The organism is Bacteroides salyersiae, assembly GCF_031172035.1.
GTDB classification, from domain to species: Bacteria; Bacteroidota; Bacteroidia; order Bacteroidales; family Bacteroidaceae; genus Bacteroides; species Bacteroides salyersiae.
In genome coordinates this window covers 3,287,273-3,402,615 of the sequence record NZ_CP133452.1, presented here as the reverse complement: position 1 = coordinate 3,402,615, position 115,343 = coordinate 3,287,273, and the positions used below count along the sequence as shown (strand labels likewise).

Here is a 115,343-nt window from a genome sequence, read left to right as displayed (position 1 = left end):
AGGGGTAATGTCTTCGGCCACTTTTCTCAATACAGGTTGGCCGTATGTGTAAATTGGTAAGATCATATTTTACTATTGCTATTTTATTATATTATTCTCTATATTAAAAACGTTTGCTTTCAAGATATGTTTGCAAAATAATGGTAGCACTGATTTCATCAACCAAGGCCTTATTTTGCCGATCTTTTTTCTTTAATCCGGCCTCCAACATGGTACGATGTGCCAGCACAGAAGTGAAACGTTCATCCACAAATTCAACAGGGATTTCCGGCAGTCTTTTCTTTAAAGAACGGACAAACGGATCAATATACTTCATACTCTCGGATGCTTCATTATTCATCTGTTTAGGCAGACCTACAAGAATACGCTCTACCGGTTCTTTTTGTACATAACCGGTTATAAAATCCAATAATTCATGCGTAGGTACAGTAGTTAAACCGTTTGCAATGATCTGCATCGCATCACTGACAGCTACTCCCGTACGCTTCCTACCATAGTCTATTGCTAATATTCTACTCATAATTGGGGACAAAAATACAATTATTATTTTGATTATAACCCATTGCCATACAAAAAAAGGATGCCTATTTACAGACATCCTTTCCCTTAAAATTCAGAGCAAAGCTCTGTTAATCCATATTTTATTCCAGAATTACTACACGATTCAAGAAATCTTTGCCGAACATATTAGCAGTACCACCATAGCCAATGAGTTCCATTTGTTTTTCACTAACTCCCTCATTCACAAGAGCATCATAAACTGCTTGAGCACGTTTTTCAGACAACTCTTTATTCCATTTTGCACTACCGGTTGCACTGTCACAATATCCTGCGATTTTGTACTTCTTATCAGGATTGGCCTTCATCAATTTAGCAGCCAACTGAATGTTGACCTTTCCGTAATCGTCGATCTTAGCACTGCCTATCTTAAAGAAAACAGCACGCGGACCGGCAACTTCAACTTCTTTCACAACCTCCTGAACAACAGGCTTAGCATTTGCCATCGCGTTTTTAGTATCAGCCAAATCGCTCTGAGCTTTGGCTAATTCATCGCGATACTTGTTCAACTCGTCGTTAATAGCATTCTGATCGACTTTAGAACTGCAAGAAACAAACTTCTTGCCGCCAAATGTATAAGTAGCACCGGCTGTCAGATGAAGGTAACCGTCGGTGTTACCACTGCTATATGCACCCAAAACAGAAGGAGTAACCTGTCCGCGAGCTTCTACGTCGATGGCCCATTTCGGATTGATATTGAACTTAGCACCTAAACCAAGACTGGCACCAACTAAACAACGAAGTTCATGACCGGTAGGTCTTGTACGATCATAATCCAACTCTTTCTTGATAACCGTATGTCCGTCTTCCACCGTCTTATGTTCCGAATAAACGACATCCCAATGGCAATAGTTTTTCACTACATTCATAGAAGGACCGGCAAAAAAGTTCAATTCAAATACGCGCCCCGGTTTATAGCCACAGAACAAGTTTGTCAGGTTCAAAGTACCATCCAAATTGATACCAATGTAGTTTTCTTTTCTTTCCACTTTCGGCGCATTCAAACTCTCAAACGGATAATTTGTTTCCATCTTCGAGCTCCATCCGTATACTTGGCCACGGAATCCCCAGATAGGATTAATCAATTTTCCAATTGACAGATTCACCAGAGGGGTAATAGACTTCCCGAATTTAGTATCCGGATTCGTTGTAGCCTGCACTCCACCTCCTACACTGATATAGATATTATCCTTCCAGCTCTCGCTGTAGTATTTATCTTTAGTCTGTGCAGAAACAGCAGTTGCAGTTCCAGCTAACAACAGAGATAATATTACTAATTTACTATTCATTTTTTCTCTTTATTAATAAATTCAACTCTTCTTATTCATATCCGCTCTTTACCATCATTTCATTTCAGACAAAATCTGAACATCAATCCGCCGGTGAGGTATTTCATTCTCTGCAGCTCCACCTGTGCATGCAAATGATTAAAAAGCAAATAAGTGGCTCCCATCGCAAAATCTTTGGAATCGTATTCGGCTATCAATCGTAGCTGCGGATGAAAAGACGGATTATAACTAATTCCGGCAGCCACACCATTCAATTTATAATCTTTTCTTCGATTATATAAATAAGAAAGGTGTATCCCTATCGTCTCTTTTCCTATATCCACATGCTTGGAAGCGGCAATATAGAAACGACTGTAATATCCGTTCCCCCGTTCTGAAGCAATTACATCTCCCGAGGATGTAAATGGATCAGAAGTTCCCAATACGACGGCAGGTGTATATTTCCAAAACTGTCCTTCTTTCAATGCTCGCAAACGAACCGAAAAATACCGGTCCTGATTCGTAAAGCCTGTATAACCGTAAGGCTTCAGCCCCAATGCTTCCGCTTTGAAAAGCGTACAAGTATAGGCAACTTCCAACCATGGCATAATGGTTACATTCAGGTAATAATTGTACGTATGGTAATACCACGTAGGAGGAGTTATCTCCTTATTTAAAAAATTAGCACCCAACATTACTGTCTTATCCTTTTGCATTTCCGCTGAAGGGGCATGCAGCAATCCTGTAGTACCATAGGTCAATTGAGCCGAAAGCATAAATGTACAGCACAAGCATACCAAAGTGGTTATGATTCGTTTTAGCATTTATTTCTACTTTATTATTTATACTTTCGGTTCAAAAATCAGTATATCTTATTATTCGCCTACAATGATACCGCCTCCGGCATTCAAATCATTGCCATGACCATGACTGTGACCGATATGTGTCATGTCTTTCTCCAAAGTAACCACCTTCAAGTATTCAACTGTAAGAACATTAAATTGGATCTGAATATTGTTTACAGTAACAGTACAAGGTTTTGTAACTTCTTTAGTTTCAACAGAAACAGAGTTCAACAGAGTAAATGCCGGAACTTTAATATCTCCTTCAAGCGTTACCGTTTCAAACTCCTTCTTAACGTCTGCATAAGCATCCTGAATAGCGGTAAGCACTACATTCTGCGCATTCTCATTAGAGAATTTCTGTTTCACTTCTGCTACTAACTGATCATAATTCTCATATTTAACACCCGCTTTCAAACCAGTACAAGTCACATGAACATCAATTTCTACATCATTATTATTCATGCGTCCTACAGGGAATGAAGTATAATCACTCTTCACAACTCCTGATTCTTCTGAGATACCTAAATCAATAGCTGCGCGGAATTTAGAGAAGTGCTCAATATTCATCGTGTAAACACCACCTGACAGTTTAACCCCCTTATCACCCTTCGGATCAAGAGACCATACTCCGTCAGTTCCTTCATATTCCAGATTAAGATCACCCAACTGACCGTTATAATCATCAGCAAAGCTAATAAGCAACGGATTTCCAGCAAATGCCAGGCCATCAGGCAAACCGATATAGCTACGAATTGACAATGGCGTAGTTCCTGTTTTATCATTATCGCCCGGAGCAGCTTCATCAGCCAAGTTTCTAACCAAAATCAGAGTTGCATCTGCCGGAGTAATCACTGTATTTTCTTTCAAAGTAACAGTAGTACCGTCGGCCATAATATTAGATACAGTCTCAAGCACCTTACCATTTGAATCAACATCCGGTATTATTGTACCTGTAGCGCCCTCACCGGCTTCGATCACCTCTTTACCATTCTCAACCTTACATGGGTAAGATAAAACCTGATAATAAGCAGTAACATCCGTTATGGTAACTTTTCCCTTTGCTGCAATCACTCCGGTAGCTGTCGAGTTAACCACTTCCGAATAAATGGTATAAGAAGAAGCGGCATCTTTTTCAACTGTAAAATCAAAATTAGAACTATTATAAACAGGCTGAATATTAGCGCCTTCCAGTCTTATTACTTGTGATTCAGCCAAAACTCCATATTTATCTACAGTTGCACCGTAAATTCTAACATATTCAATTTCCGGCTTTTCTTCTTTTACCATTTCAATATCGATCACACGATATACTTTATCACCGGCCTTGCCATATACCACTTCCAAAGCTACTTTGACTTCTGCCTTCTGATATCCGGTTGCAGTTGCAGTAACAGTATAAATACCTGCATCATAAGAAGCCTGAATTGCAGCACCATTTATTTTCACCTCGGCAGTTACCGGAAGTTTCGTATCTGCATCAACTACGTTTACATCCAATACATAAGGCAATTTTACAGTAGCCTCTTCACCTATTTCAGTAAATACCAATATGCAATCGTAATTTCCACCATCTGCATTAATCTCAGCCGATTTAATTTCAGTAGCCCCTTTTTTAGCACCAACCTGATAAGTCACATCAGCCTTTTCCACAGTAAAGCGGAATTCACTGGCAGCAGAAATAGTTTTTGCAACCTGTCCATCTGCATACAATACAATTTCGTCAGCCTCAAGCGCCTTACCGTTTTTATCTGTTACCGCACCGGAAATATTGATATAAACAGGTTCCGTAATAGTAACCGGTTCAACCAACAGTACAATAGCCTTGCTGATTACATTATTTTCACCTTTTTCTACCTGCATAGCCGGAAGGCTCACAACTGTTGCACTTGAATAATACTTATCATTAGCAGCAGTTTTCACAAGATATTCACCTGCTGCATATTTACCCTCACTATTCGCTGCAGGAGTTACTTCGGGAGTAATACCTTCAATAACTGCTCCTGTCTGTGCATCCTTCACAGCAAATGTAAGATCATATACAACGTCTACATATTCTTTTGCAGGAATATCCTTTTTCATAACAACCGACAGAGGATATACTACAGTTTGCCCATCTTCTATTTTAGCAACAGATACAGTTCTTTTAGCATCTTTATATCCTTCAGCTTTGAAAATCAAATTCACCACTTTCTCACTCTCAGTAAATTTGCTGATTTTTACAGCATACGAACCGTCACCTAAGATAGTAGCAGTACCAACATTTGTTTCAACTGCTGTTAAGTTAACACCATCACCCGTTTCAATATCTGTGACAGATCCTGAAATTGTATAAGCAGCATCCGGTAGTGTAACAGTTTCACCGGGCTTACTGGCATCCAGTCCGTCCTCTTTGTAACATCCGGTCATTAACGCCCCGGACAAAGCTAAAGTGAGTAGCGCTATCCTTGCACTCACAACACCTAAAAAACTTTTCTTTTTCATCTCAATAAAATTAAAAATTTAGTAATTCTGATTTAATAAAATATGGATTAAAACTATTTGCTTGCATAATGTTAGCTCCCGGATTCGCCCGGTATCCCTGATAATAATATCGTTCATTCCCCGCATTATACGCTATTCCCATATTCTTTGAAGGCGTAACACGCGGAATATATCCCTTTCTTTTATATCTGTAAGGCGGCAAAGCTATTTGAAAACGAAAACCACCATTTGCTTTTACGCCATCTGCTTTCATGGCATAAAACCCGATAGAGGCATAACGGAAATGTCTGATCACATCCAACCGTATGCCTTTTTCACCTAATAGATATTGTTCAGCCTTTAATGTGGTCTGAACGTTGTATTCCGGCCAATAAAAACTCCCACCGACACTCCACGTCACCCTTCGCTTGGTGCCGTATATCAATTCAAAGCCATCCCAATAATAAGCTGCAGTTACCCCCAACCTACCCTCTACACTGAAACGTTCGTTTTTAAATGGATGAAACAATTTTAAATCCGCTCCATATCGCCCAGCATTGAAAGTACCTACCTCCAACGTGCCCCATATATTATAAGGCAACCGTACCGTTTGCTGTAGTGTCAGAAACCCCGGATGGATTTTCCCCAACCGATCACCATAACCATCATTGTATACCGGAAACACCATCTGAGCCGTTAATTTCATCCCTTTCCAAAAAGAAACTTCAATAGCTGGTGACAAATTGAACAAAACTTGGTATATTTGCGTTAATACTAAGTTTTTCAATGACAATTCGGGATAGACCACAACATCTACCTTAAATAGAGAACTATTCAAGCCATTACCTTTGATTAGTTTCCTCCAGTTATCTCCAAGATTATAGCTCACTACCCAATCCTGGCGATTGACTTCGGGGATACTGTCACCGATAACGGGTTGATAATAAAGAGAAATTTGAGGTACATTATTGTCAAGTATAATTATTCGACATGGCTTTTTCTCCGGTAAACCCATCCTTTGAACAACATCAACAGCTTTACCGAGTCCTACCCCATTTAAACGATATGCAGCATTTTCCATAACATACACACGTTCTTTATCGTTCTCATGCCAACCCACGTTTTCAAATCCCATACCAACTAATACATCAACAGTCTCTTCACCTGTCTGACACACACCTTTTAAGGGAAGCAAACAGAAAAGAAAGATCGCTATATAACGCGTTATATTGTTATGTATCAAGTTTGTATTCATGTAAGAGATCCTATATCCTCATCCTTTTATTTTCACTTATCACTTGCAATGTTGCAAAACACGTTACAAAAATAGAGACATTTTTAATAATAGCAAAGAATCTTACACTAAAAATTAAAATATTGTATCATTTTTTTTTATCCATATTGCTCTAATTTGAAAAACAAGCCACTTAACATTGCAAAATATTCGATAAATGACTTTTTTAATACCAAAATACAACTGGAAACGAAAAAATATTTTATTCCATTTTCGATCTTTAGCTAAAACAGAGATTAATTGTAATATGTTGTGAAATATTATTGCATAAGGAAAGCAATTGCGGATTAAAATTAAAAATATGTACTTTTGAGATACAAAATACATATTTAGCTAAAAATTAAATACGTACTTTATATATACAAAGGTACACACTTTGGGCCGTAAAAATAACAGTTATCGCGATATATTGATTATCAGACTTGTGTCAGATCGGGTATTAAATCAATTGCTTTGCTTTTGGTTTCGTCGACAATCTTTGCATAGATTTGAGTTGTTTGAATATTTGTATGTCCCAACAGTTTAGAAACTGTATAAAGATCTGCTCCCAATGTAATCATCATTGTTGCATGTGTATGCCTTGCCACATGAAAGGTTATATGTTTATTGATACCGGCAGCTTGGGCCCAACGCGATAAGATCTCATTTGTCCTTCCCAATGATATCAAGTCATGGAAAATAATATCTGTATCTAATGCGCCATTGCGTTTGGGTAACTGTTTTAAAGCCTCTTTGCTAAGAGGTAAAGAAATAACTTCTTGGGTCTTTTGTTGCACTATATGTAGCTGGGTTTTACCCATATTATCTCTTTTAAGATTCCCCCACGTCAGAGCAACAATATCACAATGCCTTAACCCGCAAAAGCAACTGAAAAGAAAGGCCTGTTTCAGTGTTTTATTGTAGAAATCCGTTTGAGACAGGGCTTTAAGTTCTTCAATGGTCAGGAACTCCCGTTCTGTCTTTTTTCTTTTAGGTTTGTCTTCATTTCTTATCTTGTTCATAGGATTTAAGGGCAAAATATCTTCAACAACAGCATAGTTTAGACAGTAATTCAGCTCTTTAAAATAACAAACTTGTGTGTTGGCGCTAATTTTCTTTTCTTTTCTGCTATGTTCTTGATTAGCTGTACTTAAATATTTTATAAATTTTAAAATATATTCCTTATCTATGTTTTTTAATAAAATACCTTTTTTGTCATATCGTTGAAGATGATAAATCAACGTATTCATCAACGTTTTCTTTGATTTTTTTACAGAGTCTCTGTGTGCCAGATACTGGATATAATCTGTGAGTGATATGTTTAACCTCTTCTTATTCAAATTAAAGCCATATTTACCGTTTTGCAGTGCTACGATTTTTTCAGCTTTGATAGCATTAGCTAACCTTAATGTTTCTGCATTTCTTTCTTTATCGACTTTACTGCGTTCGGGGATTATATAAAGTTTTAAAAATTCATATTTTCTCTTTCCATTTATGTAGATGTCGAGGTAAAGAGAATAACATCCGTTTAGCAATTCTTTTGTCCGAAGCCTTATCGGCTCTTTTATTTTAATTTCTTTTTTCATTTTAGAATCCTTTCCATGTAATTAATGCATACAGCTCTACATAGGGAGTAACAAGTCAGTAACATCCTGTGTCGTGGATGATTAAGAAAGTGTTACCGGCTTTTATTATTTTCAAGAAAATAAAAAATGCTCTTTCGGTTAAAATACAATGAATAATTTATTCAAAGTGCCCTGTAATGTATTGTGCGTCGCCATTTGTTTTTGCTATTCCTTTTTTAAATAAATCAAGTGTAGAAAAAAATTCCTCTTTTACCATAAAAATAGAAATATCAAATTGGTAACAAATATAACGTTATTATAGGTAATAAACGCACTTTTTATTCTTTTTTATTTTTTACCTGATGAACATTTAATATTCAGTTATATAACAGTTTAGTTTCGTAAAATTTCTTCTTTTATATCGTTATTCCCATATCCGGAGAAAAAGCCATGCCGGCTAATCATATTAGACAACAACATTCCACAGATTTCCCTTTACTATCAACCAATTAGCGAAGATAGTACATCTAATGTCAACCGTCAAGACTGGGAGGTAAGTTACAACTTAGGTAAGAATTGGAAGCAAGCAATCAGAGAAAAGAGAAAAAACAGTTCGCTATTCAAAGTAGATATCACTGTATACCCGGAACTTTCACTTAAAAACCTGGTAATTACACAAATATACCAAGTATTACTTAATCTGTCACCGGCCATAGAAGTTTCTTTTTGGAAAGGAATGAAATTAACAGCACAGATGGTGTTTCCGGTATACAATGATGGCTATGGAAATCGCTTGGGAAAAATCCATCCGGGATTTCTAACGCTACAACAAACGGTACGCCTACCTTATAATATATGGGGGACATTGACAGTAGGAGCATTTAACGGAGACCGGTACGGAGGTGATTTGAAATTATTTCATCCATTTAAAAACGAACACTTCAGTATAGAAGCCAGATTGGGTGTTACCGGAACTTATTATTGGGACGGTTTTAGCTGTACCTATGGCACAAAACGAAGGATTACTTGGAGCATCGGAGGGAGTTTTTATTGGCCGGAATACAATATTCAGACTACATTAAAGGCTGAACAATATTTATTAGGCGAAAAAGGCATGCGGTTGGATGTGATCAGACATTTCCGTTATACTTCTATCGGTTTTTACGCCATGAAAGCAAAAGGGGCAAAATCGAATGGTGGCTTTCGTTTTCAAGTAGCATTGCCTCCTTATAAATATAAGAGGAGAGGATATATCCCGCGTATTACACCATCCCACAACATGGGGATAGCTTACAACGCAGGAAATGAACGATATTACTACATGGGATACCGTACGAATCCAAGCGAAAACATAATGCAAAATAATAGTTTTAATCCATATTTTATTAAATCAGAATTACTAAATTTTTAATTTTATTGAGATGAAAAAGAAAAGTTTGTTAAGTGAGCTTAGTGCAAAAATAGCATTACTCACTTTGGCTATATCCGGGGCCTTCATGACCGGATGTTATAAGGATGACGGCTTGGATGCAAATTCTCCCGGAGGAAACAGTAATCCCCTAACCCCTGTTTATGTAATATCAGGAGTTGTAACAGATGCTGAAACTGGAGAGAATATTCAAGGAAATGTAACCTATACTGATGGAACGTCTCAAACTCTGTCTTTTGATGGTTCTTATAGCATAAAGATCGCCGAGTTCAATGAAGAAACTAAAACCGTTAGCCTGTCCTTCAAAGCAAATGATGAAACATACAACGGTGGAAAAGCCATTGTACGGACTGTTGTGTTGAACAAAATAGAAAACGGAAATGCAGTTTATCCTGTGGATGTAATAATGAAGAAAAATGTTTCTATGTATCCGAGACCATACAATTTGACGTTTATTTATAAAAATGCTGTTACTGGAGAAGAAATAGCATCGGATATAAGTGACCAAATGGGAATGACTATAAAATCGGCTGATGGAACTGCCGTAACGAATTATAACGGATTAGCATCCGGCAATTACACCATCAGAACTCAAGCTATTGAAAAAGCATTTAAATCAAGTGTCACATTGCTTTCTCTACCTTATGTAGAATCAGAAACAAAAGACGACTACATAAACAAAATCGTAGAACTTCTTATTACTCCGGCAGATCCTGATAAAGAAGATACTTATACAACATTAGCTGGTGTTGTTGTTGACAAAGATGGTAATTCCCTGTTGGCTGACAAAATTGAATTACTGAAAGATGGTACAGTGGTAAACGAAAAAACGATTACAAATAGTGCTAACTTTGTATTTACTGTAAATGACAAAGAAAAGGGTGAATATAAAATTCAGGTTACTGTAGGAAATTTGACTCCTGTTATATCCGGTATTTACAGTATTCCTGCTTGTGGTAATCAAAATATTACAATCATAGCCCAAAAGCCAATAGCACCTACATACCCAAGAAATTACATGTTGACGTATGTTTATAAGAATGCACTTACAGGTGAATCTATAAACAAAGAAACTGAGGGAATCACCAGTAATCCAGCAGAAGGCAAATTTACCCCTGGTGAATATGCCATTACAACCACCACAACAACAGATAAATTCAAATCAAATGTTACCCATATTACCCTTGAGGAAGTAGCAGAATCAGCCACGGAGAATGATTTCATCAAGAAAACGATTGTAATCTCACTGACTCCGGTAGATTCAAAAGAAACATTCACAACTTTGTCAGGTACCATAATCAATGACAATGGCAACGCTGTAATGGCCGATAAGATTGAACTTTTCAAAGAAGGGACAACAACAGCCGTTAAAACGATTACCAAATCTGCAAGTTTCACATTCACTATAAATAATGAAGACGAAGGAAAATATAAAATAAAAGCCACCAAAGGTACAAAAGACATTATCACAGAAGGATACACTGTTCCTAATTGCGGAAACCAAATAATAACAATTGTATTCGAAAGTGATAAACCGGCAGAGCTTAAAGATGTTGTTTATAATTTAACATTCAAGGCTTTTGACATTGATACAAAAGTAGAGATAAGCGGTGTCACATTTAATTTTAATGGAAATCCAGGGTCTACTGCATCATCAATTGCTCACGGAACTTACACTTTGACTGCCACAGCAGACAAATACTATACAGGACAAGTGACTATTGAACTGCCAGCCATGAAAAACGAAAGTGGTATAGCAGCACAAACAATTATAGTATATTTGCAAAAAGAGCCCACTAAAGAAGATGAACCTACAAAAGTCATATTAATGGGTGAAGTAGTTGATGCACTTGGCAACATGGTTATGGCCCAATCTATCAAACTTAATGATCCAAGTACTGCCGTATACAACACAAATCATTTCTCATTTGAAATAGAAATACCGGCAAATAAAGCTAAAGCCAGCAATCTGAAACAATGGCTAATAACTGCAAAGGTATCCAAGATTAACTCAAAAGGAGAACCTTTGGCTCCTATAGAAATGCCTGTAACATTTGTATACGATCCTGCTAAAGGTACTACAGCAATCAATAAGAACATTTCTATCCCATTCACAGCAAATAAGGATGGTATCATTGTTATAAATGAAACAACCGAACCAGGCGATGGTGAACAAGGTCAAGTTACTCCGGATGTAGATCCCGAAACCGGTAAGGTTGAAGCCGAAAAAACGACTGTAATGAACGGCAATGGAACTCCAGAAGACAAAACTGTCATTGTGATTGAAAAAGGAACAACAATCCAGACATCTGAAGGAACTCCGTTAATATCACCGATTATATTGACCAGAGATGTAAAAGAAGAAAAGGCCCCTACGGGAAATCTGGATGCAGAAGGTACTCAGCCCAAAGTTTTACGTAGTTTCTACGGTAATCCGGATGGTGCTATGTTCGTAGGAAACCCGCTTAAAGTCACATTTGCTGACCCATATGAAGGAGAATTAGGTTCATTGCAGCTTGAATACAAAGACAAAGTTACAGGTCTTTGGGGAGTTAGTGGAAACAATGATAATGACGAAGTTGTTACCGACAAAAAGGAATATACAATGTTAGTATCGCACTTCTCACAATTCCGTGCAGCTGTTGTAGGGACGCTTGATGATGGTACTTCTGGTGAAAATGAATATGGAAACTCATATACTAAGGAAGTTAACCAGCAGAACAACACAGATCAAACGCAAAATTTGAAAATCACATTCAAAGACGCACCTACAGGGGCTATCTATCAATCTTTGGAAGAATCTATAGCTAAAGTATTTAAAAATGAAAATGCTCAAAGCATAGTAAAATCAACCATTGAAAATATATTTACTTCCAGAGGAGAGCCTATAAACAGTGAGTTTAAAAAAGAAGACAAAGAGTTAACATTTACCGTTGATCCTTTTACTTATGTAGAATCAATTCAAGTAAAAACTGTATATACCATTACTACTTATAAATTTATATTGAATGGTAAGACAGTTGAAGTAATCGTTAAATCAGTATCGGGCCACGAGGTTACAGCAAAAACATTACCTATCGGTCATGGCCATGGTCATGGACACGGTGATGACTTAAATGCCGGTGGTGGTATTATTGTTAGCGAATAAATATTGAATCATTGAACCGAAAGTATAGATTAAAGTAAAAGGAAACAAGATGCAAAAACGAATTATAGTTAGCTGTCTGTTTTTATGCTGTACATTTATGCTTTCGGCTCAATTGACTTATGGTACTACGGGATTGCTGCATACTCCTTCAGCAGAAATGCAGAAAGATAAGACGGTGATGCTGGGTGCTAACTTTTTGAATAAGGAGATAACTCCTCCTACATGGTATTACCATACGTACAATTATTACCTGAATGTAACCATCATGCCATGGCTGGAAGTAGCATACACCTGTACGCTTTTTAAGGCCGAAGCGTTAGGCTTAAAGCCCTATGGTTACACAGGCTTTACGAATCAAGACCGGTATTTTTCGGTTCGTTTGCGAGCATTGAAAGAGGGACAGTTTTGGAAATACATGCCGGCGGTTGTGCTGGGAACATCCGACCCATTCACATCCTCGGGAGATGTAATCGCTTCAGAACGGGGAAACGGATATTACAGTCGTTTCTATATTGCTGCTTCCAAGCATGTGGATATAAAAAAAGAGACGATAGGCATACACCTCTCCTATTTATATAATCGAAGAAAAGATTATAGATTGAATGGTGTTGCTGCCGGGATTAGTTATAATCCGTCTTTTCATCCACAATTACGATTGATAGCCGAATATGATTCGAAAGATTTTGCGTTAGGTGCCACTTATTTGCTGTTCAACCATTTGCATGCGCAGGTGGAATTACAGAAAATGAAATATTTCACCGGTGGATTAATGTTCAGGTTTTGCTTGAAATAAAAAGATGCTGGGAGAATAAAATAGCGAATATGAATAAAAAGAGTTGAATATAAAAAAGAAAAACAATGAAAAATAAATTAGTATTATTATCTTTATTATTGGCTGGAACTACAACTGTTGTTTCTGCACAAACTAAAGAGAAATCCTACAGTGAAAGTTGGAAGGATAATATCTTTATCAGTGTGGGTGCAGGAGTACAAGGAACTACCAATCCGGATAGTAAATTCGGCAAAAATTTGACACCACTGATTAATGTATCAGTGGGTAAGTTCGTTACTCCAGTCTGGGGATTCCGTGGCCAAGTATATGGATGGAACTCCAAAATGACTACCAACTATCCATTTGAGAGCGTTAATGCTCCCGAAGTAAAAAGAGAAGAAAATTACTTCGGCATTAATTTGGATGGTATGATGAATCTGACAAACTTGTTCTGTGGTTATAAACCGGGACGCGTGTTTGAACTGAATTTCTTCATCGGTCCTTCTATGAATGTAGTGAAAAATTTCAAAGGATGGGATGCATTCTACAATTCAGAAAAGGTAGTGGAAAACGGACAGACATACGTCAAGGGTGTTCTTGTTCCTGAAAAAAGTACTCCAAAAGATCATGAGGTCCGTTGCCTGGTCGGTGCAAGTCTTGGCTTGGGGGCAAAATTCAATATCAATCCGAAATGGGCCATCGATATAGAAGCTCGCGGACAGGTTACCCCTTCCATTCTGGGTGCATACAGCAGTGGTAAAACAGACGGATATATTCACTTGACAGCCGGTGCAACTTATACGTTTGGTGGCAAAAAATTTGTATCTTGTAATTCTAAAATTGACCAAAGCGCTATTAACGACGAATTAAACAAATATCGTAATGAATTAGCTCAGGCACAAACTGATTTAGCTGATACAAAGAATGCTATGGTCAATGCTCGTCCTGTAACTCAAGAGGTAGTAAAAGAGGTGCAAGTTGCTGGTCCACGTGCTATTTTCTTCAAAATAGGTAGTGCTAAGATTGACGACTATGGCATGGTTAATATTCAATTAGCAGCCAAGATACTGAAAGCTAATCCCGATAAGAAGTACAAAATCGCAGGTTATTGCGATCAGGCTACAGGCAGTGTTAAATGGAACCAGGAATTGTCTGAAAAACGTGCCCAAGCTGTTTACGACGCCTTTATTAAAGAAGGTGTAGACAAAAAACAACTTGAACTGATCGGAAATGGCGGAACTCCCAATATGTTTGATAAAGACTCACTGAACCGTGTAGTTATTATGGAATGACAGCAAAAATAAAAAATAGAGATAAGGTGTTCGTTCCAATCGGACACCTTATTTTTTTATACTTTTACTCATGACATAAGAATATCTTAAAAACAACAGAAACAGATATGTGACAAGATACAAAAAAGCGAACTGCAATCTAACCGATTACAACTCGCTTCCTTTATTATATATACCTTTTATACTTATCAGTAGATCAGCTTCACGTTATCCACCCAGAATGTATTACCGGGAGATCCGATATAAGCACCACCGTGGCTGGAAGTAAATTGGAGCACCATATGAGTCGGTTCATCTCCTTCTTCCCCCCAAGCAACTTCGTGAACGGGAACGCTTTCACCTTTACTGTTAAGCGCATAACGTTCTTCAACTTGTAAACGCATCATATGTGCCTTATACGCCGGATTACCGGTTATATCACCATAAAGGATCTCATAAGTAGCATTATTGTGCCAATCGGTTGTCGTATAATACCGTACTACCATCGTACCAACACGTTTCGCAAAAATATTACCGTCTGCATCTTCCCACCTTTTCTGAAGCAATAAAATAGCAGCCGGAAAATCTTTTCCTGCAACATCTGTAATCTTACTAAATCCGGTTGCACGGATTCGATTCTCCCGATCGGACATTTTCACTTTATAATCAAACTGAAGGGCAATCGGACGCTTTGTAAACGGTATTCCCATTTCCAGCATCTTGTTGGGATTCTTAGTCCCCTTAATCGGTTCATGAACAGACCCAAGAAACATAGAGCCGGCTGCAAGCACCGTAATATCTACCAAGCCAAACACTTTCACGCTTTCCATACGGGTATCCAAGCGAGCACAATAACCATCGCCCCTCTCTTCCGGAAACACAGAAGTATTGGTCTTAACCACACCGGCAACTTTAGCCAATACATTGGAAGTAGCCCACGGAGAACCACCTAAATTTTTATAGGCTTTCGCACCGGTAATCGTCTGAGTAGGACCTACGGCATATACATTTTTAGTATGGCCGCCAATTATACCGGATTCCTTAATTTCTCTATTAACCCACTGATCCATATCCCCAAACGGGAGCATTTCGACTTTATGCTGCGCTATGGCAGCCGTTGAGCATAGTGCAGCAAAACCTGTTGCTAACAAATGGCGACATGCATTCCTCATCATCGTTTCTCCTTTCTTTTAAAGACTATATCCCCACTGTTTCAAAGCAAAATCCCAATTGGCCTCTACCAACTGAACAGTACGGTCGTCATACTTATATTTATTCTTTTTATACCCTTTCTTACCGCCTACATATTTCTCTATGGCCTCACGTGCCTCTTCAAAACCGGGAATAGAAAGTTTTTGGTATATATTTTCCGTCATTGCCATAGCATCCGCTTCAAAATCCTCAAACTTCACTTCCATCAGGTTTCCTTCCGGAATAAATTGTTTATCGGCTTCATATTTATGATACAGCTTGGCATAGATGGACAGAATATTCTTTTCAATCTCTTCATTACTGATATCTTCGAGCTTCAACGGCTGAATCGTATTCGTAAAAAAGCTTCGTGTAGATTCAAAAACCGTATACGGATTACGCATCAGATAGATGAATTTTGCGTTTGGGAACATTTTCACGAGCTCTTTCACACGCCCGGTATGAGGCGGATTTTTACTCAAGAATTGAGTTCCCTGTGTATTCCACAATGATATTTTTATCAACTTAGTGAAAGTTTCTTCAAAGACCTTTAACTCCGCTTCGGAAATATCATCAAACAGCAAATATTTATCGGCATACTCCTGCTGATACTTAGGCAAGAACCAAAAATTATAATAAGTATACGGCATCATGTTTGCCAACGCAAATTCTTCTTCCTGCGGTAAATCTACAGCCAATTCCATATTATCAGTCGGACGTTTATCCGGCATCAGCCAACTCATATTCTTTTTAAAGAAAGGTTGCCCCCACATCATCAGATGAGGAAAAACAGTCTGATAAGTTGTATTATACCCGAAATGCTTGTCACAAGAAAAAACATTGTGCACGAATGTCGTACCGCTACGCCAGTGCCCTAAAATGAATACCGGATCGTGCTCCAATGGTTTATCTGCCAGAAGCTTATTATAGCGACTGTCTTGCAAAGGAGCCAATGTAGAGAGCAAACGGCATACAGCCTTTGTCAAACGATATTTTCCTTTATAAGCAGCATCGATATCTCTACCGCCTGTAATGGCTTTAAAAGTTTTCCAGTCAGCCCCTACCAAAGTATTTATCGGAAGTTTATTGAATTCAAGTAATCCCATCTTAATAATATAATTAATAATTTTTCAATATGCTAATGTGCCAATATGCCAATTGGCTGCGCTATTACAACGAATTCCCATACGGCAATCGCTATACCATTATGCCAAATACCAATGTGTCAAGTGTGTCAATTGCCCGCTATTATACCGAATAACCAATGCCCCATTGGCATATTGGCACATTGAATAATTATTTAATAATTTTCACTGCAATTCCCTGGCGTTCCAATTCTTTCACCGCCTTTTCTATCGACTCATAATGTTCCGGCGCAATACCGAGTTTCGGAAGATCGAGCACAGGAATATCATCTGTCGTATTCATGTCTTTCACCTCGACCCGGTCGATAATCATGCCGACAGCACTGGTATTATTAGTTATCGGATCGATAAGAATAAAGGAACCGCACGATTTATTTTTCTGATACGGATCAAAGAACAGCTCTTTGGCAGTAGTCAATACCACACGGGCGATTTCATTCAATGACAGAAACGGTACGGCGGAATGTTCCATCGTATTCACATCCACCTTGTATTTGATGCTGTCGATACGTGTACGACTCATATTGGTGGTCTGCTTGATAAAGAACGATTTGTTTACATCCATCGGTTCCTCATCCATCCATACCAACATGGCTTCAAAGTTACGGTCTACAATAGGAAGATTATCCGTATGAACCAACATTTCCCCTCTCGACACATCGATCTCGTCTTCCAATGTCAAGGTAACGGATTGTGGCGGAAATGCATAATCCAATTCACCATCATAAGTCACAATACTCTTGACACGTGAAGTTTTTCCGGAGGGAAGCGCCATCACCTGATCTCCTTTACGAACCACCCCCGAAGCCACTTTCCCGCAGAATCCACGAAAATCAAGATTAGGACGAAGTACGTACTGTACAGGAAAACGGAAATCTGTTAAGTTATGATCATTGTCGATATGCACCGTCTCAAGAAAATCGAGCAGAGAAATACCTTTATACCAAGGAGTACGCTCTGATTTTTCTACTACATTATCGCCATCCAATGCGGAAAGAGGAATACAATTCACATCGGGAATCCCAAGTGGGTCTACGAACTTCTTATATTCCGAAACAATCTCATTAAAACGTTCTTCGGAGAAATCCACTAAATCCATTTTATTCACGGCCAACACAACATGTTTGATACCCAGCAACGATACCAGGAATGTGTGACGGCGCGTCTGAGTAATTACCCCCGTACGAGCATCGACCAATATGATAGCTAAATTGGCAGTCGAACCGCCGGTAATCATATTACGCGTATATTGTTCATGTCCCGGAGTATCGGCAATGATAAACTTACGGTTGTTGGTTGAGAAATATCGGTATGCCACATCAATCGTAATGCCTTGTTCGCGCTCTGCTTTCAAACCATCCAGCAATAAAGCATAATCAATATGCTCGCCGGCATTTCCCATGCGTTTGCTGTCACGTTCCAAAGCATCCAGCTGATCTTCGTACAACTTCTTGCTATCAAACAACAGACGGCCAATCAAAGTGGATTTTCCATCATCTACCGAACCTGCCGTCAGAAGACGGAGTAAATCTTTCTGTTCGTCTTTATCCAGAAATGCTTTTATATCTAAAGTAGTTCCCATCTTTAATTTCTAATTTTCAATTTTTAATTTAGAAGTAACCTTCACGTTTCTTCTGTTCCATACTCGCATCCTGGTCGAAGTCGATCACACGTGTCGTACGCTCACTCTTCGTAGTGGTCATCATCTCTTCTACAATCTTTTCGATCGTATCGGCTTCACTTTCTACTGCACCTGTCAACGGCCAGCAGCCCAATGTGCGAAAACGTACCATACGCATCTGAATCTGATCGCGATATTTTTCCGGCAGACGATCATCATCGGCCATAATCAAATTACCGTCTATCTCTACACACGGACGTTCTTTGGCATAATAAAGCGGTACGATAGGTATATTTTCAAGACGGATGTATTGCCAGATATCCAATTCCGTCCAGTTACTCAATGGGAAAACACGGATACTCTCCCCTTTATGTACACGGGCATTGTAGATATCCCACAATTCAGGACGTTGGTTTTTAGGATCCCATTGATGGAATTTATCCCGGAAAGAAAAAATACGCTCCTTTGCACGGGATTTTTCCTCATCGCGGCGGGCACCGCCAAAAGCCGCATCAAATTTATATTTATCGAGAGCATGTAGCAGAGCTTGGGTCTTCATCAGATCGGTATGTACCTTACTTCCATGAGTAAACGGACCTACCCCCGCATGAAAAGCCTCCATGTTACTTTCTACAATCAGATTCCATCCGTACTTTTTTGCATATTCATCACGGAACTGAATCATTTCCTTAAACTTCCATTTTGAATCGATATGCATCAAAGGAAACGGAACTTTACCCGGATAAAAAGCTTTTTCCGCCAAGCGAACCATTACAGAAGAATCTTTCCCTATACTATAAAGCATTACCGGATTCTCGAATTCCGCAGCCACCTCGCGGATAATATGAATAGACTCAGCTTCGAGCTCTTTCAGATGGCTTAATTTATACTCTTCTTTCATTATATTCTTGTTTTATAAAATCTCTCTTTATCTTTTTACTTTCGGCAGAATCAGCTCCAACAAACGGTTGACCGATTCTTCAAGTGAAAGTCTGGAAGTATCCAACTCCAATGCCGGATGTTCCGGAGCTTCGAACGGAGCCGAAATACCGGTAAAATTCTTAATTTCTCCTTTACGGGCTTTGGCATACAGGCCTTTCACATCACGTTTCTCGCATTCTGCAAGCGGAGTACTGACATAGATTTCCAGAAAATCATCTTGCCCGATAATATTTGCAGCCATTTCACGAATATCGTTATTAGGACTGATAAATGCGGCAATCGTTATGATACCACTATCGATAAACAGTTTTGAGACCTCTGCTATGCGACGGATATTTTCCACCCGGTCAGCTTCGGAGAACCCTAAATTATTATTAATTCCACTACGGATATTATCACCGTCAAGAATACGGCATAACAATCCGCGTTTATGCAATTCGCGTTCCAATGCAATGGCAATCGTACTCTTTCCGGAACCGCTTAATCCGGTAAACCATATCATCACACTGTGTTGCTTCAATAAATCTTCTTTGTCTTCCCGCGCTAACATGCGGTCGAATATAGGGTAAATATTGTTTTTAGTTGAAAGTTGAGAGTTGAAAGTTGAAAGTTCTTCGTTCCCATCATTCTTTTCTATTTCATTATTATTTTGCTCCATATAGGTTATTTTTAGTCGTTTTTACAATACTGGCTGTCAGTTTAATCAATTCACTACAATTTTCATTCATCGATTCATATTCCGTTTCCGATATATAATCTGTTTCTTTTAACAACATCAGCCAATATTCTGTTTCATTGGCTTCTTTTAAAGCTATATTGACTTTATTTATGAAATCTGCAACAGATTGTGCATGTTCTGCTTCTTTCAACAAAGCACCAATGGCAGTACCACTACGTAACATCTGTTTCGATAATACATATTCATTTCTTTCACACAGCAACTTATAAAGTCTCACTACACGAATAGCAAAAACAAAAGCTTTCTCCCTAACTATACTCTTCCCCATTTCTTTGTTCTCATTTTCAACTTTCAACTCCCTATCTCCTCCAAACTTTCAACTCTCAACTTTCAACTCTAAAAGGGCCAAATTAGGGGTATCAGAAATACAGATATAAGGAAAGTTATGATATTTAGCGGCAAACCTATACGAACAAAATCCGTAAATTTATAGTTGCCGATACCTTGCACGATCAGATTTGTCTGATAGCCGATAGGAGTTGAAAAGCTGGCAGAAGCCGCCATACAGATAACCACAAAGAATGGTGTCGGATCGACTCCCAACTGTTGGGAAATAGCCAGTGCCAGCGGGAATGCCAAAGCCGCTGCCGCATTGTTTGTAATAAGCTCTGTAAACAGATTGGTTATGATAAACAGGATAGCCAACAAAACGTGAGGACCATAATCGTTGCTCAAACTGATTATATAAGCAGCTACGCCATCGGCTACACCCGAATTCACCATCGCCTTGCTAATAGCAAAGGCACAGGCAATCGTAATCAGAATATCCCATGAAATGTATTTGGTATACTTGCGCGCAGGAAATATCTTAGTCCACGCCATTATGATAGTAGTAACCGAAACAAAGAAAAACATGTCTAATTTAATATTCGGAAACATCTCCTGCGTCACCGGCAACTCACCCACCGTGGCACCCAAAATCATCAGAATAAGCAGAATCAAAGCAAACCAACGTTTTTTCTTTCCGGGAACAGGCTCGGTGTCTTTTCCATTAGCAAGCAGCACAAAGACCGAAGACTCTCCCCAGGTAGGAACAAATGTTTCATCAGCCATCACTACCAAAGTATCGCCTTCACGGAGCACCACCTCATTAAGATTATCAATAATCCGTTGTCCGTTACGGGTTTTTATCTCCTTCACCTCCGCTCCATAATGACGCTGAAAATTAAACTCAGCCAAAGTTTTATTAATACCTGGAAAACGAGCTCCCAAAACAGCCTCCACACGATGCAAATTCTCTCCTTTTTCCACCTCTTCATCAGGCACAGCGGTATCCGGACGTGCATCAGGCAAGAGCTTCTTAGAAAAAACAAAAAGATAAATAATACCCGCAATAGCAATAAAAATACCGACTTTCCCCAACTCGAACATCGTAAAACCTTCATATCCGGCTTCAAGAATCATACCATGCACAACCAAATTGGTAGAAGTACCGATCAATGTACAGATACCTCCCAAAATAGTAACATAAGAAAGAGGAATCAAAAATTTAGTAGCCGGAAGATGAACAGCCTGTGCCCACCGTTTAATAATAGGAGCAAAAATAACAACGACCGGAGTATTGTTCAGAAAAGCAGAAATAAAAGCGATAGAAGGCAACATTCTAAGTTGTGCCTTAAAAACAGTCGTTTTACCCTCCGGAAGCAGTTTTTTGATAACTTGCCCCAATGCTCCCGATTGGCGAACACCTTCACTTACCAAGAAAAGCATGGCAACAGTAATCATCCCTTTATTACTAAACCCTTCAAGCATCTCTTTCGGACTAAGAATGCCGGCACAAAGAAAAAGTACCACAACCGAAAAGAGTACCATGCCCGGACGCATCTTGTCCATAATAAGAGCAATCACCATTCCCAATAGCGATAGTAGTACAAATACAATTTCAAATGTCATAATCGGTACAAATCAATTAGTGATTTACTCTTTTCTTCTCTACAATAAACCAAGGATTCAGCAAATCCTCCTTATTATATTGTAGCGGCCACTCTTCGCCGGCCTGATAAACTTCCATACCAGCAGCCCGTGCAATGGCATGCCCGGCAGCAGTGTCCCACTCCATCGTCGGAGCAAAACGGGGATACACATCTGCCTTTCCTTCGGCAACCAGACATATTTTTATCGAACTTCCACTCGAAATCAGTTCAACATCCGCATGTTTCCGTTTCATCTCATTAATATATGTTTCTGTTTCAGGGGTAAGATGCGAGCGGGAAGCTACAATTACAAAATGATCTTTCCGGGAGTCTTTCCCGGGCAAACGAACAGAAGAAGCTATCAACTTATCCAAAGAGGCAGAATCATCCAAAGCGGTAATTCCCGAAAGCTTATAAGCGCCCAAAGACTCTTCGGCGAAATATAGTTCCTGTTTTACCGGAAGATAAATAACCCCCAACACGGGAATGCCCTCATAAACCAATGCTATGTTAACGGTAAATTCTCCGTTACGCTTTATAAATTCCTTTGTTCCATCCAACGGATCGACAATCCAAAGCGTATTCCAACCCTTACGCACTTCATAATCCAAATGCTTTCCCTCTTCACTCAACACAGGAAAAGGAGTTTCATTCAGGATCATGGCAATCGTTTCATGTGCCTTACGGTCAGCAATTGTTAAAGGGGAGTTATCGGCTTTCCTCTCTATCTCAAAATCCGACTTCGGATCATTATAAATAGAAAGTATCTTTTCACCTGCTCTCAGGGCCGCATCAACAGCAACAAATAAATATTTCTGTTCCATCTTGTTATCTTATTATAACCCTGTTTCCAACAAGGCATACTATTTCATTCTATAAAGAGCTACAAAAGTAAAAACTTTATTTTCTCCCAAAGTTTCCACACTATCATTTATAACTTATTTTAGCAGTATGGCTAATATTACCAAATATTACTAAAATAAGGAAAGAGATATTTGTGAAAAAGGCAGTAACTTCCCAGCTACTGCCCTTGTTCCGGAAGGGTGCTTTCCCACTTCCGATATTACCAAAAAGAAATTATTAAAATACCCGATAAAGCAACCAGGCACCCTGGAAGTCTTTACGGTTAGGATATTTAGCTTTAAATGCGTCACGAGCCTGTGCAGCAGAAGCACGATCAGCGAAAGTACTTACAATCACACGATACATTGCAGACTCTGCATTGAATGCAATTGTCGCGTTGTAACCTTCGGCATCCAAAAATTCCTTCAAACCTTCGGCATTTGCCTTCAATCCAAAGCTGCCGCATACCACGCTATAATCTTTCAGGTTATCTCCATTGCCCGATACGACCGTCACCTTTTCCTGACGGACACCATTAGCCGCATCAGTAGCTTTTTTCACTTCTACCGGAGCAGCAACAACCGGAGTCACTTCTACCGGAGCTTCTACCTGAGGTTCTGCCAGTTCTTGTTGTTTTGCTTTCTCGTATGCTTTCTTATATGCACTTTCGCTTGATTTACAGGAAGCAAATGCCAGTACCATGCATACACCCATTCCCAATACTACTAATTTTTTCATAATCTACATTTTTGAGTTAATAATTTCACTTTAATATTTTCTAAAGACCGATACAATCCCCTCATAATTAAGCCGAAGCGAAGAAGAAGAAAGTTCATCCACATGGAATATACGCTTATTTTCTTCCCATCCTATATACTTATCATATTCCGGCCCACCGTATTCAGGCAGCAAAATAATAGAAATTTTATCATCCTGCAAAGAATAATTCCCAAAAAAGGTTTGATAATTGCCATCTGCCAACAAACAAATGGCCGAAAAACTACCTTTCTGAAAATTATAAAATACGCTATCCACCGTTTGCGTTGTGCCGTCCGGAAATTCATAACGCCTCAACTGCCATTTATTAGTCAGCTTATCTTCATCGTCCGAACAGGCCGTTGCCACAGAAAACAGCAAAGACAGACATAAAACAACGTATAACCATTTTCTCATCATTCCATTTTCTTTTTATAGGAGATTGTCCCTGTAGCCTGATAGGTAGGCATCACCAACACTTCCGCTATCTGAATATGCTCGGGTGCCGAAGCTGCAAAATATACCGTTTCCGCAATATCCTCTCCGGTAAGCGGACGAATTCCTTTATAAAAATTGTCGGCCGCCTGTTTATCACCACGATAACGCACCACTGTAAAATTCGTTTCCACCATACCCGGCTTCACATTTGTCACCCTCAACGGAGTATCCACCAAGTCGATACGCAATCCATCCGACAAAGCTTTGACTGCCGCTTTAGTAGCACAATACACACTACCACCCGGATAAGCGGCATCCCCCGCAATAGAACCGATATTAATAATGTGTCCGCGTCCACGTTCCACCATTCCGGGAACAACCAGACGGGTTATCGCTAACAAAGCTTTTATATTCGTATCTATAACAACATCCCATTCATCCAGATTTCCTTCAAATTCTTTATCCACCCCGATTACAAGACCTGCATTATTTACCAATACATCAATGGCTTTCCAATTTTCGGGCAGCGAAGCCAATGCATCAACTGCCGCCTTACGGTCACGCACATCGAAAGGTAACAAAAACACCCGAATATCATAAGCCTTCTCCAGTTCCTTTTTCAACTCTTCCAGTTTAGCAACGTTACGGGCGTTAAGTATCACATCCGAGCCCTGTGAAGCAAACTTCCGGGCACAACCTTCACCAATTCCGCTACTTGCCCCGGTTATAAAAACAATCTTACCTCTCATATTGTTATCTATTATATAGAATTGAGCAACAAAAGTACGGCTTAACCCGCTATCTTTCGACCTTTCTCTTAGTTAAATAAGATTAAACCAATCGATATAAAAGTATTTACCACACAAGTTGGCGTATCTTTGCATAAAACAAGTGCACTTCAGCACAGTTCAAGCAAATTTGACTCTGTATTCGTTTGCATTATTTTGTCCTATAATAAATATAACAGAGCCGCGAGGCTCATTCAATTTTTTTACATGATATTTGAAAATTTAAATCTGATAGAGCCCATACTTAAAGCTCTTCAAGAAGAGGGATACACCTCTCCCACCCCCATACAAGAACAGTCGATCCCCGTTTTACTCCAAGGAAAAGATTTATTAGGATGCGCACAGACCGGTACCGGAAAAACAGCAGCTTTTTCTATCCCTATCTTGCAAAAACTATATAAAACGGATCACCGTAAAGGAATAAAGGCATTGATACTTACTCCTACACGTGAACTCGCCATCCAAATAGGCGAATGTTTCGAAGCATACGGCCGGTACACGGGACTGAAACACGCAGTGATATTCGGCGGAGTAGGTCAAAAACCTCAAACAGATGCGTTGCGCAATGGAGTACAAATCTTAGTAGCTACTCCGGGCCGTTTATTAGACTTGATCACTCAAGGATTCATTTCGCTCAAAACTCTCGACTTTTTTGTTTTGGACGAAGCCGACCGTATGCTCGACATGGGCTTTATCCATGACATCAGACGCATACTGAAACTCCTGCCGGCAAAACGACAGACGCTTTTCTTCTCCGCCACTATGCCTCCGGAAATCGAAACTTTGGCCAACTCTATGCTGACCGATCCGGAAAAAGTAGAAGTAACTCCGGCATCCTCTACTGTAGATACCATTGCACAACATGTGTATTTTGTAGAAAAGAAAGAAAAGAAAGACTTGCTTCTGCATCTGCTGAAAGATAAGTCTGTCGAATCGGTTTTGATCTTTACACGTACCAAATACGGCGCCGACAAATTGGCACGCACCTTGACAAAAGCGGGAATACGCGCCGAAGCCATACATGGCAACAAATCGCAGAATGCCCGTCAACGAGCTTTGACCGAATTTAAGAGCCACACGCTCCGTGTACTGATAGCAACAGACATTGCGGCACGTGGTATCGATGTGGACCAACTGTCACATGTCATCAACTACGAACTCCCCAATGTCCCGGAAACTTACGTACATCGCATCGGCCGTACAGGTCGTGCCGGACACGAAGGTATCGCCATTTCCTTCTGTGAATCGGAAGAAATCCCTTATTTAAAGGATATTCAGAAGCTGATCGGAAAAACAATCCCGGTCGTGAGCGAACATCCGTTCATCACCAACGAAGGCATGAAAGCGCAAGAGGTGAAAACAGAAGAGATCAAAGCTAAAGCCAAAGAAAATAAAGTTTACCGTGGAAGCCGTTCCAATGGCGATTTCTGGCGTAGAAAGAAACAGGTACCCAAAAGGGAACAGAAAAAATAATCGGAAAAGCCTCAAAAAAAATCATGCCTTACAGAACATCCTTATCAATAAAAATGTTATATTTGTAGTATTATCATTTTAAAACATTAGAATTATGAAAGGACTTAATGTATTAGCAGCTTTTTTGGGTGGTGCAGCCGTAGGTGCAGCCCTTGGTATCTTGTTTGCTCCGGAAAAAGGAGAAGATACGCGTCATAAAATCGCAGAAATTCTTCGAAAGAAAGGTATCAAACTGAATCGTAGCGAAATGGAAAACCTCGTTGACGAAATTGCAGCCGAGCTGAAAGAAGTAACCGATTAAAGAAGAACCCCAAAAAACAGAGCCATCATGTTTGCAGACGACAAAAGTATTGAAAACTTCCAGCAATTATTTTTCGAGTTCAAAAAATATCTGGAACTCCAAAAAGAATACACCAAACTGGAATTAACGGAAAAGCTGACTATACTCCTTTCCACCTTAATTATGGTTTTGGTACTTATCATCCTCGGGATGGTGGCTCTGTTTTATTTTTTATTCGCCTTGGCATATATTTTAGAACCACTGGTAGGCGGTCTCATGGTAAGCTTCGGCATTATTGCGGCCATCAACATCTTACTAATTGCCATTGTCATTATTTTCCGCAAGAAACTTATCATCTCCCCGATGGTAAACTTCCTTGCCGGTCTGTTTCTTAACGATTCAAAGGAATAAGCCATGAACAATCAGCAACAAAAACCTCAGACAATCACATTAGAATACATCGCCCGGCTCAAAGCGGAGAAACTGGAAGAGATACGGGAACAAAAAAGGGCAATGAGCCGGACTACGCGAAGAATATTTGCACCACTTGCACCTGCCGCTTCTAAAGGAGATGCGCTGATGAGATCGTTCAATACAGGAATGGCAGTCTTCGACGGAGTCATGTTAGGATGGAAAATACTAAAACAAGTCCGTCGCTTCTTCAGAAGAAATTAGGAAAAATCTATCAAGAGCTACAATTCAGCGGCCATTGGCACAATCAATTTACAGCCATAACCAGCAGATAACCAGCATTTATAAGGATGTACACTTTTACATGGCAAGAGTATATGCTTTTGTAGTGTAAGAATATATACTTCTATATGACAAGAGTATATATTCTTCCGACCCTCTCTTTCATCCCGATTTATCATATCATAAAAAATCTTTTCCCTTAAAGACAAGATCGGCAGCATTCTTTGCCCCTATCTTAATCATCAAGCGTTTGCGATAAGTTTTAATCGTATTTTCACTGAGATAGATTAATTCTGATATTTGCTTGTTATTGAATCCCTTAACGATATATGCCAGTATCTCTTTTTCCCGTGAGGAAAGGTTCGGCCCTTTATTCTCCGTACAGATATAAAACTCTTTTCCATGCCGGATCATATCGAGAAACACCTCGTTGAAATAAGTTTCTCCACTCCGCAAAGTAGAAATCGCTTTTTGTAGCTCCGACAAATCTGCATTCTTCGAAACCAAGCCATCAATATCGGCATCAATAAGTTTAGCCAGCATCCAAGGCTCTTCATGCATCGTATAGATCAGAATACGACTATCCGGTGCCTTATCGCGAAGCATTCGGAGTACACTGAAACCATCCGCTTGGGGAAATTCAAGATCTAATATATACATATTATAAGGAGAACGCACAGAAAAATAATGTTCCAGTTGTTCCACTTCCATAATACCATCGCATTTCACACCTTCCAATGCAGAAGCTATCTTCTTTATACCCTCTAAAACAATCGGATGATCATCAACAACCAGTATTTCACAGCATTCCACTTCCATACCCCCCCTCTTTTAGATTAAAACTAAGCAAGAAAACCGTTCTTCCACTTTCGTTCAATGTTTCAAAAACGGCCGATATCGCTTTGGCACGGTCTTGAATTGTACGTATACCGATACCTCCTTGCTTATTTGTCGCATCCGCAGCCATAGCAGTAGAGAAAGCATTGCCATCATTCTCTATCCTCAACCGATATTTTTCATCGGTCACAGCACTGAGTGATACACTGACTGAGTGTGCTCCGGCATGTTTGGCAATATTCGTCATCAATTCTTGGGTTATACGGTATACTTCGTAAGCAGTTTCTTGTGGAATCCGTTCCCAACATGTGTCCGAAGCTGCTTCGTAAGCCAACACGAATCCATATGTTTTCTGCATATCGGTCAGATAGTAACCGATAATCTTATCGATACTTAAATGATTGAATTCGGGTGGCATCAATTCATGAGAAATATTGCGGACATTCTGCCTAAGCTCATTTACAGACTTCACCATTTCCTCCTTTTCATCCGGATTGTCTCCCACCGAACTCAATTTCATCTGTAATCCTAAAAGATCGTTAGCTACCCCGTCATGCAGTTCTTTGGCGAAACGTTTACGTTCACTTTCCAGTCCTTCAATGTATTTTCTGGCAGCTTTCAAATCGCTTTCCTGTTCCAAAAGCTTCATATTTTTCTCAATCTGTTTTCTTTTTTGCGTTGCGATAATAATGCTGATAGCCAACACCGCTATAAGTATTGTACCGATAATTCCCATTGCCATTCTATTTGCTTCCTGTTTAAGTTGTTCTTGTTGCAGACGAGCTATTTCCAATTCTTTTTCACGAGTTTCATATTTAGCGGAAAAATCCGACAGTTGCGTTTCCACCTTTCGCCGGGCAAGCGAATCGGTCCACATACGAGCACTATCCATATAAACATATGCTTTATCCTTTTCTCCAAGGTTCTGATAACATTTTGCCATTCTTAAATAGAGCGCATCTATGGCCGTCTGTTCGTTCTGTGGAATATTTTTAAGATACCGCAACCACTTGACGGCTTCTTTATACTGCCCATATTCCAGTAATAATCGCGCTTTCATTTCAATAAAGCCCAACCCTTCCACTGTTTCCGGCGGTGTTATTTTAAGCAATTCATCGCCTCGGCGCATATAGTACATTACCGAATCTTTTTCCTGCCGGTTGGAATACATCGCCATTATATTGGGCAAACAACGCAACTCTGCCCGTGGAAGGTTGTGCTCTGAAGCAACTGCAATGGCTTTTCTGAGAGAAGGTATCCCCCGCTCCGACTCCTTCCTTAACATATATATAGAACACTCCACCTGATATGCAAAGACGATATCCGAAGCATTATCCGTTTGCTCTACATAAAAGATAGCTTTACGAATGTAGGTCAATGCTTCGTCCAGCCGCTTATTATTAGCATAAAACACAGCAAGATTATTATAAATATTGGCAAGCCATTCATCATTTCCAAGCTTCTCGGCCGAATCCAAAGCTTTTTCATAATAGACAAGAGCCGAATCCGGCATCTGACGGCGACGATAAATAATGCCGAGCGTACTGTAAGCATCAACCAATCCTTCAAGATCCGGATGCTCTTTCCGGTTCAGCAATCGAACAGCCTCCAACTTATCCGCAAGGGCACTGTCCATATCGCCTGTTGTATAATATAAAAGCCCTCTGCCATTGATTATTTTCGCATACCAATCTGTACTTTTCACTCCATTCTGACTTAGGGCCATATTGTAGAAATAGAAAGATGAATCATATTTCGCTTCATCCATGCACCTTTCTCCCTGTTTACATAAATTCTCTATAATCACATCCGAAGATCTTACCTCCGCCAAAACACCTGTAATTCCTACCAATAAACATATAGCCAATAGAAATTGCTTCCTCATAATATAAGATAAACTTTAGTTTTGTTTTTTAGCGAGACAAAAGTAGCATATTTTTCTACATACACACCTTATCAAGTTCATACTTTTAACCGCCTAATCGGGCGAACAATGCAAAATCACCCTTTTGGGTGACAATGACGCATATGTAATTGACCTACCTTTGTTGCAATCAATAATATTACTAATTTTTTCTTAAGCTTATGAAAGAACAAATTACCACATGGTTGTTTCTACTTCTATTGGGAAGCGGTTACAATATCGAATCGGTGCAGGGACAGAATGTGATTAATGAATTCCCTTATGAACTGTCCCCCGAATCTTATAGTAAATGGACTTTAGAAGAAGGGTATGACTGGATTGTCACCTCCTCCATGGGCAAACCGGTCTATGGGTTTGGGGGAGGAGAATCTTACACCTATGCCATCTCACCACTTTTTGATTTTTCATCGCTCAATCAACCGGAAATAACATTTACAGGAGGATATTTTACCTTTGAGACGCTTGATGAGCAAGGAAATATTCTTTTCAGTAGTTTCTGTGATGAAGAAGAAAAAACAGTCACTTTCAATCTAAACGAGGAATGCCGCCAATTCAGATTTACAAAAACTCCCCGTGGAGTAGTTTCGGTAAAAGATCTGATTGTCGGTGAAGCGGGAACTACTGATATAAGCCCGATCTCACAATTCCCTTATACTTTAGAGCCACAAGCTCGCGGTTGGAAACTGACAAAAGGAGAATGGGGTTCTATAGCCCCAATCATCAGTGGCAGCAGAATCGATCTACTATCCCCAAAAATTACCTTGCCAGAGAAAGGCGGTTCATTACTTATCACTGGGAAAAGCGGTCATCTCAATATTTATGGAAGTATAGACGGGGAAACGTACGATCTGCTCAACTCAACTAATACAGAGTCCACAAGTAATACTCCCCTGTCAAAAGACATTCATTATTTAAGAATAAACAATATAGTACCTTCCGTAAAAATAGGTGCACTAACAATAAACGGTTTTAGTAATGACTTGAACTGGACTGTCAGCGATGACACCTATACTCTATCGGGAGAAGAATGCGAAGCCGGCCAAACAGCCTTTTGCTGGTTGCCGGAAGTTTCTTTAGCAATAAGTAAAAATGGTAGTAAAGGAATGGCTTCCTTTAAAATAGCCAGTTCTTCCATGGAAAACATAGAACTATACTTCATAGATAAAAATAACATAAACAAAGAAATTCCCATTACTACGGTCAATGGAATAGCTACGGTCGATCTGGGAACTTTACCTACAGGTACATACAAAATGATACCCGGCTTCAAGGCAGTAGTCAACAAAAAAGGGAAAACACCTACAGTAGTAATCAGCAAATTCTTTGCCGGAACAACCAACAATGCTATGCAATTCGACTTGAATTACTGGTATGACGAAGACAGAGACGGACAAATGGAATTCTGTTTCGGACAAGAAGAGTACGGTAATTATTGGAAATCTTTTGGGAAATACAAATTAATAAACGGCAGGGCGCAGAAATATGAAGATTTTCCGGAGAACATTAGCAGCCTGATGCCTTGCAATATAAACAACGACAAAACCATTGACTATTGTGGAGGCATATTACGAGGTAACGATGAGAATCATTCTTTTGACTACAAAGTCTACACAAACAATGAACAAGGTGAAAACAAAGATTCTCAAATATTTGAATCTTGGGGAACATCCCGTATAACCGGAAAGTCCGGAGAAATTTTTGTCCCCTGCGATTACAATAATGATGGATTAACGGATTTCTTGTTACCCCATTCTAAAGTTGCCGTACAACTGATAGATGGCTCGTTCGAAATTCACCAATTAGAGATATTAACGCAAGATGAATATCTCAACCGCGACAAAACAAATGACGAATGGTCACAAAACGGAAATTATAGCGGAGTGGTTGTTCAAGACAGAAACGATGCATTCCTTAGCGGAAAAGACATGTTTATCGGCGGAAAAGGAGAATACACCGGCAGCATGGGCTATCAGACAAGCAATATCGATTTCAACAAAGACGGCTATCCGGATATCGTAAACACCGGTACCGGAGAAATCCTATTGTATGTAGCAAAAGATAAATATGTGGGATTGCCAATGGGAGGTGCCATTTACTTTAGAGACTTAAACAACGACCAACGATTAGATTATATCGTTTATGAGCCTGCCAGTAAAACCGTTACTGCACATGTATACCAATCAGATGGAACAGAGAAGACACAACAACTCATCAGTAATCTGAGTATGGATCAGCAAGTATGGTGCTATGACTTTGATAAAGACGGAGATATAGACATCTTGTTGCCGTTCAGTTATCTGGATTCTAATGGAGCAGCCTATCTTGTCATTATGGAAAACGACGGAAAAGGTAAATTCAAAATGCACGAAACGGCTTTTGACGAGGAACTGGCATTTAAAGCTTGTGCAGATATCGACCATGACGGATATTATGATATTGTGGCCCAATATGCGCCAAAGAAGTACTCCGACGTAGTCAATGATGTATTACTACTGAAAGGCAATAATAGAATGCAATTCGAACTTCAGCCTACTCCTCTTATCCACCTGACAGAGTCTAAAAACAACTATCGTATTCAAGCGGCAGACATCGACAATGATGGTTACTACGACATAATGAGCCAATATTACAACGATCAAGGAAAAGAGACATCGATGGTATACTCTGTAAAAGATCTTTTGCCTGATATTACTGCTAATCAGGCTCCGCAAAAGCCGGAAAAACCTTCCTACTTGTTTGAACCTTCCACAGGATTCTTAAAGATAAGCTGGCAACCCGGAAAAGACACAGAATCCTCTTCCGTTGATTTAACTTACGCCTTACGCATCGGTACCAAGCCGGGTAAGGGAGATATTTACTACGCCCACGCCACAGAAAACGGAATGCGGTTAAATCTATTGGATGGTAACATGGGGTATAACCTTGACCGTATCTTGGATGCCTCGGGATGGAATGCCGGAAAATATTATATCGCTATACAAACCATTGACCCGATGCATAAAGGTTCTATGTGGTCGGAGGAAACGATATTTGAAAAGTCACAATCCGGTTCCGGATTCCGCTTATCCGACGAGAGAACGGTATGCGATACAATAACCTTGGCCTTGCTTGCCCCTAAAGATCCTTCTTTAGAGTATAAGTGGGATATGGCAGATGCAACCATCATTTCCGAAAGTAATAATGGTTCTGTCTACCAGATACGGTTTACAACTCCCGGCGAGAAACGTATTTCGCTGCAAACGGTGGATACACAAGGAAACGTAACGGCTGTTACCGACCAGACAATATTTATCTTTGCCAATAGGTTAGTTATGGAAAAGCTATCAACTTCACCATCAAGAACAGATATCTACGGCACCATAGACATGGACAATGACGGAACGCCGGAGTTACTCACCTACAACGGAGTACATGAGAATGATGGGAAAGGTAACTACACCAAAGTGAAAAAAATATATAACACAAATCTATCTTTCAACGATAAATCATACATTACAGACCTTAACAGAGACGGTTTAGCCGACATTGTTATTCGTTATTATTCTAAGAATGATGGCACCAAGCCAACTAACCGCCATTATATCAATCAGGGAGATAAGACTCTGTCCGAAGAAATTTATGATGCAAGTTCCTTCACAAATGTATGGTATGACTTAAAAGCCGTGGACTTTACCCACGATGGCTATATGGACTTCTTTTCAGACGATGGTGATCTGTTTATGAATTCCGGAAACGATATAGATTTTACTACCAGCTTTGATGCTATTAATAGTTCTTACAACATCACCGCCGACTTTAATAAAGATGGATTTTATGATTTCATCGGAAAGTCATATCTGGGTAATAACGAATATGAATACGTAATACATTTTAATAATGGAGATGGCAGCTTCCGTCGATGCCCCATAATTGTTCCCGAGGAAATTATAGAAGACCGAATAATAATTTCTGCCGTTGCCGATATGAATAATGACGGCTATCCCGATCTGCTCATCCAGAAAAATGACAACACAATCCTCATTCTTCTAAATAATAAGAATGAAGATTTTAAAGAGGTGAAAGAAATCACATTACCAATGGATTTGGATGGACTGGAAATCGGGAAAATATTCGATTTTGACAATAACGGATATCTGGATTTGTCGCTTCTTTCCAGATATAACGGTTCCATTCTCTATTTTTACGATGATTTACAAACCAAGTTCATTAACTATGGAGACAACCGTTCCGACTACAACGGAATTGGGATTGATGGATCAGATAAATACATTGAAATTGATGTCGATAGAGACGGAGTGCCCGATTTTGTAGAATCGAATCAATGGGCTTCTGACCAATATTACAAAAATCTTTCTACTGTTAGCAATACCCGCCCCGAAGCCCCGTCAAATATTCGCGGAACACAAACCGAAGATTTTGCCGTCATAAAGTGGGATGCGGCCAAAGATGCAGAAACGCCATATACATTGATGCGCTATAATATCAGCGTTAAGAAACAGGGACAGACAGGAGAAGGTGCCTATATCATTTCTCCGATGAACGATCTCAATGCCGATGCGGCAGTGATTACCGATTTCATCTACACCAATGCCACCACTTATTCTATTCCGCTCTCTGCAATGCCTACCGGAACTTATGAAATACAGGTACAGGCTATTGACGGATGGAATGCTACGTCCCCCTTCTCCGAACCCTATCTATTAACAATAGAATCTAACCCGAAGATGCGACTGCCGTTATCCGTTTGCGCAGGAACATCTGCCATAGTCGCCTATACCGGCAACGCCAGCGTATCCGGCATTACTTGGGATTGGGACGGAGGAAAACAGATATTCTATACGGACTATGGTAAAGAAATACAGTATGAGGTAGTTTGGGATACGGAAGGCAAGAAACAGATATCCGTTACTTCCGACGGGGTAACGTCTACTGCCGAAATTTGGGTAGCTCCCGCCATCAACCCGGAATTCTCTATCCCTTCGCAAGCACTGCTCGTTGCCGAAACACCGATGACTTTGCCGGAAGGCGACTACGAATATTCGTGGGAAGTCAGCAAAGACGGAAGCGATTTCAAAGCATTGGGCGAATACAGAGTTCCACCGGTTCGCATCGTACGCAACGGAAACAGCAACCAAGCGAAAGCAACCTTTATGAACACCGGCAATTTCGTATTGCGCCTGTCTGTTTCTACTCCTTGCGGCATCGCTACTTGTGACAAGAGTATTACAGTCGCAGACGAACTGTCCCGACAGGAAATCAACCTGATTACAGTAGATCCTGCCACCGGAAAATATAGTATATCCTGGCAGTACCCGACTGCAATCCCTGCATTTGTCAGCAATGTAAACATCTACAAAGAAGGAAGCAAGTATAATGACTTCTATTTATTAGCCACCGTCCCTGTTTCGCAAACGAGCTTTGTAGATATGACATCCAACCCGCAAGTTCAAGCATCGCGCTATCGTCTGACATTGCAAACCAATTATGGTGCAGAAACCACTCCTGGCACACCTCACCAAGGTGTACATGCCATGATAAACAAAGGTGCAGGTAATGGATGGAATGTTACTTGGAGCCAATACGAAGGAGCGCCCATAGAGACATACCGTATCTTAAGAGGTACCACCCCAAATAACCTGACCGTAATAGCAGAGATCTCGGGCAATAACACCTCTTACTCAGATCTCAATGCTCCCGCAGGCATCCTCTACTATGCATTGGACTTTGATGCCAAATACGAAGACAATTGGAAGCCGATGCAAACCGGCCGACAAAGCAGAGCCGGCAAAGCAACCGTACGCTCAAATATTGTCAGTACTGACGGTGCAGCCAATGTAATTTTTGCAGAAGATATTATCGTTCATTCAACAGAAGAACCAACCCTTTCACCGGAACAAACCAGCATCCATCTGACTGCCGATATCTATCCGTTAAATGCTACATTCAGGGCGGTCAACTGGACAATAGTATCGGGTAATGACATTGCAACTGTCAACCAGAACGGAATACTGACTGCCAAAGGCGATAAAAACGGTTCAATAACTGTACGGGCAAGTGCGATCGATGGTTCTAATGTGTACAAGGAAATAACCGTCACTGCAGATGGGCTGACCTCGATAAACGAACTGGAAAAGGAAGACAATACTCTTATATATCCTTCACCCGTAACGGATATGTTATATATCAAAAACATGCCCGAAGGTAATGGAAATAAAAATAAAATTTACATTGTCAGTTTAAACGGTCAATTGCTTTATATGGAAGAAACAGCAAGCTCGGAAGCTAACATTTCGTGTAGCAGTTATTCCACCGGCATCTATCTATTGAAGATTGTATCCGAAGACAAAGTGACTACCCGACGGTTTATAAAAAAATAAACTCAAAAAACTTCTATTCAAAAAAAGATCCCTGCTTCGGTGTTGAAGCAGGGATCTTTTTTTACTTAAGTTTCGACCGTATCAAACGGATATAATCTTCTTTGGGGCAATTGTCTCTTTTTTAACATTGTTAATCACCTTTTCCAAGTATTAATTCCTGTTCTACAAAACATTAATTCTTTAAGTGCAAGAATACGTATTCATGGCTATAAAGAATTAATATTAACAGAGTGTTAATATTAATTTCTTTTTCCGATGAATATGCATGCTTCTTCTTAACAAAATACCACCTTATATACTTGATATACAATATTTTATCTTAAAAACATCATTTCTCTGTTCTATCTTGCTTTGCCGTTTTTTTCAAAAGGTAGTTTATCTATACTTATCAATACAACAACTATATCAGTACTACCACCTCACAGTTACTCCGGATATATACGCCTTCTTCTATACCTCCCAACATTTCCATCCTCGGTTGGCACAGATGTAAACCACATACGTACGCACCTTATAATTCGGGAAATGCCGCAGTGTGTCTTCGGCATAGCGGTGCACCTGTTCCACATGTTCGGGCAGGGGCGCATCCGATGCTAACATCTTTTCCGCCTCTTTGGCTTTGTAATATTTGAATTCCACCAGGCGGTCGTCCGTGTAATAATCCGTGCCCGGTATGCCGGTCATTTCGAAGTCGGCGCGTCCTTCCGAATTGTTCTGTTCGATGGCAAAGGTATAGCAACTGCTCAGGTAGCGGGATACCAACTCGAAGAAAGAGCAACGGATGAAATTTTCATTGATCTTGTCGAACACCTGCGCGGGGAACTGGCCGAGGTATTGCTCGAAATAATTCCGGACAAGCGATTCGAAATCACGTTCGTCAACGAAGCGTTCGTAAGTAGGGACATACCGGTTGGCGCCACCGTCTATACGGTTCAACACGTTATAGTAGTCCATATAGATGCTGCGCATGGTCAGGTTGGGGAGTGCCATCCGGAAGTTGTTTTGCAGGGTCGTCATACCGAGATAGAAAAGGCTGACGGGATAGAAATTCTTGTCAAAGAACTTCTGCTTGTTGAATTTGCTGGAGAGGTCGGCTACGTTGTAATATAATCCGTTGTCTATCACTAATGCATCCAGCATGGCTTTCGAGTTTTCCAGCGAAAGGGTGAGCCGTCGCAGCCAGCCGATGTCGGTGCGCAGGTTCTCGTCTATCATCTCTTCGGGAACTTCACCTTTATTGACTGCAAATTTCTTCAGGAAATACGTCAGTATCGTTGCATTGAACAGTTTTTCCCCTTTGGGGCTGAAACGGTAACCGTCGTAGTTGTTGACGATGAGCTGCCATATTTCGTCGTAGCGTTCCTGACTTCCGGTATACTTGTCGAGCACGTAGCGCAGATAAGCATCCGCTTCGGCATGGGTAAAACCCAACATATTGATAAAATCGGATTCTAATGTCAGTATCTCGGCAATGTTATATCCACTGGTCAGGTCGTCCATCGTCACAGGCAGCACACCGGTGCAGAAACAGGTACGGATACTGCCCTCGCCGATACCTTTTTTGATTACCTTGAAAAAGGTGCGCAGGAAGCTGTCGGCAGTGGTTACTTTCTCGTAGAGCGGGTCATTGTAAGAGGTCAGCAACTGGTTGGTGAAGTTATCGTATTCGTCTATCAGGATGTAAACCGGAGGGAACCCGTGTCCACGGGCATAAGCCAAGGCTTCCTCCAGCATTTTCGAAGCATTGCCACGAGCTGTGAATTTAAAATCGCCGAAGAGGTCGTGATTGTGTAATACCATGATTTCCACAGGGCTGCAATTCAAGTCGTTAAAGTTCTGTTCCAACCCTTCCATATTATCAGCCATCACCATTGCCGAGAAGTCATAACGAATGATCATATAACGATTGTGCTCCGGTGTAGGATGGCTTCCGATATATGTTCCACCAAAGAGATCCTCAAACCGGTGGGCCAATGTACGGTCGTAATAATGCGCTAAGGTAGATACCAGCAGGCTTTTCCCGAAACGGCGGGGACGCAGGAATACGGGCGCTTTATAGGCCTCGAGACGTGGGATGTAATCCGTCTTATCCACATAATAAAAACCACGGTCACGCATTTCGGCATAGTTGGCCACGGCATAGGGAATCGTTATACGTGCTTGAATTTTCATATTCTATCACTCTTTGTTACACTAACAGTTACAAAGTTACAAAAGTTTTTGCATTTAAAATGATAAACAAGCAGAATATCTTCTCACACCCTATATTATTGCGAACAATAAAAATCCCCTATCAAGCAATACGCCTAATAGGGGAAATCCCATCAGAGAGATCGTATCATGTAGCGATTCCGACCGTCTTATTTCTTATACATATGTCTCAAGAATCTTCACACTGCCTCCTTCTTCCGGAGTAATTGTGACATCTTCTGTTGAAGCAGGCAATAAAACTGTCTCACCGGCACGCAATGTCAGCTCATTGTTTTCATTGTCTTTCAGTTTACAAACCCCTTCGATACAGATAAAGATTACGAACGAATCCAACTCCGAATAGTCACAACTGATCTCTTCGGTCATATCATATATAGAAGTAGTAAAGTACGGACAAGCAACCAATTCTACAGGTTCATCTTTCACAGCATCGTATTTCGTACGATAATCGTCGAGTACCTCGTAGTTGATGGCTTCACGTGCCAGATCGGTATGCAATTCACGCGTCTTGCCATTGGCATCTTTACGATTGAAATCATAAATACGATAAGTGATATCCGACGTTTGCTGAATCTCCGCAATGAACGCGCCGGCACCTATACTGTGAATACGTCCTGCAGGCAAGAAGAATACATCTCCCGGATGTATTTCATATTCTTGCAGAACATCAGTTATTGTGTTATTGTAAACGCGTTCCTTATACTCTTTCGGTGTGATCTGCTCTGAGAATCCGGAACGAAGTTTCGCACCTTTATCTGCATCAACCACATACCACATTTCAGTCTTTCCCATAGAGTTATGACGTTTTTTCGCCAACTCGTCATTGGGATGTACCTGGATAGAAAGATCTTGCTTGGCATCGATGAATTTTATCAGCAAAGGAAACTTATTGCCAAATCGGGCATAATTTTCTTCACCAACCAATTCGCCACGATATTTCCTTACCATATCGGTCAACGTCAGTCCTTTGTCGGGGCCGTTAGCCACTACAGACTCATTGTCTTCTACGCCGGAGATCTCCCAGCTTTCCCCTACTCCCGTTAAGTTATCACTTAAGTGCTTGAACGGAACAATTTTGTCGCCTCCCCAAAGTGTCTGCTTCAGGATCGGTTCGAATTTTAACGGATACATTTTGTTTTTCTGTTATAAACTTAGATTAAAATAATCAATGAATAATCGAGGACAAACTTACAAAAAATATCAAATAATACACAAATTCAAGGCTTTTAATTAAAATCAACCGCAAAAATTTATGGATTCGTTATCAAAATATGCTTCGACAGACAAGAAACAAAACGCTAAACTTTCCTAAATGCCCATCCATATTTACTGTGAATAATTTGGGAGTACGGAAGAATTTCCCTTTATTTGCAAGAAATTTTAATATATCAGACATGAATAACACATTCCCAACAGAAGGAAATTTATCCGGTCTAAACCGAGAAGATTTTCAAAAGGATATAAATGATAAGAAAACAGACTTATTTATCCTGAAAAACAAGAAAGGAATGGAAGTTGCCGTAACAAATTACGGTTGCGCCATTCTCTCTATAATGGTTCCCGACAAAAACGGAAAATATGCCAATGTCATTCTGGGACACGACAGCATAGACCATGTAATAAACAGTCCCGAACCTTTCTTAAGCACCACTATCGGCCGATACGGTAACCGAATTGCCAAAGGGAAATTCACTCTCTATGGCGAAGAACATTCGTTAACCATCAATAATGGCCCGAATTCTCTGCACGGAGGTCCTACCGGATTTCATGCACGTGTCTGGGATGCCGATCAAGTCGATGAAAGCACAATCATTTTCAATTACGTATCGGCTGACGGAGAAGAAGGATTCCCAGGCAACCTGGAAGTAGAAATGACATACCGACTCGAAGAAGAGGAAAATGCACTGGTAATAGAATATCGTGCCACTACCGACAAAGCTACTGTTGTGAACCTTACCAACCACGGTTTCTTTAATCTGGCAGGAATTGCCAATCCTACTCCGACCATAGAAAACAACATCGTCACTATCAACGCGGATTTTTATACCCCGATAGACGAAGTTTCCATCCCTACAGGAGAAGTCTCCAAAGTAGAAGGAACACCTATGGACTTCCGTACCCCTCATACAGTGGGGGAACGTATCAATGATTCATTCCAGCAACTCGTATTCGGAGCCGGATATGACCATTGCTATGTTTTGAACAAAGCAGAAATCGGTTCACTTGATTTGGCAGCTACCTGTACTGATCCGGTAAGCGGACGTATTATGGAAGTGTATACTACAGAAAACGGTGTACAGCTCTATACCGGAAACTGGCTGAATGGATTCGAAGGCGCACACGGAGCCACGTTCCCGGCACGCAGTGCGATCTGTTTTGAAGCACAATGCTTCCCCGATACGCCCAATAAAGCCCATTTCCCATCGGCAGTATTGCTCCCGGGAGATGAATATCAACAGATTACGATTTACAAATTCGGAACGGTCAAGAGTTAAAAGTTGAGAGTTGAAAGTTGAAAGTTACCATGCGGCATAGGCAGCGCAGCCTAATTTTCAACTTTCAACTCTCTCCCAGCATCATCATGTTTACAACTAACCTAATTTTATAAACTAACAACTTTTTTAAAACCATGACACAACAAAAAAAGAGCTATCTATTGCCTATCGCAATGATGTTCGCCCTCTTCGCAATGATTTCGTTCGTAACAGGACTTCCTGCTCCTTTTGGAGTCATTGTACAGAATCAATTCGGTGCAACCAATTTTCAGGCTACTTTAGGATTTGCCGCCAACTTTATCGCTTATTTCTTCATGGGTATCCCATCCGGTATGTTACTCCAAAAAATCGGATATAAGAAAACAGCATTAATCGCTATCCTCGTCGGTTTCACAGGCGTTGGAGTGCAAGCGCTTGCTTCGCAGGCAGGACCGGATTACGGTTTCACCGTTTATCTTTCCGGAGCATTTATTTCCGGTTTCTCCATGTGTATGTTGAACGCTGTAGTAAACCCAATGTTGAATACACTTGGTGGTGGCGGCAAAAAAGGTAATCAGTTGATTCAGGCCGGCGGTACACTCAACTCTATTTCAGCTACAATCGTTCCGGTATTGGTAGGTTACCTGATGGGAACTGTTGTTGAAGAAAGAACGATTGCAAAGGCGCTTCCTGCTTTGTACATTGCCATGGCCATCTTCGCTGTTGCTTTCCTTGTATTGTTCTTTATGCAGATTCCGGAACCACGTTTGGAAAAAACTGCGAAAACAAAGACAAAAGATCCTCACAGCCCGTTGTCTTTCCGTCACTTCATTCTTGGAGCAGTAGCCATTTTCGTATATGTAGGTGTAGAAGTCGGTATTCCTCACTTTGCCAATCTGTTTATGACTACGCAGGCAGGTGGTGGTGGTTTGGCCATCGATACCACTATTGCCGGGTCGGTAGTAGGTACCTATTGGTTCCTTATGATGATCGGCCGTTTGACCGGTGCTTCTTTAGGTGCAAAATTCTCCAGTAAAGCTATGTTGACATTTGCCTCCTCTTTAGGACTGATTCTGGTTGCAGGTGCTATATTCCTGCCCACTACCATACATGTAAGCATGCCGGTATTCCAGTCTGATATTTCATTCGGTATGGCTCAGGTTCCTGTCAATATCATGTTATTGATCCTTTGCGGCTTGTGTACTTCCATCATGTGGGGCGGTATCTTTAACCTTGCAGTAGAAGGTCTTGGCAAATACACAGAAGCAGCTTCCGGTATCTTCATGGTAATGGTTTGCGGTGGTGGTCTTTTGCCATTATTGCAAGGTGGAGTAGCCGATTCTCTCGGTTTCCTGTCAAGCTACTGGGTTATTTTCATTGCTTTTGCTTACATGCTATATTATGCACTGATCGGTTGCAAAAATGTAAACAAGAATATTCCTGTCGAATAATTTATTAACTCTTAATAATTTAAAAGTATCATGGATATAGAACACGTAAGAAGTCGTTTCATCAAACACTTTGACGGAACTACAGGATTTGTTTATGCCTCACCGGGCCGCATCAACCTTATCGGCGAACATACCGACTATAACGGTGGATTCGTATTTCCAGGGGCTATCGATAAAGGAATGATTGCAGAAATCAAACCGAACGGAACAGATAAAGTACGCGCTTACTCAATCGACCTGAAAGACTATACAGAATTCGGATTGAACGAAGAAGACGCTCCCCGTGCCAGCTGGGCCAGATACATTTTCGGTGTATGCCGCGAGATGATCAAACGTGGTGTCGATGTAAAAGGATTCAATACAGCTTTTGCAGGCGATGTGCCATTGGGAGCCGGTATGTCTTCATCCGCCGCATTGGAAAGTACTTATGCTTTCGCACTGAACGAACTGTTCGGTGATAATAAAATAGATAAATTCGAATTGGCAAAAGTAGGCCAGGCTACCGAACACAATTATTGTGGTGTGAACTGCGGTATTATGGATCAGTTTGCTTCCGTATTCGGAAAAGCCGGTAGTCTGATTCGCTTGGATTGCCGTTCTTTGGAATATCAGTATTTCCCATTCAAGCCGGAAGGTTACCGCCTGGTTTTGGTTGATTCGGTGGTAAAACACGAATTGGCTTCTTCTGCATACAACAAACGCCGCCAGAGTTGCGAAGCTGCTGTAGCTGCTATCCAAAAGAAACATCCGCATGTAGAATTCCTGCGCGACTGTACAATGGATATGCTGAAAGAAGCGAAAGCAGACATTAGCGATGAAGACTATATGCGCGCCGAATATGTGATCGAAGAAATCCAACGCGTACTTGATGTTTGCGACGCTTTGGAAAAAGACGATTACGAAACTGTAGGTCAGAAGATGTACGAAACTCACCACGGTATGAGTAAATTGTATGAAGTAAGTTGCGAAGAGCTCGACTTCCTCAACGATTTGGCCAAAGAATGTGGTGTAACCGGATCACGCGTAATGGGTGGCGGTTTCGGCGGTTGTACCATCAACTTAGTAAAAGAAGAACTCTACGATAACTTCATCGCAAAAGCGAAAGAAGCATTCAAAGCTAAATTCGGCAGAAGTCCGAAAGTATACGATGTGGTAATCGGAGACGGTTCGCGCAGATTAGCATAACCCTATCTTAATAAAAAGAGGAAGAATATAAAATTTCGTCCTATAAAAATTTTACTTGCCCGGGAAATATGTTTTAAACATTTACCCGGGCAAGTTTTTTTACTTTTCACACCCGAATCCCTCTGTTCAAGCCATATACAACAAACGATTTCTTCCCTCATCCACACGAAAATTCACCCCACAGTCAAGCCATACGACTTGTAAATAATAAGATTTTATATTACAACAAACAAAATATATGCTGCACAACATATTAAAGTGTAATATTTACACCAAACAAAAGTGTTACTTTTACACCCAAAATAAGATAAGTATCTCATTTACATAAAATACTAATCCATGAAAAAGCAAATCTTATTAGTGGGACTCTCCACATTGATGCTGATGGCATGCCAACAGAAGCCAGACAAAGTATCTACATTATCCGGACTTGATCCGGTAAAATTCAGTACAGAAGTAAACCATTCCCAAACCAATCTTTATACATTAAAGAATAAATCGGGAATGGAAGTTTGCATTACCAATTTCGGAGGACGCATCGTATCTATAATGGTGCCCGACAAAGACGGAAAAATGCAGGATGTCGTGTTAGGATTTGATAACATCGATGACTATATCCGCATACCCAGTGATTTTGGGGCTTCCATCGGGCGATATGCCAACCGAATAGCTCAGGGTCGCTTCGTGCTGGACAATGACACCATACAATTACCGCAAAACAATTTCGGGCATTGTTTGCACGGCGGACCGCAAGGATGGCAATATCAAGTATACGATGCCAACCTTATAGACAATACAACATTAGAACTGACACGCCTATCTCCGGACGGAGATGAGAACTTTCCGGGAAACGTAACAGCTAAAGTCACATTCAAACTATCGGATGACAATGCTTTGGACATAAAATACAGTGCCACCACAGATAAGAAGACTATCATTAATATGACAAACCATTCTTATTTCAATCTTTCGGGAGATCCGTCACAACCCGCAACAGATCATATACTATATGTGAACGCAGATAATTATACCCCGGTAGACAGCACTTTCATGACTACCGGAGAGATAATTCCGGTGAAGGATACTCCTATGGATTTTATCACTCCGAAAGCAATCGGTCAGGACATCACTAAATATGATTTTGTTCAACTCAAAAACGGTAATGGCTATGATCACAACTGGGTATTGAACACCAATGGAGATATTACAAAACCTGCTGCCCGACTGACTTCCCCCCAAAGCGGCATTACATTGGAAGTATATACCAATGAACCCGGCATACAAGTATACACCGGCAACTTCCTGGATGGAAGCATACAAGGCAAAAAAGGCATTACCTACAATCAGCGAGCTTCCGTATGTCTGGAGACACAACATTATCCCGACAGTCCCAACAAGCCACAATGGCCCTCTGTAATACTGGAACCCGGGCAGACTTACAACAGCGAATGTATCTTCAAGTTTTCAATAGCAAAATAATATAAACTTAAAATCATTAATATCGTGGAAGCATTAGATTGGATTGTAATCGGAGTCTTTGCCCTGGCTCTGATCGGAATTATAGTTTGGGTAGTAAAACAAAAACAAAACGACTCTGCCGACTATTTTTTAGGAGGACGCGATGCAACATGGCTTGCCATCGGTGCATCTATATTTGCATCGAATATCGGTTCGGAACACTTGATAGGCCTCGCAGGTGCAGGAGCATCCAGTGGTATGGCTATGGCTCATTGGGAAATTCAAGGATGGATGATTCTTATCTTAGGATGGGTATTCGTACCGTTCTATTCCCGTAGTATGGTATACACGATGCCGGAATTTCTGGAACGACGTTACAATTCCCAGTCACGCACCATCCTTTCAGTCATTTCTTTAATCAGCTATGTACTTACCAAGGTAGCCGTTACGGTATATGCGGGCGGTTTGGTGTTCCAGCAAGTATTCGGTATCAAGGAACTTTGGGGAATCGACTTTTTCTGGATCGCTGCCATCGGTCTGGTGGTACTGACTGCATTATACACCATTTTCGGAGGAATGAAGTCCGTGCTATATACTTCCGTATTGCAAACTCCGATTCTGCTATTGGGCTCTTTGATCATACTTGTACTCGGTTTCAAAGAGCTCGGAGGATGGGACGAAATGATGAGGATTTGCGGTGCAGTCACTGTCAATGATCAAGGAAACACCATGACCGAACTCATTCGCAGTAATGATGATCCCAATTTCCCATGGTTAGGCGCATTGATCGGATCGGCTATCATCGGATTCTGGTATTGGTGTACGGATCAATTCATCGTACAGCGTGTTCTTTCCGGTAAAAACCAAAAAGAGGCCCGCCGGGGCACTATCTTCGGAGCCTATCTGAAGTTGTTACCGGTATTCCTGTTTCTGATTCCGGGTATGATCGCTTTTGCACTGCATCAAAAATACATCGGTGACGGTGGCTTCCTTCCCCTACTGGCTAACGGAACCCCGAATGCAGATGCCGCCTTCCCCACCCTTGTAGCCAAAATACTGCCTGCCGGTGTAAAAGGCTTGGTTGTATGCGGCATTCTGGCAGCATTGATGAGTTCACTGGCCTCTCTGTTTAATTCATCCGCCATGCTGTTCACCATCGATTTCTACAAGCGTTTCAAACCCCAGACTTCCGAGAAGAAGCTGGTAGTAATCGGCCAGATAGCAACAGTAGTCATCGTAATTTTAGGTATCCTGTGGATTCCTATCATGCGTAGTGTAGGAGATGTATTATATACCTATCTGCAAGACGTACAGTCGGTATTGGCTCCGGGTATTGCGGCCGCCTTCCTATTGGGTATTACCTGGAAAAAAACTTCTGCACAAGGCGGTATGTGGGGATTGATAGCCGGTATGGTGATCGGATTGACCCGCTTGGGAGCTAAAGTTTATTACAGCAATGCCACCGTCACCGACAGTTCTCTGTTCAAATATCTGTTCTATGACTTGAACTGGCTGTTTTTCTGCGGATGGATGTTCCTATTCTGCATAGTCGTCGTAGTGGTAGTCAGTCTGTTTACAACTCCTCCGACTGCCGAAAAGATACAAGGACTTGTATTCGGAACAGCTACCTCCGAGCAAAAAGCAACGACCCGTGCCAGTTGGAATCATTGGGATATTATCCATACTGTAATCATATTGGCTATTACAGCAGCTTTCTATTGGTATTTCTGGTAAGAACAACTGTATAAACAGATTTAATAAATGAATAATTATTATTCTTCGAATCCTACTTTCTATGTCAGCGTCGACTGTATCATTTTCGGCTTCAACGAAGACGGACTGAGCCTGTTACTGCTGAAAAGAAACTTTGAACCGGCTAAAGGAGAATGGTCTCTGATGGGTGGGTTCATTCAACAGAATGAAAGTGCTGACGAGGCAGCCAAACGCATTCTCGCAGAACTCACCGGACTGCAGGATGTGTACATGGAACAAGTGTATACTTTCGGAGAGATACATCGCGATCCGGGTGAAAGAGTAATCTCCATCGCCTATTATGCACTGATCAACATCAATGAATATGACCGTGAACTTGTGCAGAAACACAATGCATACTGGATGAACATCAACGAGCTCCCGCCTCTGATATTCGACCACCCGCAGATGGTGGAAAAGGCACAAGAGATGATGAGGACACAAGCATCTACAGAACCTATCGGGTTCAATCTGCTGCCCAAACTTTTCACCCTGTCGCAACTGCAGAGCCTGTACGAAGCGATTTATGGCGAACCGATAGACAAACGGAATTTCCGCAAGCGGGTAGCCGAAATGGACTTCATTGAGAAAACGGATAAAATTGATAAAACAGGATCCAAACGGGGAGCAGCCCTATACAAGTTCAATAACAAAGTATACCACAAATCCCCCAAATTTAAATTATAATTGATATGCTGGAAGAACTGAAAGAAAAAGTATTTCATGCCAATCTGGAATTAGTAAAGCATGGATTGGTCATTTTCACTTGGGGAAACGTATCGGCTATCGACCGCGCAACAGGATTAGTCGTCATCAAACCCAGCGGCGTCAGCTATGAGAAAATGAAAGCGAAAGACATGGTAGTAGTCGACCTCGACGGAAACGTAGTGGAAGGAACACTTAAACCCTCTTCGGACACTCCTACCCACGTGATACTCTACAAGGCATTTCCCGAAATCGGCGGCGTAGTACATACTCATTCCACCTATGCCACTGCATGGGCACAAGCGGGATGCGACATACCGAACATAGGAACAACCCATGCCGATTATTTCCACGATGCCATTCCCTGTACGGCGGATATGACCGTCCAAGAAGTGGAAGGAGACTACGAGTTGGAAACCGGCAATGTCATCGTAAAACGATTTGAGAAATTAAATCCGATGCATACGCCGGGAGTATTGGTAAAAAATCACGGTCCGTTTGCATGGGGAAAAGATGCGGGAGACGCTGTACACAATGCAGTGGTCATGGAGCAAGTGGCCAAAATGGCAAGCATTGCTTACACCATCAATCCCAATCTGACCATGAACCCGCTCCTGATAGAAAAACATTTCAACCGTAAGCACGGGCCGAACGCTTATTATGGACAGTAAGAATGAATGAAAGAGTGAAAGAATGAAATAACCAACGAATTAATAATTAAAAAATAAAAGAAGATATGAACAACGCATTTGATCAATATGAAGTATGGTTCGTAACAGGAGCACAGCTTCTGTACGGAGGTGACGCAGTAATCGCAGTAGATGCACACTCTAATGAAATGGTAAACGGATTGAACGAGTCCGGCAAACTTCCTGTTAAAGTGGTATACAAAGGTACGGCCAATTCTTCCAAAGAAGTGGAAACTGTTTTCAAAGCTGCCAACAATGACGAAAAATGTATCGGTGTCATCACCTGGATGCATACTTTCTCTCCTGCCAAAATGTGGATTCACGGTCTGCAACAGTTAAAGAAACCATTGCTGCACCTGCATACCCAGTTCAACAAGGAAATTCCATGGGATACAATGGATATGGATTTCATGAATCTGAACCAGTCAGCTCACGGCGACCGCGAATTCGGACATATCTGTACCCGCATGCGTATCCGTCGTAAAGTAGTGGTAGGCTATTGGAAAGAAGAAGATACTTTACACAAAATTGCTGTCTGGATGCGTGTTTGTGCCGGTTGGGCAGACTCACAGGATATGCTGATCATCCGTTTCGGAGACCAGATGAACAATGTTGCCGTAACTGATGGTGACAAGGTGGAAGCCGAACAGCGTATGGGTTACCACGTAGACTACTGCCCGGTAAGCGAACTGATGGAGTATCACAAAGAGATCGAGGATACAGATGTGGACGCATTAGTAGCTACTTATTTCAAAGAGTACGACCATGATGCAGCATTGGAAGACCCATCAACGGAAGCCTATCGGAAAGTATGGAATGCCGCTAAAGCCGAACTGGCTATCCGCGCTATCCTGAAAGCAAAAGGAGCAAAAGGATTCACTACCAACTTCGACGATTTAGGTGATATTGAATACAACGGTTTCGACCAGATACCCGGACTTGCTTCCCAACGTCTGATGGCAGAAGGTTACGGCTTCGGTGCGGAAGGCGACTGGAAATCGGCCGCCCTATATCGCACTGTATGGGTAATGAATCAGGGACTTCCGAAAGGCTGTTCTTTCCTCGAAGATTATACACTCAACTTCGACGGCGCAAAAAGCTCTATCCTGCAATCGCACATGTTGGAAGTTTGTCCGCTCATCGCTGCCAACAAGCCCCGTTTGGAGGTACACTTCCTCGGCATAGGTATTCGCAAGAGTCAGACCGCCAGACTGGTATTCACCTCAAAAGTCGGTACAGGCTGCACGGCTACTATCGTAGATATGGGGAACCGTTTCCGCCTGATCGTAAACGATGTAGAGTGCATCGAACCGAAACCGTTGCCTAAATTACCCGTCGCTTCCGCTCTCTGGATTCCGATGCCCAACCTCGAAATAGGTGCAGGAGCATGGATTCTGGCCGGTGGAACGCACCACTCTTGCTTCTCCTACGACCTGACGGCCGAATATTGGGAAGACTACGCCGAAATCGCAGGTATCGAAATGGTACATATCAATAAAGATACCACGATCAGCTGCTTTAAAAAAGAGCTGCGCATGAACGAAATTTATTATATGCTAAACAAAGCTCTCTGCTAATTATGGATAGTAAATTTGTAATAGGACTCGATTACGGTAGCGACTCTGCACGCGCTATCGTAGTCAATGCACTGACAGGCGAAACGCTTGCCACTGCCGTGCAATACTACCCCCGTTGGCAAAAAGGCCTGTATTGCAATCCTGCCATCAATCAATACCGCCAGCATCCGCAAGACTATATCGATGTGCTCGAAGGCACTGTAAAGGAAGCCCTTGCACAATGTCCGGCGGGTACTGCCGAACAAGTAGTCGGTATTGCTTTCGACACTACCGGAAGTACTCCCGCCCTGACAGATGCCAGTGGAACCCCACTTGCCCTGTTGCCCGAATTTTCCGAAAACCCGAATGCCATGTTCATTCTTTGGAAAGACCACACCGCCATTCAGGAAGCCGCCGAGATAAACAAAGCCTGCAAAGAATGGGACATCGACTATTCAGCCTATGAAGGCGGAATCTATTCTTCCGAATGGTATTGGGCAAAGGCCTTGCACGTGTTGAGAGCAGACGAAACGATACGCGCCAAAGCATATAGCATCGTAGAATATTGCGAATGGCTGCCTGCACTTATCACCGGAGTCAAGACAAGCAGTGATATTGTGCGTAGCCGTTGTGCCTGTGGTCATAAAGCGATGTGGCACGAAAAATGGGGCGGACTGCCTTCTGATGAATTCCTTACCAAGATAGACCCGTTGCTGACAGGATTCCGCGACCGTCTGTTCGAAAAAACAGAAACCGCCGACAAACCGGTCGGACATCTGACCGAAGAATGGGCGGCACGTCTCGGACTGACCACCAAAGTAGTGGTTGCCGGAGGGGCATTCGATTGCCATATGGGTGCTGTCGGTGCCGGAGTGACTCCCCACACATTCGTCCGGGTGATCGGTACGTCTACCTGCGATGTGATGGTAGCTTCCTATGAAGAGATCGGACACAATCTGATAAAAGGCATTTGCGGACAAGTGGACGGCTCCGTTATCCCCGGCATGATCGGTCTGGAAGCCGGGCAATCCGGATTCGGAGATATTTATGCCTGGTTCAAACGTGTTCTCGAATTCCCGTTGCACAACATCATCGGGCAATCGGCCTTGATCGATGAAGCCACCAAAGAAAAATTGATAGCCGAATCAATCGACCGTATCATCCCGGCTCTGACTGCCGAAGCAGAAAAGATTCCGGTAAGCGAAAGCACGGTCATTGCTACCGACTGGATGAACGGACGCCGTACACCCGATGCCAATCAGTTGCTGAAAGGAACAATCACCGGACTGACATTGGGCAGTACGGCTCCCCGTATCTTCCGCGCACTGGTAGAAGCGACCGCTTTCGGTTCAAAAGCCATTGTAGACCGATTCCGCAGCGAAGGCGTACAGATAGACAGCGTGATCGGTATCGGCGGTATTGCCCTGAAGTCCCCTTTCGTGATGCAGACATTAAGCGATGTGCTGGATATGCCTATCAAAGTTTGTCGCACAGACCAAGCATGCGCATTAGGCGCCGCCATGTTTGCCGCCACCGCCGCCGGTATCTATACCAAAGTCGAGGATGCACAGAAAGCAATGAACTCCGGCTTCGCCAACGAATATCGCCCCAATACCGAAAACGCAGCCGCCTATAAAGAGATATACGAAAAATATATCAAACTCGGTCAATTTACAGAAAAAGAGCTGTTTAAATAGCTAAGCAGTTTAGTAGTTAGTTAAGTAGTCAAGTAGTTAAGTAGAAATGACTTGCTGATGTGTTTCTCTTGACTATCTACTACTTGACTACTTAACTACTTGACTACTTAACTACTATATATATTGTATCATTTCCAATTCTCAAAAGTAAAAATCAATAAGTATGCAACTGACGTAAAACCAGTTAGTAAATAGTTTGTTATATATTCAGTATAACTCGGATTACGGTAAAAGCTTATTGTATTCAAAACAAGAACCATCTTTCAAAAGCCACAAAAAGATGTATGTTTTGTATTTCTAATTACACATAAAGAGTTATCTTTGCCAAAGAAAAGAATGAAATTTATAAATTTTAAGAGATATGAATGATAATAAACTTATGAACCGTGCAGCGGACAACATCCGTATCCTGGCTGCTTCGATGGTTGAAAAAGCCAATTCCGGACACCCGGGAGGTGCAATGGGTGGTGCAGACTTTGTAAACGTACTCTTCTCCGAGTTCTTAGTATATGACCCACAGAATCCGCGCTGGGAAGGACGGGATCGCTTCTTCCTCGATCCGGGACATATGTCGCCTATGCTCTATTCCGTGCTGGCTCTCACCGGTAAATATACGCTGGCCGAATTGGCACAATTCCGCCAATGGGACAGCCCCACTCCGGGACATCCGGAGGTAAATGTAATGCGTGGTGTGGAAAACACTTCCGGTCCTCTCGGACAAGGACATACCTATGCCGTAGGAGCAGCCATCGCCGCTAAATTCCTGAAAGCACGGTTCGGTGAAGTAATGAGCCAAACCATCTATGCCTATATTTCGGACGGCGGTATCCAAGAAGAAATTTCACAGGGTGCAGGACGCATTGCCGGAACATTAGGACTGGATAATCTGATCATGTTCTACGACTCCAACGACATCCAGCTTTCTACTGAAACAAAAGATGTCACAACAGAAGACGTAGCCATGAAATACAAGGCATGGGATTGGAAAGTAATCGAAATCAACGGTAACGACCCCGATGCCATCCGCGCTGCCCTCAAAGAGGCAAAAGCAGAAAGTGAACGCCCTACCCTGATCATCGGTAAAACAACGATGGGTAAAGGTGCACGCAAAGCCGATGGAAGCAGCTATGAAGCCAATTGTGCTACACACGGTGCTCCGTTGGGTGGAGATGCCTACATCAACACCATCAAAAATCTGGGTGGTAACCCGGACGAACCGTTTACAATCTTCCCCGAAGTGGCCGAACTGTATGCCAAACGCGCTGAAGATCTGAAAAAGATCGTAGCCGAGAAGCATGCCATAAAGGACGAATGGGCCAAAGCAAATCCGGAACTGGCAGCTAAAATGGCCGAGTTCTTCTCCGGCAAAGCTCCGAAAGTGAACTGGGATGCCATCGAACAGAAAGCAGGTATCGCCACCCGTGCCGCTTCGGCAACTGTGCTCGGCGCTCTTGCTACTCAGGTGGAAAACATGGTAGTGGCTTCTGCCGACCTCTCCAACTCCGACAAAACCGACGGCTTCCTCAAGAAGACACACGCATTCAAACGCGGTGACTTTAGCGGTGCTTTCTTCCAAGCCGGTGTATCCGAACTGAGCATGGCTTGTATCTGTATCGGTATGTCGCTTCATGGCGGTGTAATCCCTGCATGTGCCACTTTCTTCGTATTCTCGGACTACATGAAACCTGCTATCCGCATGGCCGCCTTGATGGAACAACCGGTGAAATTCATCTGGTCGCATGATGCTTTCCGTGTAGGCGAAGACGGCCCTACGCACGAACCGGTAGAACAGGAAGCACAAATCCGCCTGATGGAGAAACTGAAAAATCACAAAGGCCACAATTCAATGCTGGTACTTCGTCCGGCAGATGCCGAAGAGACGACTATCGCATGGAAGCTGGCTATGGAAAACGTCTATACCCCGACTGCATTAATCCTGTCTCGTCAGAATATTGCCAACCTTCCGGACGGAACGGACTATGCCCAAGTAGCCAAAGGCGCATACGTCATTGCCGGTGCCGACGAAAACCCGGATGTTATTCTGGTTGCTTCCGGATCAGAAGTTTCCACACTTGTAGCCGGAGCCGAACTGCTTCGTAAAGACGGTGTGAAACTTCGTATCGTATCCGCACCTTCCGAAGGCCTGTTCCGCAGCCAGGACAAGGCATATCAAGAATCTGTTCTCCCGACAGGTGCAAAGATATTCGGTCTGACAGCCGGTCTGCCCGTCAACTTGCAAGGTCTTGCCGGTGCTAACGGCAAAGTATTCGGACTCGAATCATTCGGTTTCTCCGCTCCATACAAGGTATTGGATGAAAAATTAGGTTTCACTGCCGAAAACGTATACAATCAGGTAAAAGAAATGCTATAATGAAAACAATCGGATTATGTTGCGACCACGCCGGTTTTGAGCTGAAAGAATTCGTTCGCGGATGGCTACAGGCAAAAGGCCGGGAGTACAAAGATTTCGGAACTTATTCTACCGAGAGTTGTGATTATCCGGATTTCGCTCATCCGTTGGCATTGGCTGTAGAAGCCGGTGAATGCTATCCGGGAATTGCTATCTGCGGAAGTGGAAACGGAATCAGCATGACACTGAACAAGCATCAAGGCATCCGCGCCGCACTTTGCTGGACCGCAGAAATCGCACATCTGGCCCGCCAACACAACGATGCCAATGTACTCGTGATGCCGGGACGCTTTATCAGTACTGAAGAAGCGGATATGATTCTGACAGAATTCTTCTCTACACCATTCGAGGGAGGAAGACACCAGAAAAGAATAGATAAAATTCCCGTAAAATAAGAACATAGTACAAGAAAACCCGGTTCAGACTGACTGAAGCCGGGTTTTCTTTTCATATTAAATCAAAAAACCCACCTTTTCAATCAAAATACATCAGATAGAGATGCGCGACAGTTCGTATTTTTGCAACCATAAAATCTATTATCCATCAAAAACAACCCAAAACAAATGAAAAGAATATTTGGATTCCTATCTTTGTTGTTAACAGCAGCAATCACTTTCGCCAATCCGATTGACTTTGACAAAGCTTTCAAAGAGAGCAAAAAGATCGAAAAGCAGATCAAGAAAACATCGTTCCCCAAACAAACGTACCACATCACGGATTTCGGAGCAAAAGCAGACAACGAGTCGGTACCTTGCCATGAAGCAATCAACCAGGCAATTCTTCAATGCAGCCTGACAGGAGGCGGCACAGTGATTGTTCCCAAAGGAACATTCTACACCGGTCCCATTACGTTGAAAAGCAATGTGAACTTTCACTTGGAGGAAGGAGCCGTACTGAAATTCCTCACTGATCAAAGCCTGTATTTCCCCGGTGTGATAACCCGTTGGGAAGGGTTGGACTGTTACAATGCGCGCCCTTTGATCTATGCTTACGGTGAAACCAACATCGCCATTACCGGCAAAGGCACCATCGACGGACAAGGCTCCAACGACACTTGGTGGCCAATGTGCGGTGCAGCCAAATATGGCTGGAAAGAAGGCATGGTGGCACAGCGTAACGGCGGTCGCGAACGTTTATTAATGTATGGAGAGACCTCCACTCCCATCTACAAGCGTGTGATGACACCGGAAGACGGTTTACGTCCGCAACTCATCAATCTGTACTCCTGCCACACCATCCTCATAGAAGATGTCACTTTGCTGAATTCTCCTTTCTGGGTGATTCACCCGCTTTTCTGTGAAAGCTTGATCGTACGTGGAGTGAACATTTTCAACCGTGGTCCCAACGGAGACGGATGTGACCCGGAATCCTGCAAAAACGTGCTGATAGAGAATTGTACATTCGACACCGGTGACGACTGCATCGCTATCAAATCGGGACGTAATGCCGATGGACGTAAATGGAATATTCCGAGTGAAAACATCATTGTACGTAACTGTAAAATGAAAAACGGACACGGCGGCGTAGTGATCGGCAGCGAAATATCCGGCGGATACCGCAATCTGTTTGTAGAAAACTGCCAAATGGACAGCCCCAATTTGGATCGTGTGATCCGTATCAAAACCAGTACTTGCCGGGGCGGCATCATCGAAAATGTATTTGTCCGTGATATCACCGTAGGCCAGTGCCGGGAAGCAGTATTGCGTATCAACTTGCAATATGAAAACCGTGAGAACTGCAACCGCAACTTTCCTCCTGTTGTCCGCAATGTACACCTGAAAAATGTAACTTGTGAAAAAAGCCGGTTAGGAGTGCTCATCATCGGGCTGGACGACGATCAACATGTATATAACATCAGCGTGGAAGACTCGCACTTCAATAATGTTGCAAAAGGAACCAATGACATAAAAGGAGCGAAAGACGTTACTCTCAAGAACCTATACATAAACGGAAAACTTGTAAAAGAGTAAATCCATAGAACCAGTCAAAAAAGATGTAGCATCCTTTCCAAAAAGACGTAACATCCTCTCCAAAAAGATGTAACGTCTTTCAAAAAAACATATAACGTCTTTAAGAAAAAGATTTAGCAGGCTTTAGAAAAAGATGCTAAGTCTTTTTTTTATTGGTTACTTTTATACCTGAAGCATATGGAAGTGTTTGATTTAAACCCTTTATCCATAGAGCCTACAGGGTGAAGCGACACTAAAGAAGAAAAGAACCGGCAGACCAATATCCCGATGCCGGGTATATACTCCCCCTGAGACTCCTTCTTACTGGTCGTATGCACCGTGCTTGACGCACGTAAGCACCGTTTCCGGATGGCTTTTGAACGGTACATAAAAACAAAGTTTGCCTTCACCCCGTAACGCCTATGAACAAAGGGTTTGATAGAAAAAGGTGAAGGCGGTGAACGGGGTAAAAACAAGTTGAATAGAGGTTATTTGCCACGAAATCCACAAACATACGGATCTTCTCCCTGCATCCGGAGTCAAAAGACCTCCTTACAAATTGTAACTCAGCCACTTCCCCGTAAAATAATAAAATGACAAATTGTCGTTAAAAACCCTTTATATCCTCTCTATTTTAAATAGAAAAAGAATAAAAGGAAGAAATTTAACCTGTTTCATGAGCAACGAATCTAAATAAAAAACTATCTTTGTAGTGCAAACTCTGAAACTCAACAGATATGGAACAAATGGAGACCATAAAAGAGCTTATCAATCAGGGAGATGTAAATAAGGCGATTGAAGCCCTCGATACTCTCCTCACTCAATCAGACTTCGCCGGAAAAGACGAAGTTTACTACCTACGGGGTAACGCTTACCGAAAACAAGGAAATTGGCAACAAGCCCTCAACAATTATCAATCCGCTATTGAGATTAACCCGGAAAGCCCGGCTTTGCAAGCCCGCAAAATGGTAATGGATATTCTGGAGTTCTATCACAAGGACATGTATAATCAATAAACGTAATAAAATCGATAGATTATGGCAAAAATTAAAGGAGCAATCGTAGTCGACACAGAGCGTTGCAAAGGCTGCAATCTGTGTGTGGTGGCTTGTCCGCTCAATGTAATATCACTCGCCAAAGAGGTGAACGTAAAGGGGTATAACTATGCCCGGCAGGTGTTGGAAGATACCTGCAACGGGTGCAGTTCGTGTGCAACGGTCTGCCCGGACGGTTGTATCTCAGTGTATAAAGTTAAATGTGAATAAAAGAAACGAATATGGCAGAAGAAGTTGTATTAATGAAAGGTAACGAAGCCATCGCTCACGCAGCCATCCGTTGCGGTGCCGACGGATACTTCGGTTACCCTATTACTCCGCAATCGGAGGTATTGGAAACGCTGGCTGACCTGAAACCATGGGAAACTACCGGTATGGTAGTGCTTCAGGCAGAAAGTGAAGTAGCAGCTATCAACATGGTATATGGTGGAGCCGGAAGTGGCAAGATGGTACTGACCTCCTCTTCAAGTCCCGGCGTCAGCCTGAAACAAGAGGGTATCTCCTATCTGGCCGGTGCCGAACTTCCCTGTTTGATTGTAAATGTGATGCGCGGCGGCCCGGGATTAGGAACCATCCAACCCAGTCAGGCAGATTATTTCCAGACAGTAAAAGGCGGCGGACACGGTGACTATAAACTGATCGCACTCGCTCCGGCTTCCGTACAGGAAATGGCTGATTTCGTCGGACTTGCCTTTGAACTTGCCTTCAAATATCGTAATCCGGCTATCATCCTTGCCGACGGTGTTATCGGACAGATGATGGAAAAAGTAGTGCTACCGCCTATGAAACCTCGCCGTACCGATGCGGAAGTAATCGCACAGTGCCCGTGGGCCAGTACAGGTAAAACCAAAGACCGCAAGCCTAATATCATTACATCACTCGAACTCCGTCCGGAAGAAATGGAAAAGAACAACATCCGTTTCCAGGCCAAGTATCGTATAATCGAAGAGAATGAAGTGCGTTTCGAGGAAATCGATTGTGAAAATGCAGAATACCTGATCGTAGCGTTCGGTTCAATGGCGCGTATCGGACAAAAGGCAATGGAACTGGCACGTGAAGAAGGTATCAAGGTAGGTATGCTTCGCCCCATCACGTTATGGCCTTTCCCCACAAAAGCCATTGCTGCATATGCCGGAAAAGTGAAAGGCATGCTTGTTACCGAGTTGAATGCCGGACAGATGATTGAAGATGTACGCCTTGCCGTAAATGGGAAAGTAAAAGTAGAACATTTCGGCCGTCTCGGTGGTATTGTTCCCGATCCTGACGAGATAGTGACTGCTCTTAAAGAGAAAATAATGCAATAATAATTTACGGTTAGACTCAAAGAAATTCCAATCGTCTAATCATAAACCGTCTAATCGTTAAATAGAATAAAGATGAATCCCGATAAAATAAGAAATGTATTGAACATACTTTTCATGATACTTGCTCTGGCAGCTATTATCGTTTACTTCGTGGCAGATGATTTCAAGATATTCATCTACGTCTGCGGTGCGGCGATCTTCGTCAAGCTGATGGAGTTTTTTATACGATTCACCAACAGATAAGGAGAACAAGTTATGACTAAAGAAGAAATAATCAAACCCGAGAATCTGGTTTATAAAAAACCGACTCTGATGAACGACAATGCCATGCACTACTGCCCGGGTTGCAGTCACGGCGTGGTACATAAACTCATTGCCGAAGTCATCGAAGAGATGGGAATGGAAGATAAAGCCGTAGGTATCTCTCCGGTAGGTTGTGCCGTTTTTATCTACAACTATCTTGATATCGACTGGCAGGAAGCTGCCCACGGACGTGCCCCTGCACTGGCCACCGCCATCAAACGTCTGTGGCCGGATCGCTTGGTATTTACTTATCAAGGTGACGGTGATTTGGCTTGTATCGGTACTGCCGAAACCATCCATGCACTGAACCGTGGCGAAAACATTACCATTATCTTTATAAACAACGCCATTTACGGTATGACCGGCGGACAGATGGCTCCTACCACCCTTGTCGGCATGAAAACAGCTACTTGTCCTTACGGACGCGATGTGAATCTCCACGGTTATCCGCTAAAGATTACCGAAATAGCTGCCCAACTGGAAGGAACGGCATACGTCACCCGCCAATCCGTACAATCGGTTCCGGCTATCCGTAAAGCCAAGAAAGCCATCCGTAAAGCATTCGAAAATTCAATGAACGGCAAAGGTTCCAATCTGGTAGAAATCGTATCGACTTGTAGTTCCGGCTGGAAGATGACACCCGAAAAGGCCAATAAATGGATGGAAGAACACATGTTTCCATTCTATCCATTAGGTGATTTGAAAGATAAAGAATAATAGTAGCATAAATTCAGCCAAGCAGCAAATGTAACCGACAATTGGCACATTGGCATATTGGCACATTATCACATTATTACATTATTAACATGAAAGAAGAAATCATTATAGCAGGCTTCGGTGGACAGGGTGTACTGTCTATGGGCAAGATTTTAGCATACTCAGGATTGATGGAAGGTAAAGAGGTTACCTGGATGCCGGCTTACGGACCAGAGCAACGTGGAGGTACGGCCAATGTTACCGTTATCGTAAGCGATGAAAAAATATCTTCACCCATCCTCAGTAAGTACGACACCGCCATCATCTTAAATCAGCCGTCACTCGAAAAGTTTGAAAGCCGCATTAAACCCGGAGGCATACTTATCTATGACGGATATGGAATTATCAACCCGCCCACGCGCAAGGATATCAAAGTATATCGTATCGATGCGATGGATGCAGCCAATGAAATGAAAAATGCCAAAGCATTCAACATGATTGTGTTGGGTGGATTATTAAAACTCCGCCCTATCGTAACATTGGAAAATGTCATCAAAGGCTTAAAAAAGACACTTCCCGAACGCCATCACCACTTGATACCGATGAACGAAGAGGCCATCAAAAAAGGGATGGAACTGATAAAAGAGTTGAAAATTGAAAGTTGAAAGTTGAAAGCTTATTCAGTTGAAAGTTGAAAATTTGGAAGAAATAGAGAGTTGAAAGCTTATTCAGTTGAAAGTTGAGAGTTAAAAGTTAAAAGTTACTATGCAGCATCACAGCGCAGCCAACTTTCAACTTTCAACTTTCAACTTTCAACTTTTTAGTACTATCTTTGCGCCCAATTATGAGACGATTCCTACTTACATATATATTACTTGTCATTGTAGGTCAGTTGGCTATCCAAGCGCAAGTCAACCCTAATAATCCGTATGACGACCGGATAGATGAATTCGGTAATATCGTAGATCAATACGGCAATCAGATTGATCCTGCCATGCGTCCGCAAAACCCGGATAGTAGCAATGTAGAAATACAAGGACTCCCCCCCAAGCTCTACATGTGGCACATCAGTGAAAATCTGGGAACTGTAACCCGTACACCTGCAGATACATTACGTCTAAACTTCCAGAATACCAATCTTACGGAAGGAATGACAGGGCACTATAATTATCTGTCCAATATGGGTGCCCCGCGTATATCCCGTATCTTTTTTGACCGTGACGCTACCCAGGAGCCGACTATCTTCATGCAGCCCTACTCCTTTTTCTTTATACGGCCGAACGAATTCAATTTCACCAACAGTAACGTTCCCTACACCAATCTGACATACTATAAAGCCGGTAGTAAAGTAAATGGTGAAGAACGCTTTAAAGCATACTTCTCGGTCAACGCAAATAAGCAACTGGCTTTCGGTTTCAATATCGATTACTTATACGGACGAGGATATTACAACCATTCGAGTACCTCCTTTTTTAATGCCGCTCCTTTCATCAGCTATATGGGAGAGCGATATGAAGGAACACTGTTATACAGCTATAACTATCTGAAAAACAACGAGAATGGAGGAATCACGGACGACAACTACGTCAAAGATCCCGAAGCCGTATCCGGCGGGCAGCAAAGTTATGAGTCGATCAATATGCCAACGGTTATGAGTACGGCTACTTCCCGAAATTCAGATAGCTATGTTTTTCTGGCACAACGTTATAAGTTAGGTTTTCACCGCGATCTGCCACAAGAAGAAAACGACACGTTGCCACCTGTGCAGGAGTTTGTCCCCGTCACCAGCTTCATCCATACGATGCAGGTAGAATGGAGCAAGCATAAGTTTACTTCAGAAGACCAGTTGAAAGACTATTATCAAAATACATACATCAAGCCGGGCGTCCCTTATATCGTCGACGATTCCACCTCCTATATAGGAGTAAAAAACACATTGGGAATCTCCCTTCTCGAAGGTTTCAATAAATACGCCAAAGCCGGACTGACCGGTTTTATCTCACATAAATTAAGTAAATACGAACTGATGAATAAAGACTCGGTCAGCATAGATCGCTATACCGAGAATGAAGTCTTTGTAGGCGGTGAATTATCTAAACGGCAGGGCAGCATCCTTCATTATCATGCCATTGGCGAAGTGGGATTATTGGGAAAAGCCATCGGACAGTTTAATGTAAAAGGCGACCTCGATCTGAATTTCCGTTTGGGAAAAGACACGGTCAGTTTGATAGCACGCGCAACGGTAAGTAATACATTACCCTCATTTTATATGCGACATTACCACTCCAAGCATTTCTATTGGGATGATGATAATATGGATAAAGAATTCCGTACACGCATAGAAGGCGAACTGAACATCGAACATTGGAAAACAAACTTGAAAGCCGGTGTAGAAAACATTAAAAACTACACTTATTTCAACCAACAAGCCCTTCCGGAACAATTCGGAGGCAACATCCAAGTACTTTCGGCCACATTATCCCAAGACTTCAAACTTGGAATTCTTCATCTGGACAATGAAGTTACCTGGCAAAAATCGAGTAACAGCACAATCTTACCCTTACCGGACCTCTCGTTATACCACAACCTGTATATAGATTTCAAACTGGCGAAAAAAGTACTGAGTGTTCAATTGGGTGCTGATGCACGTTACTTTACCAAATACCATGCACCGGCTTATATGCCTGCTACGGGACAGTTCCACCTACAGCCAACCAATGATCAAGTGGAGATAGGCGGCTATCCCATTGTCAATGTATATGCCAATCTTCATCTGAAACGGACACGTTTCTTCGTTATGATGTATCACGTAAACGATGGATTGATCAATCGTCCGAATGCATTCTATGCACCTCACTATCCCATCAATCCCCGACTGCTGAAATTTGGTGTATCCTGGAATTTCTATGATTAATCCTACCATGCATCTATGAAGCCCATCCAAAGGAAATATCTGAAATATCTGCTTATTGCCATCGTCTGCTTCCTCGTATTTGCTTTCTGGCCTCAAAGAAAGGAAAAGGAAGAAGGACATCCGCGCGATTATGCGGAAATAGCGGCAGACGGTATTCTCCGCGCGGCAACAGAATACAATTCCATCAGCTTCTTCGTTGACGGCGATACGGTGAGCGGATTCCACTATGAACTGATAGAAGCCTTTGCCCGTGATAAAGGAATTCAGGCACAAGTCTCTCCGGTGATGAGTTTTGACCAACGTCTGAAAGGACTTGAAACCGGTAAATACGATGTAATAGCATATGGCATTCCAGCCACCAGCGAATTGAAAGACTCGCTGCTCCTCACCTCGCCCATAATCCTAAGTAAACAGGTATTGGTGCAGCGAAAAGCAACGTCCGAAAACGATTCACTCTTTATCAGAAACCAACTCGATCTGGCAGGACGAACCTTGCATGTCGTAAAAGCCTCTCCATCCATCCTTCGTATCCGTAATTTGGGAGACGAGATCGGGGATACGATTTATATCAGTGAAATAGAAAAGTACGGTTCGGAACAACTGATTGCAATGGTAGCTCATGGAGACATCGATTACGCTGTCTGCGACGAGAGCATTGCACAAGCGGCCATAGATTCACTGCCCCAACTGGATATCAGTACAGACATCAGTTTCACGCAATTTTACTCTTGGGGGGTAAGCAAGCAATCGCCTGTCCTGCTGGATAGCCTGAACACATGGCTTACAAGCTTCCGCCAAGGAAAAGAGTATAAAGAAATATTGCATAAATATTATCCTGTTAAGTAGAGAGTAGTTTAGTAGAGAGTAGTTTAGTAGTAAGTAGTTAAGTAGTAAGTAGTTAAGTAATAAGCAGTTAAGTAGTAAGTAGTTAAGTAGTAAGTAGTAAGTAGTTAAGTAGTAAGTAGGAATGACTTGCGTGATGTGTTTCTCTTAATGACATACTATTGGACATGAATTATTCAGACTAAAATCAAAAGTACAAGTGTTTCGGTCAAAAACAGCACATTTATAAAAAGCGAAAAGCCCTATTTTTGCCAATATTAAATTCTGAATATGAAAGACCGGATGATCATGAAAAAGATTTGCCTTATCAGTTTACTTTTTATTCTATATGGCTGTGCCCACACCAATCCCCATCGCCAATCAACCCTGTCCGATGCCTTGTATGGTTTCGAAAATATACAAGATTCAGCCCGCACGAAGGTATGGTGGTTTCATGGAGAAACAGAAACTACCCGGGAAGGAATTACTGCCGACCTGGAAGCCTTTCGAAAAGCGGGTGTCGGTGGGGTCGTCTTCTATGATCAGGTACACTTAAAAAAGCCTGTGGCATTGGATGCCTTTTCCGATGAATGGTGGGCAATGCTCTATTATGCAGCCCGGGAAGCTGAAAGATTGGGGTTAACTTTTGAAACGCATATCTCCAACGGCTTCGTAGCAGGAGGTCCATGGATCACAAAAGAGTTAGGCATGCAGATGCTGACAGTATCCGATACACTGATTCAAGGCGGAAAAAACTTTTCGGGCAATCTCCCTCTTCCCGCAAATGCAAACGATTATTATCGTGATGTAGCCGTATTGGCATTCCCGGTTTCACGCGAGCAATGGTTAACCAGCGATGACATCAAGCCAACAGTAACATCGAACCTGACCGAACTTCCGGCAGCCGACCTCTTTTCCCCAAATGCCCCAGCAGTAGAGATACCGGCTCAACCCTCCGGAAAATCCGTTTTCGTAAACCTCGATTTCCATAAAGATTTTACAGCCCGTAGCATTACCTACCAAGTACGCCCCAGAGGAAAAGCAACCACAAGCGCCACTAATGTCCCCGCCCCTCCGGGAGATACGTTCGTAGGAACCGGTTACCGGGTATTACCGGATTTAGGTAGTCTGGAGGTATCGGATGACGGTATTCATTATACCACGGTATGTGCACTGAAACCCATCTACAGAGCCCACTCCCAGTGGAAACAAAAAACAATCGCATTTCCTCCCGCTACCGGACGATATTTTCGTCTGAACTTACACGATTGGTACATGGAAGACGACCGACGCCCCGGTATGCAATTAGGGAATGTCACCTTGTCTCCACAAGCAAAAGCCGACCAATGGGAAGAAAAGAACGGACTTTTTTCCGAATACATCGAAAAGGACAACACTCCGTCCTATACAACCAACGAAACGATACGCCCGGACCGGATAACGGACCTCAGCCACTTGTTGAAACCGGACGGATCCATCTCTTGGGATGTACCCGCAGGTGACTGGGTAATCATGCGGTTTGTGCATGTTCCTACAGGAAGTAAAACGAAACACGGGCGTCCTAATCTGATGGGACTGGAATGTGACAAAATGTCCTCTTTGGCGGCCACCGTACAGTGGAACAACTATTTCAAGGTCATATCAGATTCATTGGCCAAACATCATTTGCCGCTACATGGCATGGCTATGGATAGCCATGAAGCCGGCTCGCAAAATTGGACTCCGGGCTTTGACAAAGAATTCCATAAAAGACGGGGATATGATCTAAAACATCTTCTACCAGCCATGATGGGGCACATAATCGGCACATCCGAAGAGACCAATGGAATATTATATGATGTCCGTCGCACCATAGCCGATCTGATTGCAGACAATTATTACGGGACACTAAATAAGATCTGCCAAGAATCCGGCGTCAGTTTTACAGCACAGGCCACCGGAAATGCACTTTGCATCGTAGCCGACCCTATCCAGGCAAAAGGAAAAGTAGACATTCCTCAAGGAGAATTCTGGGCCATACATCCGGATGGTAATTATGACATCAAGGAATCCTCCTCCGCAGCACATCTCTATGGTAAAAAAACAGCTTCTGCAGAAGCCTTCACGGATGCAAAGTTCAGCCACTCACTCGCCTATCTTAAAACATTGGCAGACTATGCTTATTGTTACGGCATCAATGAATTCGTCGTGTGCGCATCAGCTTATCAACCCTGGCTGGACAAAATTCCCGGAAACACAGGAGGAGGCCGTCACTATTGCCTGAACAGAAACAATACCTTTTGGGATTTCAGCAAACCTTTCTGGGATTATCAGGCACGTTGCGCCTATATCATGAGACAGGGGATGCCATTGATAGACCTCTGTGTCTATCTGGGAGAAAATGCGCCTGTGAAGATTCTCACACACCGTTTGCCCGATATCCCCGGTGGCTTCGACTTTGATGCTTTCACTTCGGATGCCCTGTTTACGAGAATGTCGGCAAAAAACGGACAAATCGTATTACCGGATGGTATGAGTTACCGAATGATGATCCTTCCCGGAAATGGAGAAATCACTTTAGAAGCATTAAAGAAAATTGCGGATTTAGTCAATCAAGGAATATCGGTATATGGCACAAAAGCCAGATATTCAGAAACATTTGCAGACATCGGCAAGAAAAAAGAATACGAAGCGTTGGCCCATAAACTATGGGGAAAAGAAACACCTTCGTCCGGATATCGGCATTATGGTAAGGGAACTGTATACTGGGGAATGCCTTTGGAAGAAGCCGTCTATCAAGCAGGTCTACAACCCGACATTAAAATGGAGCATGCTTCTATCAAACAGGAAAAAGTGTGGTTTGCACATCGCCAACTAAAAGATGCGGACGTCTATTTCTTAAATAATCACAAAGATACGGCAGTCGACGATATATTCACCTTCCGTTCATCAGGCAAAATTGCCGAATTATGGAATCCCATGTCCGGCCAAAGATATACCCTGCCCACAAGTAGCGACAGACAAGGACATATCTCTGTTCATTTGAAAATGGCCGCTTGGGAGTCCTATTTTCTGACACTATCAGATACCGGTTCCGGAAACCTTCCCCTTCTTCATTGGGACCGGCAGGAAACCGTAACTCCGGTTAGCGACGATTGGAGTATATACTTCGACCCGGCTATGGGCGGACCGGGAGAAGTAAAATTCGATTCACTATCAGATTGGGCTTTGCACCCCGATCCATCGATAAAATATTATTCCGGTACAGCCCTCTACCGGAAAACACTGAATCTGCAAAAAACAGAAAAAGATGAAAAAGCATTATTGCGTTTTTCGGAATTGGGATCAGTAGCCCGAGTTATCATAAACGGACAAGATATGGGTATCGTATGGTGTTCTCCCTGGGAAATAGATGTCACAAATGCTATCCATGACGGAGAAAATGAATTGGAAATCCATGTGGCCAATTCATTAATGAACAGAATGATTCTCGATTCTCAACTACCGGTTGAAAAACGCATTACCTATTCATATCCGGAGATAGCTTCTCCGAAAGACGCGCTAATACCGTCGGGCATCATCAAAGGAGTAGATATTATTTACAAAAAATGAATTGAATAGAAAATAGTCTTAATTCCACTTTTTATTCTTATTTTTGTGATTCTTAAAAACAAAATAGGTATATGAGTGAAAAGATTATTAAGTGGGGCTTCATCGGTTGCGGTGAAGTGACAAAGAAAAAAAGCGGCCCGGCATTTCAGAAGGTAGAGGGTTCGGAAGTCGTGGCCGTGATGAGCCGTGACGGTGCCAAGGCAAAAGCCTATGCAAAAGAGAGAGGTATCAAAAAATGGTATGACGATGCCCAAGAGCTTATCGACGATCCGGAAGTAAATGCTATCTACATCGCCACTCCTCCCTCATCACATGCTACCTATGCCATCATGGCCATGAAGGCTGGAAAACCGGCTTATATAGAAAAGCCGATGGCCGTTACCTACGAAGAGTGTACGCGTATCAACCGCATCTCGCGTGAAACCGGAGTACCTTGTTTTGTGGCATACTACCGCCGTTATCTCCCTTATTTTATCAAGGTAAAAGAATTGGTAGAAGAGGGTGCCATAGGTAACGTGATCAATGTACAGATTCGTTTCGCCCAGCCTCCCCGTGATCTGGATTATAACCGGGATAACTTGCCTTGGCGGGTTCAGGCGGATATTGCCGGAGGTGGATATTTCTATGACCTTGCCCCACACCAGATAGATTTGTTGCAGGAAATGTTCGGCTGTATCCTTGAAGCCAGTGGATATAAAAGCAATCGTGGCGGACTTTATCCGGCAGAAGATACATTGAGCGCTTGTTTCCAGTTCGATAACGGCCTTGTAGGTAGTGGCTCCTGGTGCTTTGTAGCACACGATTCCGCCAAGGAAGACCGCATCGAAATCATTGGTGACAAAGGCATGATCTGTTTTTCCGTATTCTCATTCGATCCCATCGCTTTGCATACCGAACGCGGACGCGAAGAATTCTACATTGAAAACCCGGAACATGTGCAACAACCGCTCATCCAAGCCGTAGTAGATCACTTGTTAGGAAAATCAATCTGTACCTGCGACGGTGAAAGCGCTACGCTGACAAACTGGGTGATGGACAAGATATTGGGAAAGATATAAAATCTTATTTTAAAGCATTCCGATACTACATAAAACTTGATATAAATAAAAAGGTACGAGAAATCTTTCGTACCTTTTTATTTATATCACATCAAGAACAATATCAATTATTCTTCATCCTTTATTTAACTAAAAGGAAACAACCCAAAAGACAGTCACTTATCAACACGATTATAAGTATAGGCTTTCTTACCGCTCACAGAAGTACCCGTCCATTGCTTTTCCGAAGTAGAAATTATAATCCAAATCCAACCATCAACATCTGTTATCAGAGTTTTAGAGTCCGGCACATAATGCCATGTTCCTTCACTATGATAATGATTATACCCTGAATAGTCTTTTACACAAGTACCGTCAGCATTAAATGTCCAAACTTGGTCAACATCAGCCTGCCTCCAGGTACCAATAAAATAAGCAGCCATCGTATTATCGGTTCCACCTGTAATCACATCTTCTTCATCGTCATCTTTACCGCACGACATGCAACCAATACTCATTATAAAAACAGACAGCAATATTCCAATAAAATATAATTTTTTCATTGTTTTCTCATAGCCTCTCCAGCTCCCCAGAGACCACTTTAATAAAATGATGAAGCGTGGAACTGCAATGCCACACCGTAGTTGATGGTCGTAGGAAACCTTGTGTACAGATGTAGTAATAGCAGCCCACGCTATAGCGTGAGAACCACTATGCCACCCTTGTACACTTTTGAAAATTTCCTACGTTTTCAACTACAAGATAAGCATAACGCTTCTTAATTTTTAAATACTTAAACTAAATATTCAGTTCTTCTGCAAATATAGTAAAAAATAATTCAAAGATAATATCATAACTATAAAAATAATATCTTAGTAATATATCTCTTATCGTTCTATTGTTATCTCAATACTCTTTTTCTCCTTTATCAGAGAAAGAAACGTGATAAAAAAGATTGTAATACAGAGAGGAAACAAGCGATCTTCCCGATAAATACAAAAAAGTTCTATCTTTGATGTCACGTTTTCCCTACCTCTCCGTCTTATAGATGTAAATGGAACTCAAACAATTTAAAATAGACGTGCTACCCCTCCGCGATAAGTTATTAAACTATGCGCGGAAATTGACAGAAGATCCCTCCGATGCAGAAGATGCAGTGCAGGAAATCATGCTGAAGCTATGGAACATGCGGCAAAAGTTAGATGAATACCAAAGTATCGAAGCTTTGGCTATGACAATGACACATCATCTTTGTATGGATATCTGGCGAGCCAAACGACCGGATTCTCTTTCGCTGGAACAGGTACAAGCCCCCAGTCAGTCGGCCACACCGGAACGGCTACTCGAAGAGAAAGATGAATTCCGGCTGATGAGAAAAATCATCGACTCGCTGCCTACCCTGCAACGTACCATCATACAGATGAAAGACGTGCAAGAGTACGAAACAGAAGAAATAGCCGAGATCACCGGATGCAGTGCCGAAGCCATCCGCAGCAATCTGTCAAGAGCACGGAAAAAAGTGAGAGACATTTACTTGCAAACCATTCAAGAAGAAAAAAGGAGAAGAAAGGTATGAATATAGAAGAGTTGTTAAACAAATATTTTGACGGTGACACCACTTGTGAAGAAGAACGGGAATTACGCCGCTTTTTCACTCAGGAGACCGTTCCGGAGCATCTGAAAGAGTACAGCCCATTGTTTGCCTTCCTTGATAAAGAAAACAAACAGGCAAAAGAGGCCTGTACCGATCATTCCTCTCTGACAGTCCCCTCACGAAAAACAGTTTTCCGCCGTCGACTGATATACTGCATGAGCGGAATAGCTGCCGGATTACTGCTTCTATTGGGCATTACCGGCATTCATCGCCACTTCAACGTAATGCCGGATAGCTATGTCATCATCGACGGCAAATGCTACACCGACGAGAATCTGGTACGTGAACAGGCGATGACTGCCTTCCGGAATGTGAGTCTCGATGAAGACGAACTGCTGAACAGCCTTTTCGACGGAGAATAAAAGAACCTAAAAAATAAAGTAACCAACACATAGAAAGTATGAACACAGTTATTCGCACAATATTCATCATCCTGCTGCTCTCTGCCGCCACCGCAGAAATAAGGGCACAAGAGGGATTACACAGTGCTTCCATATTTCAGAAATATGGTAAACAGAAGGGCGTGACAATGGTGGAACTGTCTAAAGACATGCTGGACTCTTATCGCATAAACCTATACAAAAGTTTAGTATTCAAAGATGTAACGGAAGAACTGCCCTACATCCTCGACTGTCTGGAAAAAGACAGAAAAGAAGGAACCATGAAGAAATTGCAGGAAATTGTAGAAGACGGCAAACTGCTGACAGCCTATTACCAGTTGCCGCAACTAAAGAAAAACAACCAAACGCTCAACCGGTTCATCCTCTTCAAAGTGGGTAAGAAGAACAGCGCCACCTTTATTTATATCGAAGGCAATCTGAACTCGGACGAACTGGTCGCCCTCCTATTTCAAAGAAAAAATTAAAACTATAAAAATTAAAACTATAAAAACTAAAAAAAACATGAAACAAATTATCTTAGCATGCCTGATACTTTTCCCGCTAACGGGCGTCATGGCACAAGAAACGACAAGAAGACAAACCATTGTAAACACAAGCGGTGACTCGATTATCATCCGGAAAGGTGACGGTGATGTGAAAATCAAAGTTTACGAAGAAGTAACTACGGACGGAGATGCCAAACAGGAAGAAAAACTATTCGAAGGAGTCTACCTGACACGTATCGATACAGACCGCCCCAGCATATTGGACGCCCTGCCTTTTGCCCCTAAAAAGCGCAATCGCTTTGATCCGCACTCCAGTGGCCTCTATATGGGATTCAGCAGTCTTTCCAATGATTTCTACAGTTTCAGTGCATCCGACAGAGCATCACTGAATGCTTCCAAATCATGGGAAATAGGTGCAAACCTTTTCACCAGCTATCTTCCCCTCACGCACGACCGTCATTGGGGAATGACCTTCGGGTTAGGCTGGGGGTACCGCTCTTTCCGTCTGGACGGTAACCAGGCTTTCCTAAAGACCGACGGTACTACGCAAATCGTATCCGGCGATGATGAAACCAATTATAGCAAAAGCCGCCTGCGTTACTTTCATTTCCGCATCCCTATCTCCATCGAATGGCAGACCAGAATCAACGGACACCGCCCTATCTTCGTAGCTGCCGGTCCGGAAGTGGAAATACGCCACGGGATAAAGTCTATGGCAAAGGTAAACGGACATAAAGAAACGCTCGGTAAGGGTATGTATGTACATCCCGTCGGCATAAATCTGCTGGCACAAGCCGGATATGGCAATTTAGGCTTTTACTTGCGCTATTCCACATACGGCCTATTTGAAAAAGGAAAAGGGCCGGATGTATATCCATTGTCTTTCGGCGCATGCTGGTATTGGTGATGTTCCATTCTTCATAAATGAAAAAAGAGGATAAAGAGATTTTAATGATCTCTTTATCCTCTTTTTTTATTATACTATCATCCATACAGTATCAACAATAAAAAAGAAAAACTTAGTTGCCAATGATTATCCGAATGATTATCTTTGTCTTAAACTTAAATACTGAAAATAAATGACTAAGGAAGAACTAATGCGGAAAGCAATCGAGCTTTCCAACGAAAACGTAGCCAATGGTGGTGGCCCTTTCGGTGCTGTCATCGCCAAAGACGGAGAAATAATTGCCACCGGTGTGAACCGCGTAACAGCTTCATGCGATCCTACAGCCCATGCCGAAGTTAGTGCCATCCGTGCCGCAGCCGCCAAATTGGGAACATTTAACCTGAGTGGTTATGAAATATATACCTCATGCGAACCCTGTCCGATGTGTTTAGGAGCAATCTATTGGGCCCGTTTGGATAAAATGTATTATGGCAACAATAAAACCGATGCGAAAAACATAGGTTTCGATGACTCCTTTATCTATGACGAACTGGAATTAAAACCGGAAGATAGAAAATTGCCGTCAGAGGTGTTGTTGCACGATGAAGCGATAAAAGCTTTTGAAGCCTGGATGGAAAAAGAAGACAAGATAGAGTATTAAATACGATATGGAACATTAAAACACAAGAATCCCCGGAGTACTGCAAATTCTCCGGGGATTTCTTTCACACATAAAAGTTATTATTGCAATTGAAACTTTCTATTAAAAACGCATACCAACAGTAAACAGTACCTGGCTGCGTGTATTAGTCACCTCTGTTTTATTAAGGTAAAGATCATCGAAAGCATAAAAATCTTCTTTATAAGAACTAAACTTATATGCCAAGTCAGCGTAAAACATGTTACCGCGATACCCAATACCTAATGTATAGTTATTAAGAGCCTGGGCATTGGCAAAATCAGTATCAGTACTTATTGAATTTTCAGGTAATTGCTTATAAGCCTCGCCTTTAAAAGCAGTAGTACTATGATTATATCCCAAACGGAAAGCAAACTGAGGAATTACCTTGTATTCAGCACCGACACGGAATGTATGCACACCTTTCAACATATCAGTCTGATTATTTTCAAAAAACATAGCATCTCCCTCAGGATAATTAAACCTCATCGTCGAATAATCTTCATATTCGTACTCCGCACCAATTGCAAAACTATTACCGACCGTATATCCTAAACTAAGATTATAAATCCACGGCGTACGGAGACTGTATTCACGATTCATATCACCAACTAAATTATATGTATCTATATCGGTACGCTTCAATTTACCATCCAAATACATATCGGAAATAAGACGTGCACTTGTTGTCAAAGTAAGTTTATAAAATGTTGGAGAGTGCACAGATGCACCAATACGGAAAGGGGAAGATTCAAACGGACGTACAATAGCTCCCATCTTAAAGTCAAATCCACTACCAGAAATCTTATTCCAGCTTTCCAACAGATATCCGGTCTCTTCTCCATAACTTTCGTCATACGAAGAATACTTGCTATAATCTACATCATAAGCCCCAACAGTCAATCCCAAATAAACACGGTCATTAAAATTAAACGATACATTAAAATCATATGCATCAATTCCTCCTCTCTCTTCGGAACGGAATAAAGAATAAGGAATATCAGTAGTTACCGGCATGTAACGATAAGGATTTTGGGGATCCGATTTATCCTCCTGAATCAAGTATCCCTGCCATCCTAACACAGACATCCATCCAAGATCCGGATCACGGAAAGCTTCCCTACCATCAAGATATTTACTGTCTTTCACACCATTCGTCAAATTAGCCATCTGATAAGTTTGGGTTACGATCCCACCATTAGGATCTGTATTCAACAACCCCTCCATACCCATATTCTTATAAAATGATTTCGATTTATGATAATTAAAACCAAAATTCACATAGCGTAACGGAGTCTGATTACCTATTTTCGATGAAATTACAAAACCTATATTATCGTACGACCAATGATTCTTATCCAACTTAGAATTATAAGTATTATCATACCCTTTATATTTACTTTCTGATCCAAAGGCAGAAAAACTGAAAGATGTCATTGCGTCATTACTGCGATAAATACCGATACCTGCCGGATTTGTGCCCATAGTGGAAATATCCCCACCCAATGCGCTCATCGCACCACCCATACCAACAAAACGGGCAGTTCCATTTAAATCTTTACTCGCTATTTTGGTAGCATCATATATGCTTTGTGCATTAATACCGCTTACAAACAAAGCAGTGGCTACCGTAATCATTATCTTTTTCATAATCCTGAACTTTTACATTAATACCTACGTCAGCTTATCTTCTGCTACTACTGCGACTGGAGCTACCGCCACCAGAACGGGAAGAACTTCCACCACTATAAGAAGAACTGGAACGCGAACTACTACTGCTACTGGGAGAGTAACTTCTACTGCTACTGGATGGCGCACTGTAAGAGCGTCTTGAACTCCCATTAGAATAATTACTACGGCTGGATGACTGAGTTGAACTTCCGCGGTTATAGCTTGATGAAGAACGAGTACTACTACTTCTGGAAGAAGAACGACCCGTACTTGGCCGAGAGCTACTGCTATTGTAAGTACTACGGGTACTACTTGGGCGTGTGTAAGTAGAACGACGGGAAGACGACGCTTCTCTTCTATCCGAACTTACTCCCGGCCGGGTACTGGAAGAAGTACGCGTACCTACGACACGACCTGATGACGAAGTACTGGTACGACGGGAAGAACTTACACTGGCACGGTCAGACTGCCCTCCTGTATAGGAACGCCGGGAAGTTCCCGAAGAATACCTGTCTCTACTTCCAAATGAACGTCGACTCGTATAACTGTTATTGGCCCAGTAATGACCGCCGCCACCCCATCCGGGATAATAGCCATGATGGTGTCCCCAATGACCACCCCAATAGCCGCCACCGTACCAACCACCGTACCAACCGCCATACCAGCCACCCCAGTAACCGGGATAGTAACCACCCCATCCATAGTAAGGATGTGACCATCCCCAGCCCCATCCGGGACCATAGGAATTATATCTCCAATCCCACCATAACGGATTGCTGAATGTAGGGAATGCATAGGCATAAAGTCCATCGGTATATACGTTCCAGTCCCATGAATTCATTCCGTATACAACATCCCAATAGAACGGGCTGCTAATGCTAACGGCAAAACGAGGATTACGGAAACGAATGATACGCTCGGCATATTCATAATCATCCTGTGAACCGTTAAACTCACCGTTCACCCATTCTCCGTCCAGATCCGGCTGGTCTTTTTCCTTAATATATAGCGTATCGTTATCCATTTCGAAGTCGTTATCACGTGCATCGTAACGGCGATTATACTCGTCTACATCGCGAGTGTTTCCTTTCCGGTCCTGAATCACAACAGTGGTTCCGGGAGTCGTATAAATATTCGTCGTGGTCTCTCTCCGAACCGGTTCCTTCTTGGCAGGTGCAGGTTCTTCTTCCTTCTCTTTGGAAGGAATGAAATAGAGATCATCATCATAGCTCTGTGCCATCAAACCTATAGGGAGACACAAGGCAATCAACAGTAAAAAAACAATCTTTTTCATATCTCTGTGGTTTATGGGTTATCTTTAATCCTTTCATTCACGTTACAAAGATAAGCAACGTATCCATCCTTTCGGGGAGATTTTCCCCAAAGGATGATAGGGATTTCCCTATTTATAAAAGATTCACGCATGATTTTATATGTAAACAATACCGGATCAGAGGTTACCTATTAAATAAAGTTATCATCTGTTTAAAATTCACCCGATAATTTTTCTGAGGAAATTCCGAACAGAAGTTTCTAAATGTAACTTTCCTTTGTTTTATCCTCATTTAATCGTAATTTTGCAAATAAAAACAACTATGAAGTATTTTGAGTTCACGTTTGATACCAACCCTTGTACGGAAACTGTTAATGACGTATTAGCTGCTGTTTTGGGCGATGCCGGGTTTGAAAGTTTTATAGAACGCGAAGGTGGTCTGTCAGCATATATCCAACAATCTCTCTGCAATGAAGAAGTAATAAAAAATGCTCTTAATGAATTCCCGTTACCGGATACGGAAATCACTTACAACTACGTAGAAGCCGAAGATAAGAACTGGAATGAAGAATGGGAGAAAAACTTCTTCCAACCAATCGTAATCGGTAATCGTTGCGTAATTCACAGCACCTTTCATCACGATGTGCCAAAAGCGGAATATGACATTGTAATCAATCCGCAGATGGCATTCGGTACAGGACACCATGAAACGACCAGTCTTATTATCAGCGAACTGTTGAACAGTGAACTGGAAGGAAAATCTCTTCTTGATATGGGATGCGGTACCTCTATTCTTGCAATCCTGGCACGTATGCGTGGCGCTACTCCCTGCACAGCAATCGATATTGACGAATGGTGCGTGCGTAACTCGATTGAAAATATCGAATTGAACAAAGTGACAGACATAGATGTAGAATTGGGAGATGCCGGCACATTGCAAGGTAAAGGTCCTTTTGATGTAGTTATTGCAAATATCAATCGGAACATCCTACTGAACGACATGAAGCAATATGTGGCTTGCATGCATCCGGGATCAGAACTTTACATGAGCGGTTTTTATGTAGACGACATTCCCGTTATCCGTGAAGAAGCCGAACGCAATGGATTAAACTTCATCCATCATCAGGAAAAGAATCATTGGGCTGCCGTAAAATTCATTCTGAAAGGATGAATGGCTGGGGCAAATGAAAAGCCAAATGAAAAAAATGAAGGAATGAAAGAATGAAAGGCTATGCCAAATGAAAGAATAATTTAAAATGAACAAATGTGTCCATTATCCCATCATTCTTTCATTTGTACACAGCGTGATTAACCGGCACATTAGCATATTATTTCATTATTCCTTGTTTCATTTGGCATAGCCTTTTATTCCTTCATTGTTTCATTTGGTTTTTCATTTGTTTTTACAGCCACATTATCAATCGTCATCTTTTTCAATTCTTCTAATGTCCCGTTGAATACATTCAGATCCACATTCTCTTCAATACCGGGTACGCTGCCTACATCCGTATGTTGCCAAAAATGCCATTTGCCTTCATACTTTACTGAATCCACATAGTAATGGGCTATCCAATAAGGATAAGTATCAAAAATAGAATCACTCAAATAACGTGTTTTAAATTTATAAGAGGTGTACAAAATCGGTTTCACCCCATAATGTGCTTCTATTCGGTCGAGCCAACGTTTTATATTCCCTTGTAGTTCTTCCTTTTTTTTCTTGCCGGTTACTTCCACATCCAGCACCGGAGGAAGATCTCCCGGAGCAAGTTTCACTGTACGAATAAAGAAATCCGCCTGTTTTAAAGGGTCAGTAACCGGAGAGAAGAAATGATAGGCACCACGAATAAATCCGTGCTTTCCCGCTTCGGAAAAGTTACGGGCAAAAGTATCATCGCCATGATCTCCTCCCTCAGTAGCCTTCATAAAAACAAATTCAATGGGAAAATCAGTCAAACGGCTCTGCGTCAGTTGCCCCCAGTCGATATCTCCCTGATAATGCGATATATCGATACCATGCACATCATAACAGCAAGGTACACAAATTCCATATGCTTTCAACCCATAACAAGGTTTCCAACGATAAGCATAAGGCCTAATAAAGAAATAATAAAATGCCACCGAGAAAAAAGCGACAATGACGGCAACGAGCACATTACGCAGCCATATAGGCATAGTAGTACGAACGGCCTTTTTCGTTGTCTTTCGCGGAGAACGACGGGAAGTAGCAGATTTTTTTTTACGAGGTATAGGTTGACGGGAGTTAGTCATATTAGAAGTTAGAAGTTAGTAGATAGTAGTTAGAAGTGAATGGTCAGGAGTCAGAAGTGAATAGTCGGTAAATAGTAGTTAGAATCTAATGGCATAATGCTAACACGCTACATAGATTTTAACTCCTAACTACTGACTCCTGACTCCTAACTTCTATCTACCATCTACTTACTACTTATTTTGCTTGTTCCAACTGCAAAGTCTTAGTAGGCTGGTCGCATACTTCAGTCGGACCGAAGTATTGAATAGGACCCGGATATACATAATCCGTAGTCATAGCCCACTGGTCACGCATAGCGGCAAATGTCTTGAACGGAGCACCATCCAGTTTCACAAGAGCTTTCTGGATAACCGGTTTCATTTCTCCATGACGACGTTCCATATTCATCATCATTGTGATAGGCACACCGCCTGCAATCCATTCTTCTGCAGGAGCAGTCGTATTGCGTACAGACGACATATACCCCGTCTTGCCATTAGCAATCAACATAGAAGCAGTATAACCCAATGAGTAGCAATAGTCTGCGTCATAATTTGACGGAGCAGCGCAACGCCCTTCATAACCGAAGAAGTGATGTTGTGCAGCAAACTTACCTACATATTTACCTTCTGCTTTCCAAGTAGCCAGTTTAGTGGCAACCATTTCCGACAACAGTTTTTCCGTTTCAATCAGTGATACCTGTACGTTTCCGTGCGGGTCGCGATCCAACGTCAACTGACGGGCCACTCCTTCGGGAAGACTTGCATAGATAGCCGAGTTTTCCGGAGAAAGTTTACGGATGATATAATCACGCTGGTGAGACTTCTTAATCTGAGAGAACTCTTCGGCATTCGTAGCCAGGAAGTCATTCAGTTCGGCAATCAGACGCTTCATAGCCGGAATAAACTCTACCAAGCCTTCGGGAATAAGAACCGTACCGAAGTTATTACCCTGTGCAGCACGATCGGCCACTACCTGAGCAATGTAAGTCACTACGTCGTCCAAGGACATATCTTTAGCCTCAACTTCTTCAGAGATGATACAAATATTAGGCTGAACCTGCAAAGCACATTCCAAAGCGATATGAGAAGCCGAACGCCCCATCAGTTTGATGAAGTGCCAATATTTACGCGCTGAGTTACAGTCACGCTGGATATTTCCGATCACTTCCGAGTAAACTTTACAAGCAGTATCGAATCCGAAAGAAGTCTCGATCATTTCGTTCTTCAAGTCACCGTCGATTGTCTTCGGACAACCGATCACCTGTACACCGGCTTTCTTAGCTGCGTAATATTCAGCCAATACACAAGCGTTTGTGTTAGAGTCATCACCGCCGATGATCACAAGTGCTTTGATACCCAACTCTTTCAGAATTTCAAGACCTTTCTCAAACTGATCTTCTTTTTCCAACTTCGTACGACCGGAACCGATAATATCGAAACCGCCGGTATTACGATATTCGTCGATGATATCCGAAGTCAGTTCCATATAATTATGGTCAACCAGGCCGCCGGGGCCGAGGATGAAACCATACAATTTGCTATCCGGATTCAGCGCTTTGATACCGTCGAACAGGCCGGAGATCACGTTATGTCCGCCCGGAGCTTGTCCACCGGAAAGAATAACACCCACGTTCATGGCAGGCAACTTTACAGCTTCACCGGCCTCGAACTTGATCAATGGCATACCGTACGTATTAGGAAATAATTTCTGAATAGCTTCCTGATCGGCTACAGATTGAGTAGCAGCGCCTTCTACAGCCTTAACAGCTCCTTTCAGCGCTTTCGGAAGTTTGGGCTGATAAGCAGCCCTCGCGATTTGCAATGCACTTTTAGTCATTTTCTTTATTTTTATTTAAAGGTGTTAGTAAGTTCGATTCTAAAAAATCAAAAGCGATGCAAATTTCGTGTTTTTTTCTGAATTATGAAAGAGCATGCGTAAATAATGTTAGCAACTATTTCGGTTATAGAGACTTTACATCGACAAAGATGAAAAACGCAAATGACGATTAAAAAGTTTTATGATCCATTAATATAATTCAGCCGTATGTAACGGAACAATGAAAAGACAATAAAAAGCAACCAATAACATAGGAATACAACACCGGAAGAGAGTACTATTCTCATGAAATTATGAACGTAATCGAATCATAAAAACATCCCCATGTTTCAACCGACAACATCCGGATGTTCTGCATAAGAACATGGGGATGTTGTCAACCAAAACATGGGGATGTGATGTGTACTGGATTTAGTTGACAACTTCGATTGTTATTACTGTATTCGTTCACTCAACAATTTTCAATACCTGAATAGGTTTACATTTCTGTTTGTTAGACCTACTGTAGTTGTCCCATTTGGATTTCCAAATATAATGCTAATTATTCTATTTATTCCAATGTTGTTGAACTGATTTTTGTTATTATCTCGTTTGCCAAGAAATATCCTTGGTCGGGGAGCGCCGTGCGGCAAGGGGCGGGACCACCCGTCCCGACGAGCACAACCTGAGTCGGGGTACTTTCATACCTTCTCCTCCTTTATAATTTCCATTGGTGTGCGCATTTTCAAAGCTTGGTGTGGCCGGATATTATTATATGTGTACACAGCCTGTTTAATACGTTCTTCCACCTGGTTAAAAGTCTCCTTCCCGCAGTCAAAGAGCCATCCGTTCTTAATAGTATTGTTCATCCGCTCGGCCAATGCATTATGCAGAGGATCACCACACTGTGTCATGCTTATGCTTATATGTTGTGCTTTTAACGTGTCAACGTATTGGTTTGAGCAGTATTGAACCCCACGGTCTGAATGATGTATCAACCCGCTGATGTCTATCCCGTTCTCTCTGTAAAACAGGAAAGCTGACTCCAAAGCTTTCATCGGGCCTTCCGTTGTCAATGAAGGACAGAACGAATAGCCTACTATTGCACGACTGTGGCTATCAGTAAGCAAGGACAGGTATGCCCAGCCATCCCTGGTGGAGACATAGGTAATATCTGCCACAACCATACTTCCGCTTGTGCTTGCTACGAACTTAGGTGTCGTGTTCAGCAAATCAGGATATATATAATAATTATGATTGGAGTTCGTTGTTTTGGGACGTACACGCTTCTTCCTCTGGACCAGACCATTAGAGCGGAATATCTCATAGCACTGGTCACGACCTATCACCATTTTCTCCTTAAAGTAACGAACACAGCATACATATAGCTCACGCATACCCGATTGGGGCATTAAAGTTCTTAATTCTTTGCAATACAGAACAATACTTGTCTTCAAAACATTAACTTCACACTGTCTGTCCACATGTTTATAGTAACCTTGTCTGGTTATGCCGAAGTAACCACAGAGTCTGTTCAGACCACCGCATTTACGGTTGACCGAGCCTCTCTGTGACAAGGTGTCGATTACTTGGCATCTGAGTTTTTTCGCACGGGGATATGATAGGTCTGCTCTGTCAGATCAATAAGCACCTCGCAGGCTTCATGAAGCATCTTTGTCGTATCCAAATCCCGTTGAAGTTGACGGTTAGACTTGTGTAACGTTTCATTTTCAGCACGAAGCTGAGCGATAAGGGCCGCTGAGTCTTCGTCTATCAGCTGTGGATCAATGATGGATTTTTGCATCTTAGGATCTTCTATCTCGTACATTTTCATCCAGCGGGACAATGTACCTAAACTTAATCCATTACGTCGTTCAAATGTTTTCCGACGGTCGGAGCTGGAAAGATACTCGCGAATATAAGACTTACTTTCCAATTCTGTAAACTTTCTGTGAGGTTTTCTTTTGGTTGACATACTTTTTTTGATTTAGAAAGTGTCAACTTATTCAGTACACTACAATGTTTTACAACTAAGAATATAATCCTGATTAAATAACATATTGGTAACTAAGCATATCAGAGTACAGATACCTTACTATCCAATACTCTATTTGCCTTCGTCTTTTACCTGCCAGCCGCCACCCAGTGCTTTATACACCTGTACAACGGCAATCAGTTCATCGCGAATCGCATTGCTCAAACCGATCTGGGCATCAAAATATCCACGCTGGGCATCGAGCACATCGAGATAGTTAATAACACCATTGATATACTGAAGCTGCGCCAAATCTACATAGCTCTTTGAAGAACGTTCCAGCTTGGCCCTCAAATCATATACCTCCTTTATCTTATTAAAATTGACAATGGCGTTATGCGTCTCTTTAAAAGCAGTAAGGACTGTTTTTTCATAACTGTGTACCTCAGCTTCATAAGCCGCTTTTTTCGCTTTCAATGCAGCGCGATTCTTTCCCCAGCCAAAAATCGGAGTCAATAAAGCACCTTCCATAATACCATAAGGAGATTTCAGGAGATCGGAAAGAACCACACTTTCGGCTCCTGCCCCGCCGGTAAGTGAAATACGGGGAAACATATTTGTATATGCCACCCCTACTTTGGCATTTGCGGCAATCAACTTTTGTTCGGCCTGACGGATATCCGGACGTCGTTCCAGCAAATCGGAGGGTAAACCTATGGGCAATTCGTTCGGGAAGTTGAACTCCTGCAACAAACGGCTGCGGGCTATCTTATTAGGATACTCCCCGGCAAGAAAAGCTATGTCATTTTCCTTAAGGCTGATCTTACGCTCCAGATCGGGCACCAACGTTGCCGTACGGGCAAGTTCCACCTGTGACTGGCGATAAGAGGTTTCGGATGTCAGTCCTCCCTCGAAACGAATACGCGCCAAGCGCATCCCTTCTTCGCGAGCTTTCAAAGTCTGGCGAACGATCTCCAACTCCGTATCGAGAGCTACAAGTTCATAGTAGGCTTGGGCTACTTCGGATACAATCGTCATGCGAAGTGCACGTTGCGCTTCTACCGATTGCAGATACTCAGCAATACTTGCCGAGCGTGCCCAGCGCAGATTCCCCCATAAATCCAGTTCCCAAGAAAACAGTACTTGGGCTTCAAAAGTATCATTACGTTTAAAAGCATCTCCACCATGATTTTCAAATTCGCGTTCACCGGTCACCGTTCCTTTTATATCGGGAAGCAGCGCTGCCGTCGAAATTCTTTTTTGCGCCGCCATCTCTTTCACACGGGCGGCGGCAATCAGAATATCTTTATTATATTCCAAAGATTTTGCTATCAGTCCACGGAGGGTGGAATCTGTATAAATGTTCCACCAATCCATATCCCCAAAGCTCAACGAGTCCTGATGTTGTGCAAGGCTATCGGGCAAATGAAGATCGGGACGGGTGTAGCTCTTCCCCACCTTGCAGGCGGAGAAGGTGACAAGGACAAGAAGGGTTACTAAAGTTATATAGATGTTATTTCGTTTCATAATCATTTACGTTTTAGTTTGGAAGCAAACGGAATTTTCACCCCACCGCTTCTGTGGCGTATCTTAGTAGTCGTTTTATATACCATTACAAAGAAGAACGGTACCAAAATAATGCCCAGGACAATTGCAAATATCATTCCGAAGAATACTCCCGTACCGATGGCCTGGCGACTGGCAGAACCGGGACCGCTTGCCAATACCATCGGAAGCATACCGAGCACAAAGGCAAGAGATGTCATCAGAATGGGGCGGAAGCGCAGACGGGCGGCATTGATAGCGGCCGTAACAATGTCTTCTCCGTTGTCGACCTGTACTTTGGCAAATTCTACAATAAGAATAGCATTCTTTGCAGCCAAACCTACCAGCATCACAAGGCCGATCTGGAAATAAACATCATTCTCCAACCCACAGATCCATACCCCTAAATAAGCACCTAATGCAGCAATCGGCAAAGAGAGCAATACGGCAACCGGCAAAGTCCAGCTCTCGTATTGTGCTGCCAAAAAGAGGAAGACAAAAAGAAAAACCAATGCCAGCACGAGACCGGTCTGCCCTCCGGCTTGTTTCTCCTGATAGGAAAGACCGCTCCATTCCAGACCGATATTATCCGGCAAATGATCACGGGCTATCTGTTCCATAATCTCCATGGCTTGTCCCGAACTGTATCCGTGGGCAGCCTCACCACGGATAACGGCCGTAGTAAACATATTAAAACGTTTAATGCTACCGGGACCTGTGGTGTACGAAGCATTACCCAAAGAGGTCAAAGGAACCATCACTCCATTGGAAGCTTTCACAAAAAACAGATTGATATTGTCCTTATGTTCACGATAGGGAGCTTCTGCCTGAATATACACCTTATATATACGGTTGAACATGTTAAAATCATTCACATAAACAGAACCGGTATAGGCTTTCATCGTAGAAAAGACATCAGCCAAAGGCACACCTAACATTTTCACTTTATCACGGTCCACATCGAAATATAACTGAGGGATTTCCGCCTGTAAGGAAGAAGAGAGCCCGGCCAGTTCTTTATGCTTGGAAGCATAGTACATCAACGTATCGGCAGCCTGCACCAAATTATCGAATGTGGCTTCGCCGCGAGCCTCAAGCTGCATTTCAAAACCTCCGGAACTTCCCAAGCCGGGAATAACCGGTGGAGTGGAAAGATAGACCTTGCATTCGGGATACTCCTCCAAGTGTTTCTGCACTTCCGACATGATTTTGTTTATGCTGGTTTCCTTACGTTCTTCCCACGGTTTCAGAATAACGGTCAACTCACTACGCGCCTGATTACTCCCGACACGAGGACTGCTTCCGGTTACATTCTGCACATAAGCGATGTATGGATTCTTACCAAGAAAAGAGATGGCACGCTCCGTCACTTGGCGTGTACGCTCCAAAGTAGCCCCTTCGGGCAATTCGAGCTCTATTTTGAAATATCCCTGATCTTCTACCGGAAGGAAACTGGTGGGAATAATGCGGTGCAACAACAAAATACCGATCAATACTACGCCGAAGGCACTCAACACGCGTCGCGGATTACGAATAACCCGGGTAATGATACTCACGTATTTATTATTACCGACGTTCAGCCAATGATTAATTTTACGGAACACGATATTCTTCTTCTTTCCGTTATCCGGTTTCAGAATCAGAGAACACATGACAGGGCTGAGCGTAAGTGCAACCACAGTAGAGATTAATACCGACACGGCAATCGTTATGGTAAACTGCCGGTAAAGTTGTCCGGTAATTCCGCTTAAGAAGCTAACAGGAACGAATACTGCGCAAAGCACCAGCGAAGTGGCAATCAATGCACTGGTCAGCCCCTCCATTGCCTTCTTGGTGGCTTCGTAAGCACTCAACTTTTCGGTTTCCATGATATGCTCCACACTCTCTACCACCACAATCGCATCATCCACCACAATACCGATAGCAAGGATCAACCCTAACAGAGTAAGGATATTCAGTGAAAAGCCGAATATCAACATAAAACCGAAGGTACCGATCAATGAAATAGGTACAGCCACAATCGGTATCAATGTGGCACGCCAACTCTGTAAAGAGAGAAAAACAACCAACACGACCAGGACAAGTGCCTCAAACAGTGTTTTATATACCTCATGGATAGACTCGGAAATATAGGTAGTCATATCAAACGGTATTTCGTAATTCAATCCTTCCGGAAAGTTCCTACTGATCTCTTCCATGGCCTCCTTTACATTGTCGGCCACTTCAATGGCATTGGCACCGGGCAACATATAAATACCGAGTACTGCGGCATTCTCTCCATTGATACCACTTTCCGTATTATAGGAAGAAGCCTCGAGCGATACACGCGCCACATCCCTCAGACGGATAATGGAACCGTTCGAATTGGCACGTACTACGATATCTTCAAACTGACTGACAGTGGAAAGACGACCTTGCGTAGTAATAGGGATGGTGATATCCAACCCCTTTACAGGTTGTTGACCGAGTACACCGGCAGCCGACTCACGGTTCTGGTCTTTCAATGCGTTCTGCAAATCCTGTACGGTAAGACCGAAATTTGCCAGTTTATCGGGCTGCGCCCATATCTGCATGGCATAATACCGGCTACCTATATTCGACACACGCCCCACACCGGGAATACGGCGAAGCACATCGAGCACATTGATAGTAGCAAAGTTACTCAGATAGATTTCATCGAATTTCGGATCGGAAGAAGTCAGACAAAGCGTCATCAACTGACTGGGTGCCTGCTTCTCCACTGATATACCATTCTGAATTACTTCGGCGGGAAGACGGGATTCGGCAAGTTTCACCCGATTTTGAATCTCAACAGCCGCTAAATCCGCATCGGCAGACACGTCAAAAGTAACTGTTGCAGAAAATCCTCCGGAATTGGAACTGTTGGATTCCATATAAAGCATACCCGGAGTACCGTTTATCTCCTGTTCGATAGGAGTCGCCACAGCCTGCGAAACCGTCAGTGCACTGGCTCCGGGATAAGAAGCACTGATCTTAACAACGGGAGGCGTAATCTGCGGATATTGGTCCACCGGAAGCATGGTCAGACCGATAATTCCGATGATAACAATAACAATAGACAATACCGCAGAAAAAACCGGCCTATCTATAAAAAAACTTACTTTCATTACTTAATCCTTTTTAGCATTATCCACACTGTCAACCGTACCGGAATCCATCGCACCGGCTTCTACCACCCGGACTTTCATACCCGGATTCAATTTGTGGAATCCTTCAACAACAATCATCTCTCCCTGTACAAGTCCCCGTTCTACAACTACTTTATTGCCAAATTCGGGTCCCAATTCAATGAAACGCCTTTCGACAGTAGAATCTCTGCGCATCACATAAATGTAAGCTCCTCCTTTTTCAATCGTTACTGCTTTCAACGGCACCACAACGGCTCCCTCACGAACATCGAGCAGCAGTTTCACTTTGGTAAACTGTCCGGGTAATAATACCTGCTTCGGATTGGGCATTTCAGCACGAACAGAGAATGTACCCGTTTGGGGGTCTACCTGCGGTTCGGCAAAATCCACATAACCTTTATAAGGATAGACCGTATTGTCGGCCAATGTAATCGAAATGTTCGGCTGCCAGGAACGGCTGGAATCCTGTTGGCCGATATTGATGTTACGTTCTTTACTTTTCAGATAATCCAAAGCCGTCATATTGAAATCCACCAATACCGTATCACTCTTGACAATCGTAGCCAGCAAAGATTTCCCACCGGGACCGACTAAAGTTCCCAAATCGACATTTCTTTCGCTGATATGCCCCGAGAGTGGAGAACGGACCAGCGTATACCCCAATTCCAACTCTGCCTGTGCCAGATCGGCTTCACTCATGGCAACCGTAGCGACAGCGCTTTCGTAAGCCGCTTCGGCATTATCAAGATCCAATTGACTGGCGGCATTCTGTGCATACAGAGGTTTGATACGTTCAAAATCACGTTGTGCTTTCAGTGCTTGTGCCTCGTCTTTCTTCAACTGAGCCCGGGCTTTATCTGCTTTAGCCCGATATTGCTCCTGGTTAATGACAAAAAGTACTTGATTCTTATTTACGTAAGTACCTTCGGCAAAAAGCATCTGTTCCAGATACCCTTCTACCCGGGCACGTACCTCTACAAACTGTTGGGCACGGATACGGCCTACATACTCACCATAAATTTCTACATCGTCTTTTGCAGCCGCTTCTACCATGACCGTAGGAATTTCCGGTTCAGCCTTACGCGGCCGGGTCAGTACCCAATAAATGCCTAACAGCAGAATGATGCAAACAACAGCAGCAATGGTTCTCTTTCGCTTTAACTTCAATTCTTTTTTTGAGAAAAATAATCTCATAATCGGATGAATTATTTAATTTAACTTATGTTTGTTCTTAGTTTTGTAGCATACAAATTGTATACCAAAGTAATTAATATTGTATTTTTCATTATAAATCAGTTCATTATATCCCAAACAGTATATTCACAGAATTGTAGATTTTCTTTTCTAATTGTGGAATTTATCTACAAATCCGACTTTCGGACCAAAAAACGAGATAAATATCTTCTACTACTAAACAAATTATCGCATACATTTGTACTTTATAATAATAGATATAACAAATATCCTTAATGAAAAAACATTTATCTCTGACATTGGTTCTCCTGACTTGTCTTTTTTTTACCTTGCCCTCTTCCGCACAGCAGCGCAAAAAAGTAGGCGTGGTTCTCAGTGGTGGCGGTGCAAAAGGAGTTGCACATATCGGAGCACTCAAAGTTATCGAAGAAGCCGGTATTCCCATCGATTATATCGTAGGCACCAGTATGGGATCTATTATCGGAGGATTATACGCTATCGGCTATACCCCCCAGCAACTGGACAGCATGGTGAAAAAGCAGGACTGGACTTTCCTGCTCAGCGACCGTATCAAACGAAGCCAGCAAACGATGTCCGAAAGAGAAAAATCAGAAACCTTCGTGCTATCGCTCCCTCTCACCGGAAAACGTTTCAAAGAACAAGCTTCGGGAGGAGTTATCAAAGGACAGAATCTTGCCAATCTATTCTCTGACCTGACCGTAGGATATCACGATTCAATCGATTTCAATAAATTACCGATTCCTTTTGCCTGTGTTTCGGAAAACGTAGTAAATGGAAAAGAAATCGTATTTCATGACGGCGTGCTTTCCACTGCCATGCGCGCCAGCATGGCTATTCCCGGTGTATTCACTCCGGTACGAATTGACGGCATGGTATTGGTAGACGGAGGTATGAAGAATAATTATCCGGTAAATGTGGCCAAAGCCATGGGAGCGGAAATCATCATCGGGGTAGATGTTCAAAATAAATTGCGAACGGAAGAAGAGTTGAATACGGCACCTGATATTCTGCTACAAATCATAGATCTGACCACACAGGAAAATTACGCAAGAAACGTTGCCGCATCAGACGTCCACATTAAAGTAAATGTAAAAGGATACTCTTCAGCCAGCTTCACCCCGAACGCACTCGATACACTGACGAACCGTGGAGAAGAAGCCGCACTTGAGAAATGGGACGACTTGTTAAAACTGAAGAAGAAAATCGGCATCCCGGAAGATTATAAACCGGAAGCTCACGGGCCGTACACTTCTCTCTCTTCTTCCCGGAAGTTTTTTGTAAAAGAGATTAATTTCTCCGGCATTGAAGATGCCGACAAAAAGTGGATGATACGGAAATGCAAGTTGAAAGAGGATAGTGAGATCAGTGTGGCGCAACTGGAAAAAGCCCTTTCGGTACTGAGAGGAAGCCAAGCCTATTCCAACGTCAGTTATAAACTGACCAATATGCCGGAAGGCTACAAACTCGACTTTCTATTGGAAGAGAAATATGAAAGAAATATAAATTTAGGAATTCGCTTCGACTCCGAGGAAACAGCCTCTGTGTTACTGAATGCCACATCAAACCTGAAAACCCGTATTCCCTCTAAGATATCCGTCACCGGACGCTTAGGAAAACGATATGCCGCCCGTGTAGACTATACTCTGGAACCAATGCAGATGAGAAACTTTAATCTCGGTTATCTCTTCGAATACAATGATATCAATATCTACAATCATGGTGACCGGGCATACAATACCACTTATAAATATCATTCGGGCGAATTCAGTTTCTCCGATGTCTGGTACAAAAATCTGCGCTTTGCTATCGGAGCACGCTTCGAATACTTTAAGTATAAAGATTTCCTGTACAACAGTTCGGAATATAATCTGAAAATTCAACCGGAACATTTTTTCAGCTATTTTGCACAAGTACATTACAATACGTTCAACAAAGGATATTTCCCGAATAAAGGAGCCGATTTTAAAGCCGGCTATGTGCTCTATACCGACAACTTAGCAAAATATAAAGGACATGCCCCATTCTCCGCACTCAGTATTTCATGGTCGGAAGCCTTTCAACTTACCAACCGAATCGCACTGCTCCCCTCTGTATACGGCAGGGTACTCATCGGTAGAGATATTCCCTACCCATACACCAATGCATTAGGAGGTGACTATTTCGGTCGTTTCATCTCCCAACAAATGCCATTTGCAGGAATAGACAACATCGAAATCATGAAAAACTCCGTTGTGGTAGGTGCATTGAAACTTCGTCAACGCTTATGGAGCAAACATTACATAAGTCTCACCGGAAACGTAGCGCTGAACAACAATAATTTCTTTGATATTCTGGAAGACAAATGCATCTATGGTTTCAGTTTAGGATACGGAATCGATAGCATGTTCGGCCCCTTGGAAGCTTCATTAGGATACTCCAACCAATGCAAAAAAGTAGGATTCTACGTAAATTTAGGATTCTATTTCTAACGGGAGGAGGAAGTCACGCCTACGAGATGTAAGCTATCATTACCAACGTTCCAGAATAGCGAGCCTCAATGGGCACACCCCGTCCAAAATGCCTTCCGGACGGGGTGAGGATGAAAATACGACTGATCATACATGAGAATACGACTGATAATTCCTTATCCAACGGGCAAAGCCACTATTTCCTGCAATACACCGACCGCCGTTTCCACATTCGGAATGTCTTTTATCAGCATCGAGCGCCTTCCGTTTTGCTCACGCAAATCACAACGGCGGGTGTATTTCATCATATAATCGATCACTTTGCCAAATGCCTGACTTTGATAGAACGGACTCTCCGGGTTGGAAACGAAAAACAAGGTCATCCGGCCGGCCTTAAGAAAAACCTTCTCAGCACCCAACCGGGCAGCAAGCCGACGAAGCGGCACGATCCGCAACAGCTCTTCCGTCTCAGGAGGTACAGGCCCGAAACGGTCTTCAAGCCGCGAACGAAAAGCATCTACATCCCTATCCAATGTCAATCCGTCCAATTCGCGATACAAAAGCATGCGTTCACTGCTACCGGTAACATAAGTGGCAGGCAGCAGCAACTCCAGATCGCTCTCTACCTGGCACTCCTCCACAAACTGTTCGCCGCTCACCGCACCTTCTCCTTTTATCTCATCGGCATACAGTTCGGCAAACTCATCCGTTTTCAATTCGTGTACAGCTTCGGAAAGGATTTTCTGATAAGTTTCATACCCTAAGTCGGCTATGAATCCGCTTTGCTCGGCTCCCAACATATTTCCTGCACCGCGAATATCGAGATCCTGCATGGCAATATGAATACCGCTACCCAAATCAGAAAAATTCTCAATAGCCTGCAAACGCCGTTTCCCCTCCGGGGTAAGTGACGACAACGGAGGAGCAAGCAGATAGCAAAATGCTTTCTTATTACTACGCCCTACCCGCCCGCGCATCTGGTGAAGATCGCTTAAACCGAAATTCTGTGCCTGATTGATAATAATCGTATTTGCATTGGGAATGTCGATACCGCTTTCTATAATAGTGGTAGCAAGCAATACATCATAATCATAATTTACAAATCCGAGGATAATCTGTTCCAATTCCGACGGTTCCATTTGTCCGTGCCCGATGGCAATACGGCAATCGGGAATATGGCGAAGGATCATAGCTTTCAATTCCGGCAAGTTTGCAATACGGTTGTTGACGAAAAACACCTGTCCGTTGCGACTCATCTCAAAATTAATGGCATCGGCAATAATCTCTTCATTGAAAGTATGTAGCTCGGTCTGTATCGGATAACGATTGGGCGGCGGTGTGGAAATCACGCTCAGATCTCGTGCACCCATTAATGAAAACTGAAGCGTACGCGGAATAGGAGTAGCAGTCATGGTCAGTGTATCTACATTTACTTTCAGTTGGCGCAACTTCTCTTTCACGGATACTCCGAACTTTTGTTCTTCATCGATAATCAGCAAACCGAGATCTTTGAAATGTACATCCTTTCCCAAGATGCGGTGTGTACCGATAAGAATACCGACCTCTCCGTCGCTAAGGCCTTTGAGCACTGCTTTGGCTTGTGCCGCCGTACGGGCACGGCTCAGATATTCCACCCGGCAGGGAAGCCCTTTCAAGCGTTCACGGAAGGTCTGAAAATGCTGATACGCCAATACGGTTGTAGGCACCAGTACGGCCACCTGCTTATTGTCGGCCACCGCCTTAAATGCGGCACGAATAGCCACTTCCGTTTTTCCGAAACCTACATCCCCGCAAACCAGACGGTCCATGGGGCGGTCACGTTCCATGTCTGCTTTTACTTCAGCCGTCGCTTTGCTTTGGTCAGGGGTATCCTCATAGATGAAAGACGCCTCCAGTTCCCGTTGTAAAAAGCTATCCGGACTATATGCAAATCCTTTTTCTTCACGACGTTGTGAGTAAAGTTTTATCAGATCACGGGCAATGTCTTTTATCTTGGTCTTGGTGCGCTCCTTCAACTTCTCCCAAGCACCGGTTCCCAATTTATTCAAACGGGGAGGTTCTCCCTCCTTTCCTTTATACTTCGATACCTTGTGCAACGAATGGATCGAAACAAAAACCACATCGTCATTCTGGTAAACCAATTTCATGACCTCCTGTGTGGTATCGCCATTAGGGATACGTACCAATCCGGAAAAACGTCCTACTCCGTGATCGGTATGCACCACATAATCACCGGGAGTAAACTGATTGAGTTCCTTTAATGAAAGAGCCACTTTACCCGAACGGGCCTTGTCGCTTTTCAGATTGTATTTATGAAAACGATCGAACAACTGATGATCCGTAAAAACGCAAAGCCGCAATTCATTATCTGCAAAACCTTCGTGAAGAGTACGTTCCACGGCTATAAAAGAAATTTTATCCCCCCTATCCTCAAAGATGGCACGGATACGATCGGTCTGTTTTGTACTGTCACTACAGATATACAGTGAATATCCTTTTTCCTGATACTCTTGAAAAGAAGCGGCCGCCAAATCAAAGTTCTTATGGAAAATAGGTTGTGCCGTCACATCAAAAGACACCGTGGCATCGGCTGTACCGGTAGGTTTATTACCAAACTCCAGACGCCGGAAATCAAGCGCATGAACTGTAAATTCACTCCCGTCAATCAGTTTCCCTTCAAGTGTAATGCCCCCGTTTTCTTCGGCCTCCTGTACGGCAATCGCCTGTGGAGTCAACGCCTCATCATGCACGCTCTGTATACGTTCACGCAACCACAGGAAATCACGCATGGCAAGTACGGCATCCCTCGGAATGAAATCAAGAAAAGAGGTCGATGCCATCCCTGTCACCGCCAGATCGGGCACTATGACAATACTGTCTTTCTTTTCACGGGAAAGTTGCGAATCCACTTCAAACGTACGGATGCTCTCCACTTCATCTCCAAAAAAGTCAATACGATAGGGATACTCCGATGAGAAAGAAAAAACATCGATAATACTTCCGCGAACCGCGTATTGACCCGGCTCATAAACATAGTCAACATACTCGAAACCGTAACTATGCAACACATCGGTTACGAAAGTGGAATCAACACGTTCGCCAACACCGAGCTTAAGCGTCTTATCGCTCAACTCTTTCCGGGAAACGACTTTCTCTGCCAATGCATCGGGATAGGTAACCACACACAGCCCCTTCTCCCCTTTCTGCAAACGACTGAGAACCTCGGTACGAAGTATCTCATTTGCCGCATCTTTCTGTCCGTATTTGATAGCGCGACGGAAAGAAGAAGGAAAAAACAGTATCCGCTCCCCTCCCAATACTTGCGTAAGGTCATGATAGAAATATCCCGCTTCTTCAAGATCGCTCAAGATAAAAACAAACGGACAGGTCTCTTTCCGCACCAATACAGAAAAGAAAAGCGAAGCGGAAGATGCACACAATCCCCCACAAAAAATATGTTTTACGGAAACATCTTTCAGCAGCCGGTTCATGGCCGTCACATTGGGATGGACGGCATATTGTTGTTGCAGTTCAGTGATAGTCATTATTCCTGTTTTTTTTAACTCACCATCTAACGGATAAAGCATCGTTCTGTTTCTATAAAAAAACACAACGATGTAAGACTCTGCATCCTCTGTGGTGAAAATCCCCGCAAAAGTACTAAATTATCCTTAGTTTTAATATACTATTTTTTGTAAGTAACGGAAAAACGTTACATTTGTCGCAAATACAAATACGCTTATGCAAACACCATCGGACAGCATTGTTATCATCCCCACTTACAACGAGCGGGAAAATATAGAAAATATTATCCGCGCGGTATTCGGATTAGATAAAGTGTTTCATATACTCATCATTGAAGATGGTTCACCGGACGGTACGGCGGCTATCGTCAAAAAGTTGCAGGAAGAGTATCCGGACCGTTTGTTCATGGTGGAGCGTAAAGGTAAATTAGGATTAGGAACTGCATATATTGCGGGATTCAAATGGGCGCTGGCCCACAACTATCAATATATTTTTGAAATGGATGCCGATTTCAGTCACAATCCCCAGGATCTGCCCCGTTTGTACAAAGCCTGCGCTGAAGATGGAAGCGATGTAGCCATCGGTTCACGCTACGTAAGTGGAGTCAATGTAGTAAACTGGCCTATGGGACGTGTATTAATGTCATACTTCGCATCCAAATATGTCCGGTTCATCACCGGAATTCCGATACACGACACGACTGCCGGATTCAAATGCTATCGCCGCCGTGTTCTCGAAACCATCGATTTGGACAATATACAATTCAAAGGATATGCCTTTCAGATAGGAATGAAATTTACGGCCTACAAATGTGGATTTAAAATCACTGAAGTACCGGTTATCTTCATCAACAGAGAGTTAGGAACTTCAAAGATGAATGGCAGTATCTTCGGTGAAGCCGTATTCGGAGTCATCAAGTTGAAAATAGGCAGTTGGTTTCATAAATATCCGAAATGCAGCAATCCGTGATTAATACCCCCGAAAAAATGAAAAGAACTTTTATAAAAAATGCAATCATAGTAAACGAAGGACGGCAGGTAGCCGGTTCCGTAGTGATAGAAGGAGAAAAGATAGCAGAAATATGGGTGGGCGATGAAGGGCCTGTCGTACCTTGTGATGAAACAATTGATGCTACAGGATGTTATTTATTACCCGGAGTGATTGATGATCATGTACACTTCCGCGATCCCGGATTGACTCAAAAAGCCGATATTACAAGCGAAAGCCGGGCAGCTGCGGCAGGTGGAGTAACTTCGATTATGGATATGCCCAATACGAGTCCGCAAACAACCACCCTGGATGCACTGAATGCAAAGTTCGATTTAATGGCAGAGAAATGTTCCGTCAATTATTCCTGCTACTTCGGAGCTACCAATAATAATTATCCTTTATTGGAGCAATTGGACAAGCATCGCGTATGCGGTGTCAAGCTATTCATGGGATCGAGCACCGGTAATATGCTGGTCGATAAAATGACAAGCCTGCTGAACATATTCAACAGTACGGATTTATTAATAGCCACTCACTGTGAAGATCAAGGTATTATCAAAGAAAACACTGAAAAATATCTAACCAAATACGGAGCAGACGGTGATGTTCCTTTAAGATATCATCCGAATATCCGGTCGACAGAAGCCTGTTACCAGTCGTCAGAACTGGCAGTACGCCTGGCGCGGATAGCCGATGCGCGTCTACATATTCTGCATATATCGACTGCCAAAGAATTGCAGTTACTCGAGAATATTCCCCTCGTAGAGAAAAGGATTACAGCCGAGGCATGTGTTTCCCATCTTTTATTTACTTCGAGTGATTACCAAGAGTTGGGTACTCGTATCAAATGTAACCCGGCCATCAAGAAAAAAGAACGGAATGCCTTACGTGATGCCGTCAACTCCGGCCTGATCGACGTAATAGCCACCGATCATGCTCCGCATTTACTCAAAGACAAAGAAGGTGGTGCACTGAAAGCGGCATCAGGAATGCCTATGATACAATTTTCACTGGTCAGTATGCTCGGGTTGGTAGACGAAGGAGTATTCACCATCGAGAAGATAGTGGAAAAGATGTGCCATGCGCCCGCACAGATTTACGAAATACACAATCGAGGTTTTATCCGTACCGGTAATCAGGCCGATCTGGTACTCGTTCGTCCTAATACGGAATGGACGGTAACCAAAGATTGTATTTTCAGCAAATGCCAATGGAGCCCGTTGGAAGGACATACTTTCCGATGGAAAGTCGAAAAGACATTTGTAAATGGACATCTGTTATACTCGGACGGTGCAATAGATGAAAACTATAGGGGACAGGAACTGAGAATCAGAAATTAGTGATTAGCAGATCACTTACCACTAATCATTAATTTTTAATCGCTTGATTACCATTTTACATTATAAAGTCCATGAAGTCAGCTCCTATATCAACTGGATCTACTTCTTTCATGCGTGGGGATTCCAACCTCGCTTTGCTGCTATTGCCGATATACACGGATGCGATGTTTGTCGCGCATCCTGGTTGACGTCTTTTCCGGAAGAAGAACGTCCGAAAGCATCAGAAGCGATGCAGCTTTTTAAGGAAGCCAATCGAATGTTAAATCTGCTGGACGAAGACTTCGAAGTAAAAACAATTTTCAAGCTATGCAAAGCTAACTCGGAGGGGGACAATCTCATATTAGACGGAGTTACGTTCCCTTTGCTCCGCCAGCAGATGAAGAAGCGCGAAGGAGGTCCGTTCCTTTGCCTCAGTGATTTTGTACGTCCGCTATCTTCCGGAATAACTGATACGGTAGGTGCTTTTGCCGCCACGATCGATGCGGATATGGAAGGGTTATACGAAAAAGATCCATACAAGCATCTTTTAGTACAGACTCTCTCCGACCGGCTTGCGGAAGCAGCTACGGAAAAAATGCACGAACATGTGCGTAAGGAAGCCTGGGGATATGCTAAAGACGAAAATCTGACTATTCCGGAACTACTTATAGAGAAATATCAAGGTATTCGTCCGGCTGTAGGTTATCCGTCTTTACCCGACCAATCGGTAAACTTCCTTTTAGACGAGCTCCTGAACATGAAGCAAATCGGCATAAAGCTAACAGAAAACGGAGCTATGTATCCGCATGCCTCCGTCTGTGGTTTAATGTTTGCACATCCTGCCTCTGAATATTTTTCTGTAGGAAAGATTGGAGAAGATCAGTTGCAAGATTATGCCCGCCGTAGAGGAAAAAGTGTAGAAGAAATGCGGAAATTCCTGGCGGCTAATTTACAGGATTGAGATTTTCTGAATTTCTTTTCCTATCCTTCAATGGAATCCCCAAAAATAAAGACTGCCCAATATCCAAATCCGGTAAGATCTTATTGTCCTGCTAACCTTCTCTACCTTTTGATTTTGAGTCTCCATTTCTAATAGAGCATTTTATTTCGGTTTGAAATACCCTGATATCGATTTTTTTTATTTATCACTATCTTCCACTCTTTAAATCCTCTATTTGTTTTCTATAACCCTCTATCGCTCGTTTGTGAGCCTCTATTTCTCTTTTCCCTGCACTTGTAGGATTACTATTGTAGCGTTTTTGAGCATGTTGCAAGTATTCAGTTTCATTCGCAATGTTTTTTTCTACTTGTCTGATACGATTTTGCACACCATCACTCAATCCGCCACTATTTGAAGAATTACTTGACCCGGTAGAGTTAGAAGTAGATGAGTTATGCCGTCCATCATCATTTGCAGTACTATGAGAATTCTTGCCAATATTTAGCGAAGAAGCGTTAATCGATTTTACCGCAGCTTGTTTCAACCCTTCGGAAATACCTGCAAGTATTGATTTTAGTAATTGGTTCCCAAAACTATTTTCTTTTAATTGTGCATGATATGTTTCCAGTAAATCTAAGTACACATCGCAATTATTTATATTTTCTTGATATACTTTGGTTCGCAAGGTATCTTGGCTCATTGCTGACTCAAGTATCGTCTTAGCATCATTTAGAAGGCTTTTTATCTCGTTATAGTTGTAATCTTTCAATTGGTTGGCCGAAGGGGCTTGAACATGATTTTGAAGTTGTATCACTTTTAATATAGCAATTGTTTTTAACGCAGAAGCTGAATATAACTTTGAATCAGCATCAGCTACACCCTCTGTAGCATAATATTTGATGCAGTCTTCATATTTTCTTTCAACGTAGAATTGTTCACCAGGATTTTTAGGAATAAATTTTTCATTCATTGTCTTGTTGTAAACATGAAATTTATCAGCAGGATGTAGTTTCACTTCAAATTCTCTTTTACCTGAGATTGTACGTATTTCCGAATATTCAATCGGTACAATTGAATTTAAATCTTCCAAATAGATTGCTCCCATACGATTTTGATTATTAAAAGCAAATACATTATTGAAATTTCCGGAAGCTTTGTTTGCTATGATCATCAAAAACATTTCATCATTAAAAATTTCAATGCCATTCCAAGTCATAAAACGCATGTTTTTAGACTCATTATTTACAATTATTAATTTTAGAACGCCATCCAACTGTCTTGTGTATATTTCCTTTGTATTTATCAGCAGCCAACTACCCAAGTATGTGATTTGTCCTTGTATCCCACTCTTCAATATTTTACCGTCACAAGTACATATCAGTTTTTCATGCGTATCAGCTTTTTCTAAAATAAAATGATCCAGCATCATATGGTTATATAATTTAAATTCATCAGTTCCTCCTGACATAGAATTAAATGTATAATTGACATAACCATCTTTATAAATACCATTGATATAAATAATATCTTCATACTCACATTCAAATATAAAGTTCCCGTTTTTGCTAATAACTCCATAACATTTTTGATTTCCCTTTTTCTGAGAGACTAAATAATACCAGAATCCATTATCTCCCATTTCTATTTTTATAGAGCTTAACCCATACTTCACCTTAAGTTCTTTCATCGTCTGTTTGTTTTCACGTTTCAAGCTACTTAAGGACTGAGCGTAAATTGACGAACACCACATTCCCCAGAAAAGGAGTATTAAAAAGATTAATTTTGCTTGCATAATAACAATTAATTTTACAGATGTTTAATGATAATATTATTTAGTAAACTAAACACAATTTATTCATAAAACATCACATGTAGAAAACATTTTCATAAAATGACTCATATCGACTCATTTTATGAAAATGGATGTAAGATTTCATTTGAATTATAAATCAATATATTGAATATCAAGTATTTTACTAAAAAACCGAGCTATCAACAATTTCAACATAGCGTATTCTCTTTCGACTTAAATGAAAAGCCGTTTACACATGAAGATTTGAATTCTATTTATAATAAGTGTACGAAGTAGATGTTTCAGCAGAACCAACGCTATTCTGAACTTTACCTTTATAATAAATCTTCGATTTGGAACTTCCCATTACAAACGACTTAAAGAAAATATAATTTTTAGTGGCAGTAGCACTACCACCATAATATCGTGAACAAGTTTTTGTTTTAGTCATCGATGATTCAGAAGAACCATAATACAATGTAACGCTAACATTATCTTCATCGTCATTTGCTTTAACTTTAAAAATAATATTAAATTCTGTCATATCAGTAGTAGCAGCAACAGTGGAAATAGTTGGCTTTGATTTTTTAGAAGGGGTCGGAGATTCTGTATGCCCCCCCGATGAACCACCATCATTATCATAGCCATTATCATCATCATCCGTACTACAAGAAATACAACATCCAAAAACTAAATTTAACAATATCAATGAACAATATTTATATGCCCGTCTTCTACATATCAACTTTTTCATATTTTCTCCTGTTTTTTTAATTTCTCTACTCTATTACAGGCTTTTCGAATTCGCCTTAAAACAACATGTCAGCATCGTGTTATCAACTGTAAATTGAGTCATAAAAAACGTAATTAGCAAACAGCCTTTTCCTTTTTCTTATCCAACACGATCCAAGCGAGGATATCAAGACAAAAAAAGGAATTAACAGGGTAAAAAAATCACAGTAAAATAATACAAAATCAATATAATAGTCAATTTTCTCTCAAGTGACAATTCTATTTAAGACTTTATGCTCACAACAAAGAGAGAGCACATTGATGCAAATGAAAAAGAGCAAAGGCCTTATTTTTCCATAGTATGGAAAATAAAGCCTTATGTCAACTTCTAATCAAAGATAAAACATTACTTCATTTTAATAAATTTCTGCAAAATCCAATTCATATTTTTTTCCATCACCACATAATAGATTCCTCTTGAAAGTGGAGATACATCTATACTTTCTCCCGAAATCAACTGCTCCACTTGAACATATATCCGCCCGGAAGAATCAATAATCGAAATATGTTTCAGACGATCAAAATCGCCCCGAATATATAAACGGTCGGCTACAGGAGAAGATATAAAAATCGCTTGTTGATCGAAGGATTGTATTCCGGTCGCAAACCCCTGAAGCGAAACCGTTACTTCATCATATGCATTAGACTGATCTACAGCAGTAGCACGAACAACAACTTCTCCATCTTTTTTCACTCCGTCAATGGCTTGAAGTACCCCGTTCTGGGTTATTGTCGCCAAATCATCACCACTTTCTATGCTCCAAACTAAATCTTTGTCCGTAGCATTCTCCGGTAAAACAGATGCGGAAAAATGAAGAGTTTGCTGATTCGGGGTCAGCAAAAGTTGATCTTCTTCACAGGTTATTTTTACCGACGCCACTAAAATCGGTTTAACTATTACCTGACAAGTAGCAGTAAAATTACCATCAACAGTAGTAGCCGTGATTGTAGCCGTACCGGCTTTCATACCTATAACGACACCATTTTCATCGACAGTAGCAATGGCAGCATCACTACTACTCCAAATGACAGACTTATTACTTGCATCGATAGGATCGACATTGGCAATAAGTGTATATGTATCGGTAGTATTCAGCGTCACTGACGTTTTATCAAGACTGATTCCTGTCACAGGTTGTGTAGCAGTCAATTGAAACAAATGACTCAATGTACCATGTTGTTCACCATCAAATAATAATGATTCTGCCACCATTAACTCCCGACCCGTAGCTTGATTATAGCATTTAAAAGTTATATTATCACCTTGAGACTTCTTGCTATTCACCCGGAGTTCATAATACTTCTTTCCCTGTGATACAGTAGCTTTAGCGATTCCACGGCATTCATTTCCACAAAAAGCGGCAACTTCAAATGTTGCATAATCTTCCACATCCATACCATTAAACATCAATGCTGCATGAACATTCATATCATACGCATATTCAGCCGGATCAAATGTCCAATGGGAAGCATTGCTGCCTGCACCCCAAACAAGAGGTGCAAACAACAAACTAAAAAGTAATACATATATTTTTTGATCTTTCATACTCTTTTCCATTAAAAAAGTTCATCCTTTACTTACTACTTTGTACGATTCGATTTCACAAACTTCTGCCGAATGAGATCCGTATCCGTCTGAATTGTAATAAAGTAGATACCTTCCGTTAACGAAGTCACATCCAGTCCTACTCCCAACGGCAAGGTGTCAGTAGTCAGTAATACACTTCCTTTCATATCAATAATGCGTATTTCCTTCACATTCTGCAAATCAGTCCGGATAAACAGACGATCTTTCACCGGATTAGGATAGATCAACAAACTACTACCGTTTTTATCAAGACCGGTTGCCGACCCCAAATGGAGTATAAACGGATTAGTCAGACTCCCAACCACATTAGCGCCAAAACGGATTGTCTCTTTTATATCGAACTCCTCACCCGTCAGCGTGTTATAGGCACGGAACGTCACCTTTTCGTTCGTCTGCTCACCGTGCACAGTGACGAACTGATAACCATCCGCCTCTGACGACATGCCACGACACTCTTCACCGGTAAACGCACCAATCAGGAATTGACCGGCGGGCAATTCTTGCCCGCTACTGCTGTAAAGCCGGGAGATAACTCCCATATTATCGGCATATTTACGCTTGTCGTACTGCCATTTCGCAAAATAATAACTTTCTGATGCACGATAGGAAAGCATAGGAATAGCCATCTTGCTACTTCCCGTCGGATAATTAAAGGATTTCACCGAACCGGAATAATATAGATAGGCATTACCCGGAGCAAGAACAGAAAGACTGCCCTTCCAAGCTGCACCATCATAAGTGGCAAACTGATCCTGTGCCATCACAATGTCGCCCTCTTCGGCCATCAAATTGCATAATGCAGCATTGACGGACATTTCCATATTCGGAGTATACCCCATCCAATTCCAACCTTTATTCAGGGTTATAGTCACTTCATTCTCCGCGAAAGGAATCCCCTTCAATGAAAAATCAACATCCTCTTTTACGCGTACCTTATACCCCCTATCCGGTTTGAAAGCTGTCAGCGAACCGTATAGGCCGTATTGATCATCGTAAACCAAATCTTCCTCCTGCCCCAAGACAGAGACGACAGATTGCTTTATAGATTCCAACAACGCGACGGGATTATTCAGATTCTCGTCTTTCACATTGATTGAGAACCAATTCCAACCGGTAGGAAGCTCATAAGAGACCATTGTATCGATCGGTATTTTCGTAAAGACAGCTTCGATCTCCACATTCTTCTTTATGGTTAAGGAGAAAATTGCATCCGTCGAAAGAATCTCGCCATCCACTCTCCAGCCATTGAATACATAACCGGCATTGGGTGACGCCGAAAGCTGAATATCCGTATTATACTCATATTTACCGACCCCTTTACCTAAAGAGACTATCCCGGCCTGAACATCATAATCAATGGTAACATCATATAATTTAGCCTTGAACTCCGCTTTTATGGTTCTGTCTGCCACAATCTGATATTTATAGACCGGCTCTTCCGAAATCTTTTCACCATTTATTTTCCAACAAGCAAAGTCGTATCCTTCGTTTGCTTCGGCCTTCAGTTCCAAATTAGTACCAAAGACGTACTCTTGGTTTTTAGGAGTTACTACCCCTGCCCCTTCCGGAGTGACAACAACAGACAGGGCAACCTTTCCGCCTACGAACTGATTCCATGTGGCATTTTTACCGGAACTACCGCAAAAACCATCCAGATCCTCTATATCCTCCGTTTGAACGGTCAGTACATGATAACCGTCGCGAGGGGGCAACAGGGATAAATCCAGTTTGTATTGGGTGTCGGACACGGGTTCTATAACGAGTTGAGACAGATCAACTTTAGTGTTCTGGCAGTACAATGACAGATCGTCCGCCGTAAAAGTCGCGGTATTTATAGGTTTATTGAATGTCACCAGGATTTCCGTCAAAGCGGAGTGTATGTCTCCCGTCGGTATCCCGCCAAATGACTCTACTTCCAGCACCAGATCGGGTTTGGGAGTGAATGTCAAGACGTAGGACTCCTGCGCGTTGGCCAGATAATCGGCAAAACGAAGATTATTTTCGTACAGTGGATCTTTACCGTCTCTCAACGTCCTGTCCGTTTGCCAGAAATTCTGCAAATCGATCACGGCGTCATCACTCATACGGGTCACGGAAGCCAGTTTCTGTCTGCCATTGGTAGGATCATGAATCGCTCCATATACCCAGCCTTTTGCCCCTGATAATGTCAGGGTATACTGATTATTGCCCATGCTGCTGCAGGAAGCCGACTCTGAAACAATGGTTACCCGGTCATCCACAGTACCGTCCGTCAGATAGACACAATCGGGCAGATCGTTCGCATCTTTTATATCGTTCACCATAAAAGCAGTCAATGAAGTATTAGGTACTTTCAAGCTCCTAATCAGTTCATGACAACCTTCTATCGACAACAGGTTGAAATCTTCGTTTCCATAACTCGATCCTTTCGTTATAGTGGTGTTGTACTCGGTGAAATGTCCCAATAAGGAAGAGGTGAAATACCACTGGGCATATGCCTGCTTACCGGCCTGTATCGAACCGAAGTCCAGATTGGCGAAATCAGCAGTGGCCGCTTGCCCGTTCATGCTGAAACCTATCATCTCAAAATGTATAGCCAGTCCCTTTTGGTTATCGACTATCTCCGGCTGTCCCGTAGCTATTTTCACACTATTCGCATCTCCATATCCGACGTTATTAATCAACAATGAAAACTCTGCCGGTATGCTCGGTTCTATTTCCGCCGTTTCCGGATCATCGCCAAATACATCACGTTCCACAAAATAAGAGAGCGACAAATCCGGACACGGTTTCACGGTCAACGTAACCGGATACAAATCCCGCGTCACAAACAGCCCGGTGAAAGGATCTTTATAAGTAATCGTTCCTCCGAAAGAGTACTCTTTCGGCTCTGTGGGGGCAGCATATTTGGAAGGTACAAACAGAATGGTAGCTGTTCCCGTCTGCTTTGCTTCCAACGTCCACGGACCTTTCAATTTTCCACCAAAATGGTCGATGCTTTCATTCGAAACGGCAAACTGCTGGGAAGTAGCCAACTTTCCTTCATTATCTCTCACTTCCAGATTCAACTGCAAGCTATCTATGGCTTGGGCTTCATGGCCGTTGAACATGGTCAACGTTCCTCTGAACGCCTGACGAGCAACCGTTATTGTCTGTTTGAAAGAGAGAGAAATGGTAGAGCAAACACCTTTGGACGGCTCGTCATCGGGATCTGTTTCATCTGGCGTGTCTATTTTATTTCCATCATATATCCTCAACACACATTGATCGACCAATCCCTCATACGTGGCTTTCAGTGTAGTTGTACCCGCCTTTTCACCTATAAGTGTGGCACCACTAATGTGAGCCAACTCTTTTTCTATAGTGATCACAGGTTCAACCATCGTCTGGTCTCCATTGTCCCAATAGCACATTGCATGAATGGTACGCTCTTCATCAATCGCTACGTAAACGGAATCACGGACAAGAGCGATCCGTACAGGAGTAGCCGATGTTTGAAGAGGTGTATCAACATATACACTGTCAAACAATAGACAGTCATTCTGGTCTATCCCTATGGCATAAACTGTTATCCGGCCTTTATGAGTGGCAGGAATATCGCACGAAGCCTGCTCATCAGCCGAAGTATAAGATTTTCCGTCAGAAAAATTAGCGATCATAACTGTCTTCAAAATATTGGAAGAGGTTTCTACCTGCATATCTACTTTCCTGTTATCCGTAGGATTAAGTGCAGCTTCCAGTTTTAAGTCATTACCATTATCCGACCTTACAGATAAATTCCGCATTCTTTTGTCCACATTGCTCTTATAATGTAAATCGACTGGTCGGAAACCAGACATACTAAATGCTGTTGATCCGGAGGGCTGGTTCAATAAAGAAAGAATCCTTTTATGTATAGTCGCATTATTGGGAGAATCAGTATGGCTGGGCCCCATCAAGTTATTGGTATAAGGCTCATTCAATCCTCCTTTTTGACTTTCCAAAGAGACTACTCCGTCGTTCAACCCATCATAGAATATCAGTCCTAATGCTTTGAAGATAACTGCTAACTCATAAAGAGGAGTGCTGACATATGAGGGGTCTATGACATTTACAGCCGTTGTCAACGCATGAACCGGAATCCCGTTCATCTTAGATAAAGCCGCATCATTGTTTAAAAAATCATCGATTGCCTTTGAATCCAAAGCCAAATCATTAATGGCATCGGGCTTAAAATGTATCCAATGATCTACAATACCTGCTATAATGGGATGCTGATCCAAAACAGGACCGAAAACATCGCCCAGCGGACTTCCCGAATGAGGGGTGTTCAATGTAATCAATTTATGTACATTCTTGTCATCTACATACTGCACATGTAATCTGGACAAGATTCCTCCCATGCTATGGCCTACCAAATCGGCCTTTTGAGATACGTAGCCATTATCCATGCACATCATACGGGACTCTTTAATACCCCAATCCGCCACTTTTCTATCCAAAGCATTTACAGCAAAGTAAGCGCAATTCGTTGTACTATAATCCACACAATTCAATTGGAATCCCCGATATAAATTAGATGCTTTCAAATAGGTCCGCAATTTTGCAAAACAAGTTTCATCGGAATTCAAACCATGAATCATTACCACCGGAACACGGATTATTTCAATATTCACATCATACGAATCTGAATGATATTGACTGGAATATTGCATCCGGGCAGTTATCGTATGAACAGGTTTATCGTCCTCCGGAAAGTTTTCCGGAGCTACATATATAACATTTGTCCAGGAATCGGCATTTTCCAAGTGTCCCAAATCTTCCGACAAAGTCCACTTAACAGTATATCCGCATTCATCCGACGGAATCTTCGAAGTAGCTACATCTAATATTATTTTTACTTTGGACTGTCCGTCAGCAGCCACACCTTTTACCTCGCTACTACGGCTACTCCCCTTTTCTGTCACCAGTTTATATTTCAAAACAGGTTTTTCCTCACAAGGTTGTTCTTCGGGTTGCTCATCCGCTCCGTCATCGCCATTATTTTTCTTCGAACAGATTTCTATCGAAACTTTGTTTCCCGATGAAGACGATCCATAAGAAGAGTTTCCGCCACCGCTTAATGACGGGAAACCACTGCCACTACCACCACCGGGACCACCGGAACCACTTCCCGGTTTGTTGCACAACCCATTCGGACCATAGAAATAGTCATAATAATCCGACGCCGTCTTATACTTTCCGGAACAATAATATTCCCAATACTTTTTCCATCTGAAGTCCAAGCATTTAGTGCCCCATCCGGCCCTCGCTTCCGCTGATTTAAATTTCGTGCGATAAGATACAATCCGGGACGGATCATCGACACCAGCACCGGAAGAGGTGTTCGTTATTCTGGAATGCGTAAAGACAACATCATCATATTCCACCTCTGCCGTTACACGTACGGGGACAATGATCGACTCCTGTGCCCGCAACTGAGCGATGGGATTTTCACACAACAGTTCAAACTTCAGTCCTTCTACCTCGGGAACATCGATTGTTACGTTCTGGGCTGTAATCAATCCCTTGTTAGTCAGAGTTAAATTGAAAATGTAGTTTTTACAGTAAATCTCGCTGGGATAGGTAGTCACAACTACCGGAACCGGAACATTGGTTTCGTATTTCACTACCGTTTCGACTTCATACTCATCCTGTATTTCCGTTTCGACCACATTCCAATCGTACGTAATAGCTTGGAATGTCAGATCCACATCTACTTTGGTCGTCTTACCGGGATCTACCAACAAATTGTTTGAATAACTGTCATGCTTTTCGGCCGTCACCGTTATTGCATAATACCCTTCGGGAATATCGCCCACCGTAAACAACCCATCGATACCGGTAACTCCCTCATAAATAACCTGCCGAGACACCGGATGCATAATAACAACCTTCGCCCCTTCCACATGAGGAGCCTCATCGGTAAAGTAAGTGTATTCATCTTTTACATCGACTACCAATGTTCCCTTAGTCTCCGACACCGGTTCGATACTGTAAGACAACGGGATTCCGTTGCCATTGCGGCAATTGATTCCAATCGTACCTGTCACCGGAACATTCAATTGCATTTCATCGGTTGTGGCAAGCCGCAGAACGACCACTGCACTATCACCGCCGGCAATAGAAGGCATTTCAAGAGGAGTAACAGAGGTCATCCACTTTTGATCGGACGGTAATACCACAGAAACAACGCCTGTTTCTTCTTTACCGGTATTGGTCAGGATAACCGAATAATCACGGACAGTCCCTTTCGTCACCGTTGTATGAATGGATGATACATTTGCACGCAATACCGGTTTCTGTGATTTGCAATGATAGAAAACAGTAGTGGACAAAGAAGCACCTTCGGCTGTCGTTATCTTCAAAGGCATCCGTTCGTAATCGATAAGATTGGTCTGCTCGTTGCCGGTCACCGTATAAGCGATCTCTCCCATGCTATTGGCCGGTATGGACGACAGGACATCGAACTCCACCTGACATCCGTTCACCAATGAAACCAATTCCGCCTTGACATTTGTCAAAGGAACGTTGCACGGATTAAATATGGCAATCTTGTCGGTGTAAGGTTCATCGGTCGTTACGTTCCAAGTGATCCAGGAATCGGATGTACGCCGGATGCCATAAATATCAAACGAGGCCATTTCAGTTTTCAAACCTTCACCAGGATAACAAGCGCCAACCATAAAATGTCCCATCTGCCTGGAAGCCGGTTTGAAATTCAGCGTGTAATTTCCATCCGAATCCGCCTGTGCCTGCAGGACTTCCCGGGCTCCGTTACTGATGATATAAACCTCCAGTTTTGCATTAGCGACATCCACACCAGACACTTTTCCGGTAATAACGATCTCTTCTCCTTGCTGATAAAATTCTTTTCCGACCGATGCCGTTACAGAAAACTTGGGATTCATGGTCAAAGGAAGCACATCTGAAACATTGTTTACAGACGTCAGTTCCTTAACCGAATGATCTTCATTGACAATTGCCACAATGCTGTATTTTCCGGTTACATCCGGCAATGCGAAATTCCTCGAAATAAGTTCCTCTTCACCTACCATTAACGCCTTTTGCGTATATAGAGTGGTAAGGAAGGTCTTTTTAGAGGTACTGCTATATTTCTGGTCAGACGTCAGGTACACCATGACCTTCGTCTTTGCCGGCAATTCTGCCGCACCTTTATTGATAACCTTCGCACTCACCGTAAGTGTATCACCGGCCAATGCTTCCTTCTTTGAAAGTGCCAAATAGCTGATTGCGACATCAGGCAATGTCTGATCCGTTATCATCACCCAACAGATACCTTTCGTATATCCCTCCGAAGTGGCAATAATCGTGCTGGTCCGGTCGCCTTCGGAAACATCATTCGCCTTAGCATACACCTTGACATCGACAGAAGATACGCCTGCCGGTATAATAACCGTTTTGTCGAAAACCAAATCAGTTTCATTATCGCTTGTCAGAGTTACGGTTATATCGGCATTGTCCGTATTATTTCTGGTAACTTTCAACACGATGCCTTCGGCCACTCCCTCCAATATGGTAGGTTGTGAAGTGGTTAATGATAATGACGGCCCGTCATCATCGAGTATTTTAAAAGATTTCGTGACATGTCCGCCGCTTGTTGCCGTTGCGGAACAATTGCACGAAGGGAGATAAACCGATGCGGTGACAATCACCTCGCGATCGCCGTCCTTCAATGCATTATCGACCACTCCTATCGAAAATTCCTGTGAACTAACTCCCGCAGGAAAAACCAATGTTTCATAAGACAGGTATGCGTCCTGCGAACTGACCGCCAACTTCACCGTTATCTTACTTTCCAAGTTGGTGATGCGGGTCACCCGTCCGACGATGGCTGTACTTCCTGCCGACTCATTGATCTCTTCCGTAGAAAATGACAACTGTATCTGCGGAACATCATTGTCATTCAACAGGATGATACATTTTCCACCGTTGTATCCATCCGCCGATACTGTGAAATCGACATCGGCCGTTACATCCGGAATATTATCATCGACAGCCAACACTTCTACTGCCACACTCTTCTCACCCGCCGGAATCATTACCTGAGCCGGAAGTTTAAAACGGCTTTTATGGCTGGTCGACAGATACACTGTCAATGGAGTATCCCTTTTACTCTCACGTTCAACAGTGAGTGTAAAGGTGTCTCCCTCCGTCAGTTCTGTTTTAGAGGGGATTAAAGTCAAAGCAGGCAGTTCGTCATCTATGATATGGACTTCGCCCGTTATGGTCTCGTATCCGTTTCCTTCAATGGTGATCGTTACAACCGAATCAACATTCAGCACCTCATTGTCTATCGCATGGATGTAGAAAGTGCCGCCAGATTGCCCTGCCGGTATAGTCACCGATTGTGGTACATTCAAACGCTCCGGCTTATCCGCACGAAGACTGAAAACCTGCTCATTCGCCCAAGTGCCACTCCGATACAATTTGCAACGAATCAAAGAGGTATTATTCTCTTTGATAGCTGCCGTGGGAAGCTCTACCCGTAGTTTTTTAGCAATCGTACACCCTGTTCCGGCATAAGCCGTATTATTACCTATGGCAGCAGCCAGTTCACCTAAATTGGTCCCGGGAATCAACTTGACTTTGGCCTTTACCATTCCATCGACTCCCGGCAAATCCGATAAGGTAAATTCTGCCTGTCGGTTCACAGTCCCGCCGTCTCCCAAGATAGATTCGTAATAGACCTTGCCTAAGTAAACCTCTTCGCCATTATCCGCCACCAAAGAAACCTGTTCGCTCCAACCGTCCCCCGTCTCCTTATCTCCTTCATTGGTTACCAACCAGGAGACCACAATCTTATCACTGGGAGCATAAGACGATTTATCGACCTTGACGGTAGAGACTGCTACATCCGGACGCGGATCAGCTATCATGATCAAGGCGCCGGCTTCGGACGATGTCCATACGTTACTGCCATCGCGGGCACTCAATATGGGGTTTTCTATCACAAAAGGATATTTGCCACCGACCTCCCAATTTTCCGGAACTTGCAACGAAAAGTTGATCAGGTTTCCGGAGTTTCCTCTTAAAGGTGTGTTTGTAAGAGAATAAACGACGAACAAATAATGGGTACTGCTCATCCTTCGCACAGACAGACTATGATCTGACTTGCGATCGGTCAGGCTCCAGGAGGAACCGGTGATGGTACTTCCCGATGGCAACTGCACGTCGAATTGCAGGGCGACAATCTCGCTGTCGTTACTTATTGCTACCGGAACGTTGATCGTTTTGCCCCGTCCGCACTCCATTTCCGGGATATATATTTTATTTGTCACCTGCTGTGCCACCATCGGCAAAGAGGAAAGCAACACTCCCCACAGCAGCATGAAAACCATTTTACGCTTCATAACTCATCTTATTTTGAAATGACTACTTTTTGACTCTTATATACCACGCTACCGTTTGTTTCCAACTGCACCCTCAGAAGATAAATTCCCGAAACTAAATTCGATACTACCTTCAAAGTTCCTGCGGAGGGAGATTCGAACGCTTTCTCATCGATCGGGCAACCGTCCATGCCGATTACATCGACCGTCATACGTTCTGTTTCAACCGGTAATGTGACAAAGACATCATTGCCCACTGTATAAATGGAAACTTCCCCGGAGACACCTGCATGGATACCTGTTGGAGAAACCGTTGACACAATGCGCTGCGCTTCTTTATCCGCCAAATCGACATAGGTAACAACCGGATCTTTTGACGAGAGTTCGGCAAGTACCGTGCGTCCTGCCGGCATCACCTCTCCTGAAGTGGAGAAGATAACCAGACGTACTCCCCCATCCTTGTTCTTCGTAGCCGACTGGAATTGGTTTACATTCAACAACATGCGCAATTGAGACTGCTGGCAATGGTTCAATACAATATCCACAGCAGCAACTTCAACATCACTATACATCACGAGCATTCCGTCTTCCACACAGACACGTGCGGAAGGCAGCATTTTCGAGCGGGACGATGCCATATAGTCCGCAGTAGAAAGAGTTACAGGAACAGCACCCTCCAACACAAGATTGACAATCAGGACCATATCCTGAACGGTGAGGTTAGAATCCTCATAGACATCCGCCGCCGCGTAAACAAACGGATACCGGCTATTACCCAAAATATAATTCAACGTTTCCTGCACATCCAATATGTCGATTGCCGAGTCCACATTGACATCTCCTTTCTCAAAGGTAACCATCCATGGAATGGTACTTCCGTAAGCATCGTTAGCATTCGATCTTAATAAAAAACGGCTACCGGACGGCGTCCGCCAATCAGACCAATTCATAGCGTATATACCGGAGTCGTATCGTAAAGACGCCGAAGCATACAGCCCGGACTCTTCAAAATACATATCCAGAGAAGAAACCGGCTTATAATTCTTGCCGGAATGAGAATAGGTGAAAATAGTAGGTAAATCGAAATGCTGTTTTACAGCCAACCGCATCGTTTGCACCTCTTCCACAGACACTTGCTGATAATAGATACTCAGACTCTTGATTGCATCCGATAAAGGCCGGGATAGCTCAGAAAAACGATTATTACTCAAATTTAATGTTTCCAAGCCGGGAAACGCATCTGCCAAAACAGAAATATCTCCCCTCAGCCGGTTAGCATTCAATATCAGGCTCGAGACAGTCGGTTCAACAGCATGCTTGGCAAGGGTATCAGCCAAGTCCTGCACATCCCAATCCAAAGAATTATTGCTCAAATCGAGTTGTTCCAAAGTGGAAAGAGACAATACGGAAGGAGGTATATGCCCTCTCACTCCCCTACCATTAAGATTAATCTCCGACACATGTGTATCGATAAAAGTAACTCCACGCCAATTATTACCGTCGATCATGTCGCTATCGATATTCCAAGGTTGATACCATCCAGCACCATTCATTTTATGATACATATCGCACAAGGCGGCATAATCCTCCGGCCCCATTTTCTTGGGTGCCAAAGTCACATTCAATCGGACACTAAATGTACTCAGTTCTTTTTCAATTCCATTGGGCAATGTTACTACTACATTATTAAACTGTATGGTATAATATCCGGGAGTCATCTGCGGAGAAGCCATCAAGGAAACATTAAGTATCACCCCCGAAGTCCCTTGTATGTTTTGTTCACCGGAAACAACAAAATGCAAAGATTTTTCCCCTTCATTTTCAGTAATTTGTAACGTATGTGCATTACACCGGTTACCTAATGTTACTTTCTCTTTATCGATCACAATATTACTATCCGATACTAAATCAAAAGCAACCCCAGATACATTTCCCGAATTAACCAGATAAACCGGAAAATCGACCGTGCCGCCCTGCTCTACAGAAGTAGAATACCCTTGAATATAATAATACTTTTCATCCGGCGTACTGGGTTCACCGGGATTGTAAGGATCGAACACGAATTTCGCTTTCAAGGCCACATCTTCCTTCCCCATCGTGAAATCCAAAGACGCATTGGTGGAGAGCTTCAATGTATCGGCGCCTTCTATACGATACCAATAAGCCAACTTATATCCATTATTTCCATATGCTCGTAAATACAGCTGTTCGCCTTCTGCAAATGTGCTGCCGCTACTCCAATTAAAACTGCCGGCCCCTACCGGATCGGACTCTAAAAAGAGCTGATGCCGGATAACCGGTTCGGGAGGATTGGGAGGACTATACACAAAGCGAGCCGTCAAAGTAACATCCGTACTCCCCATAAGATAATTAAAGCCGGGGGAAGTGGAAATGACCTTACCGTCTTGTTCCCATGCTACAAAACGATAATCACCTCTGGAATAAGCATATAAATAATAAGATTCCCCTTCAGTTACCGCCACTTCCTTCTCACAATTGAAGTATCCGGCTTCTGCCGGTTCGGCCACCAGAGAGATGCGCAAACTTCCTGCCGGTTCGGGAGGATTGGGAGGGTCGTATTGCCCCCAAGCAGTGAGGTTACTCAACAGTAACCCCACAAGGAGGATATATTTCAGTCGTTTCATAATGAATTATTTTATTAATAAACCACTGATTTACTGATAGAATTACCAGCTTTTATCACATAAACGCCTTTAGTCAGAGGAACAAATGTACCCGTTTCTTCAACCGGAAGCTCGGCTATCTTCACTCCGGCCACTGTATAAACCTCCACCTTCTCTCCAGCTTGCCCTTTAACAAGGATACCCCCGTCAGCAGACGTTACTTCACAAGCAACATCCGACCGTTCTTCTTTCACCGACGTCGGAGCTGCACCGAAACGTAGAACAAAACGATTGTCAAAGTTACCGGCTTCGGATGAAAAACGATAACCTTCGGCAGACAGCGCTACCGTACGATCGGTTACTGCATCGTACAGCCATGCATCGACATCGGCCTTATCCGCATAAAGAGTATATTCTCCGGCACTACCGGCATAATATCCCAACCGGACAGACCCACCTTCGATAAAAGGCCGTGCATTAATAGCATATTGCAAACGTGTATTATCCAGTGTGTAAAGTTGCGGCACTGCGGCCACTGGACTCATGAACTTAGCAGCATCCTCCTGCATATCATATCCCGCAGAAGCATTCGAAACAAATGCGATACGAGTTTTATCAGCATATGTGCCGTCGGTCAAACGCAAATTAATCAAACTGCGGGAACCGGAAACACTCCTCATTGAACGTGTAGTCCATTTTCCATCGACCAACGCCGCCTTAGCAAGACGCTGTTCCGGCATAAAATGAATCGTCTCCGTTCCTTGAGGAACCTGCACGAAGAAAGCTTCCATCGGTGCAAAGACATATTCATCCGCATCCAGTATGGAATAAGCGTCATAGGTCCATGAATCCTTGTTCCATACCGTAATGGGAGATTTAAAATCGATACCGTTCATATTATAATAGCAGGGATACGGATTACCGATCAAGTTCCAGCCCTGATTGGAAGCGTAGTTTGAAATATTCTCACTAACAGGTATTTCTTTCGAAGCAGGAGTCAACATCTGCATTCCACTATCCATATCTCCTCTTACAGTCAGGTACACCTCCATGCTCGCCTGGAAAATATAACCTTGTCCGGCATGTAGTACACCCTCCGTCACATCTTTCCAGCTTTGCCCAGTTCCATTCAAGGCACGTTCCGCACCGTCATAATATCGGAATACATAACCGATAGAACCCACTAAAGTGGTATCTATTTTTTCAACCGTGATAGCGGACATATCCACATCAAACGGAAAAGATAAGAAATACCAATTGCCAGCTCTACATGCATATTTTATTTCCATATCAGCGACCGTAACATCACAATTAGTCACAATGGCAGATGAAGCAAGCGGTCGCCCCTCGACAGGATATCCATGATAAGAATCATAGAACCATTCACGCAGGTTACTGTCGCCTTGCTGCATAACTAACGAATTCAGAGAGAAAGTACCACTGCCATCCAATGTCAAAGAACTTCCATATCCCAATGTTAAATCAGTAACCGGTTCAAGTAGACTTCTATCCACATGCAAAGAACCGTTAAGCGTCATTGATTCCTGTACTTCTTCCAGAGATTCCATATTTGGAAATTCTCTCCAATAAGTATGTTCGGCATAGTCGCGGACCGAAAATCCAGGTACTCTCAGATGACACATACCCTTATCCAAATCCCTAAAAGGATCATTGTAAATTTCCATATCTAACGGAGCCGGCATATGACAAGTAATCTGTTGCAACTGCCAACATCCGGCGAACGCATTATTGGATAAGTAATTTAAAGAAGACGGTAATTCTATTTCCTGCAAATTGGAACAGTATGCAAAAGCATCATCGAATATACATTTTAACCCTTCCGGCAGAACGACCGAGAGTAAATGGTCATTCCAACCAAATGAGCTATTAGAGATATAATCCAATCTGGCATGTTTCAAGTTCAGCGACTCCAGTTTCCACATGTCACTATTTATAAATCGAAGGTCTTCTTCATTCAATGGACCGGTTACCGTCAATTTTGTAATTTTATCAGATTCCATAGACGAAGCCCATACTTTTTCGTGCAGCGTTCCCGGCATATCCACCTCCACCTCTAAGGAAGTATCGGGTATGATTCTATCACCATATGTTTCCACATACGATTCTTGCAATATTTCCTTATCGTCTCTTCGCTCAAAAACAGTTTTCAACGGAAGTCCATTTTCATCGTATGTACGATCGTATGTATATATACTCGAATAAATATAATCCCCATCAATCTCTTTCGATTCATATCTGATTATATCCCCTTTTTCATTGAATATTTTAGTTGTCGTAAATGTCCAATCATCCAAAACATTAGCATAGGTATACGAAAAACTGCCATTATCATCCAAGTAAGTTTTCGTTTCAACAAGCATTGGAACTTCTAATTCCTGTTCTCCCACAATCACTTTTATCGTACGGGTATATCGATCTTTTTCAGCATCATATTCAGATACCACATGTCCTTTCATAAGGACAACCGTACCGTCTTCATCCGCTTCGCTACCTATTACTATATCAGCATTGAAAAGAGAAAAATCATCTCCGTCATTGTCAAAGAAATATTCGTCCCAGTCATCGGAAAAACATAAATAAGGATTCAATTTTTCCGTCTCATACATAGGCACGATGTTCGTAAGTGACAGGCTGTCTCCATAAGATACCAAATAAAATTCAGACGGAAAATCGTCTTTCCAACTGATTTTAACTTTAGCCCTATCATTACTGCCGTATGACTCGTAAATCCAAGTCAGGTATCCTTTTTCATTAAAAGTGGCCTCCTGAACGATGCGGCTATCAATTCCGGTACGAATGCCATTTTCATCCAAAATAGTAGTAAAAGACGAATTAGTTGAATATTCCACCCACTCTTTTCCATTCCATTGATAAGTAATCTCACTTAATTTCATCTTTCCCTGTACTCCACCATAACTACACATTTTCCTATAAACATCACCTTGTTCTTCCAACAATATATTTCCCAAAGAATCAAATTCTAAATAATAAAAATCTTTACGGGAAACCGTTCCATCACCATTATAATAGGTATATTCCCGATTCACTTTCGGCGGATAATATTTATTATTCGAAACACTTCTCGTCAAAAGACTTCCATACCTTCCCAAATTAGACTTTGTAAAGTCTTGGTTTACCCTTGACTTCA

80 protein-coding genes (2 of these 80 running past the window's edge) are annotated in these 115,343 nt (G+C 42.4%); 41 read left to right on the top strand and 39 right to left on the bottom strand.

What is annotated here, in order from left to right; all coding sequences use genetic code 11:
- The 7 genes from def to RB604_RS12485 all read right to left on the bottom strand — a co-directional run.
- Positions 1-66, bottom strand: partial view of a peptide deformylase gene (gene def / locus RB604_RS12515; RefSeq protein WP_005923530.1) — the start only. Its footprint begins 489 nt before the window's first position; only the first 66 of its 555 coding nucleotides appear in the window; the start codon lies at positions 64-66; its stop codon lies beyond the left edge, outside the window.
- A 37-nt stretch (positions 67-103) separates the two neighbouring features.
- Positions 104-520, bottom strand: a complete 417-nt coding sequence (ruvX, locus tag RB604_RS12510) for a Holliday junction resolvase RuvX (protein ID WP_025819732.1) — start codon at positions 518-520, stop codon at positions 104-106.
- Positions 521-641: 121 nt separating this feature from the next.
- Positions 642-1,847, bottom strand: coding sequence for an OmpA family protein (locus RB604_RS12505; protein ID WP_005923534.1), 1,206 nt, complete (start codon positions 1,845-1,847; stop codon positions 642-644).
- 59 nt (positions 1,848-1,906) lie between these two features.
- Positions 1,907-2,650, bottom strand: coding sequence for a YjbH domain-containing protein (locus RB604_RS12500; RefSeq protein WP_005923536.1), 744 nt, complete (start codon positions 2,648-2,650; stop codon positions 1,907-1,909).
- 51 nt (positions 2,651-2,701) lie between these two features.
- Entirely contained in the window at positions 2,702-5,152 is a 2,451-nt protein-coding gene (locus RB604_RS12495) for a DUF3869 domain-containing protein (RefSeq protein ID WP_007480469.1), read from the bottom strand.
- Positions 5,153-5,162: 10 nt separating this feature from the next.
- Entirely contained in the window at positions 5,163-6,386 is a 1,224-nt protein-coding gene (locus tag RB604_RS12490) for a hypothetical protein (RefSeq protein ID WP_005923541.1), read from the bottom strand.
- Positions 6,387-6,841: 455 nt separating this feature from the next.
- Positions 6,842-7,990, bottom strand: a complete 1,149-nt coding sequence (locus RB604_RS12485; RefSeq protein WP_007480468.1) for a site-specific integrase — start codon at positions 7,988-7,990, stop codon at positions 6,842-6,844.
- Positions 7,991-8,375: 385 nt separating this feature from the next.
- Between RB604_RS12485 and RB604_RS12480 the strand changes: the two genes are divergently transcribed.
- The 4 genes from RB604_RS12480 (at position 8,376) to RB604_RS12465 (ending at position 14,610) form a co-directional block, all read left to right on the top strand.
- Positions 8,376-9,380, top strand: a complete 1,005-nt coding sequence (locus RB604_RS12480) for a hypothetical protein (protein WP_224204029.1) — start codon at positions 8,376-8,378, stop codon at positions 9,378-9,380.
- A gap of 10 nt (positions 9,381-9,390) precedes the next feature.
- A complete protein-coding gene (locus RB604_RS12475) occupies positions 9,391-12,546 on the top strand; it encodes a DUF3869 domain-containing protein (protein ID WP_005923554.1) in 3,156 nt (1,051 codons plus the stop codon).
- A 49-nt stretch (positions 12,547-12,595) separates the two neighbouring features.
- Positions 12,596-13,339: a YjbH domain-containing protein gene (locus RB604_RS12470; RefSeq protein ID WP_005923557.1), complete on the top strand. Its 744-nt coding sequence runs from the start codon at positions 12,596-12,598 to the stop codon at positions 13,337-13,339.
- Between the two features lie 65 nt (positions 13,340-13,404).
- Entirely contained in the window at positions 13,405-14,610 is a 1,206-nt protein-coding gene (locus RB604_RS12465; RefSeq protein WP_007480467.1) for an OmpA family protein, read from the top strand.
- A gap of 188 nt (positions 14,611-14,798) precedes the next feature.
- Here the strand turns inward: RB604_RS12465 and RB604_RS12460 are convergent, their stop codons facing one another.
- The 11 genes from RB604_RS12460 to RB604_RS12410 all read right to left on the bottom strand — a co-directional run bounded on the left by RB604_RS12460 (position 14,799) and on the right by RB604_RS12410 (position 24,926).
- Positions 14,799-15,764, bottom strand: coding sequence for a PCMD domain-containing protein (locus RB604_RS12460; protein WP_005923563.1), 966 nt, complete (start codon positions 15,762-15,764; stop codon positions 14,799-14,801).
- A 15-nt stretch (positions 15,765-15,779) separates the two neighbouring features.
- Entirely contained in the window at positions 15,780-16,886 is a 1,107-nt protein-coding gene (locus RB604_RS12455; protein ID WP_007480466.1) for a cholesterol-responsive sulfotransferase, read from the bottom strand.
- 190 nt (positions 16,887-17,076) lie between these two features.
- Positions 17,077-18,507 carry a sulfate adenylyltransferase subunit CysN gene (gene cysN, locus RB604_RS12450; protein WP_005923584.1) on the bottom strand — a complete coding sequence of 477 codons (1,431 nt, stop codon included), beginning with the start codon at positions 18,505-18,507 and terminating at the stop codon, positions 17,077-17,079.
- A gap of 28 nt (positions 18,508-18,535) precedes the next feature.
- Positions 18,536-19,447 carry a sulfate adenylyltransferase subunit CysD gene (cysD, locus tag RB604_RS12445; protein WP_005923587.1) on the bottom strand — a complete coding sequence of 304 codons (912 nt, stop codon included), beginning with the start codon at positions 19,445-19,447 and terminating at the stop codon, positions 18,536-18,538.
- 27 nt (positions 19,448-19,474) lie between these two features.
- Positions 19,475-20,038 carry an adenylyl-sulfate kinase gene (gene cysC, locus RB604_RS12440; protein WP_085930803.1) on the bottom strand — a complete coding sequence of 188 codons (564 nt, stop codon included), beginning with the start codon at positions 20,036-20,038 and terminating at the stop codon, positions 19,475-19,477.
- 94 nt (positions 20,039-20,132) lie between these two features.
- Positions 20,133-20,495 carry a four helix bundle protein gene (locus tag RB604_RS12435; RefSeq protein ID WP_005923591.1) on the bottom strand — a complete coding sequence of 121 codons (363 nt, stop codon included), beginning with the start codon at positions 20,493-20,495 and terminating at the stop codon, positions 20,133-20,135.
- Positions 20,496-20,563: 68 nt separating this feature from the next.
- Positions 20,564-22,120, bottom strand: coding sequence for an SLC13 family permease (locus RB604_RS12430; protein ID WP_007480464.1), 1,557 nt, complete (start codon positions 22,118-22,120; stop codon positions 20,564-20,566).
- Between the two features lie 16 nt (positions 22,121-22,136).
- On the bottom strand, positions 22,137-22,964 hold the full coding sequence (cysQ, locus tag RB604_RS12425; protein WP_005923594.1) for a 3'(2'),5'-bisphosphate nucleotidase CysQ: 828 nt from the start codon (positions 22,962-22,964) through the stop codon (positions 22,137-22,139).
- Between the two features lie 256 nt (positions 22,965-23,220).
- The gene (locus tag RB604_RS12420; protein ID WP_005923597.1) at positions 23,221-23,721 is read right to left on the bottom strand and encodes an SPOR domain-containing protein; all 501 of its coding nucleotides are present in this window, start codon (positions 23,719-23,721) and stop codon (positions 23,221-23,223) included.
- Between the two features lie 30 nt (positions 23,722-23,751).
- Positions 23,752-24,159 (bottom strand): lipocalin-like domain-containing protein, encoded by a 408-nt coding sequence (locus RB604_RS12415; protein WP_005923601.1) that lies wholly within the window; start codon positions 24,157-24,159, stop codon positions 23,752-23,754.
- Positions 24,156-24,926 (bottom strand): SDR family NAD(P)-dependent oxidoreductase, encoded by a 771-nt coding sequence (locus RB604_RS12410; RefSeq protein ID WP_007480463.1) that lies wholly within the window; start codon positions 24,924-24,926, stop codon positions 24,156-24,158. The genes RB604_RS12415 and RB604_RS12410 overlap by 4 nt, the downstream gene beginning before the upstream one ends.
- A gap of 246 nt (positions 24,927-25,172) precedes the next feature.
- Between RB604_RS12410 and RB604_RS12405 the strand changes: the two genes are divergently transcribed.
- From RB604_RS12405 to RB604_RS12390, 4 genes are all read left to right on the top strand, one after another.
- Positions 25,173-26,438 (top strand): DEAD/DEAH box helicase, encoded by a 1,266-nt coding sequence (locus RB604_RS12405; protein ID WP_055294926.1) that lies wholly within the window; start codon positions 25,173-25,175, stop codon positions 26,436-26,438.
- 94 nt (positions 26,439-26,532) lie between these two features.
- The gene (locus RB604_RS12400) at positions 26,533-26,739 is read left to right on the top strand and encodes a YtxH domain-containing protein (protein WP_005923609.1); all 207 of its coding nucleotides are present in this window, start codon (positions 26,533-26,535) and stop codon (positions 26,737-26,739) included.
- Positions 26,740-26,766: 27 nt separating this feature from the next.
- A complete protein-coding gene (locus RB604_RS12395; RefSeq protein WP_005923612.1) occupies positions 26,767-27,129 on the top strand; it encodes a phage holin family protein in 363 nt (120 codons plus the stop codon).
- A 3-nt stretch (positions 27,130-27,132) separates the two neighbouring features.
- Positions 27,133-27,393: a hypothetical protein gene (locus RB604_RS12390; RefSeq protein WP_005923616.1), complete on the top strand. Its 261-nt coding sequence runs from the start codon at positions 27,133-27,135 to the stop codon at positions 27,391-27,393.
- A 198-nt stretch (positions 27,394-27,591) separates the two neighbouring features.
- On the opposite strand, the gene RB604_RS12385 is transcribed toward RB604_RS12390, so the two are convergent.
- Both RB604_RS12385 and RB604_RS12380 read right to left on the bottom strand, forming a co-directional pair.
- Positions 27,592-28,230 carry a response regulator gene (locus RB604_RS12385; protein WP_005923623.1) on the bottom strand — a complete coding sequence of 213 codons (639 nt, stop codon included), beginning with the start codon at positions 28,228-28,230 and terminating at the stop codon, positions 27,592-27,594.
- Positions 28,211-30,133 carry a tetratricopeptide repeat-containing sensor histidine kinase gene (locus tag RB604_RS12380; RefSeq protein WP_055294924.1) on the bottom strand — a complete coding sequence of 641 codons (1,923 nt, stop codon included), beginning with the start codon at positions 30,131-30,133 and terminating at the stop codon, positions 28,211-28,213. The genes RB604_RS12385 and RB604_RS12380 overlap by 20 nt, the downstream gene beginning before the upstream one ends.
- Before the next feature lie 200 nt (positions 30,134-30,333).
- On the opposite strand from RB604_RS12380, the gene RB604_RS12375 reads away from it, so the two are divergent.
- On the top strand, positions 30,334-36,549 hold the full coding sequence (locus RB604_RS12375) for an FG-GAP-like repeat-containing protein (protein ID WP_055294921.1): 6,216 nt from the start codon (positions 30,334-30,336) through the stop codon (positions 36,547-36,549).
- A 450-nt stretch (positions 36,550-36,999) separates the two neighbouring features.
- On the opposite strand, the gene RB604_RS12370 is transcribed toward RB604_RS12375, so the two are convergent.
- A complete protein-coding gene (locus RB604_RS12370) occupies positions 37,000-38,721 on the bottom strand; it encodes a PD-(D/E)XK nuclease domain-containing ATP-binding protein (protein ID WP_005923631.1) in 1,722 nt (573 codons plus the stop codon).
- Positions 38,722-38,916: 195 nt separating this feature from the next.
- The gene (locus RB604_RS12365; RefSeq protein WP_005923634.1) at positions 38,917-39,891 is read right to left on the bottom strand and encodes a type I phosphomannose isomerase catalytic subunit; all 975 of its coding nucleotides are present in this window, start codon (positions 39,889-39,891) and stop codon (positions 38,917-38,919) included.
- A gap of 263 nt (positions 39,892-40,154) precedes the next feature.
- Between RB604_RS12365 and RB604_RS12360 the strand changes: the two genes are divergently transcribed.
- The 22 genes from RB604_RS12360 to RB604_RS12255 all read left to right on the top strand — a co-directional run bounded on the left by RB604_RS12360 (position 40,155) and on the right by RB604_RS12255 (position 67,829).
- The gene (locus tag RB604_RS12360; protein WP_007480456.1) at positions 40,155-41,255 is read left to right on the top strand and encodes an aldose epimerase family protein; all 1,101 of its coding nucleotides are present in this window, start codon (positions 40,155-40,157) and stop codon (positions 41,253-41,255) included.
- A 134-nt stretch (positions 41,256-41,389) separates the two neighbouring features.
- Complete coding sequence (locus tag RB604_RS12355; RefSeq protein WP_007480455.1) at positions 41,390-42,685, top strand: MFS transporter; 1,296 nt, start codon at positions 41,390-41,392, stop codon at positions 42,683-42,685.
- Positions 42,686-42,715: 30 nt separating this feature from the next.
- Positions 42,716-43,870: a galactokinase gene (gene galK / locus RB604_RS12350; protein ID WP_005923642.1), complete on the top strand. Its 1,155-nt coding sequence runs from the start codon at positions 42,716-42,718 to the stop codon at positions 43,868-43,870.
- Positions 43,871-44,209: 339 nt separating this feature from the next.
- The gene (locus tag RB604_RS12345) at positions 44,210-45,349 is read left to right on the top strand and encodes an aldose epimerase family protein (RefSeq protein WP_007480454.1); all 1,140 of its coding nucleotides are present in this window, start codon (positions 44,210-44,212) and stop codon (positions 45,347-45,349) included.
- A 24-nt stretch (positions 45,350-45,373) separates the two neighbouring features.
- Positions 45,374-47,062: a sodium:solute symporter gene (locus tag RB604_RS12340; protein ID WP_005923649.1), complete on the top strand. Its 1,689-nt coding sequence runs from the start codon at positions 45,374-45,376 to the stop codon at positions 47,060-47,062.
- Positions 47,063-47,089: 27 nt separating this feature from the next.
- Positions 47,090-47,767: an NUDIX hydrolase gene (locus RB604_RS12335; protein ID WP_055294919.1), complete on the top strand. Its 678-nt coding sequence runs from the start codon at positions 47,090-47,092 to the stop codon at positions 47,765-47,767.
- A gap of 5 nt (positions 47,768-47,772) precedes the next feature.
- Positions 47,773-48,456, top strand: a complete 684-nt coding sequence (locus RB604_RS12330; RefSeq protein ID WP_005923653.1) for an L-ribulose-5-phosphate 4-epimerase — start codon at positions 47,773-47,775, stop codon at positions 48,454-48,456.
- 65 nt (positions 48,457-48,521) lie between these two features.
- Positions 48,522-50,051: an L-arabinose isomerase gene (gene araA / locus RB604_RS12325; protein WP_005923655.1), complete on the top strand. Its 1,530-nt coding sequence runs from the start codon at positions 48,522-48,524 to the stop codon at positions 50,049-50,051.
- A gap of 2 nt (positions 50,052-50,053) precedes the next feature.
- Complete coding sequence (locus RB604_RS12320) at positions 50,054-51,727, top strand: ribulokinase (protein ID WP_007480452.1); 1,674 nt, start codon at positions 50,054-50,056, stop codon at positions 51,725-51,727.
- A 361-nt stretch (positions 51,728-52,088) separates the two neighbouring features.
- A complete protein-coding gene (locus tag RB604_RS12315; protein WP_005923660.1) occupies positions 52,089-54,098 on the top strand; it encodes a transketolase family protein in 2,010 nt (669 codons plus the stop codon).
- Positions 54,098-54,532, top strand: a complete 435-nt coding sequence (gene rpiB / locus RB604_RS12310) for a ribose 5-phosphate isomerase B (RefSeq protein ID WP_007480450.1) — start codon at positions 54,098-54,100, stop codon at positions 54,530-54,532. Before RB604_RS12315 ends, rpiB begins: the two co-directional genes overlap by 1 nt.
- 168 nt (positions 54,533-54,700) lie before the next feature.
- Positions 54,701-56,107, top strand: coding sequence for a glycoside hydrolase family 28 protein (locus tag RB604_RS12305; RefSeq protein WP_021935574.1), 1,407 nt, complete (start codon positions 54,701-54,703; stop codon positions 56,105-56,107).
- A gap of 716 nt (positions 56,108-56,823) precedes the next feature.
- Complete coding sequence (locus RB604_RS12300; protein WP_005923669.1) at positions 56,824-57,102, top strand: tetratricopeptide repeat protein; 279 nt, start codon at positions 56,824-56,826, stop codon at positions 57,100-57,102.
- 21 nt (positions 57,103-57,123) lie between these two features.
- Positions 57,124-57,351, top strand: coding sequence for a 4Fe-4S dicluster domain-containing protein (locus tag RB604_RS12295; protein WP_005923672.1), 228 nt, complete (start codon positions 57,124-57,126; stop codon positions 57,349-57,351).
- Between the two features lie 11 nt (positions 57,352-57,362).
- Positions 57,363-58,445 (top strand): 3-methyl-2-oxobutanoate dehydrogenase subunit VorB, encoded by a 1,083-nt coding sequence (locus RB604_RS12290; protein ID WP_021935575.1) that lies wholly within the window; start codon positions 57,363-57,365, stop codon positions 58,443-58,445.
- 72 nt (positions 58,446-58,517) lie between these two features.
- Positions 58,518-58,688, top strand: a complete 171-nt coding sequence (locus RB604_RS12285) for a hypothetical protein (protein ID WP_005923679.1) — start codon at positions 58,518-58,520, stop codon at positions 58,686-58,688.
- 12 nt (positions 58,689-58,700) lie between these two features.
- On the top strand, positions 58,701-59,465 hold the full coding sequence (locus RB604_RS12280) for a thiamine pyrophosphate-dependent enzyme (RefSeq protein ID WP_055294917.1): 765 nt from the start codon (positions 58,701-58,703) through the stop codon (positions 59,463-59,465).
- Positions 59,466-59,554: 89 nt separating this feature from the next.
- Positions 59,555-60,109, top strand: coding sequence for a 2-oxoacid:ferredoxin oxidoreductase subunit gamma family protein (locus RB604_RS12275; protein WP_005923688.1), 555 nt, complete (start codon positions 59,555-59,557; stop codon positions 60,107-60,109).
- A gap of 179 nt (positions 60,110-60,288) precedes the next feature.
- On the top strand, positions 60,289-62,358 hold the full coding sequence (locus tag RB604_RS12270; protein ID WP_007480447.1) for a putative porin: 2,070 nt from the start codon (positions 60,289-60,291) through the stop codon (positions 62,356-62,358).
- Between the two features lie 15 nt (positions 62,359-62,373).
- On the top strand, positions 62,374-63,204 hold the full coding sequence (locus RB604_RS12265) for a transporter substrate-binding domain-containing protein (protein WP_005923694.1): 831 nt from the start codon (positions 62,374-62,376) through the stop codon (positions 63,202-63,204).
- A 267-nt stretch (positions 63,205-63,471) separates the two neighbouring features.
- On the top strand, positions 63,472-66,771 hold the full coding sequence (locus RB604_RS12260; protein ID WP_055294915.1) for a glycosyl hydrolase: 3,300 nt from the start codon (positions 63,472-63,474) through the stop codon (positions 66,769-66,771).
- A 71-nt stretch (positions 66,772-66,842) separates the two neighbouring features.
- Positions 66,843-67,829 carry a Gfo/Idh/MocA family protein gene (locus RB604_RS12255; RefSeq protein WP_005923699.1) on the top strand — a complete coding sequence of 329 codons (987 nt, stop codon included), beginning with the start codon at positions 66,843-66,845 and terminating at the stop codon, positions 67,827-67,829.
- Positions 67,830-67,984: 155 nt separating this feature from the next.
- Here the strand turns inward: RB604_RS12255 and RB604_RS12250 are convergent, their stop codons facing one another.
- Positions 67,985-68,371 (bottom strand): hypothetical protein, encoded by a 387-nt coding sequence (locus RB604_RS12250; RefSeq protein WP_055294913.1) that lies wholly within the window; start codon positions 68,369-68,371, stop codon positions 67,985-67,987.
- Positions 68,372-68,862: 491 nt separating this feature from the next.
- Between RB604_RS12250 and RB604_RS12245 the strand changes: the two genes are divergently transcribed.
- The 5 genes from RB604_RS12245 to RB604_RS12225 all read left to right on the top strand — a co-directional run bounded on the left by RB604_RS12245 (position 68,863) and on the right by RB604_RS12225 (position 71,895).
- Entirely contained in the window at positions 68,863-69,384 is a 522-nt protein-coding gene (locus RB604_RS12245; protein ID WP_055294911.1) for a GFO_1088 family ECF-type sigma factor, read from the top strand.
- Complete coding sequence (locus tag RB604_RS12240; protein ID WP_055294909.1) at positions 69,381-69,824, top strand: PG0215 family putative anti-sigma factor; 444 nt, start codon at positions 69,381-69,383, stop codon at positions 69,822-69,824. The genes RB604_RS12245 and RB604_RS12240 overlap by 4 nt, the downstream gene beginning before the upstream one ends.
- A gap of 38 nt (positions 69,825-69,862) precedes the next feature.
- Complete coding sequence (locus tag RB604_RS12235; RefSeq protein WP_021935579.1) at positions 69,863-70,327, top strand: DUF6108 family protein; 465 nt, start codon at positions 69,863-69,865, stop codon at positions 70,325-70,327.
- A gap of 37 nt (positions 70,328-70,364) precedes the next feature.
- Positions 70,365-71,255: a hypothetical protein gene (locus RB604_RS12230; RefSeq protein ID WP_007480442.1), complete on the top strand. Its 891-nt coding sequence runs from the start codon at positions 70,365-70,367 to the stop codon at positions 71,253-71,255.
- 172 nt (positions 71,256-71,427) lie between these two features.
- Positions 71,428-71,895: a nucleoside deaminase gene (locus RB604_RS12225; protein ID WP_005923711.1), complete on the top strand. Its 468-nt coding sequence runs from the start codon at positions 71,428-71,430 to the stop codon at positions 71,893-71,895.
- 102 nt (positions 71,896-71,997) lie between these two features.
- On the opposite strand, the gene RB604_RS12220 is transcribed toward RB604_RS12225, so the two are convergent.
- Together RB604_RS12220 and RB604_RS12215 are read right to left on the bottom strand one after the other, a co-directional pair.
- Positions 71,998-73,563, bottom strand: coding sequence for an OmpP1/FadL family transporter (locus RB604_RS12220; RefSeq protein WP_005923714.1), 1,566 nt, complete (start codon positions 73,561-73,563; stop codon positions 71,998-72,000).
- A 34-nt stretch (positions 73,564-73,597) separates the two neighbouring features.
- The gene (locus RB604_RS12215) at positions 73,598-74,878 is read right to left on the bottom strand and encodes a hypothetical protein (RefSeq protein ID WP_005923717.1); all 1,281 of its coding nucleotides are present in this window, start codon (positions 74,876-74,878) and stop codon (positions 73,598-73,600) included.
- Between the two features lie 301 nt (positions 74,879-75,179).
- On the opposite strand from RB604_RS12215, the gene prmA reads away from it, so the two are divergent.
- A complete protein-coding gene (gene prmA / locus RB604_RS12210) occupies positions 75,180-76,028 on the top strand; it encodes a 50S ribosomal protein L11 methyltransferase (protein WP_007480440.1) in 849 nt (282 codons plus the stop codon).
- A 194-nt stretch (positions 76,029-76,222) separates the two neighbouring features.
- Here the strand turns inward: prmA and RB604_RS12205 are convergent, their stop codons facing one another.
- The 7 genes from RB604_RS12205 to RB604_RS12175 form a co-directional block, all read right to left on the bottom strand.
- Complete coding sequence (locus RB604_RS12205; RefSeq protein ID WP_055294906.1) at positions 76,223-77,125, bottom strand: glycoside hydrolase family 25 protein; 903 nt, start codon at positions 77,123-77,125, stop codon at positions 76,223-76,225.
- Between the two features lie 175 nt (positions 77,126-77,300).
- Entirely contained in the window at positions 77,301-78,944 is a 1,644-nt protein-coding gene (locus RB604_RS12200; RefSeq protein ID WP_055294904.1) for a diphosphate--fructose-6-phosphate 1-phosphotransferase, read from the bottom strand.
- Between the two features lie 680 nt (positions 78,945-79,624).
- Positions 79,625-80,500 (bottom strand): IS3 family transposase, encoded by an 876-nt coding sequence (locus RB604_RS12195; protein WP_129649191.1) that lies wholly within the window; start codon positions 80,498-80,500, stop codon positions 79,625-79,627.
- 8 nt (positions 80,501-80,508) lie between these two features.
- Positions 80,509-80,898, bottom strand: a complete 390-nt coding sequence (locus RB604_RS12190; RefSeq protein WP_005924744.1) for a hypothetical protein — start codon at positions 80,896-80,898, stop codon at positions 80,509-80,511.
- Positions 80,899-81,030: 132 nt separating this feature from the next.
- A complete protein-coding gene (locus RB604_RS12185; RefSeq protein ID WP_007480438.1) occupies positions 81,031-82,425 on the bottom strand; it encodes an efflux transporter outer membrane subunit in 1,395 nt (464 codons plus the stop codon).
- Between the two features lie 2 nt (positions 82,426-82,427).
- Positions 82,428-85,571, bottom strand: coding sequence for an efflux RND transporter permease subunit (locus RB604_RS12180; protein WP_005923734.1), 3,144 nt, complete (start codon positions 85,569-85,571; stop codon positions 82,428-82,430).
- 3 nt (positions 85,572-85,574) lie between these two features.
- On the bottom strand, positions 85,575-86,786 hold the full coding sequence (locus RB604_RS12175) for an efflux RND transporter periplasmic adaptor subunit (RefSeq protein WP_005923737.1): 1,212 nt from the start codon (positions 86,784-86,786) through the stop codon (positions 85,575-85,577).
- A gap of 275 nt (positions 86,787-87,061) precedes the next feature.
- Between RB604_RS12175 and RB604_RS12170 the strand changes: the two genes are divergently transcribed.
- A complete protein-coding gene (locus tag RB604_RS12170; protein ID WP_021935453.1) occupies positions 87,062-89,275 on the top strand; it encodes a patatin-like phospholipase family protein in 2,214 nt (737 codons plus the stop codon).
- A gap of 155 nt (positions 89,276-89,430) precedes the next feature.
- Here RB604_RS12170 and mfd read toward each other — a convergent pair whose 3' ends face one another.
- Positions 89,431-92,799, bottom strand: a complete 3,369-nt coding sequence (mfd, locus tag RB604_RS12165) for a transcription-repair coupling factor (protein WP_055295525.1) — start codon at positions 92,797-92,799, stop codon at positions 89,431-89,433.
- A gap of 196 nt (positions 92,800-92,995) precedes the next feature.
- Here mfd and RB604_RS12160 point away from each other — a divergent pair, with 196 nt between their 5' ends.
- From RB604_RS12160 to RB604_RS12150, 3 genes are read left to right on the top strand one after another with little or no spacing between them, the layout of a single operon-like run.
- On the top strand, positions 92,996-93,748 hold the full coding sequence (locus RB604_RS12160) for a polyprenol monophosphomannose synthase (RefSeq protein ID WP_005923747.1): 753 nt from the start codon (positions 92,996-92,998) through the stop codon (positions 93,746-93,748).
- Positions 93,749-93,765: 17 nt separating this feature from the next.
- On the top strand, positions 93,766-95,109 hold the full coding sequence (locus RB604_RS12155) for a dihydroorotase (RefSeq protein ID WP_044093971.1): 1,344 nt from the start codon (positions 93,766-93,768) through the stop codon (positions 95,107-95,109).
- A gap of 43 nt (positions 95,110-95,152) precedes the next feature.
- The gene (locus RB604_RS12150; protein WP_055295514.1) at positions 95,153-96,049 is read left to right on the top strand and encodes a vitamin B12 dependent-methionine synthase activation domain-containing protein; all 897 of its coding nucleotides are present in this window, start codon (positions 95,153-95,155) and stop codon (positions 96,047-96,049) included.
- A 187-nt stretch (positions 96,050-96,236) separates the two neighbouring features.
- On the opposite strand, the gene RB604_RS12145 is transcribed toward RB604_RS12150, so the two are convergent.
- The 6 genes from RB604_RS12145 to RB604_RS12120 all read right to left on the bottom strand — a co-directional run.
- Positions 96,237-97,715 carry a hypothetical protein gene (locus RB604_RS12145; RefSeq protein WP_224202874.1) on the bottom strand — a complete coding sequence of 493 codons (1,479 nt, stop codon included), beginning with the start codon at positions 97,713-97,715 and terminating at the stop codon, positions 96,237-96,239.
- A gap of 376 nt (positions 97,716-98,091) precedes the next feature.
- Complete coding sequence (locus tag RB604_RS12140) at positions 98,092-98,574, bottom strand: hypothetical protein (RefSeq protein ID WP_005923758.1); 483 nt, start codon at positions 98,572-98,574, stop codon at positions 98,092-98,094.
- A gap of 384 nt (positions 98,575-98,958) precedes the next feature.
- Positions 98,959-100,158, bottom strand: coding sequence for an Ig-like domain-containing protein (locus RB604_RS12135; RefSeq protein ID WP_007480432.1), 1,200 nt, complete (start codon positions 100,156-100,158; stop codon positions 98,959-98,961).
- Between the two features lie 35 nt (positions 100,159-100,193).
- On the bottom strand, positions 100,194-109,571 hold the full coding sequence (locus tag RB604_RS12130) for an InlB B-repeat-containing protein (RefSeq protein ID WP_007480431.1): 9,378 nt from the start codon (positions 109,569-109,571) through the stop codon (positions 100,194-100,196).
- 8 nt (positions 109,572-109,579) lie between these two features.
- The gene (locus RB604_RS12125; protein WP_007480430.1) at positions 109,580-112,195 is read right to left on the bottom strand and encodes an InlB B-repeat-containing protein; all 2,616 of its coding nucleotides are present in this window, start codon (positions 112,193-112,195) and stop codon (positions 109,580-109,582) included.
- Between the two features lie 14 nt (positions 112,196-112,209).
- A protein-coding gene (locus RB604_RS12120; RefSeq protein ID WP_055295509.1) for a leucine-rich repeat domain-containing protein crosses the window boundary here: on the bottom strand, positions 112,210-115,343 show its 3' portion. The gene runs 118 nt beyond the window's last position; the window shows 3,134 of its 3,252 coding nt (coding positions 119-3,252); its start codon lies off the right edge, out of view; the stop codon is at positions 112,210-112,212.

Bases quoted from the DNA above. Each gene is read 5' to 3' on its own strand.
- ruvX (WP_025819732.1), bottom strand. From the start codon at position 520: ATGAGTAGAATATTAGCAATAGACTATGGTAGGAAGCGTACGGGAGTA.
- RB604_RS12505 (WP_005923534.1), bottom strand. From the start codon at position 1,847: ATGAATAGTAAATTAGTAATATTATCTCTGTTGTTAGCTGGAACTGCA.
- RB604_RS12500 (WP_005923536.1), bottom strand. From the start codon at position 2,650: ATGCTAAAACGAATCATAACCACTTTGGTATGCTTGTGCTGTACATTT.
- RB604_RS12495 (WP_007480469.1), bottom strand. From the start codon at position 5,152: ATGAAAAAGAAAAGTTTTTTAGGTGTTGTGAGTGCAAGGATAGCGCTA.
- RB604_RS12490 (WP_005923541.1), bottom strand. From the start codon at position 6,386: ATGAATACAAACTTGATACATAACAATATAACGCGTTATATAGCGATC.
- RB604_RS12485 (WP_007480468.1), bottom strand. From the start codon at position 7,990: ATGAAAAAAGAAATTAAAATAAAAGAGCCGATAAGGCTTCGGACAAAA.
- RB604_RS12475 (WP_005923554.1), top strand. From the start codon at position 9,391: ATGAAAAAGAAAAGTTTGTTAAGTGAGCTTAGTGCAAAAATAGCATTA.
- RB604_RS12470 (WP_005923557.1), top strand. From the start codon at position 12,596: ATGCAAAAACGAATTATAGTTAGCTGTCTGTTTTTATGCTGTACATTT.
- RB604_RS12465 (WP_007480467.1), top strand. From the start codon at position 13,405: ATGAAAAATAAATTAGTATTATTATCTTTATTATTGGCTGGAACTACA.
- RB604_RS12460 (WP_005923563.1), bottom strand. From the start codon at position 15,764: ATGATGAGGAATGCATGTCGCCATTTGTTAGCAACAGGTTTTGCTGCA.
- RB604_RS12455 (WP_007480466.1), bottom strand. From the start codon at position 16,886: ATGGGATTACTTGAATTCAATAAACTTCCGATAAATACTTTGGTAGGG.
- cysN (WP_005923584.1), bottom strand. From the start codon at position 18,507: ATGGGAACTACTTTAGATATAAAAGCATTTCTGGATAAAGACGAACAG.
- cysD (WP_005923587.1), bottom strand. From the start codon at position 19,447: ATGAAAGAAGAGTATAAATTAAGCCATCTGAAAGAGCTCGAAGCTGAG.
- cysC (WP_085930803.1), bottom strand. From the start codon at position 20,038: ATGTTAGCGCGGGAAGACAAAGAAGATTTATTGAAGCAACACAGTGTG.
- RB604_RS12435 (WP_005923591.1), bottom strand. From the start codon at position 20,495: ATGGGGAAGAGTATAGTTAGGGAGAAAGCTTTTGTTTTTGCTATTCGT.
- RB604_RS12430 (WP_007480464.1), bottom strand. From the start codon at position 22,120: ATGACATTTGAAATTGTATTTGTACTACTATCGCTATTGGGAATGGTG.
- cysQ (WP_005923594.1), bottom strand. From the start codon at position 22,964: ATGGAACAGAAATATTTATTTGTTGCTGTTGATGCGGCCCTGAGAGCA.
- RB604_RS12420 (WP_005923597.1), bottom strand. From the start codon at position 23,721: ATGAAAAAATTAGTAGTATTGGGAATGGGTGTATGCATGGTACTGGCA.
- RB604_RS12415 (WP_005923601.1), bottom strand. From the start codon at position 24,159: ATGATGAGAAAATGGTTATACGTTGTTTTATGTCTGTCTTTGCTGTTT.
- RB604_RS12410 (WP_007480463.1), bottom strand. From the start codon at position 24,926: ATGAGAGGTAAGATTGTTTTTATAACCGGGGCAAGTAGCGGAATTGGT.
- RB604_RS12405 (WP_055294926.1), top strand. From the start codon at position 25,173: ATGATATTTGAAAATTTAAATCTGATAGAGCCCATACTTAAAGCTCTT.
- RB604_RS12400 (WP_005923609.1), top strand. From the start codon at position 26,533: ATGAAAGGACTTAATGTATTAGCAGCTTTTTTGGGTGGTGCAGCCGTA.
- RB604_RS12395 (WP_005923612.1), top strand. From the start codon at position 26,767: ATGTTTGCAGACGACAAAAGTATTGAAAACTTCCAGCAATTATTTTTC.
- RB604_RS12390 (WP_005923616.1), top strand. From the start codon at position 27,133: ATGAACAATCAGCAACAAAAACCTCAGACAATCACATTAGAATACATC.
- RB604_RS12385 (WP_005923623.1), bottom strand. From the start codon at position 28,230: ATGGAAGTGGAATGCTGTGAAATACTGGTTGTTGATGATCATCCGATT.
- RB604_RS12380 (WP_055294924.1), bottom strand. From the start codon at position 30,133: ATGAGGAAGCAATTTCTATTGGCTATATGTTTATTGGTAGGAATTACA.
- RB604_RS12375 (WP_055294921.1), top strand. From the start codon at position 30,334: ATGAAAGAACAAATTACCACATGGTTGTTTCTACTTCTATTGGGAAGC.
- RB604_RS12370 (WP_005923631.1), bottom strand. From the start codon at position 38,721: ATGAAAATTCAAGCACGTATAACGATTCCCTATGCCGTGGCCAACTAT.
- RB604_RS12365 (WP_005923634.1), bottom strand. From the start codon at position 39,891: ATGTATCCGTTAAAATTCGAACCGATCCTGAAGCAGACACTTTGGGGA.
- RB604_RS12360 (WP_007480456.1), top strand. From the start codon at position 40,155: ATGAATAACACATTCCCAACAGAAGGAAATTTATCCGGTCTAAACCGA.
- RB604_RS12355 (WP_007480455.1), top strand. From the start codon at position 41,390: ATGACACAACAAAAAAAGAGCTATCTATTGCCTATCGCAATGATGTTC.
- galK (WP_005923642.1), top strand. From the start codon at position 42,716: ATGGATATAGAACACGTAAGAAGTCGTTTCATCAAACACTTTGACGGA.
- RB604_RS12345 (WP_007480454.1), top strand. From the start codon at position 44,210: ATGAAAAAGCAAATCTTATTAGTGGGACTCTCCACATTGATGCTGATG.
- RB604_RS12335 (WP_055294919.1), top strand. From the start codon at position 47,090: ATGAATAATTATTATTCTTCGAATCCTACTTTCTATGTCAGCGTCGAC.
- RB604_RS12330 (WP_005923653.1), top strand. From the start codon at position 47,773: ATGCTGGAAGAACTGAAAGAAAAAGTATTTCATGCCAATCTGGAATTA.
- araA (WP_005923655.1), top strand. From the start codon at position 48,522: ATGAACAACGCATTTGATCAATATGAAGTATGGTTCGTAACAGGAGCA.
- RB604_RS12320 (WP_007480452.1), top strand. From the start codon at position 50,054: ATGGATAGTAAATTTGTAATAGGACTCGATTACGGTAGCGACTCTGCA.
- RB604_RS12315 (WP_005923660.1), top strand. From the start codon at position 52,089: ATGAATGATAATAAACTTATGAACCGTGCAGCGGACAACATCCGTATC.
- rpiB (WP_007480450.1), top strand. From the start codon at position 54,098: ATGAAAACAATCGGATTATGTTGCGACCACGCCGGTTTTGAGCTGAAA.
- RB604_RS12305 (WP_021935574.1), top strand. From the start codon at position 54,701: ATGAAAAGAATATTTGGATTCCTATCTTTGTTGTTAACAGCAGCAATC.
- RB604_RS12300 (WP_005923669.1), top strand. From the start codon at position 56,824: ATGGAACAAATGGAGACCATAAAAGAGCTTATCAATCAGGGAGATGTA.
- RB604_RS12295 (WP_005923672.1), top strand. From the start codon at position 57,124: ATGGCAAAAATTAAAGGAGCAATCGTAGTCGACACAGAGCGTTGCAAA.
- RB604_RS12290 (WP_021935575.1), top strand. From the start codon at position 57,363: ATGGCAGAAGAAGTTGTATTAATGAAAGGTAACGAAGCCATCGCTCAC.
- RB604_RS12285 (WP_005923679.1), top strand. From the start codon at position 58,518: ATGAATCCCGATAAAATAAGAAATGTATTGAACATACTTTTCATGATA.
- RB604_RS12280 (WP_055294917.1), top strand. From the start codon at position 58,701: ATGACTAAAGAAGAAATAATCAAACCCGAGAATCTGGTTTATAAAAAA.
- RB604_RS12275 (WP_005923688.1), top strand. From the start codon at position 59,555: ATGAAAGAAGAAATCATTATAGCAGGCTTCGGTGGACAGGGTGTACTG.
- RB604_RS12270 (WP_007480447.1), top strand. From the start codon at position 60,289: ATGAGACGATTCCTACTTACATATATATTACTTGTCATTGTAGGTCAG.
- RB604_RS12265 (WP_005923694.1), top strand. From the start codon at position 62,374: ATGAAGCCCATCCAAAGGAAATATCTGAAATATCTGCTTATTGCCATC.
- RB604_RS12260 (WP_055294915.1), top strand. From the start codon at position 63,472: ATGAAAGACCGGATGATCATGAAAAAGATTTGCCTTATCAGTTTACTT.
- RB604_RS12255 (WP_005923699.1), top strand. From the start codon at position 66,843: ATGAGTGAAAAGATTATTAAGTGGGGCTTCATCGGTTGCGGTGAAGTG.
- RB604_RS12250 (WP_055294913.1), bottom strand. From the start codon at position 68,371: ATGAAAAAATTATATTTTATTGGAATATTGCTGTCTGTTTTTATAATG.
- RB604_RS12245 (WP_055294911.1), top strand. From the start codon at position 68,863: ATGGAACTCAAACAATTTAAAATAGACGTGCTACCCCTCCGCGATAAG.
- RB604_RS12240 (WP_055294909.1), top strand. From the start codon at position 69,381: ATGAATATAGAAGAGTTGTTAAACAAATATTTTGACGGTGACACCACT.
- RB604_RS12235 (WP_021935579.1), top strand. From the start codon at position 69,863: ATGAACACAGTTATTCGCACAATATTCATCATCCTGCTGCTCTCTGCC.
- RB604_RS12230 (WP_007480442.1), top strand. From the start codon at position 70,365: ATGAAACAAATTATCTTAGCATGCCTGATACTTTTCCCGCTAACGGGC.
- RB604_RS12225 (WP_005923711.1), top strand. From the start codon at position 71,428: ATGACTAAGGAAGAACTAATGCGGAAAGCAATCGAGCTTTCCAACGAA.
- RB604_RS12220 (WP_005923714.1), bottom strand. From the start codon at position 73,563: ATGAAAAAGATAATGATTACGGTAGCCACTGCTTTGTTTGTAAGCGGT.
- RB604_RS12215 (WP_005923717.1), bottom strand. From the start codon at position 74,878: ATGAAAAAGATTGTTTTTTTACTGTTGATTGCCTTGTGTCTCCCTATA.
- prmA (WP_007480440.1), top strand. From the start codon at position 75,180: ATGAAGTATTTTGAGTTCACGTTTGATACCAACCCTTGTACGGAAACT.
- RB604_RS12205 (WP_055294906.1), bottom strand. From the start codon at position 77,125: ATGACTAACTCCCGTCAACCTATACCTCGTAAAAAAAAATCTGCTACT.
- RB604_RS12200 (WP_055294904.1), bottom strand. From the start codon at position 78,944: ATGACTAAAAGTGCATTGCAAATCGCGAGGGCTGCTTATCAGCCCAAA.
- RB604_RS12190 (WP_005924744.1), bottom strand. From the start codon at position 80,898: ATGTCAACCAAAAGAAAACCTCACAGAAAGTTTACAGAATTGGAAAGT.
- RB604_RS12185 (WP_007480438.1), bottom strand. From the start codon at position 82,425: ATGAAACGAAATAACATCTATATAACTTTAGTAACCCTTCTTGTCCTT.
- RB604_RS12180 (WP_005923734.1), bottom strand. From the start codon at position 85,571: ATGAAAGTAAGTTTTTTTATAGATAGGCCGGTTTTTTCTGCGGTATTG.
- RB604_RS12175 (WP_005923737.1), bottom strand. From the start codon at position 86,786: ATGAGATTATTTTTCTCAAAAAAAGAATTGAAGTTAAAGCGAAAGAGA.
- RB604_RS12170 (WP_021935453.1), top strand. From the start codon at position 87,062: ATGAAAAAACATTTATCTCTGACATTGGTTCTCCTGACTTGTCTTTTT.
- mfd (WP_055295525.1), bottom strand. From the start codon at position 92,799: ATGACTATCACTGAACTGCAACAACAATATGCCGTCCATCCCAATGTG.
- RB604_RS12160 (WP_005923747.1), top strand. From the start codon at position 92,996: ATGCAAACACCATCGGACAGCATTGTTATCATCCCCACTTACAACGAG.
- RB604_RS12155 (WP_044093971.1), top strand. From the start codon at position 93,766: ATGAAAAGAACTTTTATAAAAAATGCAATCATAGTAAACGAAGGACGG.
- RB604_RS12145 (WP_224202874.1), bottom strand. From the start codon at position 97,715: ATGAAAGAACTTAAGGTGAAGTATGGGTTAAGCTCTATAAAAATAGAA.
- RB604_RS12140 (WP_005923758.1), bottom strand. From the start codon at position 98,574: ATGAAAAAGTTGATATGTAGAAGACGGGCATATAAATATTGTTCATTG.
- RB604_RS12135 (WP_007480432.1), bottom strand. From the start codon at position 100,158: ATGAAAGATCAAAAAATATATGTATTACTTTTTAGTTTGTTGTTTGCA.
- RB604_RS12130 (WP_007480431.1), bottom strand. From the start codon at position 109,571: ATGAAGCGTAAAATGGTTTTCATGCTGCTGTGGGGAGTGTTGCTTTCC.
- RB604_RS12125 (WP_007480430.1), bottom strand. From the start codon at position 112,195: ATGAAACGACTGAAATATATCCTCCTTGTGGGGTTACTGTTGAGTAAC.